General features: G+C 66.7%; 105 protein-coding genes, 1 tRNA gene and 1 pseudogene (1 of these 107 running past the window's edge). 54 read left to right on the top strand and 53 right to left on the bottom strand.

The features are described from left to right. The 5 genes from mobA to BM144_RS05005 form a co-directional block, all read right to left on the bottom strand. Positions 1–324: the 5' portion of a molybdenum cofactor guanylyltransferase MobA gene (gene mobA / locus BM144_RS05025; protein WP_092950214.1), read on the bottom strand. Its footprint begins 312 nt before the window's first position; 324 of the gene's 636 nt are visible here — the first part of the coding sequence; the start codon lies at positions 322–324; its stop codon lies beyond the left edge, outside the window. A gap of 106 nt (positions 325–430) precedes the next feature. Next, positions 431–1,573, bottom strand: coding sequence for a GTP 3',8-cyclase MoaA (gene moaA, locus BM144_RS05020; protein WP_092950213.1), 1,143 nt, complete (start codon positions 1,571–1,573; stop codon positions 431–433). 97 nt (positions 1,574–1,670) lie between these two features. Then, positions 1,671–2,441, bottom strand: a complete 771-nt coding sequence (locus BM144_RS05015) for an SDR family oxidoreductase (protein ID WP_092950212.1) — start codon at positions 2,439–2,441, stop codon at positions 1,671–1,673. Between the two features lie 96 nt (positions 2,442–2,537). Beyond that, positions 2,538–3,767 (bottom strand): tryptophan 7-halogenase, encoded by a 1,230-nt coding sequence (locus BM144_RS05010; RefSeq protein WP_175525955.1) that lies wholly within the window; start codon positions 3,765–3,767, stop codon positions 2,538–2,540. 11 nt (positions 3,768–3,778) lie between these two features. Further along, positions 3,779–5,788: a LodA/GoxA family CTQ-dependent oxidase gene (locus BM144_RS05005; protein ID WP_092950210.1), complete on the bottom strand. Its 2,010-nt coding sequence runs from the start codon at positions 5,786–5,788 to the stop codon at positions 3,779–3,781. 301 nt (positions 5,789–6,089) lie between these two features. Here BM144_RS05005 and BM144_RS05000 point away from each other — a divergent pair, with 301 nt between their 5' ends. Beyond that, positions 6,090–6,722: a superoxide dismutase gene (locus tag BM144_RS05000; protein ID WP_092950209.1), complete on the top strand. Its 633-nt coding sequence runs from the start codon at positions 6,090–6,092 to the stop codon at positions 6,720–6,722. Positions 6,723–6,794: 72 nt separating this feature from the next. Then, positions 6,795–7,697, top strand: coding sequence for a ZIP family metal transporter (locus tag BM144_RS04995; protein WP_092950208.1), 903 nt, complete (start codon positions 6,795–6,797; stop codon positions 7,695–7,697). Between the two features lie 166 nt (positions 7,698–7,863). Here BM144_RS04995 and BM144_RS04990 read toward each other — a convergent pair whose 3' ends face one another. Further along, complete coding sequence (locus BM144_RS04990; RefSeq protein ID WP_092950207.1) at positions 7,864–9,297, bottom strand: aldehyde dehydrogenase family protein; 1,434 nt, start codon at positions 9,295–9,297, stop codon at positions 7,864–7,866. A gap of 40 nt (positions 9,298–9,337) precedes the next feature. Further along, positions 9,338–10,060 (bottom strand): Crp/Fnr family transcriptional regulator, encoded by a 723-nt coding sequence (locus tag BM144_RS04985; protein WP_092950206.1) that lies wholly within the window; start codon positions 10,058–10,060, stop codon positions 9,338–9,340. A gap of 115 nt (positions 10,061–10,175) precedes the next feature. On the opposite strand from BM144_RS04985, the gene BM144_RS04980 reads away from it, so the two are divergent. Beyond that, the gene (locus tag BM144_RS04980; RefSeq protein ID WP_092950205.1) at positions 10,176–10,715 is read left to right on the top strand and encodes an Mpo1 family 2-hydroxy fatty acid dioxygenase; all 540 of its coding nucleotides are present in this window, start codon (positions 10,176–10,178) and stop codon (positions 10,713–10,715) included. A gap of 6 nt (positions 10,716–10,721) precedes the next feature. On the opposite strand, the gene BM144_RS04975 is transcribed toward BM144_RS04980, so the two are convergent. Together BM144_RS04975 and BM144_RS04970 are read right to left on the bottom strand one after the other, a co-directional pair. Continuing rightward, positions 10,722–12,194 (bottom strand): M20/M25/M40 family metallo-hydrolase, encoded by a 1,473-nt coding sequence (locus tag BM144_RS04975; RefSeq protein WP_245783542.1) that lies wholly within the window; start codon positions 12,192–12,194, stop codon positions 10,722–10,724. A 199-nt stretch (positions 12,195–12,393) separates the two neighbouring features. After that, the gene (locus BM144_RS04970; protein ID WP_245783541.1) at positions 12,394–14,499 is read right to left on the bottom strand and encodes a sodium-translocating pyrophosphatase; all 2,106 of its coding nucleotides are present in this window, start codon (positions 14,497–14,499) and stop codon (positions 12,394–12,396) included. A 291-nt stretch (positions 14,500–14,790) separates the two neighbouring features. On the opposite strand from BM144_RS04970, the gene ppa reads away from it, so the two are divergent. The 5 genes from ppa (at position 14,791) to BM144_RS04945 (ending at position 22,590) form a co-directional block, all read left to right on the top strand. Next, positions 14,791–15,327 (top strand): inorganic diphosphatase, encoded by a 537-nt coding sequence (ppa, locus tag BM144_RS04965; RefSeq protein WP_092950204.1) that lies wholly within the window; start codon positions 14,791–14,793, stop codon positions 15,325–15,327. 119 nt (positions 15,328–15,446) lie between these two features. Then, a complete protein-coding gene (locus tag BM144_RS04960; RefSeq protein ID WP_092950203.1) occupies positions 15,447–16,838 on the top strand; it encodes an HD-GYP domain-containing protein in 1,392 nt (463 codons plus the stop codon). Between the two features lie 130 nt (positions 16,839–16,968). Beyond that, positions 16,969–17,877 (top strand): translesion DNA synthesis-associated protein ImuA, encoded by a 909-nt coding sequence (imuA, locus tag BM144_RS04955; protein ID WP_139225646.1) that lies wholly within the window; start codon positions 16,969–16,971, stop codon positions 17,875–17,877. Further along, positions 17,843–19,291, top strand: coding sequence for a Y-family DNA polymerase (locus BM144_RS04950; protein ID WP_245783540.1), 1,449 nt, complete (start codon positions 17,843–17,845; stop codon positions 19,289–19,291). The genes imuA and BM144_RS04950 overlap by 35 nt, the downstream gene beginning before the upstream one ends. Further along, positions 19,288–22,590: an error-prone DNA polymerase gene (locus BM144_RS04945; protein ID WP_092950202.1), complete on the top strand. Its 3,303-nt coding sequence runs from the start codon at positions 19,288–19,290 to the stop codon at positions 22,588–22,590. Before BM144_RS04950 ends, BM144_RS04945 begins: the two co-directional genes overlap by 4 nt. Before the next feature lie 144 nt (positions 22,591–22,734). On the opposite strand, the gene BM144_RS04940 is transcribed toward BM144_RS04945, so the two are convergent. Then, positions 22,735–24,993, bottom strand: a complete 2,259-nt coding sequence (locus tag BM144_RS04940) for an AsmA family protein (protein ID WP_175525954.1) — start codon at positions 24,991–24,993, stop codon at positions 22,735–22,737. Positions 24,994–25,337: 344 nt separating this feature from the next. Here BM144_RS04940 and BM144_RS04935 point away from each other — a divergent pair, with 344 nt between their 5' ends. Beyond that, on the top strand, positions 25,338–26,258 hold the full coding sequence (locus BM144_RS04935; protein ID WP_092950474.1) for a pseudouridine synthase: 921 nt from the start codon (positions 25,338–25,340) through the stop codon (positions 26,256–26,258). Positions 26,259–26,270: 12 nt separating this feature from the next. Here the strand turns inward: BM144_RS04935 and BM144_RS04930 are convergent, their stop codons facing one another. Continuing rightward, entirely contained in the window at positions 26,271–26,828 is a 558-nt protein-coding gene (locus BM144_RS04930) for a PaaI family thioesterase (protein ID WP_092950200.1), read from the bottom strand. Between the two features lie 58 nt (positions 26,829–26,886). Between BM144_RS04930 and BM144_RS04925 the strand changes: the two genes are divergently transcribed. Both BM144_RS04925 and BM144_RS04920 read left to right on the top strand, forming a co-directional pair. Then, positions 26,887–27,387 (top strand): MarR family winged helix-turn-helix transcriptional regulator, encoded by a 501-nt coding sequence (locus BM144_RS04925; protein WP_092950199.1) that lies wholly within the window; start codon positions 26,887–26,889, stop codon positions 27,385–27,387. 20 nt (positions 27,388–27,407) lie between these two features. Further along, entirely contained in the window at positions 27,408–28,619 is a 1,212-nt protein-coding gene (locus tag BM144_RS04920) for a multidrug effflux MFS transporter (RefSeq protein WP_092950198.1), read from the top strand. Between the two features lie 28 nt (positions 28,620–28,647). Here BM144_RS04920 and BM144_RS04915 read toward each other — a convergent pair. Continuing rightward, positions 28,648–28,721: transfer RNA gene (locus BM144_RS04915), tRNA-Gly, on the bottom strand. 161 nt (positions 28,722–28,882) lie between these two features. Between BM144_RS04915 and BM144_RS04910 the strand changes: the two genes are divergently transcribed. From BM144_RS04910 to BM144_RS22615, 3 genes are all read left to right on the top strand, one after another. Next, a complete protein-coding gene (locus BM144_RS04910) occupies positions 28,883–30,289 on the top strand; it encodes a phage integrase SAM-like domain-containing protein (RefSeq protein WP_092950197.1) in 1,407 nt (468 codons plus the stop codon). A gap of 281 nt (positions 30,290–30,570) precedes the next feature. Then, positions 30,571–31,389 (top strand): hypothetical protein, encoded by an 819-nt coding sequence (locus BM144_RS04905; RefSeq protein ID WP_092950196.1) that lies wholly within the window; start codon positions 30,571–30,573, stop codon positions 31,387–31,389. A gap of 10 nt (positions 31,390–31,399) precedes the next feature. Continuing rightward, positions 31,400–31,636 (top strand): hypothetical protein, encoded by a 237-nt coding sequence (locus BM144_RS22615; protein WP_139225645.1) that lies wholly within the window; start codon positions 31,400–31,402, stop codon positions 31,634–31,636. A 116-nt stretch (positions 31,637–31,752) separates the two neighbouring features. Here the strand turns inward: BM144_RS22615 and BM144_RS22610 are convergent, their stop codons facing one another. Then, positions 31,753–32,031 (bottom strand): site-specific DNA-methyltransferase, encoded by a 279-nt coding sequence (locus tag BM144_RS22610; RefSeq protein WP_139225644.1) that lies wholly within the window; start codon positions 32,029–32,031, stop codon positions 31,753–31,755. Between the two features lie 360 nt (positions 32,032–32,391). On the opposite strand from BM144_RS22610, the gene BM144_RS22605 reads away from it, so the two are divergent. Both BM144_RS22605 and BM144_RS22600 read left to right on the top strand, forming a co-directional pair. Continuing rightward, positions 32,392–32,958 carry a hypothetical protein gene (locus BM144_RS22605; protein WP_139225643.1) on the top strand — a complete coding sequence of 189 codons (567 nt, stop codon included), beginning with the start codon at positions 32,392–32,394 and terminating at the stop codon, positions 32,956–32,958. A 288-nt stretch (positions 32,959–33,246) separates the two neighbouring features. Further along, on the top strand, positions 33,247–33,759 hold the full coding sequence (locus BM144_RS22600; RefSeq protein WP_139225642.1) for a hypothetical protein: 513 nt from the start codon (positions 33,247–33,249) through the stop codon (positions 33,757–33,759). 249 nt (positions 33,760–34,008) lie between these two features. Here the strand turns inward: BM144_RS22600 and BM144_RS23080 are convergent, their stop codons facing one another. The 4 genes from BM144_RS23080 to BM144_RS04895 form a co-directional block, all read right to left on the bottom strand. Next, positions 34,009–34,167, bottom strand: coding sequence for a hypothetical protein (locus BM144_RS23080; RefSeq protein ID WP_175525953.1), 159 nt, complete (start codon positions 34,165–34,167; stop codon positions 34,009–34,011). A gap of 110 nt (positions 34,168–34,277) precedes the next feature. Continuing rightward, a complete protein-coding gene (locus tag BM144_RS23710; protein WP_353615069.1) occupies positions 34,278–34,439 on the bottom strand; it encodes a hypothetical protein in 162 nt (53 codons plus the stop codon). Continuing rightward, on the bottom strand, positions 34,418–35,293 hold the full coding sequence (locus tag BM144_RS04900) for a S1 family peptidase (RefSeq protein WP_092950195.1): 876 nt from the start codon (positions 35,291–35,293) through the stop codon (positions 34,418–34,420). The genes BM144_RS23710 and BM144_RS04900 overlap by 22 nt, the downstream gene beginning before the upstream one ends. A 91-nt stretch (positions 35,294–35,384) precedes the next feature. Continuing rightward, positions 35,385–35,741: a helix-turn-helix domain-containing protein gene (locus BM144_RS04895; protein ID WP_092950194.1), complete on the bottom strand. Its 357-nt coding sequence runs from the start codon at positions 35,739–35,741 to the stop codon at positions 35,385–35,387. A gap of 36 nt (positions 35,742–35,777) precedes the next feature. Here BM144_RS04895 and BM144_RS04890 point away from each other — a divergent pair, with 36 nt between their 5' ends. The 5 genes from BM144_RS04890 (at position 35,778) to BM144_RS22585 (ending at position 38,933) form a co-directional block, all read left to right on the top strand. Further along, entirely contained in the window at positions 35,778–36,602 is an 825-nt protein-coding gene (locus BM144_RS04890; protein WP_245783539.1) for a zinc metalloprotease, read from the top strand. A gap of 182 nt (positions 36,603–36,784) precedes the next feature. Beyond that, complete coding sequence (locus BM144_RS04885) at positions 36,785–37,081, top strand: hypothetical protein (protein ID WP_139225641.1); 297 nt, start codon at positions 36,785–36,787, stop codon at positions 37,079–37,081. Between the two features lie 115 nt (positions 37,082–37,196). Continuing rightward, positions 37,197–37,490: a hypothetical protein gene (locus BM144_RS04880; RefSeq protein ID WP_139225640.1), complete on the top strand. Its 294-nt coding sequence runs from the start codon at positions 37,197–37,199 to the stop codon at positions 37,488–37,490. A gap of 55 nt (positions 37,491–37,545) precedes the next feature. Beyond that, positions 37,546–37,746, top strand: a complete 201-nt coding sequence (locus BM144_RS22590) for a hypothetical protein (protein WP_139225639.1) — start codon at positions 37,546–37,548, stop codon at positions 37,744–37,746. A gap of 215 nt (positions 37,747–37,961) precedes the next feature. Beyond that, positions 37,962–38,933: a hypothetical protein gene (locus BM144_RS22585; RefSeq protein WP_139225638.1), complete on the top strand. Its 972-nt coding sequence runs from the start codon at positions 37,962–37,964 to the stop codon at positions 38,931–38,933. A gap of 290 nt (positions 38,934–39,223) precedes the next feature. Here the strand turns inward: BM144_RS22585 and BM144_RS04875 are convergent, their stop codons facing one another. From BM144_RS04875 to BM144_RS04855, 8 genes are all read right to left on the bottom strand, one after another. Beyond that, positions 39,224–40,216: a replication initiation protein gene (locus tag BM144_RS04875; RefSeq protein ID WP_092950190.1), complete on the bottom strand. Its 993-nt coding sequence runs from the start codon at positions 40,214–40,216 to the stop codon at positions 39,224–39,226. A 211-nt stretch (positions 40,217–40,427) separates the two neighbouring features. Continuing rightward, positions 40,428–41,090, bottom strand: coding sequence for a hypothetical protein (locus tag BM144_RS22580; RefSeq protein WP_139225637.1), 663 nt, complete (start codon positions 41,088–41,090; stop codon positions 40,428–40,430). 165 nt (positions 41,091–41,255) lie between these two features. Further along, positions 41,256–41,759 carry a hypothetical protein gene (locus BM144_RS22575; RefSeq protein ID WP_139225636.1) on the bottom strand — a complete coding sequence of 168 codons (504 nt, stop codon included), beginning with the start codon at positions 41,757–41,759 and terminating at the stop codon, positions 41,256–41,258. Then, complete coding sequence (locus BM144_RS04870; RefSeq protein ID WP_092950189.1) at positions 41,760–42,680, bottom strand: hypothetical protein; 921 nt, start codon at positions 42,678–42,680, stop codon at positions 41,760–41,762. It abuts the gene before it with no gap. 181 nt (positions 42,681–42,861) lie between these two features. Further along, complete coding sequence (locus BM144_RS22570) at positions 42,862–43,338, bottom strand: hypothetical protein (protein ID WP_139225635.1); 477 nt, start codon at positions 43,336–43,338, stop codon at positions 42,862–42,864. A gap of 106 nt (positions 43,339–43,444) precedes the next feature. Then, positions 43,445–43,852, bottom strand: coding sequence for a helix-turn-helix transcriptional regulator (locus BM144_RS22565; RefSeq protein WP_139225634.1), 408 nt, complete (start codon positions 43,850–43,852; stop codon positions 43,445–43,447). Positions 43,853–44,131: 279 nt separating this feature from the next. Then, positions 44,132–45,784: a rhodanese-like domain-containing protein gene (locus BM144_RS04860; protein ID WP_092950187.1), complete on the bottom strand. Its 1,653-nt coding sequence runs from the start codon at positions 45,782–45,784 to the stop codon at positions 44,132–44,134. A gap of 52 nt (positions 45,785–45,836) precedes the next feature. After that, a complete protein-coding gene (locus tag BM144_RS04855; RefSeq protein ID WP_092950186.1) occupies positions 45,837–46,487 on the bottom strand; it encodes a cysteine dioxygenase family protein in 651 nt (216 codons plus the stop codon). Between the two features lie 215 nt (positions 46,488–46,702). On the opposite strand from BM144_RS04855, the gene BM144_RS04850 reads away from it, so the two are divergent. After that, positions 46,703–47,809 (top strand): LLM class flavin-dependent oxidoreductase, encoded by a 1,107-nt coding sequence (locus BM144_RS04850; RefSeq protein WP_092950185.1) that lies wholly within the window; start codon positions 46,703–46,705, stop codon positions 47,807–47,809. A 98-nt stretch (positions 47,810–47,907) separates the two neighbouring features. Here the strand turns inward: BM144_RS04850 and BM144_RS23385 are convergent. Both BM144_RS23385 and BM144_RS04845 read right to left on the bottom strand, forming a co-directional pair. Continuing rightward, a pseudogene (locus BM144_RS23385) lies at positions 47,908–48,036 on the bottom strand (quinone oxidoreductase); the annotation flags it as partial. Continuing rightward, positions 48,029–49,003 (bottom strand): LysR family transcriptional regulator, encoded by a 975-nt coding sequence (locus BM144_RS04845; RefSeq protein WP_092950473.1) that lies wholly within the window; start codon positions 49,001–49,003, stop codon positions 48,029–48,031. The gene BM144_RS04845 and the pseudogene BM144_RS23385, both read right to left, overlap by 8 nt. Positions 49,004–49,099: 96 nt before the next feature. Here BM144_RS04845 and BM144_RS04840 point away from each other — a divergent pair, with 96 nt between their 5' ends. The 5 genes from BM144_RS04840 to BM144_RS04820 all read left to right on the top strand — a co-directional run bounded on the left by BM144_RS04840 (position 49,100) and on the right by BM144_RS04820 (position 56,280). Beyond that, complete coding sequence (locus BM144_RS04840) at positions 49,100–50,341, top strand: MFS transporter (protein WP_092950184.1); 1,242 nt, start codon at positions 49,100–49,102, stop codon at positions 50,339–50,341. 412 nt (positions 50,342–50,753) lie between these two features. Further along, the gene (locus BM144_RS04835; RefSeq protein ID WP_434802646.1) at positions 50,754–51,746 is read left to right on the top strand and encodes an ABC transporter substrate-binding protein; all 993 of its coding nucleotides are present in this window, start codon (positions 50,754–50,756) and stop codon (positions 51,744–51,746) included. A 372-nt stretch (positions 51,747–52,118) separates the two neighbouring features. Further along, a complete protein-coding gene (locus BM144_RS04830; protein ID WP_092950183.1) occupies positions 52,119–54,191 on the top strand; it encodes a hybrid sensor histidine kinase/response regulator in 2,073 nt (690 codons plus the stop codon). Between the two features lie 360 nt (positions 54,192–54,551). Then, the gene (locus tag BM144_RS04825) at positions 54,552–55,607 is read left to right on the top strand and encodes a methionine ABC transporter ATP-binding protein (protein WP_092950182.1); all 1,056 of its coding nucleotides are present in this window, start codon (positions 54,552–54,554) and stop codon (positions 55,605–55,607) included. A gap of 7 nt (positions 55,608–55,614) precedes the next feature. Then, positions 55,615–56,280 (top strand): methionine ABC transporter permease, encoded by a 666-nt coding sequence (locus BM144_RS04820; RefSeq protein ID WP_092950181.1) that lies wholly within the window; start codon positions 55,615–55,617, stop codon positions 56,278–56,280. Between the two features lie 30 nt (positions 56,281–56,310). Here BM144_RS04820 and BM144_RS04815 read toward each other — a convergent pair whose 3' ends face one another. Continuing rightward, positions 56,311–57,165: a helix-turn-helix transcriptional regulator gene (locus tag BM144_RS04815; RefSeq protein WP_139225633.1), complete on the bottom strand. Its 855-nt coding sequence runs from the start codon at positions 57,163–57,165 to the stop codon at positions 56,311–56,313. A gap of 188 nt (positions 57,166–57,353) precedes the next feature. Here BM144_RS04815 and BM144_RS04810 point away from each other — a divergent pair, with 188 nt between their 5' ends. Beyond that, positions 57,354–58,637: an SGNH/GDSL hydrolase family protein gene (locus BM144_RS04810; protein WP_092950180.1), complete on the top strand. Its 1,284-nt coding sequence runs from the start codon at positions 57,354–57,356 to the stop codon at positions 58,635–58,637. A 36-nt stretch (positions 58,638–58,673) separates the two neighbouring features. On the opposite strand, the gene BM144_RS04805 is transcribed toward BM144_RS04810, so the two are convergent. Together BM144_RS04805 and BM144_RS04800 are read right to left on the bottom strand one after the other, a co-directional pair. Then, positions 58,674–59,546, bottom strand: coding sequence for a tetratricopeptide repeat protein (locus BM144_RS04805; protein ID WP_175525952.1), 873 nt, complete (start codon positions 59,544–59,546; stop codon positions 58,674–58,676). Positions 59,547–59,626: 80 nt separating this feature from the next. Beyond that, positions 59,627–61,930, bottom strand: a complete 2,304-nt coding sequence (locus BM144_RS04800; RefSeq protein WP_092950178.1) for an MBL fold metallo-hydrolase — start codon at positions 61,928–61,930, stop codon at positions 59,627–59,629. Positions 61,931–62,302: 372 nt separating this feature from the next. Between BM144_RS04800 and BM144_RS04795 the strand changes: the two genes are divergently transcribed. The 13 genes from BM144_RS04795 to BM144_RS04735 all read left to right on the top strand — a co-directional run bounded on the left by BM144_RS04795 (position 62,303) and on the right by BM144_RS04735 (position 76,291). Then, entirely contained in the window at positions 62,303–63,100 is a 798-nt protein-coding gene (locus BM144_RS04795; RefSeq protein WP_092950177.1) for a MetQ/NlpA family ABC transporter substrate-binding protein, read from the top strand. A gap of 265 nt (positions 63,101–63,365) precedes the next feature. Further along, the gene (locus BM144_RS04790) at positions 63,366–63,848 is read left to right on the top strand and encodes a rhodanese-like domain-containing protein (RefSeq protein ID WP_092950176.1); all 483 of its coding nucleotides are present in this window, start codon (positions 63,366–63,368) and stop codon (positions 63,846–63,848) included. A gap of 29 nt (positions 63,849–63,877) precedes the next feature. Beyond that, entirely contained in the window at positions 63,878–64,828 is a 951-nt protein-coding gene (gene epsC, locus BM144_RS04785; protein WP_092950175.1) for a serine O-acetyltransferase EpsC, read from the top strand. Continuing rightward, on the top strand, positions 64,825–65,097 hold the full coding sequence (locus BM144_RS04780) for a helix-turn-helix domain-containing protein (protein WP_092950174.1): 273 nt from the start codon (positions 64,825–64,827) through the stop codon (positions 65,095–65,097). Before epsC ends, BM144_RS04780 begins: the two co-directional genes overlap by 4 nt. A gap of 70 nt (positions 65,098–65,167) precedes the next feature. After that, entirely contained in the window at positions 65,168–66,100 is a 933-nt protein-coding gene (locus BM144_RS04775; RefSeq protein WP_092950173.1) for a family 2A encapsulin nanocompartment shell protein, read from the top strand. Positions 66,101–66,117: 17 nt separating this feature from the next. Continuing rightward, positions 66,118–68,142 carry a family 2A encapsulin nanocompartment cargo protein cysteine desulfurase gene (locus tag BM144_RS04770; RefSeq protein ID WP_092950172.1) on the top strand — a complete coding sequence of 675 codons (2,025 nt, stop codon included), beginning with the start codon at positions 66,118–66,120 and terminating at the stop codon, positions 68,140–68,142. A 226-nt stretch (positions 68,143–68,368) separates the two neighbouring features. Continuing rightward, the gene (locus BM144_RS04765; RefSeq protein WP_092950171.1) at positions 68,369–68,923 is read left to right on the top strand and encodes an NADPH-dependent FMN reductase; all 555 of its coding nucleotides are present in this window, start codon (positions 68,369–68,371) and stop codon (positions 68,921–68,923) included. A gap of 71 nt (positions 68,924–68,994) precedes the next feature. Continuing rightward, on the top strand, positions 68,995–69,345 hold the full coding sequence (czcI, locus tag BM144_RS04760) for a cation efflux protein, CzcI family (protein ID WP_092950170.1): 351 nt from the start codon (positions 68,995–68,997) through the stop codon (positions 69,343–69,345). Between the two features lie 244 nt (positions 69,346–69,589). Next, positions 69,590–70,876 (top strand): TolC family protein, encoded by a 1,287-nt coding sequence (locus BM144_RS04755; protein ID WP_245783538.1) that lies wholly within the window; start codon positions 69,590–69,592, stop codon positions 70,874–70,876. A 31-nt stretch (positions 70,877–70,907) separates the two neighbouring features. Continuing rightward, the gene (locus BM144_RS04750; RefSeq protein WP_092950168.1) at positions 70,908–71,474 is read left to right on the top strand and encodes a hypothetical protein; all 567 of its coding nucleotides are present in this window, start codon (positions 70,908–70,910) and stop codon (positions 71,472–71,474) included. After that, positions 71,471–72,619: an efflux RND transporter periplasmic adaptor subunit gene (locus BM144_RS04745; protein WP_434802645.1), complete on the top strand. Its 1,149-nt coding sequence runs from the start codon at positions 71,471–71,473 to the stop codon at positions 72,617–72,619. Before BM144_RS04750 ends, BM144_RS04745 begins: the two co-directional genes overlap by 4 nt. 18 nt (positions 72,620–72,637) lie before the next feature. After that, complete coding sequence (locus BM144_RS04740) at positions 72,638–75,793, top strand: efflux RND transporter permease subunit (protein WP_092950167.1); 3,156 nt, start codon at positions 72,638–72,640, stop codon at positions 75,791–75,793. Between the two features lie 96 nt (positions 75,794–75,889). Next, positions 75,890–76,291, top strand: coding sequence for a hypothetical protein (locus BM144_RS04735; protein ID WP_092950166.1), 402 nt, complete (start codon positions 75,890–75,892; stop codon positions 76,289–76,291). Between the two features lie 67 nt (positions 76,292–76,358). Here the strand turns inward: BM144_RS04735 and BM144_RS04730 are convergent, their stop codons facing one another. Further along, the gene (locus tag BM144_RS04730) at positions 76,359–76,991 is read right to left on the bottom strand and encodes an FMN-dependent NADH-azoreductase (protein WP_092950165.1); all 633 of its coding nucleotides are present in this window, start codon (positions 76,989–76,991) and stop codon (positions 76,359–76,361) included. Between the two features lie 158 nt (positions 76,992–77,149). Between BM144_RS04730 and BM144_RS04725 the strand changes: the two genes are divergently transcribed. The 7 genes from BM144_RS04725 (at position 77,150) to BM144_RS04695 (ending at position 83,806) form a co-directional block, all read left to right on the top strand. Further along, entirely contained in the window at positions 77,150–78,091 is a 942-nt protein-coding gene (locus BM144_RS04725) for a LysR family transcriptional regulator (RefSeq protein WP_092950164.1), read from the top strand. Positions 78,092–78,290: 199 nt separating this feature from the next. Beyond that, positions 78,291–78,923 (top strand): RBBP9/YdeN family alpha/beta hydrolase, encoded by a 633-nt coding sequence (locus tag BM144_RS04720; protein WP_092950163.1) that lies wholly within the window; start codon positions 78,291–78,293, stop codon positions 78,921–78,923. Between the two features lie 204 nt (positions 78,924–79,127). Further along, the gene (locus BM144_RS04715) at positions 79,128–80,141 is read left to right on the top strand and encodes a sulfate ABC transporter substrate-binding protein (protein ID WP_092950162.1); all 1,014 of its coding nucleotides are present in this window, start codon (positions 79,128–79,130) and stop codon (positions 80,139–80,141) included. A gap of 3 nt (positions 80,142–80,144) precedes the next feature. Beyond that, a complete protein-coding gene (gene cysT, locus BM144_RS04710) occupies positions 80,145–81,017 on the top strand; it encodes a sulfate ABC transporter permease subunit CysT (RefSeq protein WP_092950161.1) in 873 nt (290 codons plus the stop codon). Positions 81,018–81,151: 134 nt separating this feature from the next. Continuing rightward, positions 81,152–82,072 carry a sulfate ABC transporter permease subunit CysW gene (cysW, locus tag BM144_RS04705; protein ID WP_092950160.1) on the top strand — a complete coding sequence of 307 codons (921 nt, stop codon included), beginning with the start codon at positions 81,152–81,154 and terminating at the stop codon, positions 82,070–82,072. Positions 82,073–82,090: 18 nt separating this feature from the next. After that, positions 82,091–83,215, top strand: a complete 1,125-nt coding sequence (locus BM144_RS04700) for a sulfate/molybdate ABC transporter ATP-binding protein (protein WP_092950159.1) — start codon at positions 82,091–82,093, stop codon at positions 83,213–83,215. Positions 83,216–83,272: 57 nt separating this feature from the next. Then, positions 83,273–83,806: a disulfide bond formation protein B gene (locus BM144_RS04695; protein WP_092950158.1), complete on the top strand. Its 534-nt coding sequence runs from the start codon at positions 83,273–83,275 to the stop codon at positions 83,804–83,806. Between the two features lie 73 nt (positions 83,807–83,879). On the opposite strand, the gene trhO is transcribed toward BM144_RS04695, so the two are convergent. Both trhO and BM144_RS04685 read right to left on the bottom strand, forming a co-directional pair. Next, positions 83,880–85,550: an oxygen-dependent tRNA uridine(34) hydroxylase TrhO gene (gene trhO, locus BM144_RS23705; protein WP_092950157.1), complete on the bottom strand. Its 1,671-nt coding sequence runs from the start codon at positions 85,548–85,550 to the stop codon at positions 83,880–83,882. A 32-nt stretch (positions 85,551–85,582) separates the two neighbouring features. Beyond that, entirely contained in the window at positions 85,583–86,479 is an 897-nt protein-coding gene (locus BM144_RS04685) for a LysR family transcriptional regulator (RefSeq protein WP_092950156.1), read from the bottom strand. Positions 86,480–86,592: 113 nt separating this feature from the next. On the opposite strand from BM144_RS04685, the gene bla reads away from it, so the two are divergent. Next, a complete protein-coding gene (bla, locus tag BM144_RS04680; RefSeq protein ID WP_217644323.1) occupies positions 86,593–87,504 on the top strand; it encodes a class A beta-lactamase in 912 nt (303 codons plus the stop codon). A gap of 13 nt (positions 87,505–87,517) precedes the next feature. Here bla and argA read toward each other — a convergent pair whose 3' ends face one another. The 3 genes from argA to BM144_RS04665 all read right to left on the bottom strand — a co-directional run bounded on the left by argA (position 87,518) and on the right by BM144_RS04665 (position 90,660). Further along, positions 87,518–88,864, bottom strand: a complete 1,347-nt coding sequence (argA, locus tag BM144_RS04675) for an amino-acid N-acetyltransferase (RefSeq protein ID WP_092950154.1) — start codon at positions 88,862–88,864, stop codon at positions 87,518–87,520. Positions 88,865–88,953: 89 nt separating this feature from the next. Then, positions 88,954–90,270 (bottom strand): NAD(P)/FAD-dependent oxidoreductase, encoded by a 1,317-nt coding sequence (locus BM144_RS04670; protein WP_092950153.1) that lies wholly within the window; start codon positions 90,268–90,270, stop codon positions 88,954–88,956. A 147-nt stretch (positions 90,271–90,417) separates the two neighbouring features. After that, the gene (locus tag BM144_RS04665) at positions 90,418–90,660 is read right to left on the bottom strand and encodes a hypothetical protein (protein ID WP_092950152.1); all 243 of its coding nucleotides are present in this window, start codon (positions 90,658–90,660) and stop codon (positions 90,418–90,420) included. A 510-nt stretch (positions 90,661–91,170) separates the two neighbouring features. Here BM144_RS04665 and hrpA point away from each other — a divergent pair. Then, entirely contained in the window at positions 91,171–95,187 is a 4,017-nt protein-coding gene (gene hrpA, locus BM144_RS04660) for an ATP-dependent RNA helicase HrpA (protein ID WP_434802644.1), read from the top strand. Between the two features lie 300 nt (positions 95,188–95,487). Here the strand turns inward: hrpA and BM144_RS04655 are convergent, their stop codons facing one another. Further along, entirely contained in the window at positions 95,488–96,012 is a 525-nt protein-coding gene (locus tag BM144_RS04655) for a hypothetical protein (protein ID WP_092950151.1), read from the bottom strand. 222 nt (positions 96,013–96,234) lie between these two features. Next, positions 96,235–96,909 carry a transcriptional repressor LexA gene (gene lexA, locus BM144_RS04650; protein WP_092950150.1) on the bottom strand — a complete coding sequence of 225 codons (675 nt, stop codon included), beginning with the start codon at positions 96,907–96,909 and terminating at the stop codon, positions 96,235–96,237. Between the two features lie 107 nt (positions 96,910–97,016). Here lexA and BM144_RS04645 point away from each other — a divergent pair, with 107 nt between their 5' ends. Next, positions 97,017–97,988 carry an asparaginase gene (locus BM144_RS04645; protein WP_092950149.1) on the top strand — a complete coding sequence of 324 codons (972 nt, stop codon included), beginning with the start codon at positions 97,017–97,019 and terminating at the stop codon, positions 97,986–97,988. 88 nt (positions 97,989–98,076) lie between these two features. Here the strand turns inward: BM144_RS04645 and adk are convergent, their stop codons facing one another. The 6 genes from adk to BM144_RS04615 form a co-directional block, all read right to left on the bottom strand. Next, on the bottom strand, positions 98,077–98,733 hold the full coding sequence (gene adk / locus BM144_RS04640; RefSeq protein ID WP_092950148.1) for an adenylate kinase: 657 nt from the start codon (positions 98,731–98,733) through the stop codon (positions 98,077–98,079). A gap of 154 nt (positions 98,734–98,887) precedes the next feature. Next, positions 98,888–99,685, bottom strand: a complete 798-nt coding sequence (gene kdsB, locus BM144_RS04635; protein WP_092950147.1) for a 3-deoxy-manno-octulosonate cytidylyltransferase — start codon at positions 99,683–99,685, stop codon at positions 98,888–98,890. Further along, positions 99,682–99,864, bottom strand: a complete 183-nt coding sequence (locus tag BM144_RS04630) for a Trm112 family protein (protein WP_092950146.1) — start codon at positions 99,862–99,864, stop codon at positions 99,682–99,684. Before BM144_RS04630 ends, kdsB begins: the two co-directional genes overlap by 4 nt. A gap of 27 nt (positions 99,865–99,891) precedes the next feature. Continuing rightward, positions 99,892–100,977 (bottom strand): tetraacyldisaccharide 4'-kinase, encoded by a 1,086-nt coding sequence (lpxK, locus tag BM144_RS04625; protein WP_092950145.1) that lies wholly within the window; start codon positions 100,975–100,977, stop codon positions 99,892–99,894. 6 nt (positions 100,978–100,983) lie between these two features. Then, the gene (locus tag BM144_RS04620; RefSeq protein WP_092950144.1) at positions 100,984–101,409 is read right to left on the bottom strand and encodes an ExbD/TolR family protein; all 426 of its coding nucleotides are present in this window, start codon (positions 101,407–101,409) and stop codon (positions 100,984–100,986) included. 84 nt (positions 101,410–101,493) lie between these two features. After that, positions 101,494–102,120, bottom strand: coding sequence for a MotA/TolQ/ExbB proton channel family protein (locus BM144_RS04615; protein WP_092950143.1), 627 nt, complete (start codon positions 102,118–102,120; stop codon positions 101,494–101,496). A gap of 362 nt (positions 102,121–102,482) precedes the next feature. On the opposite strand from BM144_RS04615, the gene xseA reads away from it, so the two are divergent. Together xseA and BM144_RS04605 are read left to right on the top strand one after the other, a co-directional pair. Continuing rightward, positions 102,483–103,808, top strand: a complete 1,326-nt coding sequence (gene xseA, locus BM144_RS04610; RefSeq protein WP_092950142.1) for an exodeoxyribonuclease VII large subunit — start codon at positions 102,483–102,485, stop codon at positions 103,806–103,808. Positions 103,809–103,969: 161 nt separating this feature from the next. Further along, complete coding sequence (locus tag BM144_RS04605) at positions 103,970–104,554, top strand: Fe-Mn family superoxide dismutase (protein WP_092950141.1); 585 nt, start codon at positions 103,970–103,972, stop codon at positions 104,552–104,554. Between the two features lie 97 nt (positions 104,555–104,651). Here BM144_RS04605 and BM144_RS04600 read toward each other — a convergent pair whose 3' ends face one another. Next, a complete protein-coding gene (locus BM144_RS04600; RefSeq protein ID WP_092950140.1) occupies positions 104,652–105,146 on the bottom strand; it encodes a DUF192 domain-containing protein in 495 nt (164 codons plus the stop codon). Positions 105,147–105,290: 144 nt separating this feature from the next. Beyond that, entirely contained in the window at positions 105,291–105,506 is a 216-nt protein-coding gene (locus BM144_RS04595) for a hypothetical protein (RefSeq protein WP_092950139.1), read from the bottom strand. A 205-nt stretch (positions 105,507–105,711) separates the two neighbouring features. On the opposite strand from BM144_RS04595, the gene icd reads away from it, so the two are divergent. After that, positions 105,712–106,971, top strand: coding sequence for an NADP-dependent isocitrate dehydrogenase (gene icd / locus BM144_RS04590; protein ID WP_092950138.1), 1,260 nt, complete (start codon positions 105,712–105,714; stop codon positions 106,969–106,971). Positions 106,972–107,080: 109 nt separating this feature from the next. On the opposite strand, the gene BM144_RS04585 is transcribed toward icd, so the two are convergent. The 7 genes from BM144_RS04585 to BM144_RS04555 form a co-directional block, all read right to left on the bottom strand. Further along, a complete protein-coding gene (locus tag BM144_RS04585; protein ID WP_092950137.1) occupies positions 107,081–107,698 on the bottom strand; it encodes a hypothetical protein in 618 nt (205 codons plus the stop codon). A gap of 206 nt (positions 107,699–107,904) precedes the next feature. Next, positions 107,905–109,116, bottom strand: a complete 1,212-nt coding sequence (locus BM144_RS04580; RefSeq protein ID WP_092950136.1) for a S8 family serine peptidase — start codon at positions 109,114–109,116, stop codon at positions 107,905–107,907. Positions 109,117–109,247: 131 nt separating this feature from the next. Further along, entirely contained in the window at positions 109,248–109,928 is a 681-nt protein-coding gene (locus tag BM144_RS04575; RefSeq protein WP_092950135.1) for an anti-sigma factor family protein, read from the bottom strand. Further along, a complete protein-coding gene (locus BM144_RS04570) occupies positions 109,925–110,515 on the bottom strand; it encodes an RNA polymerase sigma factor (RefSeq protein WP_092950134.1) in 591 nt (196 codons plus the stop codon). Before BM144_RS04570 ends, BM144_RS04575 begins: the two co-directional genes overlap by 4 nt. A gap of 75 nt (positions 110,516–110,590) precedes the next feature. Next, positions 110,591–111,241 (bottom strand): hypothetical protein, encoded by a 651-nt coding sequence (locus BM144_RS04565; protein WP_245783536.1) that lies wholly within the window; start codon positions 111,239–111,241, stop codon positions 110,591–110,593. A gap of 205 nt (positions 111,242–111,446) precedes the next feature. Beyond that, positions 111,447–111,908, bottom strand: a complete 462-nt coding sequence (locus tag BM144_RS04560) for a nuclear transport factor 2 family protein (RefSeq protein ID WP_092950133.1) — start codon at positions 111,906–111,908, stop codon at positions 111,447–111,449. 108 nt (positions 111,909–112,016) lie between these two features. Further along, positions 112,017–112,307 (bottom strand): dihydrodipicolinate synthase family protein (locus BM144_RS04555; protein ID WP_175525951.1); only part of this gene is annotated, 291 nt, incomplete at its 5' end.

Genomic DNA, 112,307 nt, shown 5'->3' with positions numbered 1-112,307 from the left:
CGGAAAGCGGGGCGTGTCGCAGGGCACGGTCAGCAGCCAGGGTGCGTTGCAATGCACCAGGCCAGTCAGCAGGCCTGCCAGGGGGCCGGGGTGGTTCGCGAGGGTGTCGGCCACTACGGGCACGCCGAAGCCCGCATAGGCATCGAGGTTACGGTTGGCGTTGATCGATAGCTTTCCGGCGCCTACCTGCGGGCGCAGCCGCTCCAGCGCATGCACCGCGAGCGGGACGCCCTGGAAACGCTGGAGGCCCTTGTCCAGCCCGCCCATGCGGGAACCCTGGCCTCCGGCAAGCACCATGCCGGCGATGTCTGCGCGTGCGATCACGGCAGGTCCCTACGCCGCGCAGGCGCAGCGCGTGCCGCGGCGCAGCCACGGCCGGCCCGGCAGCAGGGGCCGGGGCGCATCGGCGCTGGCATGGGCTCTTCGTGCTTCATCCGCCGATGTAGCTCATTTCGACACGGCGAGCGGCGGCTACCCCTGCATCGGCGGGCAACAGGCCGCGCAGTTCGGAGTAGCGGTCCGTGCGCCCTTGCCAGATGCCCGCGATGGCCGCAGCCATTTCGGTATCGTCCGCGCCGCCGCGCAGCAGCGTGCGCAGGTCCCAGCCCTGGGTGGCGAACAGGCACAGGTACAGCTTGCCTTCCATCGACAGTCTGGCGCGGTTGCAGTCGCCGCAGAAAGCGCGGGTCACGCTGCTGATGGTGCCCACTTCGCCGAGCGCCGGGTCGTACCGGCCCTGGGCGTCGGCATAGCCCCACCGCTCCGCGGTTTCGCCGGGGGCGGCAGGCGCAAGGGGCACGAGCGGAAGGTGTTCGCGCAGCCGCGCGATCACGTCGGCGGATGGCAGCACCTCGCCCATGCGCCACCCGTTGGTGGCGCCCACGTCCATGTACTCGATGAAGCGCAGCGTGATGCCGGCACCCCGGAAATGGCGCGCCATGGGCACGATCTCATGGTCGTTCGTGCCGCGTTTGACCACCATGTTGACCTTGATGCGCTCGAAGCCCGCGCGTTGCGCGGCCTCGATGCCTCCCAGCACCTCGGCCACGGGAAAGTCCACATCGTTCATGCGGCGGAAGACGGAGTCCTGCAGGCTGTCGAGGCTGACCGTGAGCCGCGCGAGCCCGGCGCTCCTCAGTGCCTGCGCCTTGCGCGCGAGGAGCGATCCATTGGTGGTCAGGGTCAGGTCGGGCACCCGGCCTTCGGCCGTGTGCAGTCGGGCCAGTTGCTCCACCAGGTTTTCGAGGTGCCGGCGCAGCAGGGGCTCGCCGCCCGTGAGGCGGATCTTGCGCACCCCATGGGCAAGGAAAACGCGGGCCAGGCGCGTAATTTCCTCGAAGCTCAGCAGGTCGCTGTGCGCCAGATAGGGATAGTCCTTGCCGAACACTTCCTTCGGCATGCAGTAGCTGCAGCGGAAATTGCAGCGGTCGGTGACGCTGATGCGCAAATCGCGCAGCGGGCGGCCGAGGGCATCGCTGAGCCCGCCGGAGGGCGCAGCGAGCGGGCCTTCGGGAACGCGGGGCCTCAGCGCCGCAATGCGCTGGTCCACGAGGGGAATCACACGTTCGGCCATGGGAGGATTCTGCCGCATGGCCGCCGTAGGGGTATCGCCCGAACGGTCCGGATTTGACATCCGTCAATCCGGTGGGCGCTGCGGGCCCGTCCGCGGTTCAGACGCAGCGGGCGCCATCCACCTCGATGCAGGTGCCGCTCACGAAGGCAGCCTCGTCGCTGGCAAGGTAGAGGGCGGCGTTGGCCACGTCGAGGGCCGTGGAGAAACGGCCCAGCGGAATGGTGGACAGGAAGCGGGCACGCCGCGCCTCGTCCAGCGGGCCGCCCGCGAACTCGGCGGCGAGTCCGGTGTCGGGGTTGAACACGGGGTTGATGCAGTTCACGCGGATGTTGTCCGGCCCCAGTTCGGCGGCCATGGATTTGCTGGTAATGATGACGGCGGCCTTGGAGCCGTTGTACCAGGTGAGGCCCGGGCGGGGCCGCAGCCCGGCCGTGGAGGCGATGTTGATGAAGCTGCCGCCGCGCCGCTCCGGGTTGGCACGCATCGCGGGCACCGCATGCAGGGCCGACAGGTAGATGCTCTTGACGTTGACCGCGTAGACGCGGTCGAACTCCTCCTCGGGCACTTCGAGCATCGGGCGGTTGCGGTGGGTCCAGCCGACGTTGTTGACCATCACGTCGAGCGCGCCGTGGCGCACCACGGCCTCGGCCACGAGGGCGAGCACCTCTTGCGAACGCGTCATGTCGGCGGCAAAGGCATGGGCGGCGCCTCCACCGTCGCGGATGGCCTGGGCCACGCGCTCTGCAGCTTCCGGCAGGATGTCGTTCACGATGACGCGGCCGCCCTCGGCGGCCAGCCGCCGGGCGATGCCTTCGCCGATGCCGCCGCCGGCCCCGGTGACGATGATGGATTTGCCCTCGACGCGCATGGCGGGAATCTCCTGGTATGCCGTGACCGGCTGAACGATCGGACGATGCGGCCCGCGAGTCTGCGGGCCGGTAGGGGGGGGAGGGCGGCGCTGGCTTCAAGGCCGAGGGGCAGGCCGTCCGGCGGCAGCGCGGGGCGAGCCCGCCGAGGCCAGTGTAGCGGCCACCGGCAATGGCAACCTCGCCGCATGACGGCGGGCCCAGAACGGCGCTGAGGCCCAGCGCTGCTCCGCGGCATAGACGTGGGCCAGCTGGGCGCGGTAGACGTGGTGTATGGAGCGCAGGTGCCCGGCATACCGGGCCGTGGCCAGGGCATCGCCGCCGTCTTCGGCCAGCATCGCCTGCGCGGCGCGCAGACCGGTATAGAGCGCGTTGCCGATGCCTTTTGAGGACAGCGGATCGAAGGCCAGCGCGGCGTCGCCCACGGCCAGCCAGCGCTTTCCCGCGGCACGGTCCAGCTCGGAGCTGCTGGCATCGGCCCCCTGCGCGGCGGCCCCCGGCTGGTAGCCGTGGGCGGTGCACAGCGCGCTCAGGCGTTCGGTGGACTGGAGCCTGCGCCACAGGCCGCCATCGGCCAGCAGTTCGCGGCGGTCGAGCAGGTCGGCATCGCCGAGCAGCGCCACCAGCCGGTCTCCGCCGGGTAGCAGGGCGCTGTACCACCAGCCGTCCGGGACCGCCTCGACCCAGGTGCGGCCGTCGCGGTCGCCGTGCCCGGGGCTGCGCAGCCGCTGGTGGAAGGCGATCAGTGCGTCATGGCCGATCCGCTGAGCGCCCAGCCGGATGGAGGGGGCCGAGGCCCGACCCGTGGCATCGACGAACCAGCGTGCCTCGGCGGCGTCGGTGGCGCCACCGGCCTGGCGCGCCCGGATGTGGTGCCTCGGCGCGCCTTGCGCCGGTGGATCGATCTGCAGGTGCGTCGCCAGGCAGACCTGGGCGCCGGCCAGGGAGGCTGCGCCACGCAGGCGCGCGTCGAAGCCTGCGCGGTCGAGCTGGAGCCCGTCGCCCTGGAGGTGCCGCAGGGTGTCGCTGGCATGGCCGGCGCTGTCGCCCCAGAAGGACCAGCTGCCGTGGCTGGGCCGGTGCCCATCCGCGAGCACCTGGTCGCGCAGGCCCAGTTCCGCCAGCAGGCTGAAAACGGCGGGCGGCAGGTTCTCGCCAACGCGCGCCACGCTGCCGTCGCCAGCGTCGGCCAGCAGCACGCGCCAGCCCGCGCGGGCCAGCACGATGGCGCAGGCCGCGCCTGCCGGCCCGCCCCCGGCGATGGCGGCATCGAACGGTGCGCCGGAAACACTCCGGCCACCCGCCGCCCCGGAGGGCTCGGGCGGCATGCGGCCCGGCATCACGACCGTGGCGGCCCCTTGCGCACCGGCAAGGGTGCGCGGCGGGCCTCCTCGTGCGAGCGGAAGTTGGCGCCCGGCGGGAGTGCAGGCGCGGCCTCCTGTCCGGGCGTGGCGGCCTCCTCGCCCAGCAGTTGCGCCTTGCCCTGCAGCATCGGCGGGGTGCCGTCCACGGCGCTGCGTGCATCCATGGGCGGTACGTCGGGGCCGTATGCCGCGACCATCATCCGCTCGGGAAAGCGCGCATCGCCCCGGACGCCCGGGCGCACTTCGAGCAGTCCCATCGATCCGAAGATGCGGACCATCGTGGTCATCACTTCGGCCGTGGAGCCGCGCAGGGGCTTGTTCCAGTCGGTGCGGTTGGTGAAGGCCGCGATGCGGCGCTCGATGGGCTGGTGCGGATCGACGACGATGGCGTAATCCTGCTCGGTGAGCACCTGGTTGGGCACGCGGGCCGGCCAGAACGCGGGTGCGAACGGGTCGTAGTGCGTGTCGTAGCCGGCGCGGCACCAAGCGGTGTCGGCCTGCCAGGGAAGCCCCATCCAGCGGTTGAGGTCGCCCGGCCCCTGGGCGTTCAGCGGGCCGTGGCCCGAGAGCGCGGTGACCTGGTCGAGCGTGGGGCCGTAGTCCGGCTCGGCCACGCCGGCGGGCCGGCGGCGAATGCGGAAGGGGGCGCTGTAGAGGCTCAGGTGGCGCATGGGCCAGGTCAGCTCGCAGCCGGGATGGAAGGCGTCGGCCAGGCAGAACTCCAGCGCTGCGCGGTCCAGCGTGGCGGGTTGGTCCTGCAGAGGCACGGCCTCGATGCAGTCCGGCGGGACCGGGGTGCGGCCCCAGTCCGCGGTGAACAGGCCCGCGGCCCAGCGCGCCAGGATGTCGCTCTGGGTCTGGCTGATGCTGGCGTTCTGGCGCGGGCTCTGCCCGGCCGGCAGCGTCATCGCGTCGCCGTAAAGCCATGGCCAGGGCAACTGGTTGCCGTCCTGCGGCTGCGGCGGCCGGAAGCTGTTGAACACCTGCCGGCGCAGTTCCTTGTTCGGGTCGTAGGCTCCGGGTGCAGGCAGTGCGCAGAGCCGCTCGATGAACGCGGGGCTCTCGAAGTCGAAGGCGCCGTTGTGCCCGAACTGCGTCGCAAAGCCCTGGTTCACCCACTGCAGGCCCGAGAGCCGCTGCAGGATAGGGTACACGTCGTCGGTGAAGGAAACCTCGGCCGGCGCGGCTACCCAGCCGGCCTGCACGTACAGATCCTGCAGCAGATCGTAGAGCGTGCGTTCGGCCTTGACCTGCGGTGCGTAGTTCGGCGGTGCGCTGACCACCCAGGCCGGCTCTACCGGAACCGCCTGCCCGTCCACGCGCACGGTGGCCGAGACGGGCCCGTCGCAGGTGTCGTCGTACCAGCCGTCGGCATTGATGAAGGAGTTGTCGTCTCCGTCGATGTAGATCGGGCTGCCCGTGGGCGAGGCGGAGATGCCATAGCCGGGCAGGAACAGCAGGCGGCCCTGCGCGTCGGTGCGCAGTTCGCCGAGCTGCACCGGCACGCCCGTGAAGCGGCCCGTGCAGGCCACGGGCGGTGCATTCCGGCCGGCGATGCGCTGCGCGCCGGCGTCGATGGCCAGCGTGTCACGCTCGGTGGTGTTCTTGGCATTGCGGCGGGGCAGCACGGTGGTGGCCGCCTCGGGGATGTCCATGGCGATCTGCCACTGGTACCAGTCGGCCTTGCGGTTGGCCACGTGCACTTCCCAGGCGATCTCGTCCGAACCGGCGGTCAGTTCGCGGACCACCGCGCCGGCAGCGTTGTAGCCGTAGACCCGAAACTCGGCCGCTTCGCGCTTGAGCGCGCCGGCCGCGTCGCGGTAGAAGCCCGGTTCCTGGGCGGCCGGGTGGACCACCTGGGGGCCGATGTAGAAAGCTTCGCGGCTGTTGCCTACGCGGGAGATGCCGATGGCGGGGTGGATGGCGGCGCGCACGATGCGCGTATCCGCTGCCGCGCCGTTGGCGGTCGACGTGCTGTCTGTCATGGAAACCCTCTCTGTCGTGGCCGTGCGGGCGGCCAGCCATGCATTGTTGGAATGTGAACGCGTCCCGCGCCTGCCAGCCGGGCGGCCGGCGGCGCAGGACCGGGCCATTGTCCCGGCATGCCCCGGGGTGGAAGTCAGGGTTTTACCGGAGCCGGCACCCCCGCCGCGGCGTTGCGCGCGGGCAATAACCCACTTGACATGCATGCGAATAAAAATAATTATCATTTGCATGGTGATGGCTGCCTGGATTCGACGTTCTGGATCCTGCGCTACCGCAAACCTTGTCCAGAAAGTGAGAACCATGCCCTACACGCTGCCTGCCTTGCCCTACGCCTATGACGCCCTGGAGCCGCACATCGACGCGCGGACGATGGAAATCCACCACACCAAGCACCACCAGACATACATCAACAACCTGAACGCCGCGCTGGAAGGCACGCCGCATGCCGACACGCCCATCGACGAACTCGTGGCGCGCCTGCAGGCGCTGCCCGAAGCGCTGCAGACCGCCGTGCGCAACAACGGCGGCGGCCATGCCAACCACAGCCTGTTCTGGACCGTGATGGCCCCCGAGGGGCAGGGCGGAGGCAGCCAGCCCACGGGCGCGCTGGCCGAGGCGATCGACCGCGACCTGGGCGGCCTGGGCGCCTTCAAGGAGGCCTTCACCAAGGCCGCGCTCACGCGCTTCGGCAGCGGCTGGGCCTGGCTGGTGGTCGATGCCGCAGGCCGCCTGGCGGTGGAGAGCAGCGGCAACCAGGACAGCCCGCTCATGGCCGGGCTGCTGTCGGGCCACACGCCGATCCTCGGGCTGGACGTGTGGGAACACGCCTACTACCTGCAGTACCAGAACCGACGCCCCGAATACATCGCGGCGTTCTATCGTGTGATCCGGTGGGACGAAGTGGCCCGCCGGTACGCGAACGCCCGCGGTTGACCCGCACCCGCCCGCACGGCACCTTTGCGCACAGGAACCCTCGCCTTGAAACCCCCTCCGGAGCACCCGCCCATGCCTGCCCAGAACACGCTGTCGTTGCGCCGCCCCGGCTGGGGACTCCGCCGGTGGTTCGGCCTGGCCATCGCCCTGGCGGGGCTGGTGGTGCTGGGCCTGCAGTTCGCGCAGTTCTTGCAGGCCCATCCCCGCGTGGCGCTGGCATGGCAGGGCGGGCTGGTCGCGGCGCTGGCGACGGCGCTCGGCACGCTGCCGGTGGTGTTCTCGCAGCGCCTGTCGGAGCGCGTGCAGGACACGCTCTTCGGCTTCGGCGCGGGCGTGATGCTGGCGGCGTCTTCCTTCTCGCTGATCATTCCGGGGCTGGAGGCGGCCAAGGCCAACGGCGCGGGCGCCTGGGGCGCCGGCGGCATCATCGGCGGATCCATCCTGCTGGGCGGGCTCGCGCTGCTGGTCATGGAACGGCTGCTGCCGCACGAGCATTTCATCAAGGGCGTGGAGGGCGGCCCCTCGCCGCGCACGCTGCGCCGCACCTGGCTTTTCGTGTTCGCGATCGCGCTGCACAACCTCCCGGAAGGGCTGGCGATCGGCGTGGCCTACGGGGGGACCGATGCGCTGCAGGCGGGCACGCTCACGGCCGGCATCGCCATCCAGGACGTTCCCGAGGGCCTGGTGGTGGCCGTGGCGCTGCTGGCGGCCGGCTACCGGCGCTGGCTGGCGGTGGCGCTGGGCATGGCGTCGGGGCTGGTGGAGCCGCTGGGCGCCGTGCTGGGCGCGTCGATCATCGGCCTGTCGGCGGGGCTGCTGCCCTGGGGCCTGGGCTTTGCGGCCGGAGCGATGCTGTTCGTCATCAGCCACGAGATCATTCCCGAGTCGCACCGCAAGGGGCACGAGGCCTGGGCCACCGGCGGGCTCATGATCGGCTTCGTGCTCATGATGCTGCTCGATACCGCCCTGGGGTGACGCGGTCCAAGGGTTTTTGCCCCCATGCCGCCGATTCCATTGAATAGTTTGCTATCAATTAAATAGCAAATCCGGTGCCTTGCCGCACACGGGGACGGGCAGGGCTGCAACGGCCCGCCCCCATCCCGCGGGCAGCCGCCGTGCCGGGCCATCCGCGCACAGGCCTTCAGCCGTGCCGGATCGCCACGGTCTTGAGCGTGGTGAAACCGAGCAGCGCCTCCAGGCCCTTCTCGCGTCCGTGGCCGCTGGATTTCACGCCGCCGAAGGGCAGCTCCACGCCGCCCGCCGCGCCGTAGTTGTTGATGAACACCTGGCCGCTCGCGATGCGCCGGGCCATGCGGAACTGGCGCGCGCCGTCGCGCGTCCACACGCCCGCGACGAGGCCGAAGCGCGTGGCGTTGGCCAGTTGCACGGCCTGCTCCTCGCTCTCGAACGGCATCGCCGAGAGCACGGGGCCGAAGATCTCCTCCTGCGCCAGCGGATGATCGAACGGCACGTCGCGCAGCAGCGCGGGCGCCTGGTAGAAGCCCGACTGCGGGGCGCCTTCCACAACGGTGCCCTGCGCCATGAGCGGAATGCCGGCGATCTGCGCATCGGAGAGGAAATCCCACACCCGCTGCTGCTGGCTCTGGCGGATCAGCGGGCCCAGGTCCAGGTCCATCGCGGCCGGGCCCACGCGCAGGGCCTGGAACATCGCCGCCAGCCGCTCCAGCACGTTCTCGTAGATGAGCGAATCGATGAGCACGCGCGAGCCCGCCGAGCAGGTCTGCCCCGCGTTCTGCACGATGGCGTTGACCACCGCGGGCAGGGCCGCGTCCAGGTCGGCGTCGGCGAACAGGATCTGCGGGCTCTTGCCGCCCAGCTCCAGCGTGACCGGGCAGTGGCGCTCCGCGGCCGCCTGCTGGATCAGCGTGCCGATGCGCGGGCTGCCCGTGAAGCTGATGTGGTCGATGCCCGGGTGCCGCGCGAGCGCCTCGCCCACCTCGTGGCCGTAGCCCGTCACGATGTTGATCGCGCCCGCCGGAAAGCCAGCCTCGGCCGCGAGCCGGGCCACGCGCAGCAGCGAGAGGCAGGCGTCCTCGGACGGCTTGACCACGCAGACGTTGCCCGCCGCCAGAGCCCCGCCCACGCAGCGGCCGAAGATCTGCATGGGGTAGTTCCACGGCACGATGTGGCCCGTCACGCCGTGCGGTTCGCGCCAGGTGAGCACGCTGTAGCCGTCGGCGTAGGGGATCGTGTCGCCGTGCAGCTTGTCGCAGGCACCGGCATAGAACTCGAAGTACCGCGCCAGCGCCAGCGCATCGGCCCGCGCCTGCCGCGTGGGCTTGCCGCAGTCGCGCTGTTCGATGGCGGCCAGCTCGTCGGCATGGGCCGTGACCGACTGCGCGAGGCGCATCAGCAGCCGGCCGCGCTCGGCCGGGGCCAGCGTGCGCCACACGGTGTCGTGGCACCGCCGGGCCGCGCGCACGGCATCGTCGATGTCGCCGGCCGTGCCGCGCTGGATCTCGTCGTAGGGCTGGCCGTCGGAGGGGTCGATCACCGGCAGGGTGCGGCCGCCGGCAGACGGCACGGCGGCGTTGGCGATGTGGTGGTACTGCATGCGGCGCATTGTGCGGCAGGTGCCCGCCGCGGCGGGGTGCTCAGGCGCAGGCCGCGCGCAGGCCGGCCAGGTCCAGGATCTCGATGCCGCCGCGGTGCATGCGCAGCAGGCCGCGCGCCTGCAGGTCGCGCAGGATCTGGTTGGTGGTCTGGCGCGAGAGCGCGAGCATCAGCGCGAGCTGCTCCTGCGACAGCGCGATGCTGCGGCGCGAGCGCCCCTCGCCGGCCCATTGGCCGTAGCCCTCGGCCATGAGCACGAGCCGCCGCGCGAGGCGCTCGGGAGCGGGCAGCAGCGCCAGTTCCTCCAGCGCCACGAAGGCGGTGCGCAGCTTGTCGGTGAGCAGCAGCGCGAGCGCGTGCCAGTGCCCGGGGTGCGCGCCCAGCCAGGCCAGCAGCGGCGCCTGCGGCACCTGCAGCAGCAGCGTGCCGGGTTCGGCCGCATGGGCGTCGTGCGTGCGCGGCGCCCGGTCGAAGACGGCGATCTCGCCGAACCAGGCCGGCGGCTCCAGCCGCGTGAGCAGCGCCGCGCGCGCCTGCGGCTGCAGGCCGCCCACCCCCGAAATGTCGATCGCCCCGCGCACCACGGCGTAGAGGCCGCAGGGGGCATCTCCGCGCAGGAAGAGCGCTTCACCGGCCTGCAGGGCGCGCAGGTGGGCCATGGCGGCCAGTGCTCCGGCCAGGTCGGCGGGCAGCGTGGCGAACCAGCGGCCCGAGGAGAGCGTGGCGAGGTGGTCCGCGGCGACGGTGGTGGGCGTGGTGGGCATGGCGGGCGGGGAGCGGGCGGGTTGTGTCGGCTGGCCGACAGACAGCACCGCGCCGACTGCGGATTATTCGGCGCAGGCGCCCCGCCGCAGAGGGCCGCCGCCAAAGGAGACACCCATGAAAACCCTGATCGACCACCTCTCCCAATACGCCGACTACCACCGCGATCCGCGCAACATCCAGACCCATTTCGTCGGCGTGCCGATGATCATGCTGGCCGTCACGGTGCTGCTGTCGCGCCCCGCGTGGATGGCCGGCGGCCTGCTGCCGGTCTCGCCGGCCCTGGCGGCCGCTCTGGCGGCCAGCCTGTTCTACTTCCGGCTCGATGCGCGCTACGGCCTCGCGATGGCGGCGGTGCTGGCCGCCATGCTGGCCGTGGGCCAGTGGCTCGCCGCGCAGGCCACCGTGCTGTGGCTGGGCGCGGGCGTGGGGCTCTTCGTGGTGGGCTGGGTGATCCAGTTCGTGGGCCACTACTACGAAGGCCGCAAGCCCGCGTTCGTGGACGATCTCGTGGGCCTGATCGTCGGGCCGCTCTTCGTGGCCGCCGAGATCGGCTTCGCGCTCGGCCTGCGGCGCGAGGTGCAGGCCGCGGTCGATGCCCGCTCGGGGCCCGTGCGCCTCAACGCGCAGCGCCCGGGCCGCCCGGCCCGGGCCTGACGGCCTTCAGCGGCGCGGCGGGCGGCGCGCCAGCACCGGCTCGCTCGTGCCCTGCACGCCGACCAGCGCCAGCACCGTCACGAGGCCGGTCTGCGCGCCTTTCCAGGCATCGGTGGGGTCGAACCATTCGCCCAGCGCGTGGAAACCGCCGTTCTTGCCGCCGCTGCCCAGGATGATGGCCGGGATGCCCAGGCCCATGGGCACGTTGGCATCGGTGCTGGCCGCGCGCAGCGTGGGCTTGCCGCCGGACGCCAGCACCGAGGCGACGGCCGCCTGCACGATGGGCTGGTCCGCGGCGGTGGCGCCGGCGGGGCGGTCGCCGATCATCTTCGGCTCGGCCGTGATCTTCGCCGCGGCGTTCCAGCGGCGGTTCTCTTCCTCCACGCCGCGCTGGATGGCGGCCATGATGTCCTTCTCGGCCTGCAGCAGCGCGGGCAGGGCGTTGGAGCGGATGTCCACCGCCATCGTGGCGTCGCCCGCGATGGTGTTCACCGAGGTGCCACCGCCCACCTTGCCCACGGTGAAGGTGGTCCTGGGATCGGCCGGCACCTGCACGTCGCCGATGTGCGCGATGGCACGGCCCATCGCGTGGATGGCGCTGGGCACCTGGCCGAAGGCCGCGAAGCTGTGGCCGCCGGGCCCCTTGAAGGCCACTTCGTAGCGGTGGCTGCCCGTGCCCTGGTTGAGGATGCCGTCGCCCTCGCCGGGCTCCAGCCCGACCATGCCGTCGATGTCGGCATGGGTGCGGAAGAGCGCCTTCATGCCGCGCAGGTTGCCCAGCTCTTCCTCGCCCACGTTCGCCACGAAGACGATGTCGCCCACGGTGGCGAGCTTGCGTTCGTTGAGCGCCTTGAGCCACGAGAGCAGCACCGTCACGCCGCGCGTGTCGTCCGAGATGCCCGGCGCATACAGCTTGCCGCCTTCCTCGCGCACGGCGAGGTTCGTGCCTTCGGGGAACACCGTGTCCAGGTGGGCCGACACCACCAGCCGGGGCCCGTTGCCCGCGCCCTTGCGGATGCCGACGGCATTGCCTTCCTGGTCGATGGCGGCATCGGCCAGGCCCAGTTCCTTGAAGCGCTTCACCACGTATTCGGCGCGGCGCTGCTCCTTGAAGGGCGGCGCGGGGATCTGCACGAGGTGGCGCAGCTCTTCGACGGCGCGCGCGTGGTCGGTGCGCAGGTCGTCCAGCACCTGCTGCACGGCCGGGGCCGAGCGCACGGCCTGCAGGCTGCGCTGCACGGCCGGGCTCGCGGTGGGCTGCGCCGCCGAGGCAGCGGCAGCGGCAGGCGCAGCGCGCGTCTGCGTCTGTGTCTGTGTCTGTGTCTGTGTCTGTGCGGTGGCGGTGCCCGCCGCGAGGGCGCCGAGCGCCAGAGCCAGGCACCAGCCCGCCGGCCGGGCCCGCAAGGGGCGCGGCGCGGCGGCAGGCAAGGCTCTGAAGGTGGGAGGCGGGGGCAGGAACGCGGGCGCTTGCAGCGGCATCGGGGCAGCCTTTCTCGGAGAACGTACGGGGGGAGGTCCAGCAGGGCGCCAGGGCAGGGCCCGGGCGCCGGGCCACCTTAACGCATGCCGAGGTCCGTTCCGCGCCGGGTGCACCGGCAAAAATGGCTATGGCGCCCGTGCCCTCATGGCCGGGCGCTATCGATACCGGAGCGCCTGGGCTGCCCGGCGCCCGGCGGAATCAACCTCCGCCATGCAGCCGCGCCACCAGCGGAACGATCAGCAGCGCCACGATGTTGATGATCTTGATGAGCGGGTTCACGGCCGGGCCCGCGGTGTCCTTGTAGGGGTCGCCCACCGTGTCGCCCGTGACGGCGGCCTTGTGCGCATCGCTGCCCTTGCCGCCGTGGTGGCCGTCCTCGATGTATTTCTTGGCGTTGTCCCACGCGCCGCCGCCCGTGCACATGCTGATGGCCACGAAGAGGCCGGTGACGATGGTGCCCATGAGCAGCCCGCCCAGCGCGCGCGGCCCCAGGATCAGCCCCACGGCGATCGGCACGGCCACGGGCAGCAGGCTGGGCACCACCATCTCGCGGATGGCGGCGGCGGTGAGCATGTCCACCGCGCGGCCGTATTCGGGCTGGGCGCGGCCTTCCATGATGCCGGCGATGGTGGCGAACTGCCGGCGCACCTCGACCACCACCGCGCCCGCCGCGCGCCCCACGGCCTCCATCGCCATGGCGCCGAACAGGTAGGGCACCAGCCCGCCGATGAACAGCCCCACGATGACCATCGGGTCGGAGAGGTCGAAGCGCAGCGCCTGCCCCTGCGCGCCGAGCTGGTGGGTGTAGTCGGCGAACAGCACCAGCGCCGCGAGGCCGGCCGATCCGATGGCATAGCCCTTGGTGACGGCCTTGGTGGTGTTGCCCACGGCATCGAGCGGATCGGTCACGGCGCGCACGGCGGCCGGCAGCTCGGCCATCTCGGCGATGCCGCCGGCGTTGTCGGTGATGGGGCCATAGGCGTCCAGCGCCACCACGATGCCCGCCATGCTGAGCATGGCCGTCGCCGCCACGGCCACGCCGTAGAGCCCCGCGAGGGTGTATGAGACCACGATGGCCGCGCAGACGAACACCACCGGCCAGGCCGTGGAGCGCATCGACACGCCCAGCCCCGCGATGATGTTCGTGCCGTGCCCCGTGGTGGACGCCTGGGCGATGTGGCGCACCGGCGCGTACTGCGTGCCCGTGTAGTACTCGGTGATCCAGACCAGCGCGGCCGTGAGCACCAGGCCGGTGGCGCAGGCGCCGAAGAGCCGCCAGGTGCTGCCGTGCACGGCGATGGAGGCATCGGGCACCAGCCAGAAGGTCACCAGCCCGAACGCGGCCAGCGACAGCCCGCCCGCCACGGCCAGGCCCCGGTAGAGCGCGGGCATCACGTTGGTCATGCCGGGCGATGCCTTCACGAAGGCGCAGCCGACGATCGACGCCAGGATCGACACGCCGCCCAGCGCCAGCGGATACACCACCGCCACGCCCGGCGAGAAGCCCACCAGCGCGCCCAGCACCATCGTCGCGATCAGCGTCACGGCATAGGTCTCGAACAGGTCGGCCGCCATGCCGGCGCAGTCGCCCACGTTGTCGCCCACGTTGTCGGCGATCACGGCCGGGTTGCGGGGGTCGTCCTCGGGAATGCCGGCCTCCACCTTGCCCACGAGGTCGGCGCCCACGTCGGCGCCCTTGGTGAAGATGCCGCCGCCCAGCCGCGCGAAGATCGAGATCAGCGACGCGCCGAACGCGAAGCCGATGAGCGGGTGCAACTGCGCCGGCAGGCTCTGCGCACTGCCGCCGCCCGGCCCCGCGCCCAGCAGGAAGGCGCTGAAGCCCGCCACGCCCAGCAGCCCCAGGCCCACCACCAGCATGCCGGTGATCGCGCCGCCGCGGAACGCCACCTTCAAGGCCGGGCCGATGCCCAGCGCGGCCGCCTGCGCGGTGCGCACGTTGGCCCGCACCGACACGTTCATGCCGATGAAGCCGCACGCGCCCGAGAGCACCGCGCCCAGCACGAAGCCGGCTGCCGTGCGCAGGTCCAGGAAGATGCCGATGAGCACGGCCAGCACGGCGCCGGCCACGGCGATGGTGCGGTACTGCCGCGCGAGGTAGGCCGCCGCGCCGGCCTGGATCGCCGCGGCGATGGCCTGCATGCGTTCGCTGCCGGCGTCCTGCGCAAGGATCCAGCCGCGCGCCCAGAGGCCGTAGGCCACCGCGATCGCGCCGCAGGCGAGCGCCAGCCAGAGGGCCGGGCCCAGGGCGCCGGAGAAGGGGGAAAGGAAGGAAGATGCAGCCACGTTCGTCGTCTCCTGTCAGGGGGATGCACGGAAGGAAACACGCAACGCATCGCGGGAGTGTTTCCGCTGCGTTGCTTCCTCGTGCCCATCGGCCCGCGAAGGCGGGTGGAGACGATTGGCCAACCGCCGCAATGTACGCCCGCGGGCGCCGCGCCGCAAGCCGCCGCGGCCGCGGCCGCGGGCCGGCGCAGGGCCCCGGGCCCGCCGCTCTAGAATGCGCCACCTGCGGCCCGGCCGGCACGGCTGGCGCGCTCCCCGCATCCTTTGCATTCCCATCCCTCCATTTCAACCATGTCCCTGAACAACGTCACCCCCGGCAAGAAGCTTCCCGAAACCTTCAACGTGGTCATCGAGATCCCTGCGGAATCCGACCCGATCAAGTACGAGGTGGACAAGGAGTCCGGCGCGGTCTTCGTGGACCGTTTCCTGACGACGGCCATGTACTACCCCTGCAACTACGGCTACGTGCCCCAGACGCTGTCCGGCGACGGCGACCCGGTCGATGTGCTGGTGATCACCCCGTACCCCCTGCACCCCGGCGTGGTCGTGCCCTGCCGCGCGCTCGGCATCCTGAAGATGGAAGACGAAGCCGGCGTGGACGGCAAGGTGCTGGCCGTGCCCACCACCAAGATCCTCAAGATGTACGAAGGCTGGAAGACCGTGGACGACGTGAACCCTGTGCGCCTGAAGGCCATCAGCCACTTCTTCGAGCACTACAAGGACCTGGAAGAAGGCAAGTGGGTCAAGGTGCTGGGCTGGGAAGGCGTCGAGGCCGCCCACAAGGAAATCACCGACGGCGTGGAGAGCTACAAGAACTCGCAGGGCTGATCGGCCCGCCCGGGCGGCGCCCCACGCGCTGCCTTCGCCAGAAAAAGCCTGCCGGCTGTGCGCCCGCAGGCTTTTTCTTTGCCGGCGGGGCCTGCGGCGGCCCGTATATTCAGAGGCGCATGAACGACCACGACCGACGCAATCCCCACGCACCGCCCGCGATGTCGGCGGCGGCCGCGCAGCAGGCCCTGGCCGATGCGCAGGCGCTGGCCCAGGACGGCACGCACTACCTGCGCAGCGTGACCGACATGGCCGAGCACTGCCCGGTCGTCACCCAGGACGCCATCTACACCGACAGCGGCATCAAGCTCGTCGAGAAGGGCGTGCGCATCGACAGCCGCCTCTACGACCGCCTGGTGCAGCACAAGCTGCGCGATCCGATCGACGGCCTGCTGGGCACCGAACACACCGTGGACCTGCCCGCGCTCGAGGCGGCGGCGCTCGCGCAGTGCGGCAGCGAGCAGGAGGGCGGCGGACTGGGCGCCCTCCTGGCGCGGGCGCACGGCGGGCCGGAGCCGCTCATCGCGCCGCTGCGCGGCATGGTGCTGCCCGCGCCGATGGCCTTCAAGCTCACGGTGATGCGCGAGCAGCGCCGCGAACTCTTCGACCACAGCGTGCGCATGATGCTGCTGTCGGTCCACCTGGCCCTGGGCAGCGGCTTCGGCGCGCGCGATGCCTCGCTGCTGGCGGTGGCCGCGCTGCTGCACGACATCGGGGTGATGCACATGGACCCGGTGTGGAACGACCCCGAGCACAAGGTCACGGGCCCCGACCGCAAGCACCTCGTCGCGCACCCCATCACCGCCACGCTGCTGCTGCGCGCGCAGGGCGCTTTTCCACCGGCGGTCGAAGCCGCCGTGCTGGAACACCACGAGCGCATGGACGGCACGGGCTACCCGCGCGGGCTGCGGGGACCGGACATCTCGCCCATGGGGCAGATCCTGATGCTGTCGGAGGTGGCGACCGCCTTCTTCGAGAAATACAGCGCGCTGGCCGCGCAGCGGCTCTCGCTCAGCCTGCGGCTCAACCACCGCAAGTTCGCCCCCCACCTGGCGGCGCTGCTGCAGCCCCTGCTGGCCGACGGCCCGGGCGCCGCGGTGGCGCTGTCGCCCCCACGGGAAGAAGCGGGCCGGATGCTGGCCACCCTGGGCGGGGCGTTCGACCGCTGGGCCGAACTGCGGGCCGGCGTGCCCGCGGACCTGCTGGCGGGCGACAGCCGGCACCCGGGCGCCTTCGTGGAGCAACGCCTGCAGGCCCTGCAGCAGTCGCTGGTCGAGGCCGGCGCGCACCCCCGCCAGGAAAGCGAGATCGCCGTGCATTTGCAGGGCGATCCGCAGGGCGCCTCGGAACTGGCGCTGGTCCGCGGCGAAGCGCTCTGGCAACTGGGCAGCATCGTCCATGCCACGCAGCGCCGCTGGCCCCGGCTGAGCGGCAATGCGCCCATCGATGCGGCCGAAGCGGCGGTGGCCGCCTGGTGCGCCCACTGCGCAGGGCTTCTGGCGGCGGCCTGACGGCCCGGTCGCGGCGCTGCGCCGCGCAACCCCCCGGACCGGTCCTGCGGCATGGAATCGGGCAACCGTCCTGCAGTGATTCCAGGAGGGTGCTGTATATTTAAACAGTATCTTCTTCTGGCTGGACTCCATGGCTGCCCTTCAATCGCACGCGCTTTCGTCCGCCCCGCCGGCCCGGGCGCTTTCCCTGGCCGCACGGGCGGCGGGGGTGGAGGTGCCCGGCGTGTGGCGCGGCGCTTCGCTGGGCGGCGGACCGGGCGGGCAGGGCGCGGCGCGGGTGCAGCCGTCGGGGCATGCGGTGCTCGATGCGCAGTTGCCCGGCGGCGGCTGGCCGCAAGGGGCGCTGTCGGAAGTGCTGCTTCCCGATCGCGGCCGCCATGAATGGCCCCTGGTGCTGCCGGCATTGGCCGGGGCGGCCGCGCGGCGGGCCGGGCAGGTGGTGCTGGTGGCGCCGCCGCACGAGCCCTTCGTGCCCGTGCTGCATGCGGCGGGTCTGCGGGCCGGCCGGCTGTGCTGGGTGGCGCCGCCCGCCGATGCGCGCAATGCCGCGGCCGCCTGGGCCTGCGAGCAGGCGCTGCGCTGCCGCGACGTGCTGGCCGTGCTCGCGTGGCTGCCCCGCGCGCAGCCCGAGATGCTGCGGCGGCTGCAGCTGGCCGCGGCCCAGCGGGGCGCGTTGCTCTGGGTGTTCCGTGCCGAGGCGCAGCGGCAACAGGCCTCGCCCGCGCCGCTGCGGCTGTGGGTGCAGCCGGCGCAGGACGGTGCCGCGGCCCTGCAGGTGCACATCGTCAAGCGCCGCGGGGCGCCGCTGCTGGAGCCGGTGGTGCTGCCCGCGCACGGCGCGGCCCTGGAATCTGCCCTGGCCGCGGCGCGCAGCGCCAAGGAGCGGCGCTGGGCCGCCTGGGCCGCGTGGATGGCGGCGCCCCAGCGGCCCGGCGCCCGGGCCAGGGCGCTGGCGGCCTCTTTGCTTTCTTCATCCGCGCCCGGTGTGGCGCCGGAGCCCCGCGATGCACTGGGTCGCGCTGCCGTCGCCGCACGCTGACGAGGTCTTGCCGCCGGGCGTGCCCGCGGCGGCGGCCGGATGGTGGGCCCTGCGCTTCACGCCCCGCGTGGCGCTGCTGGACGAGGCCGTGCTGCTGGAAGTGGCCGGCACCGAGCGCCTCTGGGGCGGCCGGGCGCACCTGCTGGCGCTGCTGCGCGAGCACCATGCGAGCGCCGGCCCGGGGCCGGGCCGCGATGGCGCGCCCGGCACCCCGTCCGGCGGCGGCCGGCCGCTGGCCGAGGCGCCCACCGCCCTGCAGGCGCTGGCCTTGCTGCGGCTGCAGCAGGCGGGCCGCGCCGTGCCCCGCCGCGTGCCGCACGGGCTGCCGCTGGCCACCCTCACGGCGCTGCGGCCCCATGCCGCCAGCCTGGAGCGCATGGGCTGCCGCACCTGGGCGGCCGTGCGCGCGCTGCCGCGCGACGGCGCCGCGCGGCGGTTCGGCGCCGAGCCGCTGCGGGCGCTGGACCAGGCCTGGGGCGATGTGCCGCATCCCGTGCCCTGGCTCGAATTGCCCGAGCGCTTCGAGATGCGCGCCGAACTGCCCGCGCTCGCCACCTCGGCCGAACAACTGCTCTGGACCGCGGGCCGTCTGCTCGGCGCACTGCGCGGCTGGCTGCAGGCACGCCACCAGGGCGTGCTGGCGCTGGAGCTGGAGTGGCGCCACGACCTGCGCCGCATCGATGGCGTGGACCTGCCGGCCAGCGGCCAGCTCGCCGTGCGCACGGCCGAGGCCACGCAGGACCTGGTCCACCTGCGCCGGCTGCTGTCGGAGCGGCTGGCCCGCCAGCCGCTGGCGGCGCCGGTCAACCACCTCACGCTGCGGGCGACCGACACGGCCAGCCTGCCGCAGGCCAGCGAAAGCCTCCTGCCGCCGTCCGGCATGCCGGGCGAGGCGGGCAGCTCCGGCGAGGGGCCGGGCGCGGCGGGAGAAAGCTGGCACCAGTGGGTGGAGCGGCTTTCTGCCCGGTGGGGGCCCGAGCAGGTGCGCGTGCCGGTGCTGCAGGCCGACCACCGCCCCGAGCGCATGCAGCGCTGGGAGGCGGCGGCCGGGCAGGGCACCCAGGCGCCGGCGCCCGCGCGCGCCCGTGCGGCCCGCGGCGGCGCTCCCGCGGCGCCGCCGCCCGCCGAAGCTGCCGGCACGGCCGCCGATGCCGCGTTCTGGCCCGGCTGGCTGGTGCACCCCCCCCGCCCGCTGGGCCTGCAGGGCGACCGCCCCTGCCTGCAGGGGGGGCCGCTGCGGTTCCTGGCGGGGCCGCACCGCTTCGACGGCGGCTGGTGGGAGGCGTCCGGGGAGCGGCGCGAGTATTTCGTGGCCGACAACCCCGTGGTGGGCACGGTCTGGATCTACCGGCAATGGCAGGGGGATCGCGCCACCGGCCGCTTCCACTGGTTCTGGCACGGGGTGTACGCATGAGGGGCCGCGAGGCGGCCGCGCCGCCGCCCGGTGCGCGGGGCGCAGGGGCCGCCGATGGCCAGGGTCAGGGTCAGGGCCAGGGCCGCGGTGAAGGAGAAGGCCCGGCATCCGCCACCGGCCGGCTGCCCGCGTACGCCGAACTGCACTGCCTCAGCAATTTCAGCTTCCAGCGCGGCGCATCGCACCCCGCGGAACTGGTGGAGCGTGCCGCCGAACTCGGCTACGCGGCGCTCGCGCTCACCGACGAATGCTCGGTGGCCGGCGTGGTGCGCGCGCACACGGCGGCGCGCCGGCGCGGGCTGCGCTTCATCGCGGGCAGCGAATTCGCCTGCGGCGGCGTGCGCCTCGTGGCACTGGCGCGCAACGAAGCGGGCTGGGGCAACCTGTGCGAATTCATCAGCGATGCGCGGCGCATCGCGCCCAAGGGCGAGTACCGCGTGCATGCGGGCAGCGACTTCTCGCGCCTGCGCGGCTGCGAGGTGCTCGTCGCGCCGCGCAGGGATCATCTGGATGCTATTGATTCTGTAGCAATCAATTCAATGTTGTCGGCGGCATGCGGCCTGTTGGAGCCCCATGGCCTGCGCCCCTGGCTGGCGGTGGAGCTGCACATGGCGCCCGACGACGCGCTCTGGCTCGGTGCGCTGGAGCAGGCGGGCGCGGCCCTGGGCCTGCGGCTCGTGGCGGCCGGCGACGTGCACATGCACGTGCGGCAGCGCAAGCCGCTGCAGGACGTGGTCACCGCCGTGCGCCTGGGCCGGCCGGTGGCCGAGTGCGGCTTCGCCCTGCAGCCCAACGCCGAACGCCGCCTGCGCGCGCGCATGCACCTGGCCTCGCTCTACCCGCCCACGTTGCTCGCGGCCACGCTGGAGGTGGCGCAGCGCTGCACCTTCAGCCTGGACGAGATCCGCTACCGCTACCCGCGCGAGAACGTGCCCGAGGGCATGACGGCGGGCGAGGCCCTGGCGGCCTATACCGAGGCCGGTGCGCGGCAGCGCTACCCCGGGGGCGTGCCGGACGACGTGCGCACGCAGATCGCCAAGGAGCTGGACCTCATCGCGCACTGCCGCTACGAGATGTACTTCCTCACCGTGCACGACATCGTGCGGCACGCGCGCCGGCTCGGCATCCTCTGCCAGGGCCGGGGCTCGGCGGCCAATTCGGCGGTGTGCTTCTGCCTCGGCATCACGGCCGTGGACCCCACCAAGACCCGGCTGCTCTTCGAGCGCTTCATCAGCCGGGAGCGCGACGAGCCGCCCGACATCGACGTGGATTTCGAGCACGACCGGCGCGAGGAGGTCATCCAGTACATCTACGGCAAATACGGCCGGGAGCGCGCGGCCATCGCGGCCGTGGTCATCTGCTACCGCACGCGCAGCGCGCTGCGCGACGTGGGCAAGGCCCTGGGCGTGGCGCCCGCCGTCGTCGATGCCTTCGCCAAGGACCACCACTGGTTCGACGAAGCCATCGCCACCGAGCGCCTGCAGGAACTCGCCGCCGGCCTGGGCGCGCCGATCGCCGCGCACACGGCCGCGCTGTGGCTGGAGCTGGCCGACGACCTGCGCGGCTTTCCGCGGCACCTGAGCCAGCACGTGGGCGGCTTCGTGCTCACCGAAGGCAAGCTCACGCGGCTCGTGCCGGTGGAGCCGGCCAGCATGGACGGCCGCTCCATCATCCAGTGGGACAAGGACGACCTGGAGGACATGCGCCTCATGAAGGTGGACGTGCTGGCCCTGGGCATGCTGAGCGCGCTGCGCCGCGCGCTCGACCTGCGCTGCGCGCTGCGCGGCGAGGCCTGGGACCTGGCCGCCATCCCGCGCGAGGACCCCGCCACCTACGAGATGATCTGCGCGGCCGACACCGTGGGCGTGTTCCAGATCGAGAGCCGTGCGCAGATGAGCATGCTGCCGCGCCTGAAGCCCCGCGAGCTGTACGACCTGGTGGTGGAGGTCGCCATCGTGCGGCCCGGGCCGATCCAGGGCGGCATGGTGCACCCGTACCTGCAGGCGCGCGAGCGGCGGGTGCGGGGCGGGGAACTCGTGCTGGAGCACGAGGACCTGCGGCCGGCGCTCGAACGCACGCTGGGCGTGCCGATCTTCCAGGAGCAGGTGATGCAGATCGCCATGATCGCGGCCGATTTCACGCCGGGCATGGCCGACGACCTGCGCCGCTCCATGGCCGCGTGGAAGCGGCGCGGTGGCGTGCACCGCTTCGAGCAGGCATTGATGGAGGGCATGAAGAACAACAAGTATTCCGAGGATTTCGCCCAACGCATCTACCAGCAGATGCTGGGCTTCGGCGAATACGGCTTCCCCGAAAGCCATGCCTACAGCTTCGCGCTGCTGGCCTATGCGAGCAGCTGGTTCAAGCGCCACGAGCCGGCGTGCTTCCTCGCGGCGCTGCTCAACTCGCAGCCCATGGGCTTCTACACGCCCTCGCAGCTCGTGCAGGATGCGCGCCGCCACGGGCTGCGCGTGCGGCCCGTCGATGTGGTGCACAGCGACCGGGACAGCACGCTCGAAGGCCCGGCCGAGCCCCTGCCCGCCGGAGGGCTGCCGCAGCCCGCGGTGCGCCTGGGGCTGCGCCTGGTCGCCGGCTTCGGGGAGCCGGCGGCCGAGCGGCTCGTGCGCGCCCGGGCGCAGCAGCCCTTCGCCGATGCGCAGGACCTGGCCCTGCGCGCGCGCCTGGACCGGCAGGACCTGCAGGCCCTGGCCGCGGCCGATGCGCTGCGGTCGCTGTCCGGCCACCGGCGCCAGCAGATGTGGGACGCGGCCGCCCAGCGCCGCGCGCCGGCGCTGCTGCGCGATGCGCCCGTGCACGAAGCGCCCCTGGCGCTGCCCGAGGCGCCCGAGGGCGAGGAGATCGTCTTCGACTACGCCGCCACCGGCCTCACGCTGCGCCGCCACCCGATGGCGCTGCTGCGCGAGCGCATGGCGGGCTGGCGCATCCTGGGCGCGCAGGCGCTGCAGGCCGTGCCCCACGGCCGCCGCGTGCGCGCCTGCGGCATCGTCACCGTGCGCCAGCGGCCGGGATCGGCCAAGGGCACGATGTTCGTCACGCTGGAGGACGAGACCGGCACGGTGAACGTCATCGTCTGGCCTGCGCTCGTCGAGCAGTGGCGCAACCCGCTGCTGCGCTCGCGCCTGCTGGCCGTCGAAGGGCTCTGGCAATGCCACCGCCCGGACGGCGCCGAGCCGGGCGGGGCCGTGGTACGGCACCTCGTGCTGCAGCGCTGCAGGGATCTGACACCGCTGCTCGGGCGGCTGGCGCCCGCGCTGGAAGGCAGCCGGGATTTCCATTGAGAGCGGCCAGCGGAGCCATGGCGGACGACCAGGCAAGCCCGGCACGGCACGGGAGGGAAGGTCAGGACGGCATTGGGAGGCTTTTTGCCTCCATGCCGCTGATTCCATTCAATAGTTTGCTATCTTTTTTGTAGTGAATCGCTTTCAGCGGGCGGCGGATGCCGCGCGGGCCGGGGCCGATGCCGCCGGCTTGGGTGCCGCCCCTGCCTTGCCGGCCTGCACGTTGCGATCGGCGCGCGCCATGATCGTGGCGCAGTTCTCGTCGTCCTCGGCGGCCGGCACGGTCACCGGCACCAGGGCCAGCGCCACGGGGGCCACGGCCACGGCTGCCACGGCAGCGCCTGCGCGCAGCAGCAGCGGGCCGGCTTCCAGCCCCACCTTCGGGTCGGCGAAATGGCCGCGCACATAGAGCGGCGTGCGCAGCGAGAAGAACTTCAGCTTCAGCGACTCGGGCTTGATGTAGAGGTCCATGTATTCGCGGCCCAGGTCGATGGTGCCAACGGCCTCCACCACGGCTTCTTCGGTGTTGAGCTTCACCGAGCGCGTCTGGGCGATGCCGTCCTTGATGCCGAAATCCGCCACCGCGCAGCGCAGCTGCACTTCCTTGTTCTCGCCGAAGAGCTTGGCCACCACCACGCTGCCCACGTTGAGCGCCGCCAGGTCCAGCATCTGCTTGCTGAAGCGCCCGTCGCGGATGTAGACGCGCGCCTCGCCGTTGCTGGTGCCCAGCATCTTCGCGATCGAATTGCCGTTGCCGTTCACGGCCATGGCGCCGTCGAGCCGGCCGAAGCTCTTTTCCATCAGGTCCACCTTCGGGAAGAGGGCGGACAGGCGCAGGCCTTCCACGGTGCCGCGCAATTGCGCCTTGAGCGGCTCGGCGCGGCCGTCGAGCACCACGTTGGAGTCGATCTTGCCCTGCGCCACGCCGAAGCGCAGCGGCGCCAGCGTGAGCTGGGCGTTGTCCAGTTTCGCGTGCACGTCGAGGTTCTCGATGGGCAGGCTCTCGTCGCGCACGATGCGCTCGCCCTTGAACTTCAGGTCCATGTCCATCGCGTTCCAGCGGTCGGTGGCGAAGGCGTTGTCAGGCAGCACCTTGCCGGCGCGCTGGGACGTGCCTTTCTCCTGGGGACGATCGCCCGAAGGGGCGCCCACCACGGGCCCCAGGTCGGCCAGCCGCAACTGGCGCGAGGCCATCTCGCCGGTGAGGCGCGGGCGCGGCTGCGCCGAGGTGTAGGTGAGCTGGCCGCGCAGGTCGCTCTGGCCCACGGTGCCCATGAAATCGCGGTAGTCCCACACGGCGCGGCCGGGCTCCAGGCTGCCCACGAGGCGGCCCTTGGTGCGGAAGGGCGGCGTGTTGGGCAGCACCAGCCCGGTCAGCGGGTACAGGTCGGCCATGCTCTCGGCCTGCAGCAGCACCTGCATGTCCATGCCGGCGAACGCCGCGGGGTTGGAGAGCGTGCCCTCGACCTCGGCGCGCACCGTGCCGGCCCGGGCCTTGAACTGCAGCGGGTACTGCACCTCCTTCTGCCGCAGCGAGAGCACATGGCCCGCCTGCCCGTTGCCTTCGATGCGCGCCTTGGCGTAGCGGCCGCGCACGTCGAAGCGCACGCCGTAGGGGCCGGGGTCGTCCACGGTGGCGAGGTGCGCCACGAATGCCAGGTCCTTGGCGGCATCGGCCAGGGCCAGCCGGCCTTCCCGCACCACTACGCGGTCGACATCCACCGTCCACGGGTTGGGGCTCGGCTCACCGCCATCGGAGGCGGGGCGGTCGAACGTCCAGTTGTTGCTGCCGTCGGCGCGGCGTGCCAGGGCCACGTCGGGCGTCTCGACCGACAGCGTGCCGATCGATACGTGCCGTGCCAGCAGCGGCAGCAGGCTCAGCGAGGCGCTGGCCCGGCCCACCGAGGCCATCGCCGGCGGCACGCTGCCGGCCGGTGCATTGCCGGCAGCGGTCGCGTCCGGCCCGCTGGCGGCTGCGGCAGGCGCCGAGGCGCGTGCGGAAGGTGCGGATCCCGCGGAGGCAATCGCCGGTGCGGAGGCTCCGGAGGCCGGCGCGGAAGCCGCCGCGGTGCGGCGCTCCACCACGCGCGCATCGGCGTTGTCCGCCTCCATGCCCACGGCGCCGTAACGGCCGAAATCGGCGCGGTTGCCCAGCACGAGCCGGTCGGCCTGCACCGTCAGCCCTGGCACCCAGCGCCGCCAGCCGGTTTCCATCTCCACCGGCTGCGGCCAGTGCCACCGCGCCGACAGATCGCCCTCGATGGCGAAATGCCGCCCCGTCGCGGCGCTCACGCGCTCGTTGATCCAGGGCTTCGCGCGGTTCCAGTCGAAGGTGAGCAGCACGATGAGGGCGATCACCAGCACGGCCAGCAACGTGCCCAAAATGCCCAGCAGCCAGGGCATGGCGCGGCCCTGCCCGAGCCGCGCGGCGCGGGGTCCGCGGCGGCGCGGCGGCGGGAGGGTGGAATCGGTAGAGGAGGGTGGAGAGGCGTGCTGTGGGCGCATGTCGGTAGGGGTGTGGCGGACGGAGCCTGTGGCTGCCATGCTAGTGCGCCCCCGCGCACCCCGGCGACGGCAGGAATCCCAAGAGTCGCGCGCCCGTGTCCTACAGGTTTTCGGTGGCCTCGCAGGGGCTGGCGGCCGGTGCGGCAGGGCGCCCGCCCGCATCCGCGCGCGTTTTCGGCTCGGCAGGCGGGTCGGCCGGGCTGTGCGGCGGCCTTCCGGCGATCGCCCTCCTAGAATTTCGCATGCACAACTCCCACGATCCGCGCGTCCTGCCCACGCGCGACGGCGTCAGCCCCAGCTGCGTGGTCACGCCCAGCCAGAGCCTGGGCCACCGCCTGCTCATCGATTTCCTTGCGGAGCGGCTGTCGGTGGTGGGCCGGGCGGACTGGGCGTCGCGCATGGAGCGCGGCGAGGTGGTGGACGAACACGCGCGCGTGCTGGGCTCCGGGCACGCGTTCGAGCCCGGCCTGCGGATCTATTACTACCGCGAGCTGGAGAGCGAAGCCGCCATCCCTTTCGAGGAATCGGTGATCTACCAGGACGAGCACCTGCTCGTGGCCGACAAGCCCCATTTCCTGCCGGTGGTGCCCACGGGCCGCTACCTGCAGCACACGCTGCTCGTGCGGCTCAAGCGCCGCCTGGGCCTGCCCGAGCTGTCGCCGGTGCACCGCATCGACCGCGACACCGCGGGCCTGGTGCTGTTCTCGGTGCAGCGCGCCACGCGGGGCCGCTACCAGGCGCTGTTCCGCGACCGCGTGGTGGACAAGACCTACGAGGCCATCGCGCCATGGCGCGCGGACATCGCCTTTCCACGCGAACACGCGAGCCGGATCGAGGAAAGCCCACAGTTCTTCCGCATGCACGAAGTGCCCGGCGAGCCCAACACCCTCACGCGCATGGAACTGCTCGAGGTGGCGGGCGCCTGGGCCCGCTACCGCCTCTCGCCCGTGACGGGCAAGCGCCACCAGCTGCGCGTGCACATGGCCGCGCTGGGATTGCCGCTGCGCGGCGATGCGTTCTATCCCGAAGTGAACGATCCGCCCGAGGGCGATTTCTCGCGGCCGCTGCAACTGCTCGCGCGGGCCATCGCCTTCACTGATCCGGTGACGGGGCGGGCGGTGTCGTTCGAGAGCGCGAGGCGGCTGGAGCTTCCGGCGGCCTGACCGAAGGCGAACTCAGGCCTGCGCGTGGGCCGTCCTGGCGATGGCGGGATGGTCGAAGACGAGGCAGGTCGTGGTCGCATGGGCGTACAGCTTGCCGTCCGGACCGACGATGCGGCCTTCGGCCGTGGCCACCTGGCGCCCCGCGTGGATCACCTTGCCTTCGGCGCGCACGAGCGGCACGTCCTCGTTGAGCGACCGCACCATGTTCACCTTGAGTTCCAGCGTGGTGTAGCCCTTGCCCGCGGGTAGGGTGGAGTGGATGGCGCAGCCCACGGCCGAGTCGAGCAGGGTGGCGAACCAGCCGCCATGCACCGTGCCCAGGGGGTTGTAGTGGCGGCGCTGCGGGCGCCCCTGGAACACGGCTTCTCCGGGCGCCATGCGGATCGGAACGAAGTCCAGCGTGTCTCCGATCGGGGCAGGCGGCAGTTCGCCCGCGAAGATCGCCTCGAAGACTTGCATGCCGGACCGGCCGGCGACCTGTTCCGGGGACGCCGCATCGGGCGCCCTCAACCGTGACCGCACGGTGGCCTCGTCTTCTTTCCAACGCGCGATGACCTGATCGACCGTCATGGGCAGCTCCTTCCTGGATAAACTTGTATATGCAATAATTGTATATACAATATATCAGATGAAAAGCGCTATCCAACCGCAGGGCTGCACCAACCTGAAGCTGCGCCAGCTCGGCCGCATGGTGGCGCGGCATTACGACCACTACATTGCCGAGGCCGGCTTGAAGAACACCCAGTACGCCCTGCTGTCGCACGTCGTCAAGCTCGGCCCCATCCGGCCGGGAGATCTGGCCAGGCGCATGCAGATGGATGCTTCGACGCTGACGCGCAACCTGCAGCCCCTGGCTGCGCAGGGATGGCTGACGGTGGGCGCGGGGGACGACGCGCGCAGCCGGCGGGTCGAAGCGACGCCCGCGGGTATCGAGAAGCGCGCGGAGGGACAACGCGCATGGAAGGCGGCGCAGACGGCACTGAACGCGCGGCTGGGCGCACAAACCGTTGCCGCATTGCATGCATTGCTGGACGCCTGTATGCAAAGCCTCGATGGCGACCTGGACAGCCCCGCCGAAAACGATGCCGATCCGCAGGGCGGTGCTTCCGGCAAGCGCCGTTCGGGCTAGCCACCATGGAGTCGCCAGGAATGCACAAGCACATCCCTTCGTCGGCAGGCCCCGGGGAACCGGGCGCCGCGCGGGAGTTCCGTGGCGAGTTGCTGCTCCTGCTCGCCGGCCTGGCAGCGCTGGGAGCACTCGCCACCAACATCATCCTGCCGGCCTTTCCCGCCATGGCGACCGATCTGGGCACGTCGGTGAAGGGACTGAGCGCCACGCTGGGGAGCTTCTTCGTGGCCTTCGCCGTGGGGCAGTTGTTCGTCGGCCCGCTGTCCGACCGGTTCGGTCGCCGATGGCTGGTGCTGTGCGGCCTTCTCGTCTTCCTGGCGGGCACCTGGGTCTGCGCGCTGTCGGCCAGCCTGTCCCAGCTCATCGTCGGGCGCGTCGTGCAGGCCCTGGGCGTGTGCGTCACCTCGGTGCTTTCGCGGGCCATCGCCCGGGACCTGTTCGATGGGGAGGCGCTGGCGCGCGCACTGTCGCTCATGATGGTCGCGATGGCAGCGGCACCCGGCTTCTCGCCGCTGCTGGGTGGCGCATTCAACAGTTGGCTGGGCTGGCGGGCGACCTTCGGGGTCGTCGGCACGTTCGCGGTAGCGCTGGGCATCCATTACCTGCTGCGCCTCGGCGAGACGCACCCTGCCAACCGCCGCGCGTCGCTCTCTCTGCCGGCCGTGGCGCGAACCTACGGGCAACTGCTGGCGGATCGCCGGTTCATCGCGCCCGCGCTCTCGGTGAGCCTCGTCATCGGTTCTCTGTACATGTTCTTCGCGATGGCGCCGGCGCTCCTGATGGAAGGGTTCGGCTTTTCGCCCTTCGGGCTGGCGCTGTTCTTCGCATCCACCGTTTTCGTGGTGTTCGGCGCCGGCCTCCTGGCGCCGCGGCTGGCACGGCGGTGGGGCGTCCGGCGGGCGGCGATGGCGGGCATTGCCATCGCGCTCGCGGGGAGCCTCGCCCTGTGGCTTGGACGGGAGGATGTCTACCGTTTCTCGGCCGCGCTGACCGTGTTCCTGGTGGGGATGGGCCTCATCAACCCGCTGGGCACAGCCATCGCCTTGCAGCCCTTCGGGCAGCAGGCCGGGGCAGCCTCGGCGTTGCTCGGTTTTCTGCAGATGGGCTGCGCGGCCCTGGCGATCGGGGTGGTCTCGACGCTGGCGGTGCCCGCCTATCTGGCCTTCTGCCTCGTCATGGCGGGGAGCCTGGCGCTGTCCTGGCTGGCGTTTGCGCTATCGGCCGTCCGCTGACCGCCTGGCGATCGAGGGCTGGGGAAATTGGAGCGGGTGAAGGGAATCGAACCCTCGTATGAAGCTTGGGAAGCTGCCGTTCTACCATTGAACTACACCCGCACTCTAAGTCATTGATTTACAAGGACTTTTTTCTTTCGTGAACTACACCAGTGTGTCACTTAGGCGTGTCAGTTGGCGTAGTTCAGAGGGCGAGATCTTACCACTCTACAGAGTGAGAACTGACCTGTTCTTGGTGGGTCATTTCACATAGTGGCGGATCGATGACATACGGCAGGTTGCTGGAAAAGCGCAAAAATGGTATCTACTACTTCCGTCAGGTCTATGAGGCCAACGGTAAGCAAGTATCCAAACGGTTCAGTTTGAGAACCACTGACATTAAAGTAGCTCGTTTTTTGGCGCTTCAATTTAAAGCCAGAATTGAAATGATTGACTATAAAAACATCAAAAAATTCAATATTGAATATGATGAGCGAGGAAACATTAAGTCAGTCACGGCCAACGAAGGTGAGGATTCCAGGAATCTTGTTGAATTTATGACGATGCAGGAGCTTCATAAAGCTGAAGCTCACAAGCGGGATCTTGAAAAGCTCAGGATGCAACAAGAGCTTCTTGACAAAGACGTTGCTGCACGCAGGCAACAAGAATACCTCAATAGCCCAGAAGGCCAGGAAAAGGCGGCTTTGTATGAAAGGCTTCAAAACAAATTGAAGCCCAAAGGTGAGGCTCAGATCGATCAGCTTACTCCACTGAAGGAGAGCTACATCAATGAACTGACCACCACCGAAAACACCAAATATAAATACAGCAGCTTCATCTCCAAATTTATTGAATACTGCACTCGTCATGCGGTTTATGAGCTTGGCAGCGTGGACAGGAAACTCATTTATTCTTACCTGCTCTACTTGCGCAAAGAAGAAGGTAAATCGGATAATACGATCAAAAACATTTTTGGCACGCTTTCCACTTTCTTCAACCATCTCATTCAAGTCGGAGAGACAACTGCCAGCAATCCTTTTGTTGGGCACAAACTCAATGTTGAGGAAAGCGAAAGAGAGCCCTTCACCAATGATGATCTTCAAAAGATTTTCTCTTGCGAAGAGTTGCAGAAAAATCAAAAGTTGCTGTTCATCTGTCTGCTGCTTTTAACTAGTGGCGCAAGACCCAATGAAATCTGCCAGCTTTGGACTGATGACATTGTTGTAGGTGAGGCAATCACCACTATTCGGATCACTGAGAACGAAGGCCGCAATCAGTCGCTAAAAACCAAAAGCAGTGATCGGGTAATTTATTTGAACTCACTTCTTGAGCGGTTCGGTTTTCTTGAGTATTTGAATTTAAGAGGGCTGGGGATGCTTTTTGATTTGAAAAAACCAGCCAAAAAGACTTATTCCACATTTATTAGCGAAGACTTCACGAAGATTCTTCGCTCACTGAGAATTGAGAAGAAGACTATGTACTGCTTCCGTCATACAGCCATCAATCGTATGAAGCAGCACAAGGTTATTCAGGCCATCAATGAAGACTTGGTGGGACACGAGGGTAAAGGTACGAATGCCACAATTTATTCACAACAGTACGCACCAGAAATTTTGAAAGAAGAAACGGAAAAAATTCTTCAGTACAAAGATGTGCCATTTTTCAAAGATGCAGATGAAGCCTTGGATTAAGTCGGTTCATACTGAGGAAATTTCCTGAATTTAATAACAATTACAAGGGTATATGAGTTGGTGTAACAACTGCGGTAGATTTGCCGCGGAGCCTACGGTCCAATCAGAAGGGATACAGGGAGCTAGAACGGTACAGATATGAAGACACGACCTACTATGAAGTGTGTGGCTGATGTCATCAGAGAACCGATCTGACGGGTGGCATCTACGATAATGGCGAGTGGATGTGTGGCGGCTGCATAGCTCGCTATGCAAAGTTCTAATTCAAGTGAGTACGCGGCGTGGGAATTTTCAGCGGCATCAAGAAGAAGCTTGGCTTGGAAAAGCAGGAGTTTTTTCGGCGCTGGCCTGCTTCTGAGCTTGAGGATAAGAAGCTCTACCTAGAGAACAAGCCTCCCGACGAATTCACCCTTGAAGACCACTACATGATGGCTGAGTGGGTAATTCAACGGTACCTGCCTGAAGGTGAAGACCCGACACCTGAACACTGGGCTAAAACCATAGGTGACATTAGGCAAAAGATTGACCTAAATCTACATAAGGCTGCTGCCGGTAAACTGGTCAAAACTGAGCCCGTCCGAGTTGAGACCTACGCACTATCCAAAGAAGACTTCTTGAGGGATGTGGTTCCCACATTTTCAAGGTATGGACTCTTGCCTGATCCATTTCTGAAGGATGGGCAAGGCAGGGAGTTATGGACGGTGCTGTTTGAATTCACTCAGCCGTATTCCTACAAGCATGGTGAAGCAAAAGACGCCTTGATGCTCTTCTGTGACACCTACCTGGCTGAGAAGCTGGTGCAGGACCTGGGAAGAACCTACACAGCGATATGTAAGGCACGGCTTGAAGGTTCAGCCAAGATGAAGGTGGTTTGCTCTGGCAAGCAGTGTCCAGCTTGCGTGGCTTTGGATGGGCAGAAGCTGACTGTTGAAGAACTGCTTGCCTCCTTCAAGAATGGGGTTCCTATATTTCCTCATCTCCTGCATGACGAAGATGAAGTGAGTTGGTGTCCTGCACCCTACCTCTCACCAGAACTCGCACTTAGGGACGGCGATGATCCTGAGTTCCATGCAGTGCTGATGAATATTCTTGAGAAGTAGAAGGCAGACAATGAAAAAGCAAATTGAAATCTATGTCAGAAACAGTGGCAGTAGAAATCTCTTGATGTTGCATGTTCCTGAGAACATGAAGGAACGACTCATTGAAGGCATAAGAAATGGTAGCTTTGAAACCAAAGATGCCAGCATTCACCTGGAGCTATCGGTTCTCAATGAGTGGAGGGATTCTGAAAATCCTGAGCATGTGAGGCTTGAAGTAAATGAAATCACTGCTAACTACGAAGATTGAAAATCATCTTTTGCATTAAAATCGTACAAAGCCAACCAACGCAAAGAGAAAAGCACCCAATGGGGTGATTTTATATTCTATTTTATTTATTGTTCTTTCGTTCATTTGACCCCCAGTCATATTTTCTGGATTTTTGTTTTAGGTGTGTGCTTCGTCCCTAGCAAAGGCTTGAGCCACTGGTAGTAGCTGCCAATGTGCTCCCAACGATCCTGAAAGTCGTTGCCCCAAGCTTGTTTAGTGCTGACGATCTGGCCTTTAGTCTTTGTGAGCTTCGCGCCGTCAGCAATGCCGTAAGGCGGATCGGTGAGAACGAGGTCAACGAAGTCTGAGGGAACGCCTGCCAATCCAATTTTCCCGTCGAGATTGTGCAAATAGTTTTGCTCTGAAATATTCATGATGAATTCCTTTGTTTTTTTTAAGTCATGTAATTAACCCTCCTAAAAGTGGCCTATCCACTATTCGGCAATTGATGGGTGATCGCTGTATAGGTTGTATTGTGTGTTTGTTAAAGAAAATCGTACAGCCACGCAAAGGTGAGAGCCCAACGTTTGGCGTAGGCAATAAAAAAGCACCCGTAGGTGCTTAAAAAAGTAGTGCTGCGATTGACATTCAAAAAACGTTTGCTAATTTAATGATGAGCAGAAACTTATCCCCCATATTTTCTTTCGCTTACTAGGCAGAATCTTGATAGGGCTGCTTTTTTATTGACTGTTGACTTGCTGCTTGTATCCTCTATATTAATAAAGGAGGTGCATATGAATGAGGGAATAATAAAAAGAACGGTTGATGCAATTAAATTGATCCGAGAGCAGGCTAAAGAAAACGCTTGCGAGAAAAGCCTCGCGAAAATAGATAGCTTCGACACTCGCTCAGATATCATATATCAAGACGAATTAATTCATCGTACAATAAAGCAAAAGCAGAGAGAGTATGACCATTGGAAGAATGAGCAGGGGTTGTCCGACGATTCAAGAGAGTGGGAATTTGATAAGCAATTCATGAAGAAGATTCTGGAGCAATCTTCGTTGAATGTAGAGCCTGTCAATCAAGATACTTTCGTCAACCCAGCAATGGGCTCGAAGGCGTTGGGGAGGGAGGCTGCTGACAAGCTCTACTGGAGCGAAATGGAAGCTTTAGAAGAGATGACTCGTGAGAGAAAAAGGCGTGAGAAAGAAGGCGGTTGGTCAGGCTGGGATCAATTAAGAGAGCATGAGATCCAAGGTAGGTTGGAGCGAAGGGCTATGCTTATTGGATGCTTTGAATATCTACACAACTTAAAGAATAAGCCCTTGAAAAGAGGCGGTATGCAAAACAAGAAATAAAGCACTTTATCGTGCTTTTGTTGTATGGATTTCTTGTATCTCAGATGGGTGTCTGTGGTTGCGAAATTTCCTATCGCCTCTTGTGTTGACTCGATTTTCTTTCAAACTTACTCCCCTGTACCAGTCGATGCTGCGAAAAAATCAGGGTGATCGATACGCTATCGGAGATCCACTATTGGTGGAAAGATTGATTTTTGGTTTGCATGCGCTAGGGTAGAAAAAGCGCAGGAGGACCAGCAATGAAGAATGGTTTATACAACGAAGGCGGAATAAGGCTGTGGTATTTCAATGATCAACTCCATCGTGAAGATGGACCAGCTTGCATTGAAGAAGACGGAACCCAATCTTGGTATTTTCAAGGCCAACTACATCACCAAGATGGGCCCGCCGTCATTTGGGGAGAGGGGCGGTGAAGAATGGTGGCAATTTGGTGTGCGGCACCGCACAGATGGCCCTGCCGTCATGAACGCAGACGGTAGCTGTCGCTGGTATCTGAAGGGCAGGCTGCACCGTGTTGACGGGCCGGCGATTGAAGCGGCCAGCGGTGCTGCGGCTTGGTATCAGCGGGGGCAACTACACCGCGATGATGGGCCTGCTGTAGAAGGTGCGGACGGCACCAGGGAGTGGTATTTGCGTGCTATCAAACTCTCTGAAGAAGAGTTCAACGAGGCGCACGGTATCAAGCCAATACTTAAAACCGCACCTCAAAAGCCCAAACATGCAGTTAAGCGGGATATCTTGTCGCTTAGGGAGAAATATCTCAACAGCGACGGAGCGTCGGGAATCAAGATCAGGTGGTGAGGTGCTTGCCGCCTGCTTCATAGCTATCGGAGGGAAGGTCAAGCCTTCCACTGGCGTAATGCCAAGGTAGAACGGCACCTAAGAATTATTGGGTGCTTTCCACTTGTCTATGTTGTCGATGCCTAAGTCTTGATCAAGCAGAAATATTGTTAATTTGATTTCAAACATGACTGTGGATTGTAGCCTGCATAAGCAAGACAATAAAAAAGCACCCGAAGGTGCTTCTTAGTGATTTGTCTGTGCTGAGATTCACTTACGGATAGAAATGATGGCGTCTGCCTGCTCTGATGAGAGCCCCCTGTTACTTGGAGGATCTTGCTCTTTGTAGAGGGGCTGATTTTTGATCCATTGCGATAAGACTTTTTCTTGGTTGTTGGTCAATGGCTTGCTCTGGTTGGTGACTTGCATAGGTTGCTTGAAGTTCAGAAGCGTTGTTCACTATACCCGTTGTGGCAATATTCGTGGCTCCGCGCCATTCACGTTATATGGGAATTATGTCTAGGAGGTCGGCCAAGCGACTACTGCCAATTCTCGAGCGGAAGCGTGATAGGACAACCGAGTTCCTGGATTGCACTGTCAAGAATCGATGCAGATATTCCTGCATGAAATGGTTGCTTGAGTGGGTCGTTCTCAGATAGTTCTCTCGAAACTATCCCAACTACATGGCCATCTTCCGAAATAATTGGCCCGCCACTATTTCCGGGGCGTGCAATGGCAGAAAAGAGAAAAAACTTTCCATTTTGAATGATCTTATCTCCTCTACTGATACCTCGCCACCCTGCATAACCAATGACGCTTCTCTAGAAAGAGGAATTCTCGGGTAGCCAAATGTATAAACGCGCTCTCCAATACTGGGATCTTTGAAGTTTAAACCTTGCACTACTTGCAAATCCCGATCAACTTCAATGATTGCCACATCAACAGAGTGGTGTGGTATTTGTTTAATTATTTTGAATTCTTTACCATTTGAATTTTGGTCTAGGTCGACTTGCATGTCGTTTACTACATGCGCACAAGTCATTAGCCAGCGTGGAGCAATAGCTATGGCAGTTCCCGCATGACGATCGCCATTTTCAGTAGCGCCGGTAATTTGATATGTTCCATTTTTATAAGCCCAGTGAAGGAAAGAGGGGCCTAAAGCACGGCCCAGAAATAGAGCCCCTGATTTTTCTTTCTCTGTCATTTCTCGGAATGTATAGTAAATGCTCCCGAGAAAAGGGCTTTGCCCGCAGCCCTGGTAAGAAAGAAATCCTGAGCGATCAAGGGATCGGAGCAATTCATCAATGCGTTGATAGTGACGGTTTGGATCGGTTAATATGCTTTCAGGAAGAACACCTGGTACGCTAAGGAATCTCACGAAATCCATTCCAGAAAATGGTCTTGTAGATTTTTTGCCTGCTTCCATTCCTAGTTTTACGCAATTTTCCTCATAATTCAATGGTGAAAAGAAACGCAGCGCTGCAAGTGCAATAGAAATGCGTTGTCCAATGCTTAGTGGTTCGAGTCTCTGAAATCTGGATGAGATAGGGCTCATGATTTGATGTTGGTTTTAAAATATTCCTGAAATTTTTGGATAACTACGTTTTATTGGATTGCGGTTATGAGCGATAAAAATAGTAAGGTTTTTACAGTCTATCCTTCAATCTAGCTGCAATCTTCTGTACTACCTCAACAATCATGGCTCTGTCGGCTTCTGGAAGGGTATGAAGAATCTGAGAGATCAGCTCGGCCTGGTCGCTGGTCCTCGTGCTGCTGGCAATCAGTAGCTCATCGATGCCGCACTCATAGATTTCGGCCAACTCTGCCAGACGCTGCACCGTGGGCATGGTGATCCCTCGCTCCATGCGGGACACAGCCTCTGTGCCGATATGAAGGGCTTCCGATACTTGGTCTTGGGTCATGCCCTTAGCTTCTCTGCGCTGGGCAAGCGTGCGCCCGATGCTTTTGAATAGCTCTCCGTGTTGGTTGTTCTCAGGGCTCATGCTCACTCCAAGTTCTCTGACAACCCCAATGGTTGTTTGTCAACCTTCAAAGATGAACATGCGTTAGAGTTGTGTATCAACCTGAAAAGTCTGGTTGGTGCCCAAAGTTCTCTAACGAAAGTAGCAAAGATGCATCTCGGTCTGAAGCTGGCAGCAGCCAGCGTCTTGGTGATGAGCCTGGTGGCATGTGGTGGGGGAGGAAGCGACGGCAGCGCAGAATCTGCACAGCCCACCGGAGAGGACAACGCGGCGGCCTCCGATGCGCAAGTCGCGGCCTATGTGAAATCCAGCAACATTGACTTCTTGCCGGGCAACCGGCCTGCTGGCACATGGCGCTGGTCTGGAACCCCTGCCCAGAAGGTTGCCGTGTATGCGCCAGTTCCTGCTACGGCCACTGAGCAAGACTACGCGGCCAAGGTTCGCACCTCCATTGCCCAGATCAACGCAAAGCTCTCTGGCTCCTTGGTCATGGAGGCTACCGACACCCTGCCTGCGAGTGGCAACTTCATCCGTGTGAGCTATGGCACCTCGTATGTGCCAGTGGGTTCCACGAACTATGCAGGCTTCTGCGCGAACGTGGCTACCGGCCCCAACGTCGGCAATCCAACTCAGCCAGACAACCAGAACGGCATTGGCTCCAGTCCTGTCTATGTGAATCTGGGCAATGGCCGCTGCGATGTGACCCAAGACGTCGTGACCCACGAGTTCGGCCATGCCCTTGGCCTTGCCTACCACTTTGACGGTTTCGGCGGTGACGGCCCAGCTAGCTCTACTGCCTTCTGGGACGTTTTAGCTACCTTGTACGGCAACCCGCAATCCACCGTGGCTAGCAATCTAGCTGTGAAGCGTGCAGCCAAGTAACTGCCGGTTCATGTAGACAAGCCAATCAAGAAAGCGAGATAGAAATGGGTATCCAATGTCCCAAGTGCGGCAGCGACCATGTGCAGTCCGTCCGTGTCATTCTGGATAGCGGCACCTCCCTTAGTTCTGGCACGGTGACGGGGGTGGGTCTGGGGAGTGGTGCGACAGGCTACGTGGGCACCATGAACGGTGTGAGCCAGACCAGTCTTGCGCAGCGCTTCAGCCCTCCGAAGAAGCCGGCGCTCTGGGCTGTGTTTGCTCTGGGCGTGCTGCCTCTGGTGAGTTCGCCGTGGCTTGCGGCCAGCGGTCCTGACGCGATCTTCCGCTACATGAACTTGGCACTCTGGGCTGTATTTGCACATGCAGTCTGGAGCTATCGCAGGAAGTCGGCAGTCTACAAAGTGGAGTTCCCCAAATGGAAGGCTCTGTATGACAGCGGCTTCTTCTGCCACCGCTGCGGTCACACCTTCTTGAGCTGATCAAGACGCCCCCATAGAATGGGGGCAACTTATTGAGGAAAAGAGATGCTGCAAAAGAGCTTCTGCCAGAACCTTGCTGGGGTGCGAATATGTACTAGCACCACACATGGACATCATGACCATCTATCTGGCATTTTTTGAAGCCCACGTTGATCCACTTTTTCGCAAGGACACCAACAAGACAATTGGCGACACGCTGATCGCTTTGGCATATCCTAACTTGATTATTATCGGCCCACCGCCCCAGTTTGCGGACCTGATCATTGATGTGAATAAAGAGGGCTTGGTGATTGAGCCTGACAAGTACCCACTCTATCAGTTCTTGGAAGAGAATCCTGAATTCTGCGAATCAATGATTCTTCGACATGCAGGCTTGAGGGAAATTTTTGAAGAATGGATGAAGAAATGAAAAAAGCACCTTCGGGTGCTTTTTTTATTGATAATTGCGAGGTGAGTTAGATGTGATGAAGAAAGATGTTCAGGAATGCAATCAGAAGTGCAGAGCGAAATATGCTAACTGGAGTGAGTCAAAATTGAGGGAAAGGCTTTTGGCTCTTGATATTAAAGAGAGCCCATTTGCGATGGGTAATATCACCAAAGAAGAATTGATAACGAAAATATGTGCAGTTGAATGCGGTGTTATTGAGCAGGGCTGGAGGGCTTGACATTCATTACTTGCATGGTAGATGTAGGTAATGATAAAATTTTTGTGTCGATTGCCTCTGGTGCTCTGGATGTGGCTTGTCAGACGTGAGTGGAAGCCACGCTATTTCTTGTTTTTGGAGCATTGCCCACCTGAGCATATGGAGGGAATGATTCGCTTGGCAAGAGAAAGAATGTACTTTTCTCGCCGTTGTCCTGAAATATGGGGACTTCCTGAGTGGATGATGAGGCTCTATACAAAGTCGTTGAGCTAAGAATACTGGTATGGCGATTTTTATTTCAATCACTCCAATGTGAAGGTTTAAATATGAACTTAAAAATTTCTCGCTGCACTGCTGCTCCTGCCAATCGGATCTTCTTGATAGATTTCCTGAAGGATGGTGACCTTCAGACAGGAAGAGGGAAGCATGAAAAGGTTAGAGATGAAATTTTGGCTCTAATGCCTGAGCAAGCTCCATTCATTTCAAAGCAGGTTTTTCTTCGTAGCGCAAAAACCTTGAATGAGCTATCCGAACTGTTCAAACTCATCGAGCAGGAGTGCAATGCCACGACATCGCCGCTGATTTTCTTTGAAGGCCATGGCGACAAGCAGCGAGGGCTTGAGCTGCCTTCTGGTGAGTTTCTAAGCTGGACTGACTTCAATGCTGCGCTGGAGACGATCACGATTGCTGCGGCAGGGCATTCCACAGTCGTAGCATCGTTCTGCCATTCAATGGCTGCTGTTGCTCGGCCTGCCTTGGAAAAACCCCTTCCAACCCCTTTCTACTATGGCTACGCAGATGAGGTGCCAGCCGGAGTCGTTGAAGAAGAAGGCGCGAGAATTATTGAGGAGCTACTTAAGACGGGTGCGTTTATCGAATCGGGAAAGAGCATCCAGCACTTCTCCGAATACGACCACGTTGAGATGCTGATTGCTCCTGTGTTAATGAAATTTCTACACCCTCAAAAAGTTTTTGATAAATTCCCTGGATTGTCAAAGGGAAATCTTCGAAAATTGCTGCATGCAGAGGTTGGAAGAGACTTTGGAACCACTAAAGGTTTGAACAAGGTTCTGGCTCAGACACTTGATCCACGAATCCTGGTGAGGTCAATCGTGGAAGGTGCAATGCATGCTACTGAAAGAAGAACTAGATTGTTGACGGAGATTTTGAGTGGGATTGAGTTGGAGATGAAAAATATTCATCTTTGAAAAATGCTTCCTAAGCGTCGTGCGCCAATTTTTCTTTATCTTCTTGCTTTGGTCCTGCGGACAGCTCTTTCTTTGATGATGCCCTGTCGGGATCAGGAATTCAGGTTGGAAGTCCTTTGGAATTCTGGTTGCTGGGATAACCCATAAATGGGTATATATCTGATAGCACCAAAATGATCATATAGTTGATTTTTCAACTAAGTACATCGTCAAGAGAATTAAATAAGAGTACATCAGCAAAGAAAGACTATTTGCGAAAGCAAATAAATTTCCTTCGCCGCTTTTAATGTTCACTTCTTATAAAGTCCAAGCTGGGTATCTACTTCGTTCCATAGTCTTCGAACTGTGGGCAATGACACGTCAGCACGGATCGCTACAGATTGCTGCGTGACAGGAGTGCCTGCTGCCTTCAAGGCAATCGCTGCTTGAAGGACTGCTTCCTTGGTGGACTGCTTGGCAGAGTTGTTGGCATGTGCATAGGAAGCTCCAGCAGCCTGCTTGGCCTTCTTGGACATGTCCGCTGGTAGTTGCATGACCCCACGGTTCTTCTGCTGCCCTATGGTGGCCCTGTGCCTCCATGTCCAAGTGCCAACAGATCTGGCCGTGGAGAGCACTTCTTTGGCGGGGAGAGTGCCTTTGTCGCAGTCAAGGAAGGCTCCATTGAGGGAGAGTGCCTTGGCGTCCACATCTTGCTGAAAAAGCTCATAGGAACCCTGCTGCAAGACGTCTCGGTAGGCCCAGTGCCTCAAAGTGTGGAAGAGGGTGGTGTTTCGGCCCCCTGGTGACTCTATGAGGCGCTGCTTGTGCTTATGGCCCCTGAGATCGACTCCCCACTCCTTGAAGTCTTCCAGGTCGTACCTGGCTGGGTGGTGGATGAGGCGCCAGTGGGGGTGGAGAGGGTTTTTGACGAAGTGACCGACGTAGCCTAGATCGGCCCCTAGCATGTTGGTGAGAGCTATGTCTGTGGCCTCAAAGAATTTCTGTGGGGCTCTGCGGGCTTTCTCTGTGTAATAGACAGGGGTGTTCAACTCATAGAGATAGTGGCAATGGGCATTCTCTGGATTGACCATGATAAAGGTCGGGGGTGGGAGGCCAATGCTGTCCCAGAAGTAGGCTGCACCAGGTCTGTCTATGTCTAAGGCAATGTATTTCTTATAGGACTGGGGAAGCTCTACATACAAGTGCCTCAGAGCCTTGTCTTTCTTCCTGAATTTGCACCCATACTGAAAATCGTCTGTGCTTCTCACCTTGTCAGGTAGAGAGGTTATAAAACTGGTCAACATAAATATCCTTTATTTTCTTGCGAAATTCAGGAATTAAATGCAAACCCTTGACAATTAGATTTAAATGCGTTTAAATATTCTCATCAGGTATGGCCCTCTAAAGCTCATTTTCTTCCTGAATTTCTAAATGCCTCTAGCTTCCAACTGGAGGCATTTTCGTTTCTTCTGTATCTTTTACGAAATTTATTAGAGAAAGTCAAATCTTGTATTTTCATTTGTTGCACTGTCTCAGTTGAATTATCTGTTGTTGATATTCTGATGAAATTCGCTTAAGTTGTGCAATTTTTGGCGCATTGAGGTGGCCAAAGACTGAGTTGTCTCTTTCAAGTTCTGAAATGTGGTTTTCTGCAAGTTCTTTATTTTTCTCAATCTCTTTTAGCTCATTTCTTTTTTCTAACATGGGAGCGTATATTGCAATGATGGATTTCAGTCTGGCATTGCCGTTTTTTAATTCCTCATTCTCTTTATTGCAGCTATCTAAAGCCTGCTTGAGATCGTTGGAGTTCTGAAGGGCTTGGTTGATATTGAGCTGCAAAGTGGTAGCTTTTGCCCTTTCTTCGGTCAAAGCCTTTTTCCATTCTGGGATCGCGTTTTCGAAATCCTTGAGTATGGATATTTCTTTTTTGAGATCAAAAATCTGGGCGTCTTTTTGTTTTAAGGCTAGGGCGGAACTCTCTAGCTTGCCGTCTTGTTTTTGAGCAATTGATTTTAAATTGTCAATTTCATTTTTATATTGATTTGTTACTGCAATTCGGTCTGCAAATAAAATTTTGTCTGCAACAAAATACATTGCCCCTGCCGTTATGCATGCAGAGCAGATAGCTATGCTCCACTCTTTTGAGATGCCGATAAATCCAATCAAGTTATTTAACATTCAATCTCTTTGTCATTGTTTTGAATTTATTATGCTAATTTCTTATTTCGGGTGTAAACACACTAATGCGTGTTTGTTTTGAATGATATGGGCATTAAATCTAGGAATAAGCTGCCCTCTTGAATTTTTCCAACCTCTGGGGGCAGTTCAATCCGCGGCGATTCGCTACTTTGTTTCCTGAGCTTGCTGCAAAACCCAGGCTCTATCTTTCCCTCGCACGCACCATTCTGGATTCTTGACCCAGTCGTTGAACCACATGGTTGGGTGACCTTGTAGCTCATTACATTTCGAGTATCCAAGCTTTGGCATGTAATGATATTGTGCCAATGTCAAAATAGGCATACCAACGATCATAAATACAGCAATAGCAAAGATATTTATATTAAGCAATTTCACAAGGAAGCCGATTCCTCTCCAATTTACAGGAATTGCTTTTAATATAGAAATAAATGGCACGAGAATCCACAAAGGCATCGCAACAATAAACCCAGGAAAAACAACCGATGTTCTCACAACAGGCGCTCCCGACTCAATATCATGCATTATTCCAAAAAATTCTGGCACTCCAAATGAGAAAGTAATAGCCAACAAAAAGAAATTCACCGGGATGCCCAGCCACATCGCTTTTCGAACCTTCAACACTTCATGGCGATTAATGCCTTCAGACAATTAATATCTCCTGCATATGGGGCAAAGCCAATGGACCAAATCTTGACTTATTTTACGTTCATTATTTTCAATGGCATTTTTGGCGCCATTTATCCAAGACTCTGATTTTTCATCTACCCAGTATAAACCTTGTTTAGTATTCTCAGGCAATCTCTTCAATGCCCAAATAACTTTGGACTTTATTTGATATTCGTCGTCCTTGCTATTTAAATAAGTTCCTGCAATAAATGCAGCGATACCCATTATCACAAGAGGTGCGATTGCAACCGCAGTGACAGAACCAACAAATGTGCCCGCCACATAAGCAACCAGACCTCCAAGCCCCCCTTTTACTGCTTCTACACCGATACCTCCTACAAGGTCATACATGGTTTTTTCATTGTTGAAAATGAAATCTATGACCTCTATACCGGTGGAAACAACCACACCAAGAATAAAACCGCCAATCGCAATTCCCTTTAAACTCTGAACACCAAGTCCAAACTTCATCATCAATGGATTGGTGGCTAAGTATCTTGTCCCAGTAAGGGCTCCGCTACGGCGAGCAGCATAGCCCTTGATAATTATGTAAGTTCCAGTAGAAGTGCTCTTCACATAACTCGTAATGCCTGCCATGCCAATGGCATTTAATGTCTTCGTTATGGCAATAACGTCATTGGCACTTTGTGCAGTAGGACCTACCCAGGGCTGAGAAGCATTGGGGCTAAAAGTCCCCACCCAGTATTTTCCAAATGAAGTATTCGCAAGAATAGTTCGTATAGTATTTTCAAGCCGTGGATTATTCTTTGTCTTGTCTTCCAAGATACTGAAATACTGAGGAAATGTGAGAACAAGCACATCGGCTTGATTGTTCTCCATGGATTTGGCAAGTTCTTGCCCGTAGCTCATGGTGTAGAACGTTGCAGCGAGATCGGCAGACATCTTCCCTCCGTTATTAAAGAGGCAAGATTCTCTCACTACTGCCTTGATAGCCACTACCTAATGAATGGTTGAGTTGCATCAAATCGCAACTCATTTCATGACTTGCTATGAAATAAATTTTATTTATTCAACCCATAATTAAAAAGCACCCTGGAGGGTGCTTTTGCTAAGGAAGAAGCGTTTAGGCCGCTTTGAATTCGGCTTCAGTGATCTCGCCCAGTTGTTCCTTGGTGGGAACCTTGCCTTCGCGGCTGGACAGCTTCTTGAGGAAGTTGAGCTTGGTGACCTTATCGGTGGGATTAACCAGCCATGCATCCACAGACTTGCCAGATTTGTAGGTGGTGAAAGCGCCTTCCAGTTCCAAGAACTTGGGAGGGTGTGCGAGCCACACACCATTCAGGCCAATGTCGTGCATGGACTTGAGAGGCTTGGTCATGACGCGGGTGCCACCGCTGCTTGCCTTGTTGCTGCTGGTAGCACGTGGAGCCGGCGTGGACTGAAAGCCCAATTCGTCAGCCGTGAAGCTGAAGAGCTTAATCTGCTCTTGAACACTAGCGAGCGCAGCGGGACGCTCTGCTTCCAGTTGTGCGGCAACCATGTCTTCAAATTCCTTGCGCTTGGCAAGAATGTCAGCAAGTGTCAGTTTCTTTTCAGCCATCAATGTTTCTCCAGGATAGAGTAGTGTGCAGTTGCCTGTTCTCAACAAGATTTTACATAGTTTTTGCTTGTTGATGGTTGTACTCTATGGCGATAAAAAGGTAGCGTCAACTAGCTTTTCCTTTATTTTGATAAGCTAGCTCCTGTCGTAGTAGTACACGTTCTTCCAAAGATTGAGAAAAGGCATGAATCAAGAAGATATGCGATAGATCTTGAACTGGTGCCTTGGCCTTAGAAGGCTTCTTCTTGACGATGGGGACGGGTGCTTCCTGATGAACTTCTTTGGAAGGTGTGCTTTCACCATTCAACAAGAAGTCAGCCACATCGTAGATTGAATAGTAGACCAGCCTTCCAATGTTCTTGAAGGGAATGGGAAACCGGCCTTCCGTCCTGAGCTTCGACTGCTGCTTGGTTGAGATACCAAGTAGTTCTTCCAGTTGTGTTGGATTTAGCAGAAGCTTGCTTCCAGCAGTCAAGTAGATCTGCTCTATGAAGTCTATATCAGTCAATTTCATATGATTTTGACTGTTGTGGCAAGCAACAAAAAACCCACCTCCTAGCGGAGCACGCTAGACTAGGTGGGTCAGTTCAGTGGGTCAGTTTGAAGACTGTAGTTTTGAGGTGAAATCTCAAAAAGTCTTTTGAAATCAATGGCTTGCGAGTGTTGTTCTTTGGTTTGAAATCCTACCATTGAACTACACCCGCATGGGCCGCCATTGCAGCGGCCGGAAGGGATTCTATCCGTACTTTGGCGGCGGTTTCCGCGAAGGCGCGCGCATCGGCCGCTGCGGCGGTCAGACCGCGGTGAAGGCGTGCGTTCCGTCGCGCTCCAGTTGGGCGATGAGGCCGAACTCCCAGTCCAGGTAGGCCTGCATGGCTTCGCGGGGCGCGTCCGTGCCTTCGTAGGGGCGGCGGTAGCGGTCGGTGCGCGGCGACGCCAGGCGCGCCTCGCCGTGGTCGAGGGGCAGGCCGGTGTCGATCCAGGCCTGCGTGCCGCCTTCCAGCACCGATACGGGCGCGCCCGTCCAGCGGGCCACGTCCTGCGCCGCATAGCGGGCCAGGAAGCCGGTGCCGCAGGTCAGCACGTACCGGTCCGCGCGCGGGATGGCCGCCAGCGCGGCCGGCAGGGCCGAGCGTAGCGCGAACCACGCGCCCGGGATGTGGCGCTGCACGTAGCGCGCGCTGGCCGTGAAATCCAGCACGGCCACGTTCGCGGCGCCGGCGGCCGCGGTGGCGGTGGCGGCGCCACCTTCATCGGGCAGGCCCAGCCAACGTGCCAGTTGCCGGGGCGAGACCCAGTTGAGCGGGCCGGCGGGCTCGGGCGCCAGCGGGAGCGGCGAGCCGCTCTCGGTGCGGGCGGCATCCACGGCGTCGTCCCACACCCAGGCCTCCCAGCCCATCTGCGCGAGCCACGAGGCGGTCATGTCGGCGCGCGTGGCGTCCTCGCCGTCCACCAGCACGATGCGGGCGCCGCGCACGGGCGCGGTGTGGTCGGTCTCCTGCACCAGTTGCCCGCCGGGCACGTTGCGCCAGCCCGGCACGTGGCCCTGGACATATTCCTCGGGGGTGCGCACGTCGATGCGGTAGGTGGTGCGCTGGCCTGCCTCGGCGGCGAAGCGCTGCAGGTCGGCGGCCCTGGCGCGGCGCACGCCCGCGCGGTCGGCCACGGCGCGCGCGCGGATCGCGGCATCGGCGCGCGCGGCGCCATCCACCGGCCCGGGCCGCCGTGCGGCGCCGTGCTCCAGCGCCTGCCCCGCGAGCAGCCAGCCGATGGTGCCGTTGCGCAGTGCAGCCACCGGGTTGGGGATACCGGCGTTCACCAGCGACTGCGTGCCGATGATGCTGCGCGTGCGGCCCGCGCAGTTCACGATGATGCGCGTGGCGGGATCGGGCGCAAGCGACCGGGCGCGCAGCACGAGTTCGGCGCCCGGCACGCTGGTGCTGCCGGGGATGTTCATGGTCTGGTATTCGTCGAAGCGGCGCGCGTCGAGCACCACCACGTCGGCGCGTTCGTCGAGCAGCGCCCTGACCTCCAGCGCGGAGAGCGAGGGCGTGTGCCGCCGGTCCTCCAGCCATTCGCCGAAGGCCTTGCTCGGCACGTTCACGTCGATGAAGGGTTCGCCGCCGGCGTCCTTCCAGCCCTGCAGGCCGCCGGCCAGTTCCGATACCTCGGTGTAGCCCAGGCGGCGCAGCGCCTGCACGGCCTGCGCCGCGAGGCCTTCGCCGTCGTCGTACACCACGATGGGCGTGGAGCGCCGCGGGATGCGCGCCCAGGCTTCCACCTCGATGCGGCCCAGGGGCAGGTTGGCCGCGAAGAGCGGATGGCCCTGCGCGAACGGCGCTTCCTCGCGCACGTCGAGCAGCGCGATCTCGGTGCGGGCGCGCAGGGCCTGCAGGACGGTGCCGGGGGCGGTCACGGCACGGGAGGGGGTGAGCAGGGCGGTCATGGAATGGAGTCGCGGATGCGGATGCAGGGGAGGGTGGGCGGCGGGCGGTCCGTCATGCGGTGGCCTGGGCTGCGGGCGGTGGCGTCGCGGCCGGCGCCCACCACAGGTTGGGCAGCGCCGCATTGCTGTAGCCCGAGACGAAGGGCTTGCGGCCGCCCTCCGGCGGGTACACCGACCGGTGCACGTTGCCGATGTTGGCGCCATACACGTGGATGCTGACCGAGACCGCGTCGGTGAACGCATTGCCCACGCGGTGCACGTCGCCGATGCGCGGCGAGACGGCCTCGACATCGCCGGGCCGCAGCCGGTGCGAGGGGCCGCTGGGCTGCCAGCGGCCTTCGGCGTCCTGCGCGAAGCCCTGGGCATCCTCGCCGCCGCGCAGCATGCCGATCAGGCCCCACACGGTGTGGTCGTGGATGGGCGTGGACTGCCCCGGCCCCCAGACGAAGCTCACCACCGAGAAGCGGTCGAGCGCATCGGCGTGCAGCAGGTACTGCTGGTAGCGCGCCGGGTCGGGCCGGGCGTAATCGGCCGGCAGCCAGCCGTCCTGCGCGACCAGTTCGGCCAGCAGGGCGCTGCCGTGCCGGATCACTTCGGGCTCGGCGGGGCGGGTGTCGATGAGCTGCGTGAACCGCTGCACGAAACGCCGCAGCGGCCCGATGTCTGCCGCGGCCGGGGGCGCGTGGGGCGTCGAAGAAACCATGGGCCGATTGCAGCAGCCCGCCGCGCCGCACGGTACTGACGGTTTCGCATATGCATCGGCGGTTTTGTTCTTTCTCCACCGATTGCGCCGGAAAGCGCAGTTGCTCAGGCGTTTTCCTTCGTTGCCGGCTGCGGCGCCGCAGGGGGACCATGGCCGCCCGTCTTCCCCTTTCCCCGCCATGCACCGGCCCGCGAGGGCCCACACAAGGAGTCCGCATGCCCGCCCAGTTCATCGGAATGATCCAGCCGCACGAAGTGTCCGAAACCATCGTCCGGCAGGGGCCGGCGGTGGATACCGCCTATGTGCGAGCCTTCGCCCAGGCGCACGAACACGCGGGGTTCGACCGCATCCTGGTGCCTGCCAGTGCCACCAGCCCCGATACCGTGCTGACCGTGGCCTATGCCGCGGCGGCCACCGAGCGCATCCATTTCCTGCTGGCGCACCGGCCCGGCTTCGTGGCGCCGACGCTGGCCGCGCGCCAGTTCGCCACGCTGGACCACTACAGCGGCGGCCGGCTGGCCGTGCACACCATCACGGGCGGCTCCGACGAAGACCAGCGGCGCGATGGCGACTTTCTCTCGCACGACGAGCGCTATGCGCGCACCGACGAGTACCTGGGGCTGCTGCGTCGCGTCTGGACCGAGGACCGGCCTTTCGACCACGAGGGCGCGCACTACCGCGTGCAGGGCGCATGGTCGGAGGTCAAGCCGCTGCAGCCCGGCGGGGTGCCGCTGTATTTCGGCGGGGCCTCCGAGCCCGCGCTGCGCGTGGCCGGCCGCCATGCCGATGTCTACGCGCTCTGGGGCGAATCGCTGGCCCAGGCCGGGGACCTGGTGCGCCGCGTGCGCGCCGAGGCGGCCGGGCATGGCCGGAGCCCGGGGTTCAGCATTTCCTTCCGCCCGATCCTGGGGCGCACCGAGGGCGAGGCCTGGGACCGGGCGGGGGAGATCCTGGAGACCACGCGGCGCCTGAAGGTGCAGCAGGGCTACACGCGGGGCACGGGGCCGCAGCAGAGCGAGGGCGCGCGCCGTCTGCTGTCCGATGCGGCGCTGGGCGACCGCGTGGACGAAAGGCTCTGGACGGCGATCGCGCGCGAGAACGGCGGGCGCTCCAACTCGACCTCGCTCGTGGGCACGCCCGACCAGGTGGCCGACGCGCTGCTCAAGTACTACGACCTGGGCATCACCACCTTCCTGCTGCGCGGGTTCGACCCGCTGGTCGATGCGGTCCTCTATGGCCGTGAACTGCTGCCGCGCGTGCGCGAGCGGGTGGCGGAGCGGGACCGCTCGGCGCAAGGGCGGGCGGCGCTCAAGGTGGCCTGAGCCGGGCGGCCGGTGGTCGTCGGGCCCCTCGCCGGGCTCGCCGTACCAGGGCTCCCGGTTCGCGAACCACGCCACCACCCATTCGCGGGGGCGGCCATCCGCGCACGCTCCTGGTACCGGGCCGCCGTGGCCGTGCGCGCGGCCAGCGAGGGCCGCGTGAGGTACAGCGAGCCTTTGGCATTGAGCGTGCCCACGTCGACGGGCGCCGGAGCCCCCGCCTCACACCCGCATGCCGGCGATCGAAGGAATCGCTTCCCGCAGGGTCTCCAGGAAAGCGCGCAGCCGTGCGGGTGGGTGCCGGGTGGGCGGGTAGACCAGATGCACGGGCAGGGCGGCGGCGAGCCAGCCCGGCACGATGTGCACGAGCCGCCCGGCGGCCAGGTCGTCCTGCACCACCCAGGCCGACACCAGCGCCACCCCGAGACCGGCCAGGGCCGCGTTGCGCAGCGCATAGAGGCTGTCGGTCGCCATGCGCGGCTGGATGGGAAGGGTCTCCGCGCCGTTGGCGCTGCCCGCGCGCAAGGGCGGCGCTCCGCCCTCCGCGGGGTGGAGCACCACTTCGCGCAGGTAGTAGGTGCGCAGCGCGAGCCAGGGCAGGGCCAGCAATGCCCGCGGATGCGCCGGGGCGCCGCCGTGCCGCTCCAGCAGGGCGGGCGAGGCCACCACGATGCGGGGCACCTCGGCGATGCGCTGGGCGATCACGGACGGGTCCGCCACGGGGCCGACCTGCACGGCGCAGTCGAGCCCCTCGGCGATGAAGTCCGGCTGGCGGTCGTGCAGCAGCCATTCCACCGACACGTCGGGATAGCGCCGCAGGTAGGCCGTGAGGGGCACGATCAACTGGTCCTGCCCGAAGGCGTGCGGCGCCTGCACGCGCAGGGTGCCGCGCGGCGTGTCCTGCGCACCGCGCAGGTCCGACTCCATCGCCCGCCAGTTGCCGAGCAGCTCTTTCGCATGGGCGAGGCAGCGCTCGCCGTCTTCGGTGAGCTTCATCCCATGGGTGGAGCGCTGCAGCAGGCGCAGGCCCAGCCCGCGCTCCAGCGTCTGCAGGCGCCGGCTCACGGTGGGCTGGGTCGTGGCCAGTTGCTGCGCCGCGGCCGAGAGGCTGCCGCTCTCCACGATGCGCACGAAGGTCTGCAGCAGTTCGATGCGGTCCGTGCCCGAGGGCAGGGTGGGGGCGGCGGTCGTGGTCATGCGCATAGCGTATGACAGATCTGCGCCGCAGGCCACTACCGCAGCGCAGTGAAGCGCACGACACTGCGGACCATTCTTTCGTCTCCAAGGTTCGCGATGGCTTCCATTCAAGAAACGCATACAGCCGGCCCGGCGCAGCCCACAGGTGCCGCTGCGGGCGAAGTGCCCGCCTCCCTGGTGCTGCTGCTGGCCACCACGGCCGGGGTGAGCGTGGCATCGCTCTACTACAGCCAGCCCATGCTGGGCGTGCTGGGACCGGACATCCATGCGGCAGAGCGCACCGTGGGTTTCGTGCCCACCCTCACGCAACTGGGCTACGCGCTCGGCATCCTGCTGCTCGCCCCGCTGGGCGACCGCTACGACCGCCGCCGCATCATCCTCGCCAAGGCGGCGGCGCTGGCCGTGGCGCTGCTGGCGAGCGCCGTGGCGCCGGGCATCGGTGCGCTGCTGGCCGCCAGCCTGGCGGTGGGCCTGGCCGCCACGCTGGCACAGGACGTGGTGCCCGCCGCCGCCACGGTGGCGCTCGCGCACCAGCGCGGCAAGGTCGTGGGCACGGTGATGACCGGGCTGCTGCTGGGCATCCTGCTGTCGCGCGTGGTGAGCGGGCTGGGCGCGGCGCATTTCGGCTGGCGCGCGGTGTACGGCGCGGCTGCGGTGGCCGTCGCACTGCTGGGCGTGGCGGCCTGGCGGGGGCTGCCGCGCTTCGCGCCGACCACGCACCTGGGCTACGGCGCGTTGCTGGCATCGATGGGATCCCTCTGGCGCGCCCAGCAGCCGCTGCGCCGCGCCGCGCTCGCGCAGGGCCTGCTGTCGGTGGCCTTCAGCGCCTTCTGGTCCACGCTGGCGGTGATGCTGCACAGCCAGTTCCACTGGGGCAGCGCCGCGGCCGGGGCGTTCGGCCTGGCCGGAGCGGCAGGCGCCCTGGCCGCGCCGCTGGCCGGCCGGCTGGCCGACCGCAGCGGGCCGGAGCGGGTGACGCGCCTGGGCGCCGGGCTCGCGCTCGTGTCGTTCGCGCTCCTGGCCGCCGCGCAATGGCTGCCCGCCTGGGCGCAACTGGGCCTGCTGGTGGTCAGCGCCATCGGCTTCGATTTCGGCATCCAGGCCACGCTGGTCGCGCACCAGACCCTGGTCTACGGGCTCGACCCTGCCGCGCGCAGCCGACTGAACGCGCTGCTGTTCACCGGCGTATTCATCGGCATGGCCGCAGGCTCGGCCCTGGGCGCCGTGGCCCTGTCGCAGTGGGGCTGGATGGGCGTGGTGGCGCTGGCCACGCTGGCCTGTGCCGCAGCCCTCGCGGTGCGCATGGCGGCCGGCGGCAGGCCATCCGCCGCGCACTGAAGCTGCCGCCGCGCCGGGCGGCCGGCGCCCTGCGGCACGGCGCCGCCGGCCCGGAACGGGGCCGCATGTGCACAGACGTTTTTCTTCGTTGGAGGGCCGGGGCGCGGTCCGTAAGGTGGCGCCATGCCTGCAGCCACCGTTCCCATCCGCTTCGCCGGCCCCTCCACCGCGCCCGTACCGGCAATGCAGTACGTCCGGCGCGGCGGGCAGGGCCGTCCGGACGCTTTCCTTCCGGAGCCATTGGTGCGCCGGCGGGTCGGCGGCGCGGCGCCGGACCGGCCCGGTCGGCGGGCACGGAGCCTTCCTGTCCACGGGGCACGGCATTGCGCCGCCCCCGTGGGCGGGCTTTGCTCCGGCGCGGCTCCAGGGCCGTGCCTTCCGTTTTTTTCCCCCTCCCACCCCGAAAGCCAGGATGACCATGCAACGCCGTGATTTCCAACGCCTCTGGATGGCGACCGCCTGCTCCGCCGCGGCCGCGTCGCTGCTCTCGCCGGCGCTCTCGCACGCGCAGACGGGCCGGAACCCATCGGCCGGCCGCACGGTGCTGCGCGCAGGCGACCAGAAGGGCGGCCTGCGCGCGCTGCTCGAAGCCTCGGGCGAGCTGCGCCAGCCGCTGCCGTACGACATCCAGTGGAGCGAGTTCCCGGCCGCGGCGCCGCTGGCCGAGGCGCTCAACGCCGATGCGGTGGATTTCGGGCCCATCGGCGATGCGCCGCTGCTCTTCACGCTGGCCGCCGGCAGCGGGGTGAAGGCCTTCGCGGCCAACCGCTCCGACCCGTACGGCACGGCCGTGCTCGTGCGGCCGGATGCGCCGTACCGCTCCGCGGCGGACCTCAAGGGGCTGCGCATCGCGACCAATCGCGGCTCGATCGGCCACTTCGTGGCGCTGAAGGCGCTGGAATCGGCGGGCCTGGGCCCGCAGGACGCGCAGATCCGCTTCATCCCGCCGGCCGAGGCCAAGCTCGCGCTCACGCAGGGCGCGGTGGATGCCTGGGCCACCTGGGAGCCCTACACCGCGCTGGCGGAAACCAGCGGCCATGCGCGGGTGCTCGTGAGCGGCCGGGGGCTGTCGAGCGGGCTCAGCTTCCTGGCGGCCACCGACAAGGCGCTGGCGACCCGGCGCGACGCGCTGGCCGACTTCAAGGCCCGCGTGGAGCGCGCGCAGCGCTGGTCGTACCGCAACGCGCAGCCGTTCGGCGAGACGCTGGCGCGCATCATCGGCATCCCGGCCGAGGCAGCGCGGCTGCAGTTCGAGCGGCGCGCCACGCGCTGGCTGCCCATCGACGCGGCCGTGCTGGCCGACCAGCAGCGCACGGCCGATTTCTACCTCTCGGCCGGGCTGCTGCGGCGCCGCCTCGACGTGCAGCAGACCTTCGACACCCGCTTCAGCGCGCCCGAGGCCTGACGCCGGGCGGCAGAAGCGGCGCGGCGCCGCCATTCAGGTGCCGCGGCGGCCGCCCAGCACGTGGTTGGATGCCGAACCGGCCTGATGCCGCTGCATTCTGGTCATTTGTTGCTATAAAAAGCATAGCGATCGTTGCCAAGGCCGCCCGCCAGCCCGTGCGCTGCGGGGCGCATCGGCCGCAGCCTTTCATTTCCGCACATCGGAACGTGCCACCGGTGCGAGGGGTCGCATGCCCCCGGAGCGGCCCGGGGGTGCGCAGCGTGTCATCATGCGGGCGGACCCGGTGCAGGCCGCAGCCCCTCGGGCCGGCACCGGGTCCGTCCGTCGCGGTACCGGTGCGCCACCGGTCCGTCTTCCCACGCGTTGTCTGCCATGGCCGTCCCTTTCCGCACGCCCTCCACCTTTCCCCACACCGCCAGCGAGATGAGCGAGCGCGTGCGAGAGCACGACTGGGCCGCGACCCCGCTCGGCCCCATCGCGGGGTGGCCCGAGGTGCTGCGCGTGGCGGCCCAGATGGTGCTGGCCTCCCAGTTCCCGAAATGCCTGGTCTGGGGCCCCGCGATGACGGCGATCTACAACGACGCCTTCCGGGCCATCTTGGGCGGCAAGCCCGACGTGCTGGGTCTTCCTTTCTATGAGATCTGGGCCGAGGCCTGGGAGACGGTGGGGCCGATCGCCGAGCGCGCGCTGGCGGGCGAATCGATGTACTACGAAGACTTTCCGCTCGTGGTGCGCCGCGGCGGCCAGGACGAGCAGGCCTATTTCACCTTTTGCTACAGCCCCGTCCACGACGGCGCCGGCAACGTGGCGGGCTTCATGGACACGGTGATCGAGACCACCGGCAAATTCACGGCGCAGCAGCGCCTGAAGGAGTTGGCCTCCTCCCTGGAGCAGCAGGTGGCCGACCGCACGGCCGATCGCAACCGGCTCTGGCTGCTGTCGGACGCGATGCTCGTGGTGGCCCGGCTGGACGGCACCATCGCCGCCGTCAACCCTGCCTGGCAGGCCACGCTGGGCTATTCGGAAGACGAGACGCTGGGCCGGCGCGTGCTGTCCTTCCTGCATGGCGAAGAGGCCACGCGGGCGCCGCACGACGTGCAGCGCCTGGCCGAGGCCGCCCAGCGGCACCAGGCCACGCTGTGCTTTCGCCACAAGAGCGGGGCCCACCGCTGGATCGACTGGACGGCCGTGCCCGGCGATGGCTTCGTGCAGGCCGTCGGCCGCGACGTGACCGACGAGCGCGCCCGCACCGAGGCGCTGCTGCAGTCGCAGGACCGGGTGCGGCACAGCCAGAAGATGGAGGCGATCGGCCAGCTCACGGGCGGCATCGCGCACGACTTCAACAACATGCTGCAGGGCGTCGTGCTGCCCCTGCAGCTCATCGGCCAGCGCCATGCGCGCGGCCAGATGGACGACATTCCCCGCTATGTGGAGGCCGGTCTGTCCTCGGCACGCCGAGCGGCCGCGCTCACCCAGCGCCTGCTGGCGTTCTCGCGGCGCCAGCCGCTCGACGTGCGGCCCGTGGACGTGGGCGGATCGATCCGCAGCCTGGAGTCCATGCTGCGCAACACCTGCGGCGAGAACATCTCGCTGGCCGTCGAGATACCGGCCGAGCTGTGGCCCGTGCTCACCGATGCCCACCAGCTCGAGAGCGCCGTGCTCAACCTGGCCATCAACGCGCGCGACGCCATGCCCGAAGGCGGCGAGCTGCGCATCAACGGCGACAACCTGCCGGACGGCGGCCCCGGCCTCACGGCGCAGGAGCGCGAGGCGATGGGCCTGCCGGCGGGCGAACTGGTGCGGGTGCAGGTCTGCGACACCGGGCACGGCATGTCCAAGGAAGTGCTGGAACTGGCCTTCGACCCGTTCTTCACGACCAAGCCGCTGGGGCAGGGCACGGGCCTGGGCCTGTCGATGATCTACGGCTACATGCGCCAGTCGGGCGGCGCCGTGGCCATCGACAGCACCGTGGGCGAGGGCACCTGCGTCTCGCTCTATTTCCCGCGGTCGCAGCAGGTCGTGGCCGAAGACGTGCCCGAAGGCCTGGAGAGCGCCGCGGCCGACAAGCGCCCCGATTCCATCCTCGTGGTGGAAGACGACGCCACCGTGCGCGAATTCGTCTGCGAGCTGTTGCGCGACCTGGGGTTCCAGGTGATGTCGGCGGGCTCTGGGGCGGAAGGCATGGCGATGCTCTCGGGCGCGCTCCACTTCGACCTGCTGGTGTCGGACGTGGGGCTTCCGGGGCCCAACGGCCGGCAGGTGGCCGACTTCGCGCGCGAGCGCCTGCCGCAGATCCACGTGTTGCTCATGACCGGCTACGCCGAGCAGGCGGCCATGGACCCCAGCTTCCTGGTGGCCCACCAGATGGAACTCATCGTCAAGCCGTTCGATGCGCAGGCGCTGGTGCACAAGGTGCTGGGCATGGTGGGCTCACCCAAGGGTTGAAGCCAAAACGCGCCCATGCCGCCGTATCCATTCAATAGTTTGCTATAAATACAATAGCAAAATGCGCATTCGGGCGAGCGGCCCGGACCTGCGCGCTCGCACGTTCATAACCATGGCGTCTTAGCATCCAATCCCTGGTTCGTTGGCATCGGCCGGTACAGCCCGTACAGTCGCGCACTCGCCGGCGTTGGTTGCCGTGAGACGGCCCGGGCCACCGGCCCGGCGGCGCCCGCGCCCGCTGCGCTGCCTGCGGGCGCCCGGCTCCCGCCGTCCGTCCCTCCCGCCTTTCTCTTCTTTTTTCTTCTTCTTTTCTCCAGAACCGCCGCGCCCCACGCCGGGCGCGACGCCAAGCGCACAGCCATGATCGACTTACGGGGTATCACCCAGATTTACCAGGGCCCGACCGGGCCCGTGGAAGCACTGCGGGGCATCGACCTGCACATCCAGCCGGGCGAAGTGTTCGGCATCATCGGCCGCAGTGGCGCGGGCAAGAGTTCGCTCGTGCGCGTCATCAACCTGCTGAACCGGCCCACGGCCGGTGAGGTCGTCGTCGCGGGCCGGGACCTCACCAAGCTCGGCGATGCCGACCTGCGCGCGGCGCGGCGCGACATCGGCATGGTGTTCCAGCACTTCAACCTGCTCTCGTCGCGCACGGTGTTCGACAACGCGGCGCTGCCGCTGGAGCTGGCTGGCATGGACCGCGCCGCCATCCGCGAGCGCGTGAACCCGCTGCTCGAACTGGTGGGCCTGTCGCACCTGGCCACCCGCTATCCCGCGCAGATCAGCGGCGGGCAGAAGCAGCGCGTCGGCATCGCGCGCGCGCTCGCCAGCCGCCCCAAGGTGCTGCTCTCCGACGAGGCCACCTCCGCGCTCGACCCCGAGACGACGCGCTCCATCCTGGCCCTGCTGCGGCAGGTGAACCGGGAGCTGGGCCTCACCGTGGTGCTCATCACCCACCAGATGCAGGTCATCAAGCAGGTGGCCGACCGCGTGGCCGTCATCGATGCGGGCCGCATCGTGGAGCAGGGCCCCGTGCTGGAGGTGTTCACGCGCCCGCAGCAGCCCATCACCAAGAGCCTGATCGACGAGATCGTGCCCCAGGACCTGCCCGAGAGCGTGCTGGAGCACGTGCGCCACCTCGCCGCGCAGCTCGCCGTGCAGGGACAGGGCGGCGTGGGCCGGCTGCTGCGCCTGTCGTACGCGGGCGAGCGGGCCTACCAGCCCATCCTCTCGCGGCTGATCCGCGAGCACGGGCTGGACCTGTCCATCCTGCACGGGCAGATCGACGAGATCCAGGGCCAGACCTTCGGCTCGCTCGCGGTGTATGCCAGCGGCGAGGGGGCCCGGCTGGACCAGGCGGTCGCGCAGTTGCGTGCCGAGGGCGTGGTGGTGGAAGAAGTGACCGTGGAAGGCTGAGGCGGATATGTTCGAGAATTTTTCGGAAATGATGCTGGAGCTGTTCGTCAGCTCGCTGTGGGAGACGCTCGTGATGGTGGGCATCTCGGGCCTCGTGGGTGCGCTCATCGGCATCCCGCTGGGCGTGTTCCTGCGCCTGACCGACCGCGGCGGCGTGCTGGAGAACGGCCCCGCCAACAAGATCGTCGGCTGGATCGTGAACGCCGTGCGCTCCACGCCGTTCATCATCCTGCTGGTGGCCATCATCCCGTTCACGCGGCTGATCACGGGCTCCTCGATCGGCACGGCGGCCGCCGTGGTGCCGCTCACCATCGCCGCGGCGCCCTTCGTGGCGCGGCTGGTGGAAGCCTCGCTGCGCGAAGTGGACAACGGCCTCATCGAAGCCGCGCAGGCGATGGGCGCGACCACCTCGCAGATCGTCTGGAAGGTGCTGCTTCCCGAGGCGCTGCCCGGCATCGTGGCCGGCCTGACCATCACCTTCGTGAGCCTCACGGGCTACTCGGCCATGGCCGGGGCCATCGGCGGCGGCGGCCTGGGCGACCTGGGCATCCGCTACGGCTACCAGCGCTTCCTGCCGGACATCATGCTGGCCGTGGTGGTGGTGCTGATCTTCTTCGTGCAGGCCGTGCAGAGCCTGGGCGACTGGGCGGTGCGCCGGCTGAGCCACCGCTGAGGCGGGGAGGGCGCCGGCCGCCCGAGCGGGTCAGGCTCGGCCCGCCCTGAACTCGCCGGGCGTGAGGCCCAGCCGGCGCTTGAAGGCGCTGCTCAGGTGCGCCTGCGTGGCGAACCCGCATTCGGCCGCGATTTCCGCGATGGAGCGGGCCGGGTCGAGCAGCAGCAGCCGCGCGCGCTCGATGCGCCGGTCGATCACGTACTGGTGCGGCGACTTCTGGAACGAGTGCCGGAACAGCCGCGTGAAATGGTTGGGGCTGTAGCCGATGGTGCGCGCCATCTCGGGCACCGACATCGGCCGCCCGAGGTGTTCGTCGATGTAGGCGCGCAGCGCCTCCCACCGCGCGCGCGGCCGTGGCTGCGCGAGGGGCGCGCCGTGGTGTCCGCCGCCCCGGTGCCCGTCCCCGTAGCGGCCGCGCAGATAGGTGGCGAGCGTCAGCGCGAGCGCCTGCACGTAGGCCGTGCCCAAGGGCTGGGCCTCCCGCGCCTGGGCTTCCAGCCGCTGGACCAGGTCCGTGATGTGTGGGTCTTGCACGCCGGTGCGTGCCGCCGTTCCGGGCGCGAGCACCCCCTCCAGATGCACCCAGGCGCAGTGCATCGCGTCGCCGTCCCAGCGCACGTCGCTCACCACCGTGCCGGCGGGCAGCAGGTCCACCGTACCGCTGGTGCGGCGCCAGGCGCGGTGGAGACCGTCGCAGCGCATCTCGATGGCGCAGGCGCCGCCGGTCCAGAGCATCAGCGTATCCGCCGGCATCGAACCGAGCTGCGCGGTGCCCGCCGGCGCCAGCCGGAAGCAGCCCATCGGCGGGCCGGCCCAGGCGGGCGGCGCGAGCAGCCCCGCCTGAGCGCAGGGCGCGGCGGGGCGGGAGGCGGCGTCGGCATCCATGGGCGCAACGTAACGGGCCCAGCTTGCCGAAAACTGACAGCGGCGCCGAACCGGGCTCAGGGTGATCCCTGGGTCGGTTTTTGAACGCGCGCATCCGTTCTTGAAAGACCGGGCGCAGAGCGCACTGCTAACGTGCCTTCCGCCCGGACCCCGGCGCCCAAGACCTATTCCAACAGGAGACAGTGCCCATGACCATCCCGCCCCTCGCCCCATCCCTTCCCCTGCGCCGCCGCACCCTGCTGGGCGCGCTCTGCGCGGGCGCCGTCCTGCAGGGCTGCGGAGGCGGAGGAGGCGGGGGCGCCACCTCCCTGCAGGCCGCCTGGACGGCCCCGGTCGCGGACTACAACGCCGCCACCGCCCTCGGAAGCGCCCCGCCCGCCAGCATCGAGAACCAGACGGTCCGCCAGACGATGCGGATCGCCGCCGGCGGCACCGGCGTGCGGGTGCGCGTCTCCAACCTGTTCGGGCCCGCGGCGCTCACGATCGGCGCGCTGCACATCGCGCGCAGCGCCGGCGGAACGCGGATCCAGCCGGGCACCGACGTGGCGCTGACCTTCGGCGGCCAGGCCTCCATCACCCTGCCCGTGGGCCAGGAGGCCTGGAGCGACGTGGCGCCGATGCCGCTGGAGGCCCTGTCCGACGTGGCCGTCTCGGCCTATGTCGGCCCGCGCACGGCGCTGGGCACCTACCACCAGCTGGGCGTGCGCAACACCTACATGGCCACGGGCAATGGGGTGTCGGCCACCGACATCGCGCCCTCGGCCGCGCCGACCACCGCGTACTACTGGGTGAGCGGCATCGACGTGCAGAACGCCTCGGCCCGGGGCACGATCGTCACGTTCGGCGACTCGATCACCGACGGCTTCGCCTCCACCGTCGATGCCTCGCGGCGCTACCCGGACGCCCTCGCGCGGCGCGTGGCGGCCGATCCGTTCCTCTCGGGGGTCAGCGTCGTGAACGCCGGCATCTCGGGCAACCGCATCCTGCACGACGGGGTCGGCCCGCGCGGCGCGGGGCGTTTCGACCGCGATGTGCTGCAGGCCACCGGCGCTACGCATGCGATCGTGCTGATCGGCATCAACGACATCGGCTTTTCCAACCTCGTGCCCGGCGAGGCGGTGACCTCCGACGAGATCATCGCCGGGCTCGGCGGCCTGGTGCAGCGCGCGCGGTCCGCGCGGATCAGGATCTACCTGGGCACGCTGCTGCCGTTCGACCACGCGCTGGCGCCGGATGGCCAGCCGTCCCCGTACTACGACGCGGCGGGCGATGCCAAGCGTGCGCGCGTGAACGCATGGATACGGGGCAATGCAGCGCAGGCCGACGGCGTCATCGATTTCGACGCGGCCCTGCGCAACCCCGATGCGCCCTCCCGGCTGCGCACGGCCTACGACAGCGGAGACCACCTGCACCCCAATGACACCGGCTACCAGGCCATGGCGGATGCCATCGACCTGTCGTGGTTCCGGTAGGGGGCAGGCCGCCGTCCCGCCGCCGGCGTGCTGGCCTCAGTGCGCGTGGGGATGAGCGCTGCGAGGCTTCGGGGCGTCCGGGGCTCCGTCCTCGTGGTCATCGTGTTCGTGGTCATCGTGGGGTGCCACGCCCTCGCGGGATTTCAGCCACCACTGCCGCGCGAGCGCCGGGTCCGCGGGCACTCCCGCGCCACGGTGGTAGGCTTGGCCAAGGGCTTTCTGCGCCTGCGGGTTGCCCGCATTCGCCGAGCGCTTCAGCCATTCGATGGCCTTGGCCGGGTCTTTTTTGACGCCCAGCCCCGCCTCATAGCTCACGTAGAGCTCGTACTGGGATTTGGACGCGCAGCGGTCATCGGCCATGGCCGTCTTCCGGTACCAGCGCACTGCCGCGGCATGGTCCTGCCGGACCCCGCCCAGGCCGCCCCGATAGAAGTCGCCCAGCATGCATTGCGCACGCACCACCTGGTTCCGGGCCGCGGCATCGAACCACCTGAAGGCCTGCGCCAGGTCTTTGGGGGCCCCGGCGCCGTTGAGATGGGCGAACCCGAGTTCCACCTGCGCGGGCCCGTGGCCCAGCTCTGCGGCCTTCAGGAGGTGCTGGCGGCTGCGCGCCATGTCGATCGTGGCGCCGGATCCGCCGTTGAAGAACTTGCTCAGCTGGTAGTGGCTGTCCGCCACCCCCTTGTCCGCCGCGGCGGTGTACAGCTCGAACGCCTTCTGCCTGTCGATCGGCACTCCCGTTCCGTCCCGGTAGCGATCGGCCAGATCGTGCATTGCGCGCGCATCGCCCGGGCCGGAGGCCGACGGCCCGGGGGTGGAGAAGGACGGCGTGGCTGCGCAATGCAGAGAGGCCGCGACAGCCAGGCTTCGGAGCAGGGCTCCTGGCGTGAATGGGCAGGGTGCGCTCATGGGCATCGGGCTTTCAGGCGGTCGAAGATGTCAGGGCCGCACGCGGCCGGATGCGGCCGGCCGCGTGCGCCGCGGGGTCGTTACTGGAAGGTCTGCGAGACGTTGGACGGCACCACGATCTCGCTCGCGGGCGTCAGCGACAGCGTCACCGTGCTGCCCTTCCTGACCGATTGCAGGATCGCCCGGGCGTCGGCCAGGGAGTTCACGCGCTGCGTGCGCAGGTACTCCGGCGGATGGAAGGTACCCTTGGCCGCGTGCACCGACTCGACCGGGCCGCCTTTGTAGACGATGGTCGCGTTCATGCCCGGGCTGAACTGCGAGTAGCCCTCGGGGATGTATCCCTTGTAGCCAGAGTCCTGCACGTCGAGCGCGACCTGCACGTAGAAGCCTCCGGGATCATTGGTGTACTGGTCCGTCGCCGTGACGATGCCGTTGGCCAGCAGCGGCAGGCGAGGGTTCTTGTTCTGCGGGCCGACGAACCCCTGGATGATCCGGCCCTCATCCAGCACGGTGGCGCGCACGGCGGTGAGCCCGTTCTCGCGCCCCGGCTTGAAGGGGCCCGAAGTCTCGATGCTCTTGTAGGTGGTGTTGGCCGCATCGCTCGCGCGATACGAGGCCACGGAGCGGCGCTTCTCCAGCTGGTTCGAGAACTCGCTCGTGATCTTCGTGCCGTTGACGCTCGGGGAGTCGAAGACCCGCGAGGACATGGCGTCCAGCATCGTCAGTTGCCGGCCGGCATTGGCAGGATCTCGGTTGTAGGCCTTCAGCGCCTGGTACACCTCGACGATCGGGAACTGGTTCGTGTGCTGGGGCGAGACGAAATCCACGTTCACCGTGTTCTGCAGGTAGCTGAACCCGTGCTGGAAGGACAGGCGCAGCCAGCCGTTGCTGGCCGTGGGCGTGTTCAGGCCATTGAAGCCGTAGCCGCCGTGGTAGCCGAAGGTGTAGAACTTCCCGTCCGTGGGGTTCTTCACCTGGAACAGCATGTTGGTCGTTCCGGGGGTGTGGCCGGGCGACCAGATCACCATGATCTTCACGTTCCCGTAGTCGTACCACCGGTCATACTCGTAGAAGTTCGTGGTTCGCGCCCGGATCACCGTCTCGGACGCGGGGAGGGCGCCCGCGATGTTCCAGGTATTGCCCTGCATGTCCGACGTCACCGCGACCGCGTCTTCCCTTGAGGCCCACAGCGCGATCTTCTTGCCGGCGTTGTCCATCATCTTGAGCTGCTCGACGACGGTGCCGTAGTGGTCGCTGTGGCCATGGGTCAGCCAGATGTCGGTCACCGAGCGCGGGTCCACCCCCATCAGCTCCATGTTCTTCCAATACTGGTAGCCGCTGTTGGGCCAGCCCGCATCCACCTTGATCACCTTGTCGTCGGACGGATCGTTGGGCGTGCCCATGTCCGCCTTCAGCAGATACGAGGCCACTTCGTTGTCACCCACGTAGTACAGGGTGTCCTTGATCATCTCGAAGGGCTCCGTGCTGCGCGAGTAAGGCGCCGAGGTCGGGCTCGTCGCGTTGATGCTCATGTACGGTTGCCCGGAGACGGGGTCGTTGCCCTTGTCCGCGAGCATCGGGCTCTGGGACGGGACTTCCCAGACGGGCTTGCCGTCGGTCTGGGATTGCGGCGTGAAATACCAGATCGCGACGACCTTCGCCGCATCGGCGTTCAGGTAGCTGCGGTCGAACAGCACGTAGGCCGCCTGGCGCGACGTCGTGCTGTAGTCGTAGTTCGCCGTCACCGGGATGGACGCGAAGCTCGCCGCGGCGCTCTTGGAGTAGTTGTCCGTGTTCACGTTGAACACGACGGCGTCCGGCGCCACGGAGTAGGTCTCCTCGTACCGGCGGATGGGGCGCTCGAACGCGCGTCCGGCCTGGTCGGCCGTCACCGTGGTGCCGTCCCCGAGGGTGATCGAGCCCGTGCCTTTGTTGTACACCCAGCCGGCCGCCACCATCGGCCCGGGGGCGTCGCCATGCCGGCTCACCGACGCACCGTACTTCTGCAGATTGAACTGCGCTGCCGCAGACTTTCCCTTCGCGAGGATCACATTGAAGGTTTGCGCGGGGTTCTCGGGCACGGTAGCTTGGTCCGTTCCGCCGGGAATCCAGTCCACCAGGTTGCCGGGCACCAGCGCTGCCTTGATCGAATCCACGCTGCCGGCGCTCACGGCGCCGGTGGTCACGGTCCGGACGCCGCTTTGCGACAGGATGGCCACGCTGACCGTCTGATGGCCCGACGCTTCGGAGCGGAGGGTGGGCTCCGCGTACACCATCCCCGCCGAGCGGACGACGCCCGGGGAAGAACTGCCACCGCAGCCCAGCATGGCGGCCGATGAAATGAGCAGACTCAGCGAACGCCAGTCTGTGATTGCAAGGTTCATGGTTTGTCTCCTGTGGATTTCTTGTGATTGCGAGCGGATGCGCAAAGGGCGTGGCCTCCGCAGCCGCTGCACCGTGAGCCGTTCAGAAAGGGCGTTCGCCGGGCGCCGGTCATGCGCTTAGGAAAAAGTCCTCAAAAGGCACTATTCCCATTCAGAAGGTGTTTTGTTAACGTTAACATCGCGATGCGGCGCCATTGTTGACGCCAACCATGGGGATGAAATCGGTAGTAACCCGGGACAACATTCCTTGATGGCATTGCGCGCCACGGGCTGGTTTATGCCCGGGTGTTGTAAGGAAATGAAAACCTATTGTTATGGGTTGTATGACGTGAAACCTAAGATGCACGCTTTCCCATACGACAAGGTGATTCCGTGAACAAGCGCTCCCTGCTGCAGTCGGCCCTGGCCCTCGCATTCGCCGCCGGCTTCTGCAACCCCGTCCTGGCGCAGGACAAGCCGCTCAAGATCGGCGTGACGGCAGGCCCGCACGCGCAAATCTTCGAACAGGTGAAGAAAGTGGCCGAAAAAGACGGCCTGAAGATCCAGATCGTCGAATTCAGCGACTACGTGCAGCCCAACGCGGCGCTGGCCGCCGGCGACCTGGACGCCAACAGCTACCAGCACAAGCCCTACCTGGACGCCCAGGTCAAGGACCGTGGCTACAAGCTTGTCTCCGTGGGCTACACGGTCAACTTCCCCATCGGCCTCTATTCCAAGAAGGTCAAGAAGCTCGAAGACCTGAAGGAAGGCGCCCGCTTCGGCATTCCGAACGACCCGACCAACGGGGGCCGTGTGCTGCTGGTGCTGCAGGACAAGGGGCTCATCAAGCTGAAGGAGGGCGCCGGCCTCAAGGCCACGCCGCTGGACGTGACCTCCAACCCCAAGAAGCTGAAGTTCGTCGAACTCGATGCCGCCCAACTGGCTCGGTCCCTCGACGATCTGGATGCCGCCGCAATCAATACCAATTTCGCGCTGTCCGCGGGCCTCAACCCCAAGACCGACGCCATTGCCCAGGAAAGCGCCAAGAGCCACTACGTGAACCTGATCGCCGTGCGCGAGGCCGACAAGGACAAGCCCTGGGTGGGCAAGCTCGTGAAAGCCTACCAGTCGGACGAGATCCGCCAGTACATCGAAACCCAGTTCAAGGGCGCAGTGCTCGCGGGCTGGTAAACGCTCCTTTTTGTTCTGTTCGCCGGCCTTCCGGCGAACGGGGCAGGCCCTGGCCTGCCCTCCAGAAAGCCGCATGCAGCCTTCGGGCGGCATGCGGCTTTTGCTTTGCGACGCAGAGCGCGGCCCCATGTCGACTATGGATGATTTTGTTTTGAAGTTTTAATTTTTTATTCTTTTGGGTTCCGTGGGGCGCGACCTAAAGTGGCCGACAGCGCGCTTTCCAAGAAAAAAGCCGCTTCCATCCATAGCCCAGGAGAAGCTCCCCATGTCGTCCGCCGCCACCCTCGAAACTGTTTTGCCGACCGAACTGGAAACTGCACGCGAGCAGGCCCAGCGCGAAGGTCTGGCGTATGCCGGAGGTGTGTCGCCACCCGTTGCCTGGCGGCTGCACCAGGAAGGCGAGGCTGTGCTGGTGGACGTGCGGTCGGCGGAAGAACGCAAATTCGTCGGGCACGTGCCGGGTTCGCTGCACGTGCCATGGGCCACGGGCACGGCCCTCACCCGCAACCCGCGCTTCGCGCGCGAGCTCGAAGCCAAGCTGGCCGCGCACGGCGGGCGCAACGCCGTGGCGCTGCTGCTGTGCCGCAGCGGCAAGCGCTCCGTGCTGGCCGCGCAGGCGGCGGCCCAGGCAGGCTTTGGCACCGTGTTCAATGTGCTCGAAGGCTTCGAGGGCGAACTGGACGCGCTGCAGCACCGCGGCGGTGACGACGGTTGGCGTTTCCATGGCCTGCCCTGGGTGCAGGACTGACCACGGGCGATCCACGAGGAAAGTTGCCCATGGCCACCTTCGACATTGCCGGCATCGGCCACCGATTGCATGCTGTGCGCCGCGAATGGCGCGAAGCCCAGAACCGCGAGCAGGAGCCGGCGGGCCGTGAGTTCCCGTCGCGCGATGCGGTCGCGCGCATCGTGGAGCAACTCAAGGGCGCACTGTTTCCGCTGCGGCTCGGCCCCCATGACCTGCGGCCCGAGAGCGAAGACCTGTTCGTGGCCCACCAGCTCGATGGCGCCCTGCAGACCCTGCACGGGCAGATCGCGCTGGAACTGGGGCACGGCATGCGCCATGCGGGCGCCGCGCCCGACGCGGAAGGCCAGGAGGCCGCCGCCCTGAACGCGGCGCGGGCTTTCGCCGAGGCGCTGCCGGACATCCGCCGCCTGCTGGATTCGGACGTGCTGGCCGCCTACCGGGGCGACCCCGCGGCGCGCAGCGTGGACGAAGTGCTGCTGTGCTACCCCGGCGTGCTGGCGATGATCCACCACCGGCTCGCGCACATCCTCTACGGGCTGGGCCTGTCGCTGCTGGCGCGCATGGTGTCGGAGCTGGCGCATGCGCAGACAGGCATCGACATCCACCCGGGCGCACGCATCGGCGCCGGCTTCTTCATCGACCACGGCACGGGCGTGGTGATCGGCGAGACCGCCGTGATCGGCGAACGCGTGCGCCTCTACCAGGCCGTGACGCTGGGCGCCAAACGGTTCCCCACCGATGCCGAAGGCCGGCCGCAGAAGGGCCTGGCACGGCATCCGCTGGTGGAAGACGACGTCGTGATCTATGCCGGCGCCACCATCCTCGGCCGGGTCACCCTGGGCCGCGGTGCCGTCATCGGAGGCAATGTCTGGGTGACCTACGACGTGCCTGCCGGCGCCCACATCACGCAGGCGACGGCCCGGGAAAATGCCCGGGAGGGCGCTCCTTCCCAGGAGCCGCCGGGAGGGGCGGGCGCATGACGGCGGATCTGGTCAAAGGCTTCGGTATCGCCGTGCGCCAGTCGCGTGAGTCGATGGGCTGGTCCCAGGAGCGGCTGGCCGAGTATTCCGACCTCAACCGCTCGTACGTCGGGGAGATCGAGCGCGGGGCGGTCGTGCCCTCGCTGGTCACGGTGTCCAAGCTGGCCACGTCGCTGGGCGTGCCCGCGTCCGCCCTGCTGGGGCGCGGGGAGCAACTGGCCGAGGCGCGCCGCAGCGATCACGGAGGCTTGGCGGCTATAGCATGTTGAACGCGACAGTGGAGGCCGGGACACTCTGCGGGTTTTCCATCACCGCTACGAACCACAGGGAGTTTTTGACATGTCGGCAACACTGGGCGGAACGACCGCACTCGGCGACAACGCAGCACGGCAACTGGCGAACGCCACCAAGACCGCGCCGCAGCTTTCCACCATCAGCCCGCGCTGGCTCACGCACCTGTTGCAATGGGTGCCGGTGGAAGCAGGTATCTACCGGCTGAACCGGGTCAAGAACCCCGAGTCGATCAAGGTCACCTGCACGGCCAAGGAAGAGGAGAACCAGCTTCCGCGTACCTTCGTGGACTACGAAGAGAACCCGCGCGAGTTCTTCCTGAATGCGGTTTCCACCGTGCTCGACGTGCACACGCGCATCTCCGATCTCTACAGCAGTCCGCACGACCAGGTGAAGGAGCAGTTGCGCCTCACCATCGAGACCATCAAGGAGAACCAGGAGAGCGAGCTCATCAACAACCCGGACTACGGCCTGCTGGCCCAGGTGACCGAAGAGCAACGCATCTTCCCGCTCACGGGCGCGCCCACGCCGGACGACCTCGACGAACTGCTCACCAAGGTCTGGAAAGAACCGGCCTTCTTCCTGACCCATCCGCTGGCCATCGCCGCCTTCGGCCGCGAAGCCACGCGCCGCGGCACGCCGCCGCCCACCGTGAGCCTGTTCGGCTCGCAGTTCATCACGTGGCGCGGCATCCCGCTGATCCCTTCGGACAAGGTGCCCGTGGCCGACGGCAAGAGCAAGATCCTGCTGCTGCGCGTGGGCGACCGTCGCCAGGGCGTGGTGGGCCTCTTCCAGCCGGGCCTGCCGGGCGAGCAGAGCCCCGGCCTGTCGGTGCGCTTCATGGGCATCAACAACCATGCGATCGCTTCCTACCTCATCTCGCTCTACTGCTCGCTCGCCGTGCTCACGCCCGACGCGCTGGCCGTGCTCGACGATGTGGAAGTGAACCGCTACCACGACTATCCGGACACCTACAAGTGAGCGGCGGGGGCGCACCCATGGCGATTTCCTCCTCGACGACCCCTTCCTTGCCCGGTGCGGCCGACGGCGCGCCGTCGCCGCTGGATGTCGCGCAGCTCGCACGCATGGCCAATGCGCTGTTCGGTGCAGCGCCGGGCCAGCAGGCCCTGGCTTCGGTTCCGGGCGTTCAGGCTCCCGTGAACGTGGCGCCCGCCGGCTCCCCGCTGGCCAGCCCTGCGGGACTCGCGCCGGGCATCCCCGGCACGCCCGTGCCGCTGGGCCAGATCCCGGGCAGCAATCTGCTGCCGTCATCGCCGACGCCCCTGGCGTCGCTCGCCAACCGCGCGCCGGGCTTGCTGCCGCATGCGCAGGCGGGCAACGGCATACCCGACCATGCGCTCGGTGCCTTGCCGGCCTACGAGCCGCGCGTCGGCAGTGCGGTGACCGGTGTTCCTCCGGCCGTGGCGCCTGCTGCGGGCGGTGCCGCGGCAGTCGCATCGCCTGCGTCGGCTGCACCGTCACCCTTCTATTTCAGCGACCTTCCGAAGCCTGGCGCGCCTTCCGCCGCAGGCCCGCGGGAGCCCGGTGGGCTGGACGCGCTGGCCCGCCTGCCGTTCGCCGTGCCCGAGGTGCCCCGCGCGGCGCCCGCGCCCGGTTCCGCCGCGGCGGGTGCGTTGCCTTCGGCCGAGCCGCGCTTCTACTTCGTGGATGCGGTCACGCTGCCCGATGGCTACGTGACGCCGCCCCATCCCTCGCGGCAGGGGCGCGGCACCGACAGCGGCACGGCTTCTGGCCGAGGGGCGGACGCGGGTGCGGCTCCCGCGGCCGGTGCATCCGCGCGCAGCGCCTTCGACGTGCATGCGCTGCGGCGGGATTTTCCGATCCTTGCCGAGCGCGTGAACGGCAGGCCCCTGGCATGGCTGGACAACGCGGCCACCACGCACAAGCCGCGTTCGGTGATCGAGCGCATCAGCCACTTCTACGAGCACGAAAACTCCAACATCCACCGCGCGGCCCATGAACTGGCTGCGCGCGCCACGGATGCCTACGAAGGCGCCCGCGAGCGCGTACGGCGCTTCCTGAACGCACCGGACGTGAACGAAGTGATCTTCGTGCGCGGCACGACGGAGGCCATCAACCTCGTGGCCAAGAGCTGGGGCATGCAGCACGTGGACGAAGGCGACGAGATCATCGTGAGCCATCTGGAGCACCACGCCAACATCGTTCCATGGCAGCAACTCGCGTCCGCCAAGGGGGCGAAGCTGCGCGTGATCCCCGTGGACGACACCGGGCAGGTGCGGCTGGACGAGTACCAGAAGCTCCTGAATTCGCGCACCCGGATCGTCGCGGTGACCCAGGTGTCCAATGCCCTGGGTACGGTGGTTCCGGTCAAGCAGATCGTGGAGATGGCGCACCGCGCAGGGGCGCGGGCGCTGGTGGACGGCGCGCAGTCCGTGTCGCACATGCGCGTGGACGTCCAGGATATCGGCGCGGACTTCTTCGTCTTCTCCGGCCACAAGGTGTTCGGGCCCACGGGCATCGGCGCGCTGTGGGGCAAGCGCGAGGTGCTCGAAGACATGCCGCCCTGGCAGGGCGGCGGCAACATGATCGCCGACGTCACCTTCGAGAAGACGGTGTACCAACCGCTGCCCAACACGTTCGAGGCCGGCACCGGCAACATCGCCGATGCGGTGGGCCTGGGCGCGGCGATCGACTACGTCGGCCGTGTCGGCATCGAGGCTATAGCGCGCTACGAGCACGAACTACTGGAGTACGGCATGCGTGCGCTGGGCAGCGTGCGTGGCGTGCGCCTCATCGGCACCGCGGCCGACAAGGCGAGCGTGATGTCGTTCGTGCTGGCGGGCCATACGACGGCAGAGGTGGGCGACGCGCTCAACCAGGAAGGCATCGCCGTGCGCACGGGCCACCATTGTGCGCAGCCCATCCTGCGCCGCTTTGGCGTGGAGGCCACGGTGCGGCCATCGCTGGCGTTCTACAACACGTTCGAGGAAATCGATCGCCTCGTCGCCGTGGTGGAGCGGCTGGCCGCGCGCAGGCCTTGAAAGTGCCCGGCCGCGCGAATCGCGAAGTGCGGCCGATCCATCCTTGAAAGCCCCCGGCGCCGCAGGTTCCGGGGGCTTTTTCCGTTCCGGTCCACTGGAGCGAATGCGCGCTTGCCTGACAGCCGCCGCCGGTACCGGGCGCGATCATGTGAGTGGGGTCGCGTCGCCGCAGGACCCTCCATGCCGACCTTCTCTCCAGCCAATCTTCCGAAGCAAAGGAGCTTTCATGAGCCAATTCACCATCGCCGTCCTCGTGGGCAGTCTGCGCAAGGATTCCTTCAACCGCCGCCTGGCCGACGCGCTGGTCAAACTGATGCCTCCCGATTTCACGCTGGTGCAGGTGCGCATCGACGACCTGCCGCTCTACAACCAGGACGATGACGGCCACCAGAACGCCGCCGTGCTGCGGCTCAAGTCCGAGGTTTCCAAAGCGCAGGGGCTGCTGTTCGTCACCCCGGAATACAACCGCTCCATTCCCGGCGTGCTGAAGAACGCGATCGATCACGCCTCCCGCCCCTACGGCCAGAGCGTGTGGAGCGGCAAGCCCGCAGGCGTGCTGGGCGTGTCGATCGGTGCCATCGGCACCGCGCTGGCGCAGCAGCACCTCCGCAACGTGCTGGCCTACCTCGACGTGCCGACGCTGGGCCAGCCCGAGGCGTTCATCCAGGCAAAGGACGGCCTGTTCGACGACGACGGCAACATCGGCGAGGCCAGCCGGCAGTTCATTCAGACCTGGGTGGAAAAGTACGCCGACTGGGTGCGCCGGCACGCCAAGGTCTGAGGTCCGCAGGACGCTTCGCATGGCCCCAGGCGGGGCGGGGGCTTCGTCCGGCCCCGCTACAATTTTTGGCCATGCGCCGCTGGTTGCTCATTTTCCTGCTGACCCTGCTGCCGCTCCAGTTCACCTGGGCGGAAGCCGCAGGCTATTGCGCGCACGAGCCCACGGCGGCCAGCCAGCATTTCGGCCACCATGCCCACCAGCACGAGGGCCCGGCCGACGGCAGTGCGGACGGCACCGCTCTGTCCGGCGATGCCGACCAGGATTGCAGTGCCTGCCACGCGGGTTGTGCCATTGCCCTGGTAGCGCGCTCGCAGCCGGACGTGCGCGTGCTGCGCGCGGAGCATGCCTTGCGGGCACAGGGCAAGCCCCTGGCTCCGCCCCCTGCATTGCCCGATAGGCCCAATTGGCCGCGCCTCGCCTGATCGGCGAGGCGTCCTTCGCCCTGCATCCCTTCTGATGACGGCCAGCCTGGCACGCTCTGCGTGCGTGGCCGTCCGTACTGCACCGCGGCGCCCCTGAACAGGGGCCTTGACGGTCAGGGGAACGGGGCCGTGCCGCCTCTCCGATCCATCGCTTCCCCCATAGGCTTGGATGGAGAGAAATCGGATGCACCGAAATATGTTTCGCTGGGGCCTTTGTGGCGCCCTGGCAGGGTTGTCGGCTGGCATGGCGCCGGCACAGACAGTGGCGCCGCAGGGCGCTCTGGAAATCAACGCACAGGCGGCTCCCGGCACGCCGCTGTCACGCCTCTTCGAGGCCGCCTGGGCTGCGCAGCCCGAGGCGTTGGCGGCTGGCGATCGGATGCGGTCGGCCGCATCGCGCCGGCAGGCTGCAGGGCAGTGGACAGCCGAGGCGCCGGCCGTTTCCCTGTCGGCCAAGACCGACCGTTTCAATGGCCGGGAAGGTGCCAGGGAGTACGAAGCGGGAGTGGCGCTGCCGCTCTGGTTGCCGGGTGAGCGAGGGCGCACCGCGCGGCTGGCCGAGGCGCAGGAGCGCGCGGAGCGCGGCCGCCTGGAGGCTGCGCGCCTGCGCACGGCCGGCTCCGTGCGCGAGGCGTGGTGGCAGTGGCTGCGTGCCCGTGCCGGTCTGGAGTGGGCCCGGGAGCGCCTGAAAAGCGCCCGGGATCTGGCCTCCGACGTGGCGCGGCGCGTGCAGGCCGGTGATCTGGCGCTGGTGGACCGGCACCAGGCCGTGGGCGCAGTGGCCTCTGCCACGGCCGCCATGGCGGAAGCCGAAGGCGCGCTGCAGGTGGCTCGGCTCGGGCTGGATGCTCTGGCACCCGGTGCCCCGGCTGCCATGGAACTGCAAGGCCTGCCGCTGGACGCACCGGGCATGGTGGAGCCTCTGCCGGCCGGCACGGCAGCGGGCATGGCTGTGGATGCGCACCCCGCGCTGGCGGAAGTGCGGCAGAAAGCGGAAGTGGCCCGGCACACCGCTGAACTCACTGCGGTACAGCAGCGTGCCAACCCGGAACTCTCCATCGCCACCACGCGCGACCGCGGCGCCCGGGGCGAGGCGTACCAGCAGAGCCTGACCGTGGCCGTGCGCATTCCCTTCGGCGGCGGCAGCCGGTACGAGGCGCGGCTGGCCACGGCACTGGCCGAAGCCACCGAAGCGCAAGCGCAATCCGAGCGCGACCATGCCCGTGTGCGCGCAGACATCGCCGCGGCCTACGCGCGCCACGCGGCCGCGCAGGCCCAGTGGGATGCCGCGCGGGAGCGGGAAACACTCGCCGGGGCGACGCGCGGCTTCATGCAGAAGTCCTTCGCGCTGGGCGAGACCGATCTCCCCACACGCCTGCGCATCGAGCAGGAAGCCGCCGATGCAGGCCGAGAGGCCCTGCGCGCGCGCCTGGACCGCGATGCGGCCGTGTCCGCGCTGAACCAGGCGCTGGGCTTTCTTCCGTCCGAAAGCGGCGTGCCCCTTTCTTCCCCCCTTTCTGGCGCGCGCTGAGCGCCCGCTTTTCACTTGCATGGCAAACCCAATGAAGAATTCTCTTTTGCTGACCCGGGCCTGGAGCCTGGCGGTCGCGCTGGCGCTGCTGCCGGCCTGGTCGGTGGCGCACGAAGGCCACGATGACGAAGCGCCGGTGGCCACTGGTGCCGGGATGCTGCCCCGCTTCACGGCGGTGTCGGACGCCTTCGAGCTGGTAGGCGTGCTCGACGGGCAGCGCCTGTCGCTGTACCTGGACCACGCGGCGGACAACCGGCCGGCCGAGGGCGCGCGTCTCGATCTGGAAATCAACGGCCACCCGGTGGCCCTGAACCCGAGCGGCGGCGATGGCCGTTTCGAAGCGCTGTTGCCCGCGCCGCTGCCCGAAGGCGAAGCGGCCGTGGCCGCGGTAGTGGCCGTCGGCACCGCCAGCGATGTGCTGGCGGGCACGTTCGATATCCATGGCCCTGAAGGAAGCGGGCCTGAATCTGCCGGCAGCCCGTGGCGCACCCGGGCGCCCTGGATTGCCGGTGCCGTGCTGGCACTTGCGCTGGCTGCCGTGGCGCTGCGCCGCCGCGCTGGCTCGGGCCGCCGGAACCCGATCGGAGGTGCCGCATGACCGCGCGCGATCCCATGCGAAACCTGCCCCCGGCAGCGCGGCGGGCTCTGGCCTGCATGTGTGCAGCGGCCCTCGGCTGGGCCCTGGTGATGCCGGCCCATGCCGGGCCGGGCCATGACCATGGCGAAGCGCCTCCCGCGGCGTCGGGCAACGGGCCGAGCCGTCTGCCTGACGGCAGCGTGTTCCTGCCCAAACCGGCGCAGCGCCAGCTCCAGGTGCGCACGCAGCCTGTGGCACAGGAGCCGCTGGCGCGCTCGCACGAGCTGGCGGGCCGGGTGGTGATGGATCCGAACGCTGGCGGCAAGGTGCAGGCGATGGTGGCCGGGCGCCTGGAGCCGGGTCCGCGCGGCCTGCCGCAGATCGGGCAGGCCGTTCGCCGCGGCGAGGTGCTGGCCCATGTGCAACCCGCCCAGGGATCGATCGAGCGTTCCGGCCAGATGGCCCAGGTCGCCGAGCTGCGCGCCGCGCGGGCACTGGCCGAAAGACGCCTGGCGCGCCTGCGTGAGCTGAGCGAGACCGTACCCCGCAAGGACATCGAGGCGGCCGAGAGCGAATCCGCCAGCCTTTCCGCGCGCATCTCCGCGCTGGGTTCGGGTCTCTCGGGGCGCGATGCCCTGGTGGCGCCCGTGGATGGCGTCATCGCTTCGAGCAACGCCGTGGCAGGGCAGGTGGTGGATGCCCGCGAACTGGTGTTCGAGGTGGTGGACCCGCAGCGTCTGCGCATCGAAGCGCTGGTCTACGACGCGGCCGTGGCGCGCGACGTGGCCGGAGCGTCCCTGGCCCTGGACGGCGAGCGCATTCCGCTCACGTTCCTCGGCGCGGGGCGCAGCCTGCGCGAGCAGGCGCTGCCGCTGCTGTTCAGCGCTGCGGGCACGCGGGTCGCGCGCCTGGCGGTCGGCCAGCCCGTGGCGGTGTTCGTGCAGGGCGCGGCCACCGTGCAGGGCCTGCGCGTTCCGAGCGCATCGGTGCTCAGGAATGCAGCCAACCAAGCCATCGTGTGGGTGAAGACGGGGCCGGAGACCTTCGCGCCGCGCCCGGTGACGCTGGAGCCGCTCGACGGGTCTTCCGTGGCGGTGACCTCGGGCCTCGCTGCGGGTGACCGCGTGGTCACGCAGGCCGCCACGCTGCTCAACCAGATCCGCTGACACCCAGGAGCCTGTCCCATGTTCAAGTGGCTTCTGGAAAACAGCCTGGCCCAACGGCTGCTGGTGATCATCGCCAGCCTGGTGGTCATGGCCTATGGCGCGTTCACGCTTTCGCGCACCCCGGTGGACGTGTTCCCCGATCTCAACAAGCCCACGGTCACCCTCATGACCGAAGCGGGCGGCATGGCCGCGGAGGAAGTGGAGCAACTCATCACCTTCCCGCTGGAAACGACGATGAACGGCCTGCCGGGCGTGGAGAGCGTGCGCTCCGTGTCCAGCGCCGGCCTGTCGTTCATCTACGTCACTTTCGACTGGAGCACGGAAATCTTCCGTGCCCGGCAGATGGTTTCGGAGCGCCTGGGCGCGATGGAGGAAGGCCTGCCGCCCGGCGTGACGCCGCGCATGGGCCCGGTCAGCTCGGTGATGGGCGAGATCCTGCAGATCGCCATTCCCATCGGAGGGCAGGGCACCGGGACAGCGGGCGGACCGCCCGCGCAGGCCGCGTTGTCGGCCATGCAGGTGCGCGAGTACGCCGACTGGGTGCTGCGCCCGCGGCTGATGGCCATCCCGGGCGTGGCGCAGGTGATACCGATCGGCGGGGAGGTGCGCCAGTTCCAGGTGCAGCCCGACACGGCCCGCATGTCCGAGCTGGGCATCACCCTGGCGGATCTGGATGCGGCGCTCAAGGGCTTCTCGTCCAACACGTCGGGCGGATTCCTTGAACTGAACGGCCGCGAATACCTCATCCGCCACCTGGGTCGCACCTCGCGGCTGGAAGACCTGCAGAACCTCGCGCTCACCGCGCGCGGCGGCCAGCCGATCCTGCTGCGGCAGGTGGCGCGGGTGAGCTTCGCGCCGGCGATCAAGCGCGGAGATGCCGGCTTCGAAGGCCTTCCCGCCGTGATCCTGGGTGTGCAGAAGCAGCCCACCGCCGACACCATCGCGCTCACGCGTGCTTTGGAATCCGCGCTGGAGGGCATGCAGGCCTCGCTGCCCCCGGGCATGAATGCGCCGAAGGTCACCTTCCGGCAGGCGAGCTTCATCGAGGCATCGATCCACACCCTGCAGGGCAAGCTGATCGGCGCATCGGTGTTCGTGGCGGTGATCCTGTTCTTCTTCCTCGGCACCCTGCGGCCCACGGTCATCGCGCTGACGGCCATTCCCGTGTCGATCTTCGTCACGGCGCTGGTCTTCAAGTTCTTCGGAATGTCGATCAACACCATGACGCTGGGCGGGCTGGCCATCGCCATCGGCGGTCTGGTGGACGACGCGGTGGTCGATGTGGAGAACATCATGCGGCGCCTGAAGGATGACCGTTCGCGGCATCCGCACCACCGCCTGCACCCGCTGGAGGTGGTGGCCCGCGCGTCGATGGAAGTGCGGTCGGCCATCCTCTACGCCACGGTGATCATCGTGCTCGTGTTCCTGCCGCTCTTCGCGCTGCCGGGCATGGAAGGGCGCCTGTTCGTGCCGCTGGGTGTGGCCTTCATCGTCTCCACCGTGGCGTCTCTGCTGGTGTCCGTCACCATCACGCCCGTGCTGGCCTACTACCTGCTGCCCGGCATGAAGTCGCTGGACCATGGGGATACCCGCATGCTCGCCTGGCTCAAGGCGCGCTATCGCTCCAGCCTGGCCGCGGTGCTCGCCCGGCCCCATGCGGCGCTCGTGGCAGCAGGCGCGGCGGTGCTCGTCGCCGCGGTGGCGGTGCCGCTCTTTCCGCGCACCTTCTTGCCGCCGTTCAATGAAGGCACGCTGCTCGTGGGCCTGCGGCTCAATCCGGGCGTGACGCTCGCGGAGTCATCGGCCATCGCCCGGCAGGCCGAAACCCTGGTGCGCGAAGTGCCCGAGGTCACCCACGTCGGCCGGCGCAGCGGGCGTGCGGAACTCGACGAACACGCCGAAGGCGTGCACGTGAGCGAACTGGACGTGGGCCTGAAGCCGGCGGCCGAACTCACGCGCAGCATGGACGCGATCACGGGCGACATCCGCACGCGCCTCGCGCCCCTGCCGGCCGCGATCGGCATCGGCCAGCCGATCTCGCACCGCATCGACCACATGCTCTCCGGTGTGCGCTCCCAGATCGCCATCAAGATCTTCGGGGAGGACCTGGATGTGCTGCGCGGGCAGGCCGACGTGCTGCGCGCCCGGCTGGCCGGCATTCCCGGCCTGGCAGACCTGGAGATCGAAAAGCAGGTGCTGGCGCCGCAGATCAAGGTGCGGGTGGACCCCGTCGCGGCCGCGCAGTATGGCGTGCCCACCCCGCAGGTGCTGGCCGCGCTGCAGAGTCTGGTAGAGGGCGAGAAGATCACCCAGATCGTGGAGGGCAACCGCCGATTCGCGCTCGTGGTGCGCCTGCCCGAGACCGCGCGCTCGCTGGACGGGCTCGGCCGCGTCCTCATCGAGACACCGACGGGCCGCGTGCCCTTGTCGCGGTTGGCGCAGATCGAGGAGAGCGACGGGCCCAACCAGGTGAGCCGGGACGATGGCCGGCGGCGCATCGTGCTCTCGGCCAATGCGCAGGGCCGCGCGCTCTCCGACGTGGTGGCCGACATCCGCCGCGTGGTGGCCGACACGCGCCTGCCCGAGGGCACCTTCATCACCCTGGGAGGGCAATTCCAGGCGCAAGAGGAGGCATCGCGCCTTGTCGGGCTGCTGTCCATCGTGTCGCTGACGCTGATGTTCGTGGTGCTCTACAGCCGCTACCGTTCGGTGGCGCTGTCGGCGCTCATCATGTCCAACATTCCCCTCGCACTGGTGGGTGCGGTGCTGGGTCTGTGGATCTCCGGGCAGCCGCTGTCGGTGGCCGCGCTGATCGGCTTCATCACGCTGGCGGGTATTTCCGTGCGCAACGGCATTCTGAAGGTGAGCCACTACGTCAACCTGATGCGCACCGAAGGCGAAGAATTCGGCACCGCGCTGATCGTGCGTGGCTCGCTGGAGCGGCTGAGCCCCGTGCTGATGACCGCATTGGTCACCGCCTTTGCGCTGGCGCCGCTGCTTTTCGAGGCGGAACGCCCCGGCACGGAAATCCTGCATCCCGTGGCCGTGGTGATCTTCTCGGGCCTCATCAGCTCCACGCTGCTCGATACCTACCTGACGCCCGCGATGTTCTGGCTCTTCGGCCGCAAGCCCGCCGAGAGGCTGGTGAACGACCGGGAGGCCGGTGCTTTCTGACCGCCCGGGCCGGCAGCATGCCGGCCCTGTCTTGTGCCGCGCCCCGGCGCGGCTTTTTCAACGATGGCTCTGCCCATCCCCTGGAGGTAACGACCGATGAAACCAACCCTTGCACGCACCCTGTTGGCGACCGCCGCGTTTTCGGCACTGCTGGCTTCGGCACCCGCGCGCGCGGCCGGTGAGCACGCCCACGGCCATGCGCACCAACCCCTGCACGGCGGCACCGTGGCCGAGGTGAAGGACATGGATTACGAACTGGTGGCCAAGGCCGATGTGCTGCAGCTTTACCTGCGCGACCACGGAAAACCCGTGGACGTGGCCCAGGCCAGCGCCAAGGTGACCCTGCTGGCCGGCGCCGACAAGCAGGAAGTGGCATTGGCCCCCGCCGGCGACCGGCTGGAGGGGCGGGGCGCTTTCAAGCTGGCCCCCGGAACCAAGGCACTGGTGCAGGTGACCCGGGGCGGGAAGATCGCCACCGTGCGTTTCGACCTGCGCTAGGCGGCGCGCCGCCGGCAAGGGCCAGGAGCTGCCGGAGACCCCGGTGCGCCGAGCCCGAGGCGGCCGCTCAGGCGGCTTCGGCCAGCGCGGCCGCGGCGTGGGCCTGGATGTCGGCCTCCGCGCCCGCCAGGGCCTGGGCTTTCGCTTCCGGGCCCATGGCCACGCCCTCGGCGCGCACGAAGCGCACATCCGTGATGCCGAAGAACCCGAAAACGGTCTGCAGATAGCTTTCCTGGTGCTCCATGGCGCGGCCGCCTTCGCTGGTGGAGTACACGCCGCCGCGCGACGACGCCACGATCACCGTCTTGCCGCCGGCCAGGCCTTCGGGGCCGTTGGCGCCATAGCGGAACGTGCGGCCGGGCTGTGCGATGCGGTCGACCCAGGCCTTCAACTGCGTGGGAATGCCGAAGTTGTAGAAGGGGGCACCCACCACGATCACGTCCGCCGCGAGGAACTGCGCCACCAGGCGTTCGGACACGGCGTTCTCGCGCTGCTGGTTGTCGCTGAGGCCTTCCGTCTGGCCGGTGCGCGGGGCCATGGCATCCATCGTGAAATGGGTTGGGGCCTCGGCCACGAGGTCCAGGTAATCGACTTGCGTGCCGGGATGTGCTGCCACCCACGCGGCCACGGTGCGGGCCGTGAGTTGGCGGGACACGGACTGTTGGCCCGTGATGGCGGAATCGATGTGCAGCAGTTGCATGGTGAGGCTCCTGGGAGAGAAAAGGGGTTGGAACGCCTTGCTGGGCTTCAGAGCCCGACGGTGCGCGGTTGGATAGATTGTGTAGGGCGCATCAATGATTGATAAGTCAGGCTTGCTGCGTTAGATTGTTGCAATATTGGAACGATGGGCCAAGCGCGATGCAGGATCTCAACGACATGCTGTTCTTTGCCGAGGTGGTCGAGCGCGGCGGATTCGCCGCTGCGGGTCGGGCGCTCGGCGTGCCGAAATCGCGGCTTTCGCGCCGGGTGTCGGAGCTGGAATCCCAACTGGGCGTGCGCTTGCTGCAACGCACCACGCGGCGCCTGTCGCTGACCGAAGTGGGAGAGGCCTATCTGCGGCATTGCCAGGCCGTGCGCGAGGCTGCGCAGGCCGCCGCCGACACCGTGGCCCAGTTGCAGACCGAGCCACGCGGCACGGTGCGGGTGGTCTGCCCGGTCACGCTCGCGCAGGCCGTGGTGGGAGAGTTGGTTCCGCTGTTCCTGCTGCGGCATCCCGAGGTGCGCCTGGAGATGCAGGTGAGCAACCGGGTGGTCAACCTGGTGGAAGAGGGCGTGGACGTCGCCTTGCGCGTGCGCCCCAGCCTGGAGGAAAGCGGCAGCATGGTGGTCAAGCGGCTGGACGACGGACAGCAGACCATCGTGGCCAGCCCCGCGCTGCTCGAGCGGCAGGGCGTTCCCGGCACGCTCGAAGACCTCGCGCGGCTGGACAGCCTGGCGCTGTCCACCGCCGACGGCCGCGCCACGATGCGGCTCATCTCGCCCGAGGGGCGCGAGGAGGTCCTGCAGCACACCCCGCGGTACGTGGCCGATGACCTGCTGACGCTGCGGTTCGCGGCCCTGGCGGGTGTGGGCATGTGCTGGCTGCCCGACTACATGTGCCATGACGACGTGCGTGCCGGGCGGCTGGTGCGCCTGCTGCCCGGATGGTCGCTCCCGCGCAGCGTGGTGCATGCGGTGTTTCCGTCACGGCGCGGGCTGGCCCCCGCCGTGCGCAGCTTTCTGGACTTCCTCGGCGACACGGTGCCGGGGCTCAACAGCGTCCCGGGTCGCAGCGGGGCGCAGTCTGCCGACACGCCATGACCGGCAGCAGCAGTGCCCTTCTAAAGATCTTTTTCCCATTAATTCAGAAAAATATAGTCGTTTGGGTTTTATAGGCAGCCTCTCAGAATCGGTCCGCACCGACTGCAGAGGAATCGCCCATGGCCCACGCACCGTTTTCCCTCCCAAGGCGCCCGCGCTGTTCACGCTCTCTTGCCCGCCGTGCCGGAGGAGGTCGTCCATGAGCGTGGCGAACGGCTCCTTGCTGTCTGGCGCCACCAGTGGCGCCGCAGCGGCGCCGGAACCCGTGTCGATCATCGTCGTGCCGGGCTGGCGCGATTCGGGGCCGGGCCACTGGCAATCCCTGTGGACGGACCGGCTGCCGCAGGCCAGCCGCGTGGTGCAGGACGACTGGATCACGCCAGTGCGCCACGCCTGGGTGCCGACGCTGGAGCGCACGGTGCTGGAGGCGCCGCATCCCGTGGTCATCGTGGCCCACAGCCTGGGCTGCATCGCCACCGTGCACATGGGCGCGGAAGCCAGCGCGCGCGTGACGGGCGCATTGCTCGTGGCGCCTGCCGATCCGGAACGCCGGGCCGTGCTGAGCGATTTCGCGCCGGTGCCCTATGCGCCGCTGCCTTATCGCAGCATCCTGGTGGCCAGCAGCAACGACCCCTATTGCCCTATCCGCCTCGCCGGAGCCTATGCGCGCGCCTGGGGCAGCGAGTTCGTGCGGCTCCAGCAGGCCGGTCACGTCAATGTGGAATCGGGCCATGGGGAATGGCCGCTCGGCTGGGCGCTGCTGCACTCGCTGGTCGATGGGGCCGGCTGGGGAATGGGTTCCGGGGCGGAGCCGGCACGCTCTGCTGCATGACGCTATGAATTTAATAGCAAACTATTGAATGAAATCGGCGGCATGGGGCCTGTTCGGGTCTGAAACGACCCGCGAGGAGCTGCACAGGCATTCGCTTCTCTTTATGCGCCTCCTTGATAAATAAACAAGAATCTATTCTTTTGAGTTTGAAGCGCCGGCACCCACAATTCGTTGCATTCGCAGCTAACCGTGGGTGACTCACACATGAATTCCCGGACACGACTCAAGACCCTCCTGGCCGTCCTGGCCCTGGCCGCAACAGCTGGAACGGCTTCGGCACAGACCGCCACGCTGCTCAACGTGTCCTACGACGTGGCCCGAGAGTTCTACAAGGACTACAACCAGGCCTTCATCGCCCACTACAAGAAGACGACCGGCAAGGAGGTCAAGATCGATCAGGCCCATGGCGGTTCCAGCGCCCAGGCGCGCGCCGTCAACGACGGCCTCGCGGCCGACGTGGTGACCTTCAACACCACGACCGACATCGACTTCCTGGCCAGCAACGGCGTGGTGGCGAAGGACTGGGCCAAGAAGTTTCCGAACGACGCGTCGCCCACCACCTCCACGATGCTGTTCCTGGTGCGCAACGGCAACCCGAAGAACATCAAGGATTGGGACGACCTGGTCAAGCCGGGCGTACAGGTGGTGGTCGTGAACCCCAAGACCGGCGGCAACGGCCGTTATGCCTACCTGGCCGCCTGGGGCTACGTGCGGGAAAAGGGCGGCACCGAAGCCCAGGCCGCGGAGTTCGTCGGCAAGCTCTACAAGAATGTGCCCGTGCTGGGCAAGGGCGGCCGCGACGCCACCAGCATCTTCCTGCAGCGCAATACGGGCGACGTGCTCATCACTTTCGAGTCCGAAGTGCTCTCCATCGATCGCGAGTTCGGCAAGGGCAAGGTCGATGCCGTCTATCCGTCCGTCAGCATCGTGGCCGAGAACCCCGTGGCCGTCGTGGAGCGCACGGTGGCCAAGAAGGGCTCGGCGGACCTGGCCAAGGCGTATCTCGACTACCTGTATTCCGACGAGGCGCAGGAGATCGCCGCGCAGCACGCACTGCGCCCCCGCTCCGAAGCCGTGCTGAAGAAGCATGCCGACGTGTTCAAGCCGCTCAAGCAGTTCACCGTGGCCAAGTACTTCGGCTCGCTGGGAGAGGCACAGAAGGTGCATTTCAACGACGGCGGCCAGTTCGACAAGCTCTACACCCCCGGCGGCCGCTGATCCATGGGCGCGGCCACCTCTACCCTGGGTGCCGGGGCGCCGCAGGCGGCCCGTGCCCGCCGCGGCGCCAAGCGGGTGCTTCCCGGCTTCGGACTCACGCTGGGCTACACGCTTTTCTATCTGAGCATCATCGTCCTCATTCCGCTGTCGGCGCTCATCCTCAAGACCTTCACGCTGACCTGGGACCAGTTCTGGGTGGCGATCAGCGCGCCGCGCGTGCTGGCGTCGTACCGGCTGACTTTCGGCGCCTCGTTCCTGGCCGCGCTTGTGAACCTCGTGTTCGGGTTGCTGATCGCCTGGGTGCTGGTGCGCTACCAGTTCCCCGGCAAGAAGATCGTGGATGCGCTGGTCGATCTGCCCTTCGCGCTGCCCACGGCCGTGGCGGGCATCTCGCTCACCGCGCTGCTCGCGGGCAACGGCTGGGTGGGGCAATACCTCGAACCGCTGGGCATCCAGCTCGCATTCAAGCCGGCAGGCGTGGTGATCGCGCTCATCTTCATCGGGCTGCCGTTCGTGGTGCGCACCGTGCAGCCCGTGCTGGAGGACGCCGAGAAGGAACTGGAAGAGGCCGCCACCAGCCTGGGCGCGACGCGCTGGCAGATCTTCGCCAAGGTGATCCTGCCGTCCATCACGCCCGCGCTGCTGACCGGCTTCGCCATGGCCTTCGCCCGCGCCGTGGGTGAGTACGGATCGGTGATCTTCATCGCGGGCAACATGCCCATGATTTCCGAGATCACGCCGCTCATCATCATCGGCAAGCTGGAGCAGTACGACTATGCAGGCGCGACGGCCGTGGCCGTGGTAATGCTGGTGATCTCGTTCGTGCTGCTGTTCGTCATCAATGCGCTGCAGGCCTGGCAGCGCCGAAGCGCATGAACCCCCGCCCTGAGTCGCTTCGCGCCTTCCCTCGGAGGGGACGCAGCCGGTGGCCGGGCGGAGCCCGTTCCACGGCTGCCCTGGCCTGGGCCGTGCCTGCGACACGCGCCGTACGCCCTAGAAAGTAAGTGGACATGACCTATTCAACACGTACCGTCCGCCGTGCGCAGGCGGGCACCACCGAGGCCGCGTGGGTGCGCTGGCTGCTGATCGGCACCGCGCTCGCGTTCCTGCTGCTGTTCCTCGTGCTGCCCCTGGCGGCCGTGTTCACCGAAGCGCTGAGCAAGGGTTTCGGTGCCTACCTGAATGCGCTGCGCGAGCCTGACGCATGGTCGGCGATCCGCCTCACGCTCATCACGGCGGCCATCGCGGTGCCGCTCAACCTCGTGTTCGGGGTGGCGGCGGCCTGGGCCATCGCCAAGTACGAGTTCCGCGGCAAGGCCTTCCTCACTACGCTGGTGGACCTGCCGTTCTCGGTCTCTCCGGTGGTGGCGGGCCTGGTTTATGTGCTGATGTTCGGTGCCCACGGCTGGCTGGGGCCCTGGCTGGCCGAGCACGACATCAAGATCATCTTCGCGATTCCGGGCATCGTGCTGGCGACCGTTTTCGTGACCTTCCCGTTCATCGCACGCGAGCTGATCCCCCTGATGCAGGCGCAGGGCAGCGACGAGGAGCAGGCGGCGATCGTGCTCGGCGCGAGCGGCTGGCAGACCTTCTGGCACGTGACGCTGCCCAACATCAAGTGGGGCCTGCTGTACGGCGTGATCCTCTGCAATGCCCGCGCCATGGGCGAGTTCGGCGCCGTCTCGGTGGTGTCGGGCCACATCCGCGGGCAGACCAACACGATTCCGCTGCATGTGGAGATCCTCTACAACGAATACCAGTCGGTCGCCGCCTTCGCAGCCGCCTCGCTGCTGGCCCTCCTGGCGCTGGTCACTCTGGTGATCAAGACCTTCGCGGAGTGGCGCAACGAACAGGAGCGCAAGGCCGCCGCCAACCTGCCCCCCGAACGGCCGACCGCCGCGGCTGCCACTGCCGCCCCCGCATCCCGCTGAACGAGCACAGGGAAAGACATGAGCATCGAAATCCGCAACATCAGCAAGCAGTTCGGTAATTTCCAGGCGCTGCGCGACGTGAGCCTGGACATCCAGTCCGGTGAACTCATCGCGCTGCTCGGCCCCTCCGGCTGCGGCAAGACCACGCTGCTGCGCATCATCGCGGGGCTGGAGGCGCCGGACACGGGCAGCATCCATTTCTCGGGCGAAGACACCACCGATGTGCACGTGCGCGACCGCGGCGTCGGCTTCGTTTTCCAGCACTACGCGCTGTTCCGCCACATGACGGTGTTCGAGAACGTGGCCTTCGGCCTGCGCGTGAAGCCGCGCGGCGAGCGCCCCTCGGACACGCAGATCCGCCAGAAGGTGACCGAACTGCTCAAGCTGGTGCAGCTCGACTGGCTCGCCGACCGGTACCCGTCGCAGCTCTCGGGCGGGCAGCGCCAGCGCATCGCGCTGGCACGCGCCCTGGCGGTGGAACCCAAGGTGCTGCTGCTCGACGAACCCTTCGGCGCGCTCGACGCCAAGGTGCGCAAGGAACTGCGCCGCTGGCTGCGCCGCCTGCACGACGAACTGCACGTGACCTCGATCTTCGTGACGCACGACCAGGAAGAAGCCCTCGAGGTGGCCGACCGCGTGGTGGTGATCAACCAGGGCCGCATCGAGCAGAGCGGCTCGCCGCAGGAGGTCTGGGACCAGCCGGCCAGCCCCTTCGTCTACGGCTTCCTGGGCGACGTGAACCTGTTCCGCGGGCGCGCCCACGAAGGGCTGGTGCACGTCGAAGGCATGGCCATCGACTCGCCAGAGCATGCCTCGGCCCAGAACGCCAGTGCCTTCGCCTACGTGCGTCCGCACGACCTCGACGTGCAGCGCTATTCGCCGGGGCAGGGCGTGGATGCCGATGGCCGGCCGCGCGGCATCGTCGCGCAGCTCTCGCGCGCCATCGTGGTGGGCCCCATCGCGCGGCTGGAACTTATCCCCGACGCCGACCACAAACCAGCGGACAATGCAGAACCCGACGCCCTGATCGAAGCGCAGATCCCTGCGCAGCAGTTCCGGGAACAGGGTTTCAAAGAGGGTGAAACGCTGGTGGTCACACCGCGCCGCGCCCGGGTTTTTCTGGATCACGCCGCGGGCATCTGACGCGCAGCACCTTGCCGGGTGCCGCTCGCGGACCCGGGCTTTCAAGGACAAGATTCCATGGTTTCGAACTGGTTGGATGCCGCGCCGCGCCGCGTGCTGGCACTCATATGCGCGGCCTGCGTGGCCATGCTGGCTTTCGGCATGTACCTGCAACACGTGGTGGGGCTGGAGCCATGCCCCATGTGCATCGTGCAGCGGTATGCGCTCATCGGCGTGGCGGTCTTCAGCGGTCTGGCCAGCCTACGCGGCGGCCGCGGCTGGTGGATGACCTGGGCCGTGCTGGCGCTGGTGTTCTCGGGCTTCGGTGCCTTCGTGGCGGCCCGCCAGAGCTGGCTGCAGTGGTATCCACCGGAAATCGCCACCTGCGGCCGTGATTTCTACGGAATGATCGAGAACTTCCCCATCGGCCGTGCCATTCCCATGATCTTCCGCGGTTCGGGCGATTGCGCCGCCATCGATTGGACCTTCCTGGGCGGCTCCATCGCGAACTGGTCGTTCATCTGCTTCACGCTGATGGGGGTCGTGTTGCTGGTGCTGCTGGCCCGCGCATTGCGCAGCGGCCGGGGACGCTCCGGGCTCGCTGCGGTCTGAGGGCGCTGGCGCGAGCGCCCTGCGCTCGGCCAGCAAAGCAGGACGAAGGGCGCCGTCGGCGCCCTTCGGCATTTCAGGCTTGTATCGGTGCGCCGGCAGGTGAAGCGGGAAAGTACAGCGCAGCGTGGCCGCTGCGCCAGGCAGGGGCCTTTTGCATCACCGTGTCCCAGAGCGCGCCGCCCTCCCATCCGGCCAGCCAGGCCTGCAGCCGGGGCCATGGCCGGCCAGCCCAGTCCACCCGGTCGATGGCCGCGTACTGGCGCACGAACGGCATCAATGCCGCATCGGCCAGCGATGCCTGATCGCCACACAGGAATGCCGATTGCGCCAGCCGCGCTTCCAGGTCTGCCAACCAGCCGGACGCTTGGGCCCGGGCGATCTCCGGGGCGGTGTCCGGGTACCGTTCGGGGTACTTGCAGCGGTCCAGCGCCTGCTTGAACGGGCCGTCGCACGCGGCGATCAGGTCGGAGACGGCATGCGGGTCACCGGTCTCCAGCCAACGCAGGGGGTCGTTGCGGCGCAGGGCCCAGCGCATCACGTCCAGGCTTTGCTCCAGCACCTGGCCATCCGGCAGGACCAGCACCGGCACGGTGGCCTTGGGCGAGGCCTGCAGCAACTCCGGCGGCTTGTCGCGCAGCACCACCTCCCGCCATTCGCAGCGCTGGCCGCTGGCCGCGAGGGCCAGGCGTGCCCGGATCGCGAAGGGGCAGCGGCGGAAGGTGTAGAGCACCGGCACGGGCTCCGTGGAGAGCGGGTCAGAAAGGATGGCACGGTCCCCGGCGGGCAAGTCTTCGGCGGTGCGTGGCCCGGTGCCGGGCTGGCGTACGCCCAGGTGGTCCGTGCCGCGGGCACGCGCCAACGCCATCTGGCGCTCGCGTTCCGCCAGCGCGTGTTCCTGCGCGGCCGGGCGCGTGCCATGGCAGTAGGGACACCGCACCCCGGCGAGGTAATGCGGCGAGGCCAGCTCCTGCGGGCCCAGCGGCATGCGGCAGGAGCGGCACAGGTCCCGGTGCGCCCCGGGGACGAGGCCGTGCCCGACGGACACCCGCTCGTCGAAGACGAAGCAATCGCCTTCCCAACGGGTGAGTTCGGCCGGAATGTCTTCCAGGTACTGGAGGATGCCGCCCTCGAGGTGGTAGACCTCCTCGAACCCTTGCATGCGCAGGAGTGCGGTCGATTTCTCGCAGCGGATCCCGCCCGTGCAGAACATGGCGACGCGCGGCTTGCCGTCCAGCAGCCCGCCCGGGGCGGATTGCTCGGCCACCCAGGCGGGAAATTCCGTGAAGCTGCGCGTATCGGGCCGCACAGCGCCTGCAAAGCTGCCGATGCCGCTTTCGTAGCCGTTGCGCACATCGATCACCACGACTTCCGGATCGTCGATGAGCGCATTCCAGTCGGTGGGTTTCACATAGGTACCGGCATCGCGCGCCGCGTCGACGCCGGGCACGCCCAGGGTGACGATCTCGCGCTTGATGCGCACGCGCATGCGGTAGAACGGCATGCGGTCGCCGCGCGCTTCCTTGTGCCGCAGCGACGCCAGCCGCACGTCGGAACGCAGCCATTGCAGGACGGCCTGCACTCCTTCAGGGGGGCCGGCGATGGTGCCGTTGATGCCTTCGGGCGCCAGCAGCAGCAGGCCGCGCACACCGTGGCGATCGCATTCGGCCTGCAGCGGGCCGCGCAGTGCCTCGCAGTCGGGCAGCGGCACGAAGTGGTAGAGGGCGGCGGTGAGGATCTCGGGCATGGGGCGGGGATGATAAGCGGGCGGGCCTGGCGTCAAGGGTGGCCGGCGCCGCTGCCTTCGGCCGGGCGTCCTGGGGTACAGGCGCCCACCAGCCACGCGCGGAAAGCCGCCATGGCCGAAGACGGCGCGCGCGAACGCAGGCGCGTGAGCCAATACGCACCCAGGGCGATATCCGCACCGAACGGCCGCACCAGCCGGCCCTGGCGCAATTCGCGCTCGAAGAGCCGGGTGGGCAGCAGCGCCACGCCCGCGCCCTGGGCCGCCGCTTCGGCCAAGGCCAGCGACGAGTCGAAGACCGTGCCGCGCACGACCGGGCAGGGCACGCCGGCGGCCAGGAACCAGGCGGCCCATTCGTCGGTGCGGTAGGAGCGCAGCAGGGGCTCGCGGGCCAGGTCGGCCGGCGTGTGCAGCCGCGCAGCCAGGGCGGGCGAGCACATGGCCGACAGCGGCGCGTCCATCAGCCGGTCGGCCTCGGTGCCGTGCCACGCGCCGTCGCCGAAGCGGATGGCGCAGTCCAGCCCTTCGCCCGCGATGTCCACGCGGTTGTTGTTGGTGAGCAGGCGCAGGTCCACGAACGGGCATTGCTGGTGGAAGTCGCGCAGGCGCGGCAGCAGCCAGCCCACGGCGAAAGTGCCTACGGCCCCCACGGTGAGCACCTCCCGCGGGCGCGTATCGCTGAATTGCGCCAGCGCCTGCTCCATGCGGCCGAAGGCGTCGGTCAGCGCCGGCAGCAGCGCAAGCCCTTCGTCGGTGAGGGCCAGGCCGCGCGGTAACCGGCGGAACAGCGGCTTGCCCAGGCGCTCCTCCAGGTTGCGGATGTGCTGGCTCACGGCCGTCTGCGTCACATGCAGCTCTTCGGCCGCGCGCGTGAGGTTCAGGTGCCGCGCCGAGACTTCGAACGCGCGCAGGGCGTTGAGTGGCAGGTGCATGGTGCAGGCATAGGTTTTTCTTGGGGAAGGCGGCGATTATTGTCGATGGTCACGGCCGCCATGCCCCGATATCGTTGCGCCCACTGTTCAACGATGGAGCGAAGAAAATGACGATGCAGAGACGCACTTTGATGGGTTGGGCCGCCGCGGCCGCCGCTGCTTGGGCGGTGCCCGCCGTCCATGCCCAGGGCAAGAAAATCCTGGCCCCGGACGCGGCCGGGCTGCAGGAGGCGCTGCAGCGCATCGAGGCCTCGGTGGGCGGGCGGCTGGGCGTCGGCCTGCTGGACGTGGAGGCCGGCCGGCAGGCGGCCTACCGCGGCGATGAGCTGTTCCCGCTGTGCAGCACCTTCAAGCTGTTGCTGGCAGCGCAGGTCCTGCGGCGGGTGGACCAGGGGCAGGAGCGGCTGGACCGCCGCATCACCTACCGCAAGGTGGATCTGGTGGACTACTCTCCCGCCACCGCGCCGCATGCGGACGGCGAGGGCATGACCGTGGCACAGCTCTGCGAAGCGGCCGTGACCCTGAGCGACAACACCGCCGCCAACCTGCTGCTGGACTCGCAGGGCGGGCCGCAGGGGTTGACGGCCTGGCTGCGTTCGCTGGGCGATGCGCACACGCGCCTGGACCGCAAGGAGCCCGAGCTGAACGACGTGCCTGAAGGGGAAGTGCGGGACACCACGACGCCGCGCGCCATGGCCCGCACCATCTGGGCCATCACGCATGGCGAGGCGCTGTCGGCCGCCGGCCGCAGGCAGATCACCGACTGGCTGGTGGGCAACCGCACGGGCGACAAGCGGCTGCGCGCCGGCATGCCGCAAGGCTGGCGCATCGGCGAGAAGACGGGCACGGGCCCGCGCGGCACGAGCAACGATGCCGGCCTGTTCTGGCCTCCGGGGCGCAAGCCCGTCATGGTGAGCTCCTACCTGACGGGCAGTCCCGCCGAGCCGGCTCGGCGCGACGAGGCCATCGCGCAGGTGGGAGCGCTCGCCGCGCGCTGGGCCCTGGCGGCCCCAGGGGCGCGCTGAGCCTTCGGCGGGCTCAGAGGTTCTTCACCAGCACCTGGCTGCGCCGGTCCCAGTTGTATTTCTTCTTGCGGGCCTCGGGCAGCCACTCCGGGTCCACGGGCTGGAAGCCGCGCTTGATGAACCAGTGCATCGTGCGCGTGGTGAGCACGAAGAGGCTCTTGAGGCCCATGCCGCGGGCGCGCTGCTCGATGCGCTTGAGCAGCTTCTCGCCATCGCCCGTGCCCTGGCTGTGCGGCGAAACCGTCACGGCTGCCATTTCGCCGGTGTGGGCCTCGGGGTAGGGGTAGAGCGCCGCGCAGCCGAAGATCACGCCATCGTGCTCGATGATGGTGTAGTTGGAGATGTCGCGTTCGATCTCGGTGCGGTCGCGCTTGACCAGCGTGCCGTCCTTCTCGAAGGGCTCGATGAGCTGCAGGATGCCGCCCACGTCGTCGGGGGTGGCTTCTCGCAGTTCTTCGAGCTTCTCGTCCACGACCATCGTGCCGATGCCGTCGTGCACGTAGATTTCGAGCAGCAGCGCTCCGTCCACGGCAAACGGGATGATGTGGCTGCGTTCCACGCCGTTCTGGCAGGCCTTCACGCAATGCTGCAGGTAGAAGGCCGTGTCCGTGGGTTTCTGGCTCGGCGGCACGCGCGCCAGCATCTGCCGGGCCTGGGCGAGCGGCAGTTCGGTGTCGATCGGGTTGTCTTCGCTCTCGGGTTGCTCGGGGTCGATGCGGATGCCGGGCACCTCGCAGACGAAGACGAGCTTGTCGGCCTTGAGCGCGATCGCCACCGAGGTGGCCACTTCCTCCATCGACAGGTTGAAGGCCTCGCCGGTCGGCGAGAACCCGAAGGGCGAGAGCAGCACCAGCGCGTCCATGTCGAGCGAGCGGCGGATCCCCGCCACGTCCACCTTGCGCACCAGCCCCGAGTGCTTGAAATCCACGCCATCGACGATGCCCACGGGCCGTGCGGTGAGGAAGTTGCCCGAGATCACGCGCACCGTGGAGCCCGCCATCGGCGTGTTGGGCAGGCCCTGGCTGAAGGCGGCCTCGATCTCGTAGCGCAGCTGCCCGGCCGCTTCCTGTGCGCAGTCGAGCGCCACCGAGTCGGTGATGCGGATGCCGTGCGAGTATTTCGCCGCATGGCCCTTGGCCGCCAGCTGCTCGTTCACCTGCGGGCGGAACCCGTGCACCAGCACGATCTTCACGCCCATGGCCTGGATCATCGCCAGGTCCTGCGCAATGGCCTGCAGCTTGCCCGCCGCGATGGCCTCGCCGGTGAGGCCGACCACGAAGGTCTGGTGGCGGAACTTGTGGATGTACGGCGCCACCGACCGGAACCAGGGCACGAAGGTGAAATTGAAGACAGCGGACATGGCGGGAGTGGTGAAGGAAGCGGGGCCGGGAGTGCCTGGCGATGGCCGAGGCTCCGGCGCGGTGGGGCGGCGTTTCGGTGCGGGCCGGATTATCGTCGCCAGCGGCCCGGACTGAAGGGGGCGAGGTCGATGCCGGGCTGCCGGCCATCCACCGACTGCGCCACCAGCGCGGCCGTTCGGGCCGAGGCGCCCAGGCCCACATGGCCATGGCCGTACGCGTGGACGACGTCGGCGCAGCCGCTCGCGGGGCCGATGCAGGGCAGGCCGTCGCTGGTGCTCGGCCGGCGGCCCATCCAGAAGGCGGCGCCCGGTTCCAACGTGCCCCGGGGCAGCGAGGGGTAGAGATCGAACAGGTGCCCGAGCAGGATGCGGGCGCGGCGCCAGTCCGGCGCGGCGTGCAGGCCGGCGATCTCCACCTGGCCCGCCACGCGCAGGCCGTGCGCCATCTGGTGCACGATGAGCTTGCGGTCCATCACCATCGTGGACGTGCGGGGGCCGGGCGGAGCGGGCTCGGCCGTGCCGGCGCGCACATCGAGCATGGCGTGGTAGCCGCGTTCCGTATCCAGCCACACGCGGTCGCCGGCCGCCCGGGCCAGGGGCCGCGAATAGGCGCCCGCCGCGATGACGGCGGCCTGGCAGGGCAGCTCGCCCTGGTCGGTCTGCACGGCCAGCAGGCGGCCGGACTCGATGCGCAGCCCGGTCGCGCTGCCGGTGATCCAGCGTGCGCCCCGCGACTGCGCATGGGCGGCCAGGGCCGCCAGGTAGGCGCCGGGGTTCGCGCAGTGGCCGGCCTCGTCCACGCGCACGCCGAAACCGTAGGACGGCAGCAGATCGGGCTCATGGGCCCGGAGTTCGGCGCCCTCGATCGTTTCGAAGCGGATGCCTTCGTCGCCGCGCAGCCGCCAGCCGAGCCCGTCCGCCGCGAAATCCGCTCGCGAGCGATAGACGTGCAGCAGGCCGCGCCGGGCGATCAGGTGCGGAACGCCGGCCTCCGCCGCCAGGTTGGCGTGCAGCGCAGGCGCATCGCGCAGCAGCTGGCGCAGCGCGTGCGCCGTGCGGGCCACGTGCGCGGGCGTGCGCCCCGAACGCAGGAAGCGCCACAGCCAGGGTAGCGCGCGGGGCAGGTAGCCCCAGCGCACCGTGAGCGGGCCGGCGGGGTCCATGAGATAGCCGGGCACCTGGCGCCACATGCCGGGCCCCGAGGGCGGAAGGATGGAGTGCGAAGACAGCCATCCCGCATTGCCGTAACTGGTGGCTTCCGGGCCGCCCGCGGCGTGCGGGTTGAGCAACGTGACATCGCGGCCGGAGCGCAGCAGCTCGATCGCGCAGGCCGTGCCCACGATGCCCGCGCCGATCACGACGACGTGCCGGCGGCGTTCTGCGCTGGAGCCTGGAGTGGAGGACATCGGTCTGCCGTGCGAGCGGGGTGGTGGTCGGATGGGGAGAGGCGAAGGCGCAAGAAAAAAGCCGGACGTGCGGCCCGGCCGCGCCATTCTTCCATGAAAGGAGGAGGGCGCGGCCGGATCCGCCCGTCCGGCCGGGGTGGGTTGCGGCTAGCCGTCCCAGCCGCTGCGCAGTACGCGCTGCAGCGCGACGCGCTCGGCGCGGCGCTGGGCGCCCTGGCTGCGGATGTGCCGGCCGCCGCCGCCTCCGAGGCTGCGTGCCGCGAGGGCGCGTGCCACGGGATTGCGGGGTGGCGCGCTGGCCTCGATGCGCAGCGCGATCGGCTGCTTCATGCGGCGCAGGGCCTTGACCCGGCCTTCGGCGAAGGCGCGGGAACGTTTCTGTGCACTCATGCGTGCGGTTCCTCAAAAGCAAAAGCCCCGGCTGGGCGGACCGGGGCTTTGCGTGCCTGCCGCTCTCTGGGAGACGGGCAGCGCGGGCCTCGGGCCGGACAGTGTGGAAACGACACACGGTCCAGCCGGGGCGGAGAACCGTATTCAGTCGATGGAATGGAACAAGGAAAGGGCCATGGAAAAATCTCCTGTGCAGTGCCGCGGCAAGGTCGCTCGTTGCTGCGGCGGTCGGTACGGTTTCGCGGTGCCTGCAGCGGCGCCGCACGCTCCGTACGGGGCGAAGGCGCGGATTCTGTCGGGACCGACGGCGTGGCGCAAGGCGGCACGAAAGCCTTCGTTGTACGGCGCCAACGGATCGTTCGGATAATGCAGCCCTCTATGACTGGTTCCGCGCCCCCGCATTCCCCCGCTCCCGCCCCGTCCGCAACGCCCCGACCGGCAGCTCCGCCCGCGCCGCTGCGCATCGAATTCCCGCCAGGCCTGCCGGTTTCGGCCCGGCGCGAAGAGATCATGGCCGCGATGCAGGCCCATCAGGTCATCATCGTCTGCGGCGAAACCGGCTCGGGCAAGACCACGCAACTGCCCAAGATCGCGCTGGCCCTCGGCCGCGGCAGGTGCAACGCCGCACCGGGGCAGAAGGGGCAGCTCATCGGCCACACCCAGCCGCGCCGCATCGCCGCGAGCAGCGTCGCCAAGCGCATCGCCGAAGAGCTGCACACGCCGCTGGGCGACGTGGTCGGCTTCAAGGTGCGCTTCCAGGATCGCCTGTCGCGCGATGCCTCGGTCAAGCTGATGACCGACGGCATCCTGCTGGCCGAGACGCAGACCGACCCGCTGCTGAAGGCCTACGACACGATCATCATCGACGAGGCCCACGAGCGCAGCCTGAACATCGACTTCCTGCTCGGCTACCTCCGCCAGATCCTGCCGCGCCGGCCGGACCTGAAGATCGTGGTCACCTCGGCCACCATCGATGCCGAACGCTTCGCGAAGCACTTCGAATCGGCGAGGGGGCCCGCCCCGGTCATCTATGTGTCCGGCCGCACGTTCCCGGTGGAACAGCGGTACCGGCCCTTCGAGGAAAGCCGCGACTACGGGCTGAACGAGGCCATCGCCGACGGCGTGGACGAGCTGTGGGCAGGCAACGCGGCCGGCGACATCCTCGTCTTTTTGCCGGGCGAGCGCGAGATCCGCGAGGCGGCCGACCACCTGCGCAAGCACCTCGCCCACCAGCCCGTGATGCGCGGCGCCGAGGTGCTGCCGCTCTTCGCGCGGCTCTCGCAGGCCGAGCAGGACCGCATCTTCGAAGGCCACACGGGGCGCCGCATCGTGCTGGCCACCAACGTGGCCGAGACCTCGCTCACGGTGCCGGGCATCCGCTACGTGATCGATGCCGGCACCGCGCGCGTGAAGCGCTACAGCTTCCGCAGCAAGGTCGAGCAACTGTTGATCGAGCCCGTGAGCCAGGCGGCCGCCAACCAGCGCGCGGGCCGCTGCGGCCGCGTGGCCAACGGCATCTGTATCCGCCTGTATGACGAGGCCGACTTCAACGGCCGCCCGCGTTTCACCGATCCGGAAATCCTGCGCTCGTCGCTGGCCGGCGTGATCCTGCGCATGAAGTCGCTGCACCTGGGCGACGTGGTGCAGTTCCCGTTCATCGAGGCGCCTTCGGGCCGCGCCATCGCCGACGGCTACCAGCTGCTGGCCGAACTGGGCGCGGTCGACGAGGCCAACGAACTCACGCCCATGGGTGCAGAGCTTTCGCGCCTGCCGCTCGACCCGCGCGTGGGCCGCATGATTTTGGAGGCGCGCGAGCGCCAGGCGCTGGACGAGGTGCTGGTGATCGCCTCGGCCCTGTCGGTGCAGGACGTGCGCGATCGGCCGCTCGAGGCGCAGCAGCAGGCCGACCAGGCCCATGCCAAGTTCGACGACGAGAAGAGCGAATTCAGCGGCTACCTGAAGCTCTGGAAATGGATCAACGAAGCGCGCGGCGGCGCGCCCAGCCTGCCGTCCGCGCGGGTGCAGCGCGCGGCCGCCCGCAAGGGCGCCCCTTCGCAGGCCGTGCTGCCCGTGGCGCAGCGCCAGATGCGCGGGGCCGCTGTGCCCGAGGCCGCCACCGCTGCGGCGGCGGCGGTGCCCGCACCCACCCACAAGCTCAGCAACCGCCAGTACGAGGCCTTGCTGCGCCAGAACTTCATCAGCGTGCGGCGCCTGCGCGAGTGGCGCGACATCCATACGCAACTGCTCACCGTCGTGACCGAGCACCGCTGGCGGCTCAATGTGCAGCCGGCCAGCTACGAGCAGATCCACCGCTCCATGCTCGCAGGCCTGCTGGGCAACATCGGCGTGAAGAGCGACGAGGAAGACTGGTACCTGGGCGCGCGCGGCATCAAGTTCTACAAGCACCCGGGCGCGCACCTGTCCAGGAAGCCCGGGCGCTGGATCGTGGCGGCCGAACTCGTGGAGACGGCACGGTTGTTCGGCCGCGGCATCGCGGCCATCGAGCCGCAGTGGATCGAGGAGATGGGCGGCCATCTGCTGAAGAAACAACTGCTCGATCCGCACTGGGAGCGCAAGGCCGCGCAGGTCACGGCCCTGGAGCGCGCCACGCTCTACGGCATCGTCATCTACAACAGCCGCCGTGTGAATTTCGGCACGGTGGATCCGCGCTCCGCACGCGAAATCTTCCTGCGCGAGGCGCTCGTGGGCGACCAGTGGCCACAGGACTGGGAACGGCGCCTGCCTTTCCTTGCGGCCAACAAGAAGCTCATCGCGAAGGTGGAGGAGCTGGAGCACAAGTCGCGCCGCCAGGACGTGCTGGTGGACGACGAGCTGATCTATGCCTTCTACGACCAGCAGGTGCCAGCCGACCTCTGCACCGGCGCGGGGTTCGAGGCCTGGTACCGCGAGGCCAGCCAGGCGAAGCCCGACCTGCTCAAGCTCACGCGCGAGGAACTCATGCGCCACGAGGCGGCCGGCATCACCACCAACGCCTTCCCGCGCGTGGTGCGGCTGGGCGGGGTGGACTGCGCCGCGGCCTACCTGCACGAGCCGGGCGATCCGCGCGACGGTGTGACGGTCACGGTGCCGCTCTTCGTGCTCAACCAGGTCAGCGACGAGCGCTGCGAGTGGCTGGTGCCCGGCATGCTCAAGGACAAGATCCAGGCGCTCCTCAAGAGCCTTCCGCAGCGCCCGCGCAGCCGCTTCGTGCCGCTGCCCGACAACGCCGCACGGCTGGCGGAACTGCTGGGCACGCCGGAGCGCTTCGGCCAGGGGAGCCTGATCGACGTGCTGCTCAAGCAGGTGCGCGACGAGACCTCGCTCGACGTGAAGCGAGCCGATTTCAAGCTCGACATGCTGAGCCCGCACCTGTTCATGAATTTCCGCGTGGTGCACGAGGACGGCCGGCAACTGGGACAGGGCCGCAACCTCGGAGCGCTCAAGGCCGAATGGGGCGCCAAGGCGCGGGGGGCCTTCCAGGCGCTGGCCGGGCTCAAACTGGCGGGCAGCGCTGCGGTATCGGAGGAAAAACCCCTCCATGCCGCCGGAAACATTGAGAAGTTTGCTATTAATAAAGGAGCGAATGCCGAGTCCGCCGCGGCGGGCCCGTCCCGCGCGGGCGCCGGCAGTGCGGCGGCTCCGGCACCAGGGCCATCCCGCGGTGGCGCTTCACCAGCGGGGCAACGCTACACGGCGTGGACCTTCGGAGAGCTGCCGGAACTCATGGAGATCCGCAAGGGTGGCCAGACGCTGATCGGGTTCCCTGCGCTCATCGACGGCACGGACGCCGTCACCATCGAGGTCTTCGACGAGCCCGAGGTCGCCGCTGCGCGGCACCGCGCGGGCCTGCGCCGGCTTTTCGCGCTGCAGATCAAGGACGCGCTCAAGTACCTGGAAAAGAACATCCCGGACCTGCAGAAAATGGCCGTGGCGTACATGCCGCTGGGCACCCAGGAAGAGCTGCGCGTGCAGATCATCGACGTCGCCCTGGACCGCGCCTTCCTGGTCGATCCGCTGCCCACCCACGAGGCCGACTTCCAGCGCCGCGTGCAGGAGGGCCGCGGCCGGCTCACGCTGATCGCCAACGAGGTGGCCCGCCTGGCCGGCGCGATCCTGGCCGAATACGCCACCGCGGTGCGCAAGATCAAGGACACCAAGGGCGCGCCCGAGGCCACGCAGGATGCGCAGCAGCAACTGCAGCGGCTCGTGCCCAAGGGCTTCCTGGCAGGTGCGCCGTGGTCCCAATTGGCGCACTTCCCGCGGTACCTGAAGGCCATCACGCTGCGCCTCGACAAGGTCCGGGCCGATGCCGTGCGCGACGCCGGCCGGCTGGCGGAACTCCGCCCACAGGAGCAGCGCTACTGGCGGCTGGTGGCGGAGCGCAAGGGCCAGGTGGATGCGCGCATGCAGGAACTCCGCTGGCTGCTGGAGGAGTTGCGCGTGAGCTTCTTCGCGCAGGAGTTGCGCACCCCGCAGCCCGTGAGCGTGAAGCGGCTCGACAAGCTCTGGGCGCAGATCAACAGCTGAAAAGAGTCGAGAGCGCCGGGCGAGCCGAAAAAGAGCCGCACGGGGAAGAAGGAGAGGGAGAGGGCTAAAGCAAAGGGGCCCGAGCGCAAGGGCGGCCATGCGCTCGGCGAGCATTCTGCGCGGCACCGCGGTGGCGGGCTCCGTGCGGCAGGCGCTTGCACCAATGGCCGCGGGTTTCTGGCCAGACGCACTCCCAGAGGCCCTTGGAGGCCATCCCTCGCGGCCGCGGCAAAACGCCCGTTGGCCGCGCGTCCCGGTGGCCGCTTGCCTGCTCCCGGCAGCGCGGGCTGGTGGGGGCGATCAGTGCAGGACGGCTTCCAGCGCGGCCCAGCGCTCCAGTTCGGCGCGCACATCCGCCATGCGGCCGGAGATCACGAAGCGCTCGGGCGCGCCGGCCTGGCGGCGCTTTACCACCCGCACCGTTCCGGGGGCGCCCGTGGCGGCTGCGCGCCCGGGGAGCCTGACCTGCCGCTGCAGCCCGGGCCGGCTTCCTGGTGCGGCGGATGGCGACGCGATGGCGGGGGTGGTGGCAGTGGCAGGGGCTGTGGTTGTGGGCAGGCAGATGAGCGAGCTGCCCGCCGCGCGCGCCATGCCCTGGTCCGCACCGGTGCGCCGGGACGCCGGATGGTCAGGAAGGGCCGTGCCATCCGCAGGGACGGCGTCGACGCCGCCTGCCGGCTGGTCGGGCCAGCGGGTCCAGACCGGCACGTGGCTCGGCGGTGCCGCGGGCGACGGACCCCGCAGCCAGCGGACCAGCGCATGCAGCGGTGGGATGAGGGACGTGAGCGCGTTCAGGGTGGTGGGTGCGAAAAGGGCCTTTGCCATGGAAAACTCCAGCGGTCAGAATGGGTTGAACACTGGCAGGATTGGCTTGGATCAGGCAGGGCGATGCCGCAGGGTTGGCCATCCACGCGAAATGGATCGCCATACGCCCGCCACCTGGGCAACGCAGGAGGGCTTTGGAAGCCGGAGGCCGGCGCACGGGGCCGAAGGGGTTCCAGCAGGCCTGAAAGCGCCGGAAGCACCCCACGGACAGCGCCGGGCAGGCTACATGAGCATGGTGTTGCGGATCAGGCCCACCGCAAGGCCTTCGATCTCGAACGGCTCTCCGGGCTGCACGGTGATGACCGGGTAGTCCGGGTTCTCGGGCAGCAGTTCGATGGCGCCGGCCGTGCGGCGCAGCCGCTTCACGGTGACGTCGTCGCCCAGGCGGGCCACGATGATCTGGCCGTTGCGTGCCTCGCGCGTGGATTGCACGGCGAGCAGGTCGCCGTCCATGATGCCCGCGTCGCGCATGGACATGCCGCGCACCTTGAGAAGGTAGTCGGGCTTGTGCTGGAAGAGGCTGCCTTCCACGCTGTAGGTCTGGTCGACGTGTTCCTGGGCGAGAATCGGCGAGCCGGCGGCCACGCGGCCGATGAGGGGCAGTGCCAACTGGGTGAGCCCGGGGATCGGCAGATGGAACTGCGCACCGCGTGCGGCATTGATGGACCTGACGGCCTCGCCGCGCAGCCGGATGCCGCGGGACGTGCCGCTCACCAGTTCGATCACGCCCTTGCGTGCGAGGGCCTGCAGGTGCTCTTCGGCCGCATTGGCGGACTTGAAGCCGAACTCGGCAGCGATTTCGGCCCGCGTGGGCGGGGCGCCGGTGCGGGAGATGGCCGTCTGGATCAGATCGAGGATTTGCTGCTGGCGGGCGGTGAGCTTGGGGCTGTCGAGCATGCGGAGCACTCCGGTGAAGGGAACGGCGCGCCGGGGGCGCGGGGTGGACCGGGCAAAAAGCTGTGGTTCGATCCAGCCACTGTATTTTTAAACAGTTTATCGAGGCGATGCAAGTGGTTGCAGGAAAAATCGTGGTGCTCGGCACCGGCGGGACGATCGCGGGAACGGCCGCGAGCGCGGAAGACAACATCGGCTACACCGCGGCGCAGGTGGGCGTGGGGCAGTTGCTCGCGGCGGTGCCGGGGCTGGAGCGGGCGGCGCAGGGCGCGGTCTTCGAGGCCGAGCAGGTCGCGCAGATCGACAGCAAGGACATGGACGACGCCGTCTGGGGCGCCCTCGCGCTGCGCTGCGCGGAGCGGCTGGCCGACCCGCAGGTGCGGGGCTTGGTCGTCACGCACGGCACCGATACGCTGGAAGAAACCGCGTGGTTCCTGCACCGCGTGCTGGCGGGCGCGGCGCACAAGCCCGTGGTGCTAGTGTCGGCCATGCGCCCGGCCACGGCGCAGGCCCCGGACGGCCCGCAGAACCTGCTCGATGCCATGGCCGTGATCACCACGCCGGGCGCGCGCGGTGTGGTTACCGTGGCCGCGGGCGAGGTGCACGGCGCACGCCTGGTGCAGAAGGTGCATCCCTACCGCCTGCATGCCTTCGCATCGGCCGACGCGGGCCCGTTGGGCTGGGTGGAGCAGGGCGCGGTACGCCTGGCATCGAACTGGCCCGATGCCGCCGTCGAATCTGCGAAGATTGCTATTGAAAATGTAGCAAAAGCCAAGGATTGGCCGCGTGTGGAAATCGTCCTCTCTCATGCGGGTGCGACGGGCCGCGCGGTGGACCTGCTGGTGGCGGACGGCGTCCACGGCCTGGTGGTGGCGGCCACCGGCAATGGGACCTTGCACCACCGGCTGCAGGCGGCGCTGGAGCGTGCTCAGGCAGCGGGCGTCGCCGTGCGGGTGGCCACACGCTGCCCGCTGGGGCAGGTGCTGCCGCGCCCTGGGGACACGCTCCCCGACAGCCAGGGCATGAGCGCGGTGAAGGCGCGCGTGGATCTGCTGCTGGAGCTGCTTTCCACGGGCGCCTGATCCGGCACACCATGCAAAACGCCGCCCGGGGGCGGCGTTTTGGTTGATAGGGCCCTTCCAGGCCCAGGCCCAGGCCCGGCGGCCTGCGTCAGCCTGCGAGAGCGGCCAGCGCGCGCTGCGTGATCTCTTCCACCGTGCCCGTGCCGCTGATGGCGCGGTACTTGGGGGCATGGGCCGGATCGGCCTTGGCCCAGCTGGAGTAGTACTCGACGAGCGGGCGGGTCTGGGCGCTGTAGACCTCCAGGCGCTTCTTCACGGTGTCTTCCTTGTCGTCCTCGCGCTGGATCAGGTCCTCGCCCGTGACGTCGTCCTTGCCTTCCACCTTGGGCGGGTTGAACTTGACGTGGTAGGTGCGGCCGCTCGCAGCGTGCGACCGGCGGCCACTCATGCGCTCGATGATGGCGTCGAAGGGAACGTCGATTTCCAGCACGTAATCGAGCTTGACGCCCGCGGCCTTCATGGCGTCCGCCTGAGGGATCGTGCGAGGGAAGCCGTCGAAGAGGAAGCCCTGGGCGCAGTCGGGCTGGGCGATGCGGTCCTTGACGAGATTGATGATGAGGTCGTCGCTCACCAGCTTGCCGGCATCCATGACGGCCTTGGCCTGCAGGCCCAGCGGCGTGCCGGCCTTGACGGCGGCGCGCAGCATGTCGCCGGTAGAGATCTGCGGGATGCCGTACTTCTGGCAGATGAACGCGGCTTGCGTGCCCTTTCCGGCGCCGGGCGCGCCCAAAAGAATCAGTCTCATGGATGTCCTCTAAGTGTTGAATTCGCCAAGCGCCGAGGCCCGGGGCGTGCCGTGGAGCCCGGGTGGCGCTTTTTATCGCGGGCAAGGATAGCATGCGTGCCCTTCCGTCTGGCTGACAGAGATGGCACTGTCATGACGGTCCTGGCGCGTGCGATCAGCCCAGCAGTTCGCGCACGCGCGCCAGGTCTGCCGGCGTGTCCACGCCCGGGCCCGGTGCCGAGTCGGTCACGTGCACGGCGATGCGGTGCCCGTGCCAGAGCGCACGCAGTTGCTCCAGCGCTTCGAGCGCCTCGGTGGGAGCGGGCGCCAGCGTGGGAAACGCCCGCAGGAAGGCCGCCCGGTAGCTGTAGATGCCCACGTGCCGCAGCGGCGCATACCCGGGAGGAACCCCCGCGTGGCCGGCGTTCCACCAGTCGGCCCCTGCGTGGTCGCGCGCGTGCGGGATCGGGGCGCGGCTGAAATAGTGCGCCAGCCCGCGCGCATCGAGAACCACCTTCACCACGTTCGGGTTGGCGTAGTCGGCCAGCGTGTGGATGGCGTGCGCGGCCGTGCCCATCGCAGCATCGGGGCGGGCGGGCAGCAGGGCCGCCACCGCGTCGATGAGCGCCGGGTCGATCAGCGGCTCGTCGCCCTGGACGTTCACCACGATGTCGTCGTCGGCAAGCCCGAGCTGCGTGCAGGCTTCGGCCAGGCGGTCGCTGCCGCTCGGGTGGTCGGCGCGGGTGGCCACGGCCTGCACGCCGTGGGCCGCGCAGGCTTCCAGGATGCGGGGATGGTCGGCCGCGACGACCACGCGCGCGGCCTGGCTCTGCGAGGCGCGCTGCGCCACGCGCACCACCATGGGCACGCCGCCGATGTCGGCCAGCGGCTTGTCGGGCAGCCGCGTGGACGACAGCCGGGCGGGAATGAGAACGGTGAAGGCGGGCGCGGGGAGGGCGGCCGCGGCGCTCACGCTTCCAGCTCCGCGTCGGTCAGGGTGCGGGCTTCCGCTTCCAGCAGGACGGGGATGCCATCCCGCACCGGATAGGCCAGCCGCGCGCTGCGCGACACCAGTTCGCCGCGCTCGCGGTCATAGGTCAGCGGACCTTTGGTGACGGGGCAGACCAGCAGTTCGAGCAGTTTGGGATCCATGGCAGTGGGGTGGGCAAGAAGAGGGTTTCAAGAGGCGGAGGCCGATGATAGCGAGCGCCCGGCCAGGGCCTGCAGCCGCCCGTGCAGCCGCTCGAAGAAGGCCGGATCGATCTCGACCACGAGCGGCACCGCCAGTGCGTGGGGCCGGGTCTTCCACAGCTTGGCCGCGTCCTTTTCGGTACAGACAAGCGTCATGCCGCCGGATTCATTGGTTTTCCAGCTATCAAAATCATAGTGATCGGGCAGGCCCGTGGTTTTTGCCACGTCCAGGCCTTGCGCGCGGAGCATGTCGAAAAACGCCTGCGGCCGGGCGATGGCGGCCACGGCGTGCAGGGGCTGGCCGCGCAGCAGGGCCAGCGGTACGGCCTGGCCGTCCTGCGCGACCGCGTGGGATGCCAGCGACCGGCGCAGCGCATAGGTGCCGAGTGGCGCGTCCCCTGCTCCCCGCGGCGCGGGCCCTGCGTGCAGCACCGCGTCCACGCCGCGGGGCCAGGGTTCCCGCAAGGGGCCCGCCGGCAGCAGGAAGCCGTTGCCGATGCCTTCCTCGTTGAAAACGCACAGCTCGATGTCGCGCGCCAGCGCCCAGTGCTGCAGGCCGTCGTCGCACACGATGACGTCGGTGCCGGGGTGCCGGGCGAGCAGGGCGCGGGCGGCCTGCGCGCGCAGCGGGGCGACGAACACCGGTGCGCCGGTGCTGCGGGCCAGCAGCAGCGGCTCGTCGCCGGCTTCGCCCGGAAGGCTGTCCGGCAGCACTTCCCGGCAATCCGACGTGCTGCGCCCGTAGCCGCGCGACACCACGCCGGGGCGCCATCCGCGCCGGCGCAGTTCAAGGACCAGGGCCTGCACCACGGGCGTCTTGCCCGCGCCGCCAGCGATCACGTTGCCCACCACGACGACCGGCACCGGCAGACGTTCGCTGCGCAGGACGCCGGTGCGGTAGAGCAGGCGGCGCAGGCCCGCCAACGCGCCGTAGAGCAGGGCGAGTGGCGCCAACAGCCAGGCGGCCCAGCCGCGGCGGCGCCAGATGCGCTGGAGGCCGTCTGCGGCCGGTCGGGACGCGTGCGGCGGAGGGTCGGCGGACGGCGGCTCGCCATGCCGGTTGCGCAGCGCCATCCCGGGTCAGCGGCCCGCGCTGGCGGAGGACTGCGTGGCGAAGGTGATCTGCGAGAGGCCCACACGCCGTGCGGCCTCCATCACGGAAATCACCGCCTGGTGCGGCGCGTTGGCATCGGCGCTGATGATGACCACGCTCTCGCGCCCGGCGGTGGCGGCGGCGGTGAGCGCCTGCGCGATGGCGTCCACGCCCTTGCCGTCCACGGCGGCCTTGTTCACGGCGTAGCGGCCGTCCGGCGACACGGCGACGATCACCTCCTTGGGGTGGTCGCGTTGTTGCTCGGCATCTGCGACGGGCAGCGTGAGCTGCAGTTCGGTGAACTTGCTGTAGGTGGTCGAGAGCATCAGGAAGATGAGGATCACGAGCAGCACGTCGATGAACGGGATCAGGTTGATCTCCGGCTCTTCCTTGGGACGCGGGCGGAAATTCATGGGTGGGACCTGCGACGGAGACTGTGCGCGAGTGTTCGGGGCGGCCGGGCCGGCGAGGGCTTCATCCCCGCTGCCGCGACTGCCTCACTTGCGCAGGCGATGGATGTGGCGCACGAACTGCTCTGAAGCGAGTTCGAGCGTGAGGAGGTAGGCGTCCACGCGGCTGCGGAAGTAGCGCCAGAGGATCAGCGTCGGGATCGCCACGATCAGGCCGAAGGCGGTGTTGTAGAGCGCGATCGAAATGCCATGGGCCAATTGCGCGGGGTTGCCGGTGCCCGTGGCGCTGCTGCCCTGCGAACCGAAGATCTCGATCATGCCGATCACCGTGCCCAGCAGGCCCAGCAGAGGCGCGGCCGACGCGATGGTGGCGAGGGCATTGAGGTATTTCTCGAGCCGCTGGGCGACCGCGCGCCCGGTGCCTTCCATGGCGGCGCGGATGTCGGCATCGCTGCTCTGGGGGTGGCTGTTCAGGGTGCGCAGGCCGCTGGCCAGCACTTCCCCGAGGGCGGAGTTCTGCGAGAGCTGGTTCACCACGTCGGGCGTGGGCAGCCCGCGCGAGGACACGGAGATGGCTTCGTCCAGCAGTTTGGGCGGGGCCACGCGTGCGGTCTTGAGGGCGATGAAGCGCTCCACCACGAGTGCCAGCGCCAGGATGGAGCAGGCTATCAAGGGCCAGATCGGCCAGCCTGCGGCTTGTATGATCGACAGCAATTCTCTCTCCGCGCAGATGGAAGCAATCCGCGATTATGGCCCAGCACCATGGCCGTCCGGTCCCTCCGCAGCGGCTTCCCCGTGCCCCGCCATCCGGCCGTCCTTCTTTCCACAGCCGCCCACATTTTCTGTGGATAACTTTGTGGGCAACCGGGTGTGTAACACCCGCCAAGCGGCGCCAAATCGAGACTTTGACAGATTGATGAAAAATTGCGCAGCAAAATATTGTTATGAATCAATGACTTGCACGGACATGCGTGGCTTGCGCGGGTGCGTGGTGCGGTGCCACGGCAGTGTTTCCGCTCCGGCGCGCTTGTGGACTACTGCACAGGCGGCCCGCCCGCGCAACCCAGGCGGCGCGGATGTTTGAGCGCCAGAATCCAGCAGCGGCGCCACGAATCTGGGAAGTCGGGGCGCTGTGCCGCGCCGTTGCTGATGCCCTGGAGGCCCGATTCAACCCTGTCGCGGTGCGCGGGGAGATCACGGGCTTCTCGCGCGCGTCCAGCGGTCATTGCTACTTCTCGGTCAAGGACGGCCAGGGCCAGATCCGGTGTGCGATGTTCCGCCGTGCGGCCCAATTGCTCGATTTCGTCCCCCGCGATGGCGAACTGGTCGAGCTGCGCGGACGCCTGGGCGTGTACGAAGCCCGCGGCGACCTCCAGCTCATCGTGGAGAGCCTGCAGCGCGCCGGGCAGGGGGCATTGTTCGAGCAGTTCCTGCAGCTCAAGGCCCGGCTGGAGGCCGAGGGCCTCTTCGACGCGGGGCGCAAGCGCAGCCTGCCGGTCATGCCGCGGGCGATCGGCCTCGTCACCTCGCCGGGCGCTGCGGCGCTCCACGACGTGGTCACCGCCCTGCGCCGGCGGGTGCCTCACCTGCCGGTGGTACTGGCCCCCGCGCTCGTCCAGGGGGCCGCTGCGCCGGCCTCGATCTGCGCGGCCCTGCGGTCGCTGTATCGGATGTCGGAAGCCTCGGAAGGCGAGTCGGGGGCGGGGTCGCGGCAGCCTCCGGTGGACGTGATCCTGCTGGTGCGGGGCGGGGGCTCCATCGAGGACCTGTGGGCCTTCAACGACGAACAGCTCGCACGCACGGTGTCGCAGAGCCCCGTGCCGGTGGTTTCGGGCGTCGGGCACGAGACCGACTTCACCATCGCGGATTTCTGTGCGGACCTGCGCGCTCCCACACCGACGGCTGCGGCCGAACTGGTCGCGCAGCCGCGCGCCGTGTGGATGGCGGGCTTCGACGTGCTGGCGGGCCGTCTGGGCGACGGTGTCCAGCGCCAGCTCGACCAGCGCCAGCAGCGCCTGGACATGGCCGCGCAGCGCCTCGGCCGGCCGTCGGGGCTGGTGTCCCGGCAGGAATCGCGGCTGGCACGCTTGGCCCAGCAGTTGCGGCATGGCGCCGCGTGGACGGCGCAGCGGCTGGCGCAGCGGCAGGATGGTGTGGCCGCCCAATTGCCGAGGGCGGTCAGCCAGGGCGTGGCCGCCCAGCAGCGGCGGCTGGACCATGCCGCGCTGCGCCTCGACCTGCTCGACCCCCGCCTGGTGCTCCAGCGCGGCTATGCCCTGCTCACGGACGGCGAAGGGCGGCCCGTGACCCGCACGGCACAGGTCCGCACCGGGGACGGTGTGCGCGCCGCCGTCTCCGACGGGACCATCGATCTGACCGTCTCGCCGCCACGGCTGCTCTGAAGGGCGGCGCTGCGGCCTGGGCCAGGGCTCTGGACCGTCGCCTACAGCGCGCCGTGCCATTACCTTTCTACAATGCCGCCCTGTTGCGCCGCATGTGCTCGGGCGGCGCTGCATCTGCAGGCATTCAATTTCAATTCAATCCACCCCACGAAGGACCGTACATGGAACACACCCTGCCACCGTTGCCATACCCGATCGACTCCCTGGCGCCGCACTACAGCCAGGAAACCCTGGAGTACCACTACGGCAAGCACCACAACGCCTATGTGGTGAACCTGAACAATCTCCAGAAGGGCACCGAATTCGAGAACATGGCGCTCGAAGAGATCATCAAGAAGTCCAGCGGCGGCATCTACAACAATGCAGCGCAGATCTGGAACCACACCTTCTTCTGGAACTGCATGGCTCCCAACGGCGGCGGTGAACCCTCCGGTGCGCTGGCCGCAGCCATCAACGCCAAGTGGGGCAGCTATGCCGCCTTCAAGGAAGCTTTCGTGAAGAGCGCGGTCGGCAACTTCGGCTCCGGCTGGACGTGGCTCGTGAAGAAGGCCGACGGCAGCGTGGACATCGTCAACACGGGTGCTGCCGGCACGCCGCTCACCACCGCCGACAAGGCGCTGCTGACGGTGGACGTGTGGGAACACGCGTACTACATCGACTACCGCAACCTGCGTCCGAAGTTCGTGGAAACCTTCCTCGACAAGCTGGTGAACTGGAAGTTCGCTGAAAGCAATTTCGCGGCATGATTCCCGGCGTCCTCGCTGTGGGCCGGTGACGGCCTGACAGCCATGGAAAAAACGGCCCTCGCGGGCCGTTTTTTCTTGGAGAGCCGTACGTTCGGCTTCAGCGTTTGGCGAAAGGCGCGCCGGAAAGCTTCGCGCCTGGCTTGATGCTGCGCTTGGAGAACCATCCCTGGTTCATCTCCAGCACGAAGCGAACGGGCTTGTCGGAGCAATGCGAATCGAGCGTCTGCGGCTTCATGTCCGCAAGATTGACGATGGTTCCGTCGTCTGCGACGAAAGCCGCCGTCAGCGGCAGCAGCGTGTTCTTCATCCAGAAGCACTGAACGGCGGGCTCCGAGAAGACGAAGAGCATGCCTTCCTGCGGCGGCATGTCCTTGCGGTTCATGAGGCCGATCTGCCTCTCCTGGGGCGTCAGCGCGACCTGGGCGTCGATGCGGTGCATGCCTGCCGTGAGTTCCACCCGCTGGAGATCGAGCTGGGGCCCTTCCTGTGCCGTGGCGGCACCGATTCCCGCAGCAGCGATGGCCACTGCGGCGCCCAGGCGGCACAGACGGCGGACGGCCCGGCGAGCACCGGGCAAAGGATCGTGGGTCATGGGGAGGGCTTTCATCCAATGCGAAGGAGGGTTTTGCACGACGGGCCCAGCGTACCAGCCAAAAGCAAAGCCCGCGTCAGCGGGCTTCGAGGGGCTGGAAATGCGCCCGGTGCGAGCGGTATTTCCTTCAGGGCCGTGTGCCGATCAGGCAGCGGCCTTGGAATGCTTCTTGGTCTTCTTGTGCGCGACCTTGTGCTTGTTGCTCTTGCCGGCCTTCGACTTGGCGTGGGCCTTGGGGGCGGCAGCGCCCGTGTCGGCAGCCACGGGAGCGGAAGACGTGGCCGGAGCCTGGGCGGGAGCTTGTGCGAATGCGCCGGCGGTGAAGAGACCAGCGATCAGGACAGCGAGGAGTTTTTTCATATGTGCCGTTTCCTTGATGAGTTTAGGAAGGTTTGCGAGCCCCGCGAAGGCCCGCGAAGCCCTGACACAACGATACCGCAGCCCAGGCCGTTGACAGCCGGGAAGCGCAAATTTTTGTCGCTAGAATCATTGCGTTTTGTGCCGCATCGCACAGTCCGCCGAGGCACCGCGCCCTCGGCGCCCATCCACTGGAGATAACCGTTCCATGACCAGCTACCAGCACATCAAGGTGCCTGCCGAAGGCCAGAAAATCACCGTCAACGCCGACATGTCCCTGAACGTGCCGGAACAGCCCATCATTCCTTACATCGAGGGCGACGGTACTGGTCTCGACATCACCCCGGTGATGCTCAAGGTGGTGGATGCCGCCGTTGCCAAGGCCTATGGCGGCAAGCGCAAGATCCACTGGATGGAGGTGTATGCCGGTGAAAAGTCCACCAAGGTGTATGGTCCGGACGTGTGGCTGCCCGAAGAGACCCTGCACGCGGTGCGCGATTACGTGGTGTCCATCAAGGGCCCCCTGACCACCCCCGTCGGCGGCGGCATCCGTTCGCTGAACGTGGCGCTGCGCCAGGAACTCGACCTCTACGTCTGCCTGCGCCCCATCCAGTACTTCAAGGGCGTTCCTTCCCCCGTGAAGGAACCCGAGAAGACCAACATGGTCATCTTCCGCGAGAACTCGGAAGACATCTATGCCGGCATCGAGTTCGAAGCCGAATCGGAAAAGGCCAAGAAGCTCATCAAGCTCCTGCAGGAAGAATTCGGCGTGAAGAAGATCCGCTTCCCCGAAACCTCCGGCATCGGTGTGAAGCCCGTGTCCCGCGAAGGCACGCAGCGCCTGGTGCGCAAGGCCATCCAGTACGCCATCGACAACGACAAGCCCAGCGTGACCATCGTGCACAAGGGCAACATCATGAAGTTCACGGAAGGCGGCTTCCGTGACTGGGCCTATGAGCTGGCCGCCAAGGAATTCGGCGCCGAGCTGATCGACGGCGGCCCCTGGATGAAGTTCAAGAACCCGCGCACCGGCAAGGAAATCACGGTCAAGGACAGCATCGCCGATGCCTTCCTGCAGCAGATCCTCTTGCGCCCCGCCGAATACAGCGTGATCGCCACGCTGAACCTCAACGGCGACTACGTGTCCGACGCCCTGGCCGCTCAGGTGGGCGGCATCGGTATCGCTCCGGGTGCGAACCTGTCGGATTCCGTCGCGATGTTCGAAGCCACCCACGGCACGGCGCCGAAATACGCAGGCAAGGACTACGTGAACCCCGGTTCCGAGATCCTGTCGGCAGAAATGATGCTGCGCCACATGGGCTGGACCGAAGCCGCCGACCTCATCATCAGCTCCATGGAAAAGTCCATCAAGAGCAAGAAGGTGACCTATGACTTCGCACGCCTGATGGAAGGCGCCACGCAGGTGAGCTGCTCCGGTTTCGGCCAGGTCATGATCGACAACATGTGATCAGGGTCCGCGCGCCGCAGGCGCGCAGACAGGGCATGTGAAAAAGCCCGGTGCGCAGAGCACCGGGCTTTTTGTTTTTCCGGCGGCTCGGCGCCACGGCATTCGGTTTTCAAGACGAGTGGGGGCAGCCTTTTTTCGCGTTCCAGGCAAGCGATGGGAAGGCTTCCGGGCACTGGATGTAGCGGTGGCGCAGCGCCACCATCAAGCCGGTGGATGCGCAGCCAGCGACCGCCAGCAGCGCGGCGTAGACCCCCAACGTGTACTCGAACGACACGGCATGGTTCCAGGACCTTGCGATGCCGAGGAACGAGGCATAGAGCCACGATACCGACGACACGGTGGCGAAAAGCGTGAGGCCGAGAATCCGCCGCAGCGGAAACTCCAGAAACACCCCTTCCTGCATCATGTGGGGGAACGCGAAGCGGTGCATCAGCATGCCATTGAGCGTGAGGGCGCTGACCGTAAGCACTTTCATCCAGAGCTTTTCGTTCATCACGTATTCCGGGCTGTGCGTGTAGCCGAGGTAGACGAAGAAAGCGCCGGATCCCCACAGCACCCACAAGGCGGCTGTCATCGTCGCCTTGGTCCTCAGCAGTTCCTCCCGGCGCTGCGGCGTGATCTGCCGGTGGATCATGCCGAGAAAGCGGAAGTCGTATTCGAGCATCTTTCCTATGGCGACCGCCATCGCCAGCAGGTGAAGGAAAACCAGTGCGTTCTTGAAAAGCATGTTGGAGGCCGGGTTATATGACCACCGTAGGTGCTTTGCGATCAGGCCGGGGTTGGGTGGGCCCGGAAGATTTCCTGCATCGATCCGATTGGGGCTTTCAATCGGTCAGGCAAGGTGTGCTGCACGGTCCGTCTTACGGCGGACAGCGTTTCTGCTGCCGCAGTCCTTCGTCGGCAGCAGCCTGCCCCCGGAGGTACGGTGCTGCCTCAGCGCTCCGCCAGGCGATGGTTCGACGAGGGCAGGGTGGCAAGCGCGCGCTCCGCATTCACCATGAACGGCCCCTTGTCTTCGGAGGATTCACTGCGCAGCAGCAATCGCTCGACGGCATCCCGGTCGAGGTCCGGCGCGGCGGATTGCAGCAGCGCCACCATGCCGCTCACGTGGGCAGCCGCCATGGAAGACCCCGATGCGAAGTCGTAGCGCCCCAGGGGCTGGAGCGTGAGCACGTCTTTTCCGGGAGCCATGAGAACGCCGTCCGCGCCGGATGCCCGCGAGGCACCCGAAGATTCGACGGTGATCACACCCGGGATCGATGCTGGGAACCCGGTGCGCTGGCCCGTGGCTGGCAGCGCCGCGACGACGATCCTGCCCTGCGCGATCAATTGGCCCAGCAACTGGCCGAGCAGGGGGTCGCCCGGTCCCCCCAGGCTCATGTTGATGATGCGGGCATCGGACGCCATCACCGCGACCAGTGCCTTGGCGAGGGTGAACGAGTTGCAGCGGGCCCCGGCCGACGGTGGAGCGGCCGGATACCAGCATGCCTTGTAGATGCTGAAGCGCGCCTCCGGTGCCATGCCGACGATACCTTGCTGGTTATTGCCGGCCGCCGCCATGATGCCCAGCACCTCGGTTCCATGCCGGTCTTTCTGGAAGGCGCGAGCGTCTTCGTCCACCAAGTTGTAGATCGCCGTGGCGCGGCCCTGCAGGTCCGGGTGCTCCGTCTGCGCGCCGGTATCGATGACCGCGATGTGGGCGCCTTTGCCCGCGGTGATGCGATGCGCCTGCGCGGCTGCCATGTCGATGAACCCCCGCTGCAGCGGCGCATAGGGATCGTTGTAGCTCACCCCGGCAGAGGGGGCCGGCGAAGGCGGGGCAGCCTGCATCGAGAAGTCCTGCAGCGGCTGCGCGAGGGCCACGCGGCTGTCTTTCGAGAGCGCGGCGATCACGTCGTCGCGAGGGCGGTGTCCGTCGATCTCGAAAACGATGCAATGCACGTTCAGCGTCGGGATGGGCCATGCCGCGGCCTCCCTCAGTCCATAGTCGCGCGCGATGGCCTCGACAAGCCGTGCTGCCTGTATGCCGGTCGTGTAGCGCGGAGGGGCACCATAGCTGGACAGGCTGGTGCCCGCCCGTCCAGGCACACGCTGCAGTGGATTGGCGACCGCGATGATGATGTAGCGGCCGCTGTCCTCCCGCATGCGGGCTTCAGCTTCTCCTTCGGCAACGGCGGTTCTATCGTCTGGAGGCTGGGCAGCAGGGTTCGGCGGCACACCCGAGCAGGCGGACAGAAAGCCCAGGAGCGTCGTCAGTAAGAGCCATTGCAGATTCCTCACGGGGTGTTTCCTATGGTTTCGACGAGCCGCATGCCGGCGTTGGCACGGAGCTGTTCGAGCGCTCGCTCGCCCGACGTGCCAGGCACGGGGGCCAGGGCATAGGCGCCTATGGCGTTCGGCCCGCCGACCACCTGCAGTCCCGCACCCGCCAGCGCCGCATTCCAGGACGCCAGCGTGATGAGCTCGTCCGGCACGACGCGGATCGTCCCGGATGGCATCGCTGCCGGCGCGGCGTCCGCCGGTGCGTTGCTGAACATCCGGTACTGCGGTTCTTCCTCGGCTGCGAGGCGGAGGCCCACCAGGGTGAGGGCCACCGTCTGCAGCAATGCGAATGCGGCGAGCGCATAGGTCGCGGCCCCGAAGCGGCGATGGCGCGGTGCCGGCGCAGCCGCACGCGGTGCCGGCTGGTCGCACATGGCATCCGTCTCGATGCGTTCCATCAGGCGCTGCAGGCCGGCGTCGACGTCTGGCAGGGCGCCTGCGGGCTGGAGCAGCATGGCGGCGTGGATGTGTTCCTGGAGCGCCAGCTCAGCCTGGCAGTCCGCACACTGTGCAAGGTGCTGCGCCACGCTGGCGCGTTGCTCCTCGGTGGCGCTTCCGTTCACGATCCAGGGCAGGAGTTCCTGCGCCAGCAGGTGGGAGCGGTCCTGGTCCTGGGGGTGGGTGAGGTAAGTCATGGCTGGATGTCCTTGGTGCCCGTGCTGCGGGTGGCCAGTGCGGGAAGCAGATTGCGCAGTTTCACGCGGGCATGGAACATGCGCGCCTTGACGGTGCCCACAGGGGCCTGGGTGATGACGGCGATTTCCTCGAGCGAATGACCGTTGGTGTAAGCCAGTTCAAGAACGAGCCGCTGATCTACCGACAATTTTTCAAGGCCTTTGGCCAACCAGTCGCGCAGTTCGCGGTTTTCGAAAGGGTCGGTGCCAAGGGCCGGTGCATTGGCCAGTTCGTCGTCCAGCTCTTCCATCGCACTCAGGCCGCCGTCCTGGCGCAGGACCTTGAGGCCGCAGCGGTAGGCGATGCCCATGAGCCACGTGGAGACCTTGGAATCTCCACGAAAGCCCTCGGCTTTTTGCCATACCACCCAGAAACAGTCGTTGATGATCTCTTCGATCAGGTCCGTGCGGCGCGTGAGCCGCGTCAGGAACTGGCCCAGGCGGCGATGGTAGCTGCGGTAGAGGTCGGCCAGCGCGGCACGGTTGCCTGCTGCCACTTCGCGCAGCAGGGCGAGGTCGTCGGAATCGTCGGGATAGTGAACGCTCATGGGCAACCTGTGGAGAAAGTGCTTCCGTCTTGCGCCGTGGGTGCAGTGCCGGAGTCAAAAGGTTGCCTGGCCGGATCAGAAAGTCCGGATGACCGTCATGGACCAATGCCCGGTGGTGCTGCTGCGGATTGAGCGCTGGGCATGGCTGTCGGATTTCAGGTAGTTCAGCTCCGCCCGCCAGTGTCCTGAATGCCATGCCATGCCCGCGCCTCCGTAGGCATAGCGGCCTGCGGGGCGCACCGCGGAGAGGCCCAGAGAGCCTGTCAGCGAGAAGCGGGGGCTCAATGGCCAGCGCGCGCCGATGTCGGCCGCCCAGCGCATCGGCGACACCTCGTTGCGGGTGTGCACGTAATGGAAGGTGGAGAAACCCAGGGTCACCAGATCGCGGAAGCTCGCCCCCACGGCCGCCTCGGCCCGATCGAAGAGCTGGAACACAGGGTCTCCCGGGTAGGCATAGTACTGGATGGAGGTCTGGTATTGCCAATCGTTGTCGATCACGCCGTCGTAGGCGGCCCGGACGATGGCCCGGGTGGTGCGGCGGCCGTCGGCCTGCATGCCCAGTGCGGAGCTGAGGGACCAGCCGCGGGCGTCATAGACGCTGATGAGTCCCTGGACGATGGGTTGGCGCTTGCCGACGAAGATGCCGCGTTCGGTGAGGTCGCTGCTGAGTGCCAGTTCGCCGGTGACGTCCCGGGTCTGCCCCCCGCAGACCGCAGGCCCTAACATCGCTGTGAGTATCAGGGCGTGCCAGCCGCCGCATCGAAAGGTCGCTGAAGGGGTGGGGCGGGACATCCGCTCAGTTTAGGTGCGACTGCATGCTGCCGGACAGGAAAAGCGCGACAGGTGTGGCGCTTTCGTCCTCTGCAGGCCCCCGGCATCCCCGCAAGGCGGATGCCAGGGTGGGGTCGGCTGGTTGCGAGCGTGGCCGGAATTACGCGGGGACGCGCACGGCCTGGCGGGCCAGCAGCTTCCACTGGCCTGCCTGCTTCTGCCACACGCCCAGGATCTTGATCTGCACCTTGCCGGGTTTGCCGGAATCGTTGGTGTCGGCCGTCAGGGTGTGCCGCACGATCGCTGCGTCTCCCACCACCTTGATGGACTGGTCGGTGATCACGATGGTGACGAAATCCGATTTGCCGTTCATCAGGTCACCGATGAAGCTGGCCTTGGTGTCCACCCGGCCGCCGGAATGCCCATAGCTCAGGTCGTTCGCGACCAGTTGGCCCAGCGCTTCCGGGGAGGGATCGATCATGGCGATGCGCAACCGTTCTGCGGCAGTGGCCACCGATTGCTCGTCGCTGGCGCTGGAGGACGGGGCGGCCGGCGATGCGCAGCCCATCAGGGCGGCCGCCACGACGGTGGCGGCGCCGGCAAGAATGAATCTGGTGAACATGGTTTTGTCTCCTGTGGTGTTGTGCTGGGTTATCTAGGATCCAGGATCGGCGGGGCGAAGGGCCGTCCTTCCCGTGCGGAAGAAAAAGCCTTTTGCCCCTGCCGCGCTTTACTGCGGGCCGAGCTTGTCGATCAGTGCCTTGAGCGCCTCGACCTCATCGGCCTTGAGGTCGGTGAGCGGTGCGCGCACCGGGCCCGCGTCGTGGCCCACGATCTTCGCGCCCGCCTTCACGATGCTCACCGCGTAGCCCTGCACGCGGTTGCGCAACTCCAGGTACGGCATGAAGAAGTCGCGCAGCAGGCGGTGCTGCGTGGCCTGGTCGTCGCTCGCCACCGCGTGGTAGAAGTCCATCGCCGTCTTGGGGATGAAGTTGAACACCGCCGACGAATACACCGGCGT

The sequence above is a fragment of the Paracidovorax konjaci genome (assembly GCF_900112675.1).
Classification (GTDB): domain Bacteria; phylum Pseudomonadota; class Gammaproteobacteria; order Burkholderiales; family Burkholderiaceae_C; genus Paracidovorax; species Paracidovorax konjaci.
The sequence above is the reverse complement of the archived record's forward strand: the minus strand, read 5'-3'. Positions and strand labels throughout refer to the sequence as shown.

Bases quoted from the DNA above. Each gene is read 5' to 3' on its own strand.
- moaA (WP_092950213.1), bottom strand. From the start codon at position 1,573: ATGGCCGAACGTGTGATTCCCCTCGTGGACCAGCGCATTGCGGCGCTG.
- BM144_RS05015 (WP_092950212.1), bottom strand. From the start codon at position 2,441: ATGCGCGTCGAGGGCAAATCCATCATCGTCACCGGGGCCGGCGGCGGC.
- BM144_RS05010 (WP_175525955.1), bottom strand. From the start codon at position 3,767: ATGCCGCCCGAGCCCTCCGGGGCGGCGGGTGGCCGGAGTGTTTCCGGC.
- BM144_RS05005 (WP_092950210.1), bottom strand. From the start codon at position 5,788: ATGACAGACAGCACGTCGACCGCCAACGGCGCGGCAGCGGATACGCGC.
- BM144_RS05000 (WP_092950209.1), top strand. From the start codon at position 6,090: ATGCCCTACACGCTGCCTGCCTTGCCCTACGCCTATGACGCCCTGGAG.
- BM144_RS04995 (WP_092950208.1), top strand. From the start codon at position 6,795: ATGCCTGCCCAGAACACGCTGTCGTTGCGCCGCCCCGGCTGGGGACTC.
- BM144_RS04990 (WP_092950207.1), bottom strand. From the start codon at position 9,297: ATGCAGTACCACCACATCGCCAACGCCGCCGTGCCGTCTGCCGGCGGC.
- BM144_RS04985 (WP_092950206.1), bottom strand. From the start codon at position 10,060: ATGCCCACCACGCCCACCACCGTCGCCGCGGACCACCTCGCCACGCTC.
- BM144_RS04980 (WP_092950205.1), top strand. From the start codon at position 10,176: ATGAAAACCCTGATCGACCACCTCTCCCAATACGCCGACTACCACCGC.
- BM144_RS04975 (WP_245783542.1), bottom strand. From the start codon at position 12,194: ATGCCGCTGCAAGCGCCCGCGTTCCTGCCCCCGCCTCCCACCTTCAGA.
- ppa (WP_092950204.1), top strand. From the start codon at position 14,791: ATGTCCCTGAACAACGTCACCCCCGGCAAGAAGCTTCCCGAAACCTTC.
- BM144_RS04960 (WP_092950203.1), top strand. From the start codon at position 15,447: ATGAACGACCACGACCGACGCAATCCCCACGCACCGCCCGCGATGTCG.
- imuA (WP_139225646.1), top strand. From the start codon at position 16,969: ATGGCTGCCCTTCAATCGCACGCGCTTTCGTCCGCCCCGCCGGCCCGG.
- BM144_RS04950 (WP_245783540.1), top strand. From the start codon at position 17,843: ATGCACTGGGTCGCGCTGCCGTCGCCGCACGCTGACGAGGTCTTGCCG.
- BM144_RS04945 (WP_092950202.1), top strand. From the start codon at position 19,288: ATGAGGGGCCGCGAGGCGGCCGCGCCGCCGCCCGGTGCGCGGGGCGCA.
- BM144_RS04940 (WP_175525954.1), bottom strand. From the start codon at position 24,993: ATGCCCTGGCTGCTGGGCATTTTGGGCACGTTGCTGGCCGTGCTGGTG.
- BM144_RS04935 (WP_092950474.1), top strand. From the start codon at position 25,338: ATGCACAACTCCCACGATCCGCGCGTCCTGCCCACGCGCGACGGCGTC.
- BM144_RS04930 (WP_092950200.1), bottom strand. From the start codon at position 26,828: ATGACGGTCGATCAGGTCATCGCGCGTTGGAAAGAAGACGAGGCCACC.
- BM144_RS04925 (WP_092950199.1), top strand. From the start codon at position 26,887: ATGAAAAGCGCTATCCAACCGCAGGGCTGCACCAACCTGAAGCTGCGC.
- BM144_RS04920 (WP_092950198.1), top strand. From the start codon at position 27,408: ATGCACAAGCACATCCCTTCGTCGGCAGGCCCCGGGGAACCGGGCGCC.
- BM144_RS04910 (WP_092950197.1), top strand. From the start codon at position 28,883: ATGACATACGGCAGGTTGCTGGAAAAGCGCAAAAATGGTATCTACTAC.
- BM144_RS22615 (WP_139225645.1), top strand. From the start codon at position 31,400: ATGAAAAAGCAAATTGAAATCTATGTCAGAAACAGTGGCAGTAGAAAT.
- BM144_RS22610 (WP_139225644.1), bottom strand. From the start codon at position 32,031: ATGAATATTTCAGAGCAAAACTATTTGCACAATCTCGACGGGAAAATT.
- BM144_RS22605 (WP_139225643.1), top strand. From the start codon at position 32,392: ATGAATGAGGGAATAATAAAAAGAACGGTTGATGCAATTAAATTGATC.
- BM144_RS22600 (WP_139225642.1), top strand. From the start codon at position 33,247: ATGATCAACTCCATCGTGAAGATGGACCAGCTTGCATTGAAGAAGACG.
- BM144_RS23080 (WP_175525953.1), bottom strand. From the start codon at position 34,167: ATGCAAGTCACCAACCAGAGCAAGCCATTGACCAACAACCAAGAAAAA.
- BM144_RS04900 (WP_092950195.1), bottom strand. From the start codon at position 35,293: ATGAGCCCTATCTCATCCAGATTTCAGAGACTCGAACCACTAAGCATT.
- BM144_RS04895 (WP_092950194.1), bottom strand. From the start codon at position 35,741: ATGAGCCCTGAGAACAACCAACACGGAGAGCTATTCAAAAGCATCGGG.
- BM144_RS04885 (WP_139225641.1), top strand. From the start codon at position 36,785: ATGAACGGTGTGAGCCAGACCAGTCTTGCGCAGCGCTTCAGCCCTCCG.
- BM144_RS04880 (WP_139225640.1), top strand. From the start codon at position 37,197: ATGACCATCTATCTGGCATTTTTTGAAGCCCACGTTGATCCACTTTTT.
- BM144_RS22590 (WP_139225639.1), top strand. From the start codon at position 37,546: ATGAAGAAAGATGTTCAGGAATGCAATCAGAAGTGCAGAGCGAAATAT.
- BM144_RS04875 (WP_092950190.1), bottom strand. From the start codon at position 40,216: ATGTTGACCAGTTTTATAACCTCTCTACCTGACAAGGTGAGAAGCACA.
- BM144_RS22580 (WP_139225637.1), bottom strand. From the start codon at position 41,090: ATGTTAAATAACTTGATTGGATTTATCGGCATCTCAAAAGAGTGGAGC.
- BM144_RS04870 (WP_092950189.1), bottom strand. From the start codon at position 42,680: ATGTCTGCCGATCTCGCTGCAACGTTCTACACCATGAGCTACGGGCAA.
- BM144_RS22570 (WP_139225635.1), bottom strand. From the start codon at position 43,338: ATGGCTGAAAAGAAACTGACACTTGCTGACATTCTTGCCAAGCGCAAG.
- BM144_RS22565 (WP_139225634.1), bottom strand. From the start codon at position 43,852: ATGAAATTGACTGATATAGACTTCATAGAGCAGATCTACTTGACTGCT.
- BM144_RS04860 (WP_092950187.1), bottom strand. From the start codon at position 45,784: ATGACCGCCCTGCTCACCCCCTCCCGTGCCGTGACCGCCCCCGGCACC.
- BM144_RS04855 (WP_092950186.1), bottom strand. From the start codon at position 46,487: ATGGTTTCTTCGACGCCCCACGCGCCCCCGGCCGCGGCAGACATCGGG.
- BM144_RS04850 (WP_092950185.1), top strand. From the start codon at position 46,703: ATGCCCGCCCAGTTCATCGGAATGATCCAGCCGCACGAAGTGTCCGAA.
- BM144_RS04845 (WP_092950473.1), bottom strand. From the start codon at position 49,003: ATGACCACGACCGCCGCCCCCACCCTGCCCTCGGGCACGGACCGCATC.
- BM144_RS04840 (WP_092950184.1), top strand. From the start codon at position 49,100: ATGGCTTCCATTCAAGAAACGCATACAGCCGGCCCGGCGCAGCCCACA.
- BM144_RS04835 (WP_434802646.1), top strand. From the start codon at position 50,754: ATGACCATGCAACGCCGTGATTTCCAACGCCTCTGGATGGCGACCGCC.
- BM144_RS04830 (WP_092950183.1), top strand. From the start codon at position 52,119: ATGGCCGTCCCTTTCCGCACGCCCTCCACCTTTCCCCACACCGCCAGC.
- BM144_RS04825 (WP_092950182.1), top strand. From the start codon at position 54,552: ATGATCGACTTACGGGGTATCACCCAGATTTACCAGGGCCCGACCGGG.
- BM144_RS04820 (WP_092950181.1), top strand. From the start codon at position 55,615: ATGTTCGAGAATTTTTCGGAAATGATGCTGGAGCTGTTCGTCAGCTCG.
- BM144_RS04815 (WP_139225633.1), bottom strand. From the start codon at position 57,165: ATGGATGCCGACGCCGCCTCCCGCCCCGCCGCGCCCTGCGCTCAGGCG.
- BM144_RS04810 (WP_092950180.1), top strand. From the start codon at position 57,354: ATGACCATCCCGCCCCTCGCCCCATCCCTTCCCCTGCGCCGCCGCACC.
- BM144_RS04805 (WP_175525952.1), bottom strand. From the start codon at position 59,546: ATGAGCGCACCCTGCCCATTCACGCCAGGAGCCCTGCTCCGAAGCCTG.
- BM144_RS04800 (WP_092950178.1), bottom strand. From the start codon at position 61,930: ATGAACCTTGCAATCACAGACTGGCGTTCGCTGAGTCTGCTCATTTCA.
- BM144_RS04790 (WP_092950176.1), top strand. From the start codon at position 63,366: ATGTCGTCCGCCGCCACCCTCGAAACTGTTTTGCCGACCGAACTGGAA.
- epsC (WP_092950175.1), top strand. From the start codon at position 63,878: ATGGCCACCTTCGACATTGCCGGCATCGGCCACCGATTGCATGCTGTG.
- BM144_RS04780 (WP_092950174.1), top strand. From the start codon at position 64,825: ATGACGGCGGATCTGGTCAAAGGCTTCGGTATCGCCGTGCGCCAGTCG.
- BM144_RS04775 (WP_092950173.1), top strand. From the start codon at position 65,168: ATGTCGGCAACACTGGGCGGAACGACCGCACTCGGCGACAACGCAGCA.
- BM144_RS04770 (WP_092950172.1), top strand. From the start codon at position 66,118: ATGGCGATTTCCTCCTCGACGACCCCTTCCTTGCCCGGTGCGGCCGAC.
- BM144_RS04765 (WP_092950171.1), top strand. From the start codon at position 68,369: ATGAGCCAATTCACCATCGCCGTCCTCGTGGGCAGTCTGCGCAAGGAT.
- czcI (WP_092950170.1), top strand. From the start codon at position 68,995: ATGCGCCGCTGGTTGCTCATTTTCCTGCTGACCCTGCTGCCGCTCCAG.
- BM144_RS04755 (WP_245783538.1), top strand. From the start codon at position 69,590: ATGGCGCCGGCACAGACAGTGGCGCCGCAGGGCGCTCTGGAAATCAAC.
- BM144_RS04750 (WP_092950168.1), top strand. From the start codon at position 70,908: ATGAAGAATTCTCTTTTGCTGACCCGGGCCTGGAGCCTGGCGGTCGCG.
- BM144_RS04745 (WP_434802645.1), top strand. From the start codon at position 71,471: ATGACCGCGCGCGATCCCATGCGAAACCTGCCCCCGGCAGCGCGGCGG.
- BM144_RS04740 (WP_092950167.1), top strand. From the start codon at position 72,638: ATGTTCAAGTGGCTTCTGGAAAACAGCCTGGCCCAACGGCTGCTGGTG.
- BM144_RS04735 (WP_092950166.1), top strand. From the start codon at position 75,890: ATGAAACCAACCCTTGCACGCACCCTGTTGGCGACCGCCGCGTTTTCG.
- BM144_RS04730 (WP_092950165.1), bottom strand. From the start codon at position 76,991: ATGCAACTGCTGCACATCGATTCCGCCATCACGGGCCAACAGTCCGTG.
- BM144_RS04725 (WP_092950164.1), top strand. From the start codon at position 77,150: ATGCAGGATCTCAACGACATGCTGTTCTTTGCCGAGGTGGTCGAGCGC.
- BM144_RS04720 (WP_092950163.1), top strand. From the start codon at position 78,291: ATGAGCGTGGCGAACGGCTCCTTGCTGTCTGGCGCCACCAGTGGCGCC.
- BM144_RS04715 (WP_092950162.1), top strand. From the start codon at position 79,128: ATGAATTCCCGGACACGACTCAAGACCCTCCTGGCCGTCCTGGCCCTG.
- cysT (WP_092950161.1), top strand. From the start codon at position 80,145: ATGGGCGCGGCCACCTCTACCCTGGGTGCCGGGGCGCCGCAGGCGGCC.
- cysW (WP_092950160.1), top strand. From the start codon at position 81,152: ATGACCTATTCAACACGTACCGTCCGCCGTGCGCAGGCGGGCACCACC.
- BM144_RS04700 (WP_092950159.1), top strand. From the start codon at position 82,091: ATGAGCATCGAAATCCGCAACATCAGCAAGCAGTTCGGTAATTTCCAG.
- BM144_RS04695 (WP_092950158.1), top strand. From the start codon at position 83,273: ATGGTTTCGAACTGGTTGGATGCCGCGCCGCGCCGCGTGCTGGCACTC.
- trhO (WP_092950157.1), bottom strand. From the start codon at position 85,550: ATGCCCGAGATCCTCACCGCCGCCCTCTACCACTTCGTGCCGCTGCCC.
- BM144_RS04685 (WP_092950156.1), bottom strand. From the start codon at position 86,479: ATGCACCTGCCACTCAACGCCCTGCGCGCGTTCGAAGTCTCGGCGCGG.
- bla (WP_217644323.1), top strand. From the start codon at position 86,593: ATGCAGAGACGCACTTTGATGGGTTGGGCCGCCGCGGCCGCCGCTGCT.
- argA (WP_092950154.1), bottom strand. From the start codon at position 88,864: ATGTCCGCTGTCTTCAATTTCACCTTCGTGCCCTGGTTCCGGTCGGTG.
- BM144_RS04670 (WP_092950153.1), bottom strand. From the start codon at position 90,270: ATGTCCTCCACTCCAGGCTCCAGCGCAGAACGCCGCCGGCACGTCGTC.
- BM144_RS04665 (WP_092950152.1), bottom strand. From the start codon at position 90,660: ATGAGTGCACAGAAACGTTCCCGCGCCTTCGCCGAAGGCCGGGTCAAG.
- hrpA (WP_434802644.1), top strand. From the start codon at position 91,171: ATGGCCGCGATGCAGGCCCATCAGGTCATCATCGTCTGCGGCGAAACC.
- BM144_RS04655 (WP_092950151.1), bottom strand. From the start codon at position 96,012: ATGGCAAAGGCCCTTTTCGCACCCACCACCCTGAACGCGCTCACGTCC.
- lexA (WP_092950150.1), bottom strand. From the start codon at position 96,909: ATGCTCGACAGCCCCAAGCTCACCGCCCGCCAGCAGCAAATCCTCGAT.
- BM144_RS04645 (WP_092950149.1), top strand. From the start codon at position 97,017: ATGCAAGTGGTTGCAGGAAAAATCGTGGTGCTCGGCACCGGCGGGACG.
- adk (WP_092950148.1), bottom strand. From the start codon at position 98,733: ATGAGACTGATTCTTTTGGGCGCGCCCGGCGCCGGAAAGGGCACGCAA.
- BM144_RS04630 (WP_092950146.1), bottom strand. From the start codon at position 99,864: ATGGATCCCAAACTGCTCGAACTGCTGGTCTGCCCCGTCACCAAAGGT.
- lpxK (WP_092950145.1), bottom strand. From the start codon at position 100,977: ATGGCGCTGCGCAACCGGCATGGCGAGCCGCCGTCCGCCGACCCTCCG.
- BM144_RS04620 (WP_092950144.1), bottom strand. From the start codon at position 101,409: ATGAATTTCCGCCCGCGTCCCAAGGAAGAGCCGGAGATCAACCTGATC.
- xseA (WP_092950142.1), top strand. From the start codon at position 102,483: ATGTTTGAGCGCCAGAATCCAGCAGCGGCGCCACGAATCTGGGAAGTC.
- BM144_RS04605 (WP_092950141.1), top strand. From the start codon at position 103,970: ATGGAACACACCCTGCCACCGTTGCCATACCCGATCGACTCCCTGGCG.
- BM144_RS04600 (WP_092950140.1), bottom strand. From the start codon at position 105,146: ATGACCCACGATCCTTTGCCCGGTGCTCGCCGGGCCGTCCGCCGTCTG.
- BM144_RS04595 (WP_092950139.1), bottom strand. From the start codon at position 105,506: ATGAAAAAACTCCTCGCTGTCCTGATCGCTGGTCTCTTCACCGCCGGC.
- icd (WP_092950138.1), top strand. From the start codon at position 105,712: ATGACCAGCTACCAGCACATCAAGGTGCCTGCCGAAGGCCAGAAAATC.
- BM144_RS04585 (WP_092950137.1), bottom strand. From the start codon at position 107,698: ATGCTTTTCAAGAACGCACTGGTTTTCCTTCACCTGCTGGCGATGGCG.
- BM144_RS04580 (WP_092950136.1), bottom strand. From the start codon at position 109,116: ATGCGGGAGGACAGCGGCCGCTACATCATCATCGCGGTCGCCAATCCA.
- BM144_RS04575 (WP_092950135.1), bottom strand. From the start codon at position 109,928: ATGACTTACCTCACCCACCCCCAGGACCAGGACCGCTCCCACCTGCTG.
- BM144_RS04570 (WP_092950134.1), bottom strand. From the start codon at position 110,515: ATGAGCGTTCACTATCCCGACGATTCCGACGACCTCGCCCTGCTGCGC.
- BM144_RS04565 (WP_245783536.1), bottom strand. From the start codon at position 111,241: ATGTTAGGGCCTGCGGTCTGCGGGGGGCAGACCCGGGACGTCACCGGC.
- BM144_RS04560 (WP_092950133.1), bottom strand. From the start codon at position 111,908: ATGTTCACCAGATTCATTCTTGCCGGCGCCGCCACCGTCGTGGCGGCC.